Annotated in this window: 104 protein-coding genes, 6 tRNA genes, 4 pseudogenes and 1 other annotated feature (1 of these 115 running past the window's edge); of the genes and pseudogenes, 57 read left to right on the top strand and 57 right to left on the bottom strand. The window is 54.9% G+C overall.

Features of this window, described 5'->3' with window-relative positions; all coding sequences use genetic code 11:
- From wbaP to INF86_RS15410, 9 genes and pseudogenes are all read left to right on the top strand, one after another.
- The coding region (gene wbaP, locus INF86_RS15370; RefSeq protein WP_193543686.1) for an undecaprenyl-phosphate galactose phosphotransferase WbaP at positions 1-1,366 on the top strand (1,366 nt) is incomplete at its 5' end.
- 39 nt (positions 1,367-1,405) lie between these two features.
- Positions 1,406-2,437 (top strand): glycosyltransferase, encoded by a 1,032-nt coding sequence (locus tag INF86_RS15375; RefSeq protein WP_063147734.1) that lies wholly within the window; start codon positions 1,406-1,408, stop codon positions 2,435-2,437.
- A gap of 79 nt (positions 2,438-2,516) precedes the next feature.
- The gene (rfbB, locus tag INF86_RS15380) at positions 2,517-3,581 is read left to right on the top strand and encodes a dTDP-glucose 4,6-dehydratase (protein WP_038416360.1); all 1,065 of its coding nucleotides are present in this window, start codon (positions 2,517-2,519) and stop codon (positions 3,579-3,581) included.
- A gap of 15 nt (positions 3,582-3,596) precedes the next feature.
- Entirely contained in the window at positions 3,597-4,463 is an 867-nt protein-coding gene (gene rfbA / locus INF86_RS15385; RefSeq protein ID WP_032609646.1) for a glucose-1-phosphate thymidylyltransferase RfbA, read from the top strand.
- A gap of 12 nt (positions 4,464-4,475) precedes the next feature.
- Positions 4,476-5,366: a dTDP-4-dehydrorhamnose reductase gene (rfbD, locus tag INF86_RS15390; protein WP_038416359.1), complete on the top strand. Its 891-nt coding sequence runs from the start codon at positions 4,476-4,478 to the stop codon at positions 5,364-5,366.
- A gap of 10 nt (positions 5,367-5,376) precedes the next feature.
- Complete coding sequence (rfbC, locus tag INF86_RS15395) at positions 5,377-5,925, top strand: dTDP-4-dehydrorhamnose 3,5-epimerase (protein WP_063147738.1); 549 nt, start codon at positions 5,377-5,379, stop codon at positions 5,923-5,925.
- A 135-nt stretch (positions 5,926-6,060) separates the two neighbouring features.
- A complete protein-coding gene (gene gndA, locus INF86_RS15400; protein ID WP_023294999.1) occupies positions 6,061-7,467 on the top strand; it encodes an NADP-dependent phosphogluconate dehydrogenase in 1,407 nt (468 codons plus the stop codon).
- Positions 7,468-7,720: 253 nt separating this feature from the next.
- Entirely contained in the window at positions 7,721-8,887 is a 1,167-nt protein-coding gene (ugd, locus tag INF86_RS15405) for a UDP-glucose 6-dehydrogenase (RefSeq protein ID WP_032609644.1), read from the top strand.
- 122 nt (positions 8,888-9,009) lie between these two features.
- Positions 9,010-10,325 (top strand): annotated as a pseudogene (locus INF86_RS15410) (IS4 family transposase).
- Between the two features lie 37 nt (positions 10,326-10,362).
- Here the strand turns inward: INF86_RS15410 and INF86_RS15415 are convergent.
- Entirely contained in the window at positions 10,363-11,367 is a 1,005-nt protein-coding gene (locus tag INF86_RS15415) for an NAD-dependent epimerase (protein ID WP_023300532.1), read from the bottom strand.
- Positions 11,368-11,559: 192 nt separating this feature from the next.
- On the opposite strand from INF86_RS15415, the gene wzzB reads away from it, so the two are divergent.
- Positions 11,560-12,540: an LPS O-antigen chain length determinant protein WzzB gene (gene wzzB, locus INF86_RS15420; protein ID WP_063147739.1), complete on the top strand. Its 981-nt coding sequence runs from the start codon at positions 11,560-11,562 to the stop codon at positions 12,538-12,540.
- A gap of 39 nt (positions 12,541-12,579) precedes the next feature.
- Here the strand turns inward: wzzB and hisIE are convergent, their stop codons facing one another.
- The 9 genes from hisIE to hisL form a co-directional block, all read right to left on the bottom strand.
- The gene (hisIE, locus tag INF86_RS15425) at positions 12,580-13,191 is read right to left on the bottom strand and encodes a bifunctional phosphoribosyl-AMP cyclohydrolase/phosphoribosyl-ATP diphosphatase HisIE (RefSeq protein ID WP_063147740.1); all 612 of its coding nucleotides are present in this window, start codon (positions 13,189-13,191) and stop codon (positions 12,580-12,582) included.
- The gene (hisF, locus tag INF86_RS15430) at positions 13,185-13,961 is read right to left on the bottom strand and encodes an imidazole glycerol phosphate synthase subunit HisF (protein WP_063147741.1); all 777 of its coding nucleotides are present in this window, start codon (positions 13,959-13,961) and stop codon (positions 13,185-13,187) included. The genes hisIE and hisF overlap by 7 nt, the downstream gene beginning before the upstream one ends.
- Positions 13,943-14,680, bottom strand: coding sequence for a 1-(5-phosphoribosyl)-5-[(5-phosphoribosylamino)methylideneamino]imidazole-4-carboxamide isomerase (gene hisA, locus INF86_RS15435; protein WP_193543687.1), 738 nt, complete (start codon positions 14,678-14,680; stop codon positions 13,943-13,945). The genes hisF and hisA overlap by 19 nt, the downstream gene beginning before the upstream one ends.
- Positions 14,680-15,270 carry an imidazole glycerol phosphate synthase subunit HisH gene (gene hisH / locus INF86_RS15440; RefSeq protein WP_003859485.1) on the bottom strand — a complete coding sequence of 197 codons (591 nt, stop codon included), beginning with the start codon at positions 15,268-15,270 and terminating at the stop codon, positions 14,680-14,682. Before hisH ends, hisA begins: the two co-directional genes overlap by 1 nt.
- Positions 15,270-16,337: a bifunctional histidinol-phosphatase/imidazoleglycerol-phosphate dehydratase HisB gene (gene hisB, locus INF86_RS15445; RefSeq protein WP_022648606.1), complete on the bottom strand. Its 1,068-nt coding sequence runs from the start codon at positions 16,335-16,337 to the stop codon at positions 15,270-15,272. Before hisB ends, hisH begins: the two co-directional genes overlap by 1 nt.
- Entirely contained in the window at positions 16,334-17,395 is a 1,062-nt protein-coding gene (hisC, locus tag INF86_RS15450; protein WP_045308614.1) for a histidinol-phosphate transaminase, read from the bottom strand. The genes hisB and hisC overlap by 4 nt, the downstream gene beginning before the upstream one ends.
- Positions 17,392-18,696: a histidinol dehydrogenase gene (hisD, locus tag INF86_RS15455; RefSeq protein WP_023300525.1), complete on the bottom strand. Its 1,305-nt coding sequence runs from the start codon at positions 18,694-18,696 to the stop codon at positions 17,392-17,394. Before hisD ends, hisC begins: the two co-directional genes overlap by 4 nt.
- A 5-nt stretch (positions 18,697-18,701) precedes the next feature.
- Complete coding sequence (gene hisG / locus INF86_RS15460; protein WP_032623983.1) at positions 18,702-19,601, bottom strand: ATP phosphoribosyltransferase; 900 nt, start codon at positions 19,599-19,601, stop codon at positions 18,702-18,704.
- Positions 19,602-19,646: 45 nt separating this feature from the next.
- Positions 19,647-19,770, bottom strand: a sequence feature (His leader region).
- Positions 19,746-19,796 (bottom strand): his operon leader peptide, encoded by a 51-nt coding sequence (gene hisL / locus INF86_RS15465; RefSeq protein ID WP_099516347.1) that lies wholly within the window; start codon positions 19,794-19,796, stop codon positions 19,746-19,748. It overlaps the preceding feature by 25 nt.
- A 172-nt stretch (positions 19,797-19,968) precedes the next feature.
- Between hisL and INF86_RS15470 the strand changes: the two genes are divergently transcribed.
- The 4 genes from INF86_RS15470 (at position 19,969) to INF86_RS15485 (ending at position 23,394) form a co-directional block, all read left to right on the top strand.
- Positions 19,969-20,793, top strand: a complete 825-nt coding sequence (locus INF86_RS15470; RefSeq protein WP_193543688.1) for an SDR family oxidoreductase — start codon at positions 19,969-19,971, stop codon at positions 20,791-20,793.
- A 41-nt stretch (positions 20,794-20,834) separates the two neighbouring features.
- Entirely contained in the window at positions 20,835-21,764 is a 930-nt protein-coding gene (locus INF86_RS15475; RefSeq protein WP_022648603.1) for a LysR substrate-binding domain-containing protein, read from the top strand.
- Positions 21,765-21,983: 219 nt separating this feature from the next.
- Positions 21,984-22,046 carry a membrane protein YoeI gene (yoeI, locus tag INF86_RS15480; RefSeq protein WP_099458931.1) on the top strand — a complete coding sequence of 21 codons (63 nt, stop codon included), beginning with the start codon at positions 21,984-21,986 and terminating at the stop codon, positions 22,044-22,046.
- A complete protein-coding gene (locus INF86_RS15485) occupies positions 22,036-23,394 on the top strand; it encodes an APC family permease (RefSeq protein WP_022648602.1) in 1,359 nt (452 codons plus the stop codon). Before yoeI ends, INF86_RS15485 begins: the two co-directional genes overlap by 11 nt.
- Before the next feature lie 129 nt (positions 23,395-23,523).
- On the opposite strand, the gene sbcB is transcribed toward INF86_RS15485, so the two are convergent.
- Entirely contained in the window at positions 23,524-24,960 is a 1,437-nt protein-coding gene (gene sbcB, locus INF86_RS15490; protein WP_370552876.1) for an exodeoxyribonuclease I, read from the bottom strand.
- Between the two features lie 197 nt (positions 24,961-25,157).
- On the opposite strand from sbcB, the gene dacD reads away from it, so the two are divergent.
- From dacD to INF86_RS15510, 4 genes are all read left to right on the top strand, one after another.
- Positions 25,158-26,324, top strand: a complete 1,167-nt coding sequence (dacD, locus tag INF86_RS15495) for a serine-type D-Ala-D-Ala carboxypeptidase DacD (protein WP_193543689.1) — start codon at positions 25,158-25,160, stop codon at positions 26,322-26,324.
- Positions 26,325-26,442: 118 nt separating this feature from the next.
- Positions 26,443-26,916 (top strand): DNA gyrase inhibitor SbmC, encoded by a 474-nt coding sequence (sbmC, locus tag INF86_RS15500; RefSeq protein WP_022648599.1) that lies wholly within the window; start codon positions 26,443-26,445, stop codon positions 26,914-26,916.
- Positions 26,917-27,007: 91 nt separating this feature from the next.
- Positions 27,008-28,066 carry an FUSC family protein gene (locus INF86_RS15505; RefSeq protein ID WP_022648598.1) on the top strand — a complete coding sequence of 353 codons (1,059 nt, stop codon included), beginning with the start codon at positions 27,008-27,010 and terminating at the stop codon, positions 28,064-28,066.
- A gap of 147 nt (positions 28,067-28,213) precedes the next feature.
- Positions 28,214-28,549: a DUF496 family protein gene (locus tag INF86_RS15510; RefSeq protein ID WP_000450410.1), complete on the top strand. Its 336-nt coding sequence runs from the start codon at positions 28,214-28,216 to the stop codon at positions 28,547-28,549.
- 136 nt (positions 28,550-28,685) lie between these two features.
- Here the strand turns inward: INF86_RS15510 and INF86_RS15515 are convergent.
- Positions 28,686-28,761: transfer RNA gene (locus INF86_RS15515), tRNA-Asn, on the bottom strand.
- Between the two features lie 161 nt (positions 28,762-28,922).
- On the opposite strand from INF86_RS15515, the pseudogene emmdR reads away from it, so the two are divergent.
- Together emmdR and INF86_RS15525 are read left to right on the top strand one after the other, a co-directional pair.
- Positions 28,923-30,406, top strand: a pseudogene (emmdR, locus tag INF86_RS15520) (multidrug efflux MATE transporter EmmdR).
- Positions 30,407-30,509: 103 nt separating this feature from the next.
- A tRNA-Asn gene (locus tag INF86_RS15525) sits at positions 30,510-30,585 on the top strand.
- 143 nt (positions 30,586-30,728) lie between these two features.
- Here the strand turns inward: INF86_RS15525 and INF86_RS15530 are convergent.
- From INF86_RS15530 to shiA, 3 genes are all read right to left on the bottom strand, one after another.
- The gene (locus INF86_RS15530) at positions 30,729-32,501 is read right to left on the bottom strand and encodes an aminopeptidase P family protein (protein WP_193543690.1); all 1,773 of its coding nucleotides are present in this window, start codon (positions 32,499-32,501) and stop codon (positions 30,729-30,731) included.
- 15 nt (positions 32,502-32,516) lie between these two features.
- Positions 32,517-33,971 (bottom strand): AMP nucleosidase, encoded by a 1,455-nt coding sequence (locus INF86_RS15535; protein ID WP_022648595.1) that lies wholly within the window; start codon positions 33,969-33,971, stop codon positions 32,517-32,519.
- Positions 33,972-34,047: 76 nt separating this feature from the next.
- The gene (gene shiA, locus INF86_RS15540) at positions 34,048-35,364 is read right to left on the bottom strand and encodes a shikimate transporter (protein ID WP_023306549.1); all 1,317 of its coding nucleotides are present in this window, start codon (positions 35,362-35,364) and stop codon (positions 34,048-34,050) included.
- A 256-nt stretch (positions 35,365-35,620) separates the two neighbouring features.
- Between shiA and pagP the strand changes: the two genes are divergently transcribed.
- On the top strand, positions 35,621-36,196 hold the full coding sequence (gene pagP / locus INF86_RS15545) for a lipid IV(A) palmitoyltransferase PagP (protein WP_032623990.1): 576 nt from the start codon (positions 35,621-35,623) through the stop codon (positions 36,194-36,196).
- Here pagP and INF86_RS15550 read toward each other — a convergent pair.
- From INF86_RS15550 to INF86_RS15560, 3 genes are read right to left on the bottom strand one after another with little or no spacing between them, the layout of a single operon-like run.
- Entirely contained in the window at positions 36,193-37,116 is a 924-nt protein-coding gene (locus tag INF86_RS15550) for an acyltransferase (RefSeq protein WP_193543710.1), read from the bottom strand. The genes pagP and INF86_RS15550 overlap by 4 nt on opposite strands.
- Positions 37,117-37,154: 38 nt before the next feature.
- Positions 37,155-40,217 carry an efflux RND transporter permease subunit gene (locus tag INF86_RS15555; RefSeq protein ID WP_069596742.1) on the bottom strand — a complete coding sequence of 1,021 codons (3,063 nt, stop codon included), beginning with the start codon at positions 40,215-40,217 and terminating at the stop codon, positions 37,155-37,157.
- The gene (locus tag INF86_RS15560) at positions 40,217-41,302 is read right to left on the bottom strand and encodes an efflux RND transporter periplasmic adaptor subunit (RefSeq protein ID WP_022648590.1); all 1,086 of its coding nucleotides are present in this window, start codon (positions 41,300-41,302) and stop codon (positions 40,217-40,219) included. Before INF86_RS15560 ends, INF86_RS15555 begins: the two co-directional genes overlap by 1 nt.
- A 472-nt stretch (positions 41,303-41,774) precedes the next feature.
- On the opposite strand from INF86_RS15560, the gene INF86_RS15565 reads away from it, so the two are divergent.
- The 3 genes from INF86_RS15565 to ldtA all read left to right on the top strand — a co-directional run bounded on the left by INF86_RS15565 (position 41,775) and on the right by ldtA (position 45,942).
- The gene (locus tag INF86_RS15565; protein ID WP_023300514.1) at positions 41,775-42,206 is read left to right on the top strand and encodes a universal stress protein; all 432 of its coding nucleotides are present in this window, start codon (positions 41,775-41,777) and stop codon (positions 42,204-42,206) included.
- 47 nt (positions 42,207-42,253) lie between these two features.
- The gene (locus INF86_RS15570; protein ID WP_193543691.1) at positions 42,254-44,947 is read left to right on the top strand and encodes a cation-transporting P-type ATPase; all 2,694 of its coding nucleotides are present in this window, start codon (positions 42,254-42,256) and stop codon (positions 44,945-44,947) included.
- A gap of 62 nt (positions 44,948-45,009) precedes the next feature.
- On the top strand, positions 45,010-45,942 hold the full coding sequence (ldtA, locus tag INF86_RS15575; RefSeq protein WP_193543692.1) for a L,D-transpeptidase: 933 nt from the start codon (positions 45,010-45,012) through the stop codon (positions 45,940-45,942).
- Between the two features lie 83 nt (positions 45,943-46,025).
- Here the strand turns inward: ldtA and INF86_RS15580 are convergent.
- Positions 46,026-46,101, bottom strand: a tRNA-Asn gene (locus tag INF86_RS15580).
- Positions 46,102-46,421: 320 nt separating this feature from the next.
- Here INF86_RS15580 and nac point away from each other — a divergent pair.
- Both nac and cbl read left to right on the top strand, forming a co-directional pair.
- Positions 46,422-47,339 (top strand): nitrogen assimilation transcriptional regulator NAC, encoded by a 918-nt coding sequence (nac, locus tag INF86_RS15585; RefSeq protein ID WP_022648585.1) that lies wholly within the window; start codon positions 46,422-46,424, stop codon positions 47,337-47,339.
- A 96-nt stretch (positions 47,340-47,435) separates the two neighbouring features.
- Positions 47,436-48,386, top strand: coding sequence for an HTH-type transcriptional regulator Cbl (cbl, locus tag INF86_RS15590; RefSeq protein ID WP_003859532.1), 951 nt, complete (start codon positions 47,436-47,438; stop codon positions 48,384-48,386).
- A gap of 99 nt (positions 48,387-48,485) precedes the next feature.
- Here cbl and INF86_RS15595 read toward each other — a convergent pair.
- From INF86_RS15595 to INF86_RS15620, 6 genes are all read right to left on the bottom strand, one after another.
- Positions 48,486-48,561 (bottom strand) — tRNA-Asn (locus INF86_RS15595).
- Between the two features lie 167 nt (positions 48,562-48,728).
- Positions 48,729-50,918 carry a TonB-dependent siderophore receptor gene (locus tag INF86_RS15600; RefSeq protein WP_063162911.1) on the bottom strand — a complete coding sequence of 730 codons (2,190 nt, stop codon included), beginning with the start codon at positions 50,916-50,918 and terminating at the stop codon, positions 48,729-48,731.
- A gap of 26 nt (positions 50,919-50,944) precedes the next feature.
- Positions 50,945-52,270 (bottom strand): lysine N(6)-hydroxylase/L-ornithine N(5)-oxygenase family protein, encoded by a 1,326-nt coding sequence (locus INF86_RS15605; protein ID WP_023306541.1) that lies wholly within the window; start codon positions 52,268-52,270, stop codon positions 50,945-50,947.
- Entirely contained in the window at positions 52,267-54,009 is a 1,743-nt protein-coding gene (gene iucC, locus INF86_RS15610) for an aerobactin synthase IucC (RefSeq protein WP_333018553.1), read from the bottom strand. The genes INF86_RS15605 and iucC overlap by 4 nt, the downstream gene beginning before the upstream one ends.
- Complete coding sequence (locus INF86_RS15615) at positions 54,006-54,953, bottom strand: GNAT family N-acetyltransferase (RefSeq protein ID WP_193543693.1); 948 nt, start codon at positions 54,951-54,953, stop codon at positions 54,006-54,008. Before INF86_RS15615 ends, iucC begins: the two co-directional genes overlap by 4 nt.
- Entirely contained in the window at positions 54,953-56,695 is a 1,743-nt protein-coding gene (locus INF86_RS15620) for an IucA/IucC family siderophore biosynthesis protein (RefSeq protein WP_165715601.1), read from the bottom strand. Before INF86_RS15620 ends, INF86_RS15615 begins: the two co-directional genes overlap by 1 nt.
- Before the next feature lie 138 nt (positions 56,696-56,833).
- Between INF86_RS15620 and INF86_RS15625 the strand changes: the two genes are divergently transcribed.
- The gene (locus INF86_RS15625) at positions 56,834-58,042 is read left to right on the top strand and encodes an MFS transporter (protein ID WP_193543694.1); all 1,209 of its coding nucleotides are present in this window, start codon (positions 56,834-56,836) and stop codon (positions 58,040-58,042) included.
- On the opposite strand, the gene mtfA is transcribed toward INF86_RS15625, so the two are convergent.
- Entirely contained in the window at positions 58,039-58,836 is a 798-nt protein-coding gene (gene mtfA / locus INF86_RS15630; protein ID WP_022648578.1) for a DgsA anti-repressor MtfA, read from the bottom strand. The two genes, INF86_RS15625 and mtfA, sit on opposite strands and share 4 nt — an antisense overlap.
- Positions 58,837-59,102: 266 nt before the next feature.
- Between mtfA and INF86_RS15635 the strand changes: the two genes are divergently transcribed.
- Positions 59,103-60,005 carry a LysR family transcriptional regulator gene (locus INF86_RS15635; protein WP_023300505.1) on the top strand — a complete coding sequence of 301 codons (903 nt, stop codon included), beginning with the start codon at positions 59,103-59,105 and terminating at the stop codon, positions 60,003-60,005.
- Here INF86_RS15635 and INF86_RS15640 read toward each other — a convergent pair.
- From INF86_RS15640 to INF86_RS15650, 3 genes are all read right to left on the bottom strand, one after another.
- The gene (locus INF86_RS15640) at positions 59,977-60,765 is read right to left on the bottom strand and encodes a substrate-binding domain-containing protein (RefSeq protein WP_048966300.1); all 789 of its coding nucleotides are present in this window, start codon (positions 60,763-60,765) and stop codon (positions 59,977-59,979) included. The genes INF86_RS15635 and INF86_RS15640 overlap by 29 nt on opposite strands.
- A 6-nt stretch (positions 60,766-60,771) precedes the next feature.
- A complete protein-coding gene (locus tag INF86_RS15645; RefSeq protein WP_023300503.1) occupies positions 60,772-62,073 on the bottom strand; it encodes an MFS transporter in 1,302 nt (433 codons plus the stop codon).
- Between the two features lie 260 nt (positions 62,074-62,333).
- Complete coding sequence (locus INF86_RS15650; RefSeq protein ID WP_193543695.1) at positions 62,334-63,629, bottom strand: serine hydrolase; 1,296 nt, start codon at positions 63,627-63,629, stop codon at positions 62,334-62,336.
- Positions 63,630-63,724: 95 nt separating this feature from the next.
- Between INF86_RS15650 and INF86_RS15655 the strand changes: the two genes are divergently transcribed.
- The gene (locus INF86_RS15655) at positions 63,725-64,630 is read left to right on the top strand and encodes a LysR family transcriptional regulator (protein WP_193543696.1); all 906 of its coding nucleotides are present in this window, start codon (positions 63,725-63,727) and stop codon (positions 64,628-64,630) included.
- Here INF86_RS15655 and fumA read toward each other — a convergent pair.
- Positions 64,619-66,268, bottom strand: a complete 1,650-nt coding sequence (gene fumA, locus INF86_RS15660; protein ID WP_193543697.1) for a class I fumarate hydratase FumA — start codon at positions 66,266-66,268, stop codon at positions 64,619-64,621. The two genes, INF86_RS15655 and fumA, sit on opposite strands and share 12 nt — an antisense overlap.
- Positions 66,269-66,320: 52 nt before the next feature.
- Positions 66,321-67,829 carry an anion permease gene (locus INF86_RS15665; RefSeq protein WP_022648571.1) on the bottom strand — a complete coding sequence of 503 codons (1,509 nt, stop codon included), beginning with the start codon at positions 67,827-67,829 and terminating at the stop codon, positions 66,321-66,323.
- 607 nt (positions 67,830-68,436) lie between these two features.
- Here INF86_RS15665 and INF86_RS15670 point away from each other — a divergent pair.
- Positions 68,437-71,217, top strand: coding sequence for a flavocytochrome c (locus tag INF86_RS15670; protein ID WP_171936618.1), 2,781 nt, complete (start codon positions 68,437-68,439; stop codon positions 71,215-71,217).
- Positions 71,218-71,275: 58 nt separating this feature from the next.
- Positions 71,276-72,238, top strand: coding sequence for an FAD:protein FMN transferase (locus INF86_RS15675; protein ID WP_032624009.1), 963 nt, complete (start codon positions 71,276-71,278; stop codon positions 72,236-72,238).
- Here the strand turns inward: INF86_RS15675 and dcuR are convergent.
- Positions 72,219-72,938, bottom strand: a complete 720-nt coding sequence (gene dcuR, locus INF86_RS15680) for a two-component system response regulator DcuR (protein ID WP_023300497.1) — start codon at positions 72,936-72,938, stop codon at positions 72,219-72,221. The genes INF86_RS15675 and dcuR overlap by 20 nt on opposite strands.
- Entirely contained in the window at positions 72,935-74,551 is a 1,617-nt protein-coding gene (locus INF86_RS15685) for a sensor histidine kinase (protein WP_193543698.1), read from the bottom strand. Before INF86_RS15685 ends, dcuR begins: the two co-directional genes overlap by 4 nt.
- Before the next feature lie 153 nt (positions 74,552-74,704).
- Between INF86_RS15685 and INF86_RS15690 the strand changes: the two genes are divergently transcribed.
- On the top strand, positions 74,705-75,568 hold the full coding sequence (locus INF86_RS15690; RefSeq protein ID WP_023300495.1) for an N-acetylmuramic acid 6-phosphate etherase: 864 nt from the start codon (positions 74,705-74,707) through the stop codon (positions 75,566-75,568).
- 55 nt (positions 75,569-75,623) lie between these two features.
- Here INF86_RS15690 and ompC read toward each other — a convergent pair whose 3' ends face one another.
- Positions 75,624-76,790 (bottom strand): porin OmpC, encoded by a 1,167-nt coding sequence (gene ompC, locus INF86_RS15695; RefSeq protein WP_022648565.1) that lies wholly within the window; start codon positions 76,788-76,790, stop codon positions 75,624-75,626.
- 284 nt (positions 76,791-77,074) lie between these two features.
- Here ompC and INF86_RS15700 point away from each other — a divergent pair, with 284 nt between their 5' ends.
- The 3 genes from INF86_RS15700 to INF86_RS15710 are packed head-to-tail and all read left to right on the top strand — an operon-like array spanning position 77,075 to position 79,725.
- Positions 77,075-77,776 (top strand): phosphohydrolase, encoded by a 702-nt coding sequence (locus INF86_RS15700; RefSeq protein ID WP_023306528.1) that lies wholly within the window; start codon positions 77,075-77,077, stop codon positions 77,774-77,776.
- Between the two features lie 43 nt (positions 77,777-77,819).
- Entirely contained in the window at positions 77,820-79,253 is a 1,434-nt protein-coding gene (locus INF86_RS15705) for a DNA cytosine methyltransferase (RefSeq protein ID WP_193543699.1), read from the top strand.
- Entirely contained in the window at positions 79,234-79,725 is a 492-nt protein-coding gene (locus INF86_RS15710) for a very short patch repair endonuclease (RefSeq protein ID WP_022648562.1), read from the top strand. Before INF86_RS15705 ends, INF86_RS15710 begins: the two co-directional genes overlap by 20 nt.
- Here INF86_RS15710 and yedA read toward each other — a convergent pair.
- A complete protein-coding gene (gene yedA, locus INF86_RS15715; RefSeq protein WP_058646935.1) occupies positions 79,697-80,611 on the bottom strand; it encodes a drug/metabolite exporter YedA in 915 nt (304 codons plus the stop codon). The genes INF86_RS15710 and yedA overlap by 29 nt on opposite strands.
- A 175-nt stretch (positions 80,612-80,786) precedes the next feature.
- Here yedA and INF86_RS15720 point away from each other — a divergent pair, with 175 nt between their 5' ends.
- The 3 genes from INF86_RS15720 to dgcQ all read left to right on the top strand — a co-directional run bounded on the left by INF86_RS15720 (position 80,787) and on the right by dgcQ (position 83,746).
- Positions 80,787-81,701: a DUF808 family protein gene (locus tag INF86_RS15720; RefSeq protein ID WP_169441341.1), complete on the top strand. Its 915-nt coding sequence runs from the start codon at positions 80,787-80,789 to the stop codon at positions 81,699-81,701.
- Between the two features lie 77 nt (positions 81,702-81,778).
- Positions 81,779-81,961 (top strand): YodC family protein, encoded by a 183-nt coding sequence (locus tag INF86_RS15725; RefSeq protein ID WP_022648559.1) that lies wholly within the window; start codon positions 81,779-81,781, stop codon positions 81,959-81,961.
- A gap of 84 nt (positions 81,962-82,045) precedes the next feature.
- Positions 82,046-83,746 carry a cellulose biosynthesis regulator diguanylate cyclase DgcQ gene (dgcQ, locus tag INF86_RS15730; RefSeq protein WP_193543700.1) on the top strand — a complete coding sequence of 567 codons (1,701 nt, stop codon included), beginning with the start codon at positions 82,046-82,048 and terminating at the stop codon, positions 83,744-83,746.
- On the opposite strand, the gene INF86_RS15735 is transcribed toward dgcQ, so the two are convergent.
- Positions 83,731-84,531, bottom strand: coding sequence for a mannosyl-3-phosphoglycerate phosphatase-related protein (locus tag INF86_RS15735; RefSeq protein ID WP_193543701.1), 801 nt, complete (start codon positions 84,529-84,531; stop codon positions 83,731-83,733). The genes dgcQ and INF86_RS15735 overlap by 16 nt on opposite strands.
- Before the next feature lie 296 nt (positions 84,532-84,827).
- Complete coding sequence (yodD, locus tag INF86_RS15740) at positions 84,828-85,055, bottom strand: YodD family peroxide/acid resistance protein (RefSeq protein WP_017383339.1); 228 nt, start codon at positions 85,053-85,055, stop codon at positions 84,828-84,830.
- A gap of 128 nt (positions 85,056-85,183) precedes the next feature.
- Between yodD and dsrB the strand changes: the two genes are divergently transcribed.
- Positions 85,184-85,372 carry a protein DsrB gene (gene dsrB, locus INF86_RS15745; RefSeq protein ID WP_003859583.1) on the top strand — a complete coding sequence of 63 codons (189 nt, stop codon included), beginning with the start codon at positions 85,184-85,186 and terminating at the stop codon, positions 85,370-85,372.
- A gap of 98 nt (positions 85,373-85,470) precedes the next feature.
- Here the strand turns inward: dsrB and rcsA are convergent, their stop codons facing one another.
- The 14 genes and pseudogenes from rcsA to fliF all read right to left on the bottom strand — a co-directional run bounded on the left by rcsA (position 85,471) and on the right by fliF (position 96,993).
- Positions 85,471-86,094, bottom strand: a complete 624-nt coding sequence (rcsA, locus tag INF86_RS15750; protein WP_022648556.1) for a transcriptional regulator RcsA — start codon at positions 86,092-86,094, stop codon at positions 85,471-85,473.
- A gap of 290 nt (positions 86,095-86,384) precedes the next feature.
- A pseudogene (fliR, locus tag INF86_RS15755) lies at positions 86,385-87,177 on the bottom strand (flagellar biosynthetic protein FliR); the annotation flags it as partial.
- Between the two features lie 6 nt (positions 87,178-87,183).
- Complete coding sequence (gene fliQ, locus INF86_RS15760; protein WP_003859587.1) at positions 87,184-87,453, bottom strand: flagellar biosynthesis protein FliQ; 270 nt, start codon at positions 87,451-87,453, stop codon at positions 87,184-87,186.
- A gap of 10 nt (positions 87,454-87,463) precedes the next feature.
- Positions 87,464-88,201 carry a flagellar type III secretion system pore protein FliP gene (gene fliP, locus INF86_RS15765; RefSeq protein WP_003859589.1) on the bottom strand — a complete coding sequence of 246 codons (738 nt, stop codon included), beginning with the start codon at positions 88,199-88,201 and terminating at the stop codon, positions 87,464-87,466.
- Positions 88,201-88,575 carry a flagellar biosynthetic protein FliO gene (fliO, locus tag INF86_RS15770; protein WP_023306522.1) on the bottom strand — a complete coding sequence of 125 codons (375 nt, stop codon included), beginning with the start codon at positions 88,573-88,575 and terminating at the stop codon, positions 88,201-88,203. The genes fliP and fliO overlap by 1 nt, the downstream gene beginning before the upstream one ends.
- Before the next feature lie 2 nt (positions 88,576-88,577).
- Complete coding sequence (fliN, locus tag INF86_RS15775) at positions 88,578-88,991, bottom strand: flagellar motor switch protein FliN (protein ID WP_003859592.1); 414 nt, start codon at positions 88,989-88,991, stop codon at positions 88,578-88,580.
- On the bottom strand, positions 88,988-89,992 hold the full coding sequence (gene fliM / locus INF86_RS15780; protein ID WP_193543702.1) for a flagellar motor switch protein FliM: 1,005 nt from the start codon (positions 89,990-89,992) through the stop codon (positions 88,988-88,990). The genes fliN and fliM overlap by 4 nt, the downstream gene beginning before the upstream one ends.
- A gap of 4 nt (positions 89,993-89,996) precedes the next feature.
- Complete coding sequence (gene fliL, locus INF86_RS15785; protein WP_003859598.1) at positions 89,997-90,467, bottom strand: flagellar basal body-associated protein FliL; 471 nt, start codon at positions 90,465-90,467, stop codon at positions 89,997-89,999.
- A gap of 106 nt (positions 90,468-90,573) precedes the next feature.
- A complete protein-coding gene (gene fliK / locus INF86_RS15790; protein WP_193543703.1) occupies positions 90,574-91,788 on the bottom strand; it encodes a flagellar hook length control protein FliK in 1,215 nt (404 codons plus the stop codon).
- A complete protein-coding gene (fliJ, locus tag INF86_RS15795; RefSeq protein ID WP_006811155.1) occupies positions 91,785-92,228 on the bottom strand; it encodes a flagellar export protein FliJ in 444 nt (147 codons plus the stop codon). The genes fliK and fliJ overlap by 4 nt, the downstream gene beginning before the upstream one ends.
- A 21-nt stretch (positions 92,229-92,249) precedes the next feature.
- Positions 92,250-93,620: a flagellar protein export ATPase FliI gene (gene fliI, locus INF86_RS15800; RefSeq protein WP_032624018.1), complete on the bottom strand. Its 1,371-nt coding sequence runs from the start codon at positions 93,618-93,620 to the stop codon at positions 92,250-92,252.
- The gene (gene fliH, locus INF86_RS15805) at positions 93,620-94,327 is read right to left on the bottom strand and encodes a flagellar assembly protein FliH (protein WP_022648550.1); all 708 of its coding nucleotides are present in this window, start codon (positions 94,325-94,327) and stop codon (positions 93,620-93,622) included. Before fliH ends, fliI begins: the two co-directional genes overlap by 1 nt.
- A complete protein-coding gene (gene fliG, locus INF86_RS15810) occupies positions 94,320-95,318 on the bottom strand; it encodes a flagellar motor switch protein FliG (protein WP_003859608.1) in 999 nt (332 codons plus the stop codon). Before fliG ends, fliH begins: the two co-directional genes overlap by 8 nt.
- Complete coding sequence (gene fliF / locus INF86_RS15815; RefSeq protein WP_022648549.1) at positions 95,311-96,993, bottom strand: flagellar basal-body MS-ring/collar protein FliF; 1,683 nt, start codon at positions 96,991-96,993, stop codon at positions 95,311-95,313. Before fliF ends, fliG begins: the two co-directional genes overlap by 8 nt.
- 228 nt (positions 96,994-97,221) lie before the next feature.
- Between fliF and fliE the strand changes: the two genes are divergently transcribed.
- Together fliE and yedD are read left to right on the top strand one after the other, a co-directional pair.
- Positions 97,222-97,536 (top strand): flagellar hook-basal body complex protein FliE, encoded by a 315-nt coding sequence (gene fliE, locus INF86_RS15820; RefSeq protein WP_022648548.1) that lies wholly within the window; start codon positions 97,222-97,224, stop codon positions 97,534-97,536.
- Between the two features lie 75 nt (positions 97,537-97,611).
- Positions 97,612-98,025, top strand: coding sequence for a lipoprotein YedD (gene yedD, locus INF86_RS15825; RefSeq protein ID WP_022648547.1), 414 nt, complete (start codon positions 97,612-97,614; stop codon positions 98,023-98,025).
- Positions 98,026-98,531: 506 nt separating this feature from the next.
- Here the strand turns inward: yedD and amyA are convergent.
- From amyA to fliD, 4 genes are all read right to left on the bottom strand, one after another.
- Positions 98,532-100,019, bottom strand: coding sequence for an alpha-amylase (gene amyA / locus INF86_RS15830; RefSeq protein WP_193543704.1), 1,488 nt, complete (start codon positions 100,017-100,019; stop codon positions 98,532-98,534).
- A 98-nt stretch (positions 100,020-100,117) separates the two neighbouring features.
- Positions 100,118-100,489 (bottom strand): flagella biosynthesis regulatory protein FliT, encoded by a 372-nt coding sequence (fliT, locus tag INF86_RS15835; protein WP_006811148.1) that lies wholly within the window; start codon positions 100,487-100,489, stop codon positions 100,118-100,120.
- Complete coding sequence (fliS, locus tag INF86_RS15840; protein WP_003859616.1) at positions 100,489-100,899, bottom strand: flagellar export chaperone FliS; 411 nt, start codon at positions 100,897-100,899, stop codon at positions 100,489-100,491. Before fliS ends, fliT begins: the two co-directional genes overlap by 1 nt.
- 30 nt (positions 100,900-100,929) lie before the next feature.
- Positions 100,930-102,342 carry a flagellar filament capping protein FliD gene (fliD, locus tag INF86_RS15845; RefSeq protein ID WP_126314987.1) on the bottom strand — a complete coding sequence of 471 codons (1,413 nt, stop codon included), beginning with the start codon at positions 102,340-102,342 and terminating at the stop codon, positions 100,930-100,932.
- Positions 102,343-102,611: 269 nt separating this feature from the next.
- Here fliD and INF86_RS15850 point away from each other — a divergent pair, with 269 nt between their 5' ends.
- The 8 genes from INF86_RS15850 to sdiA all read left to right on the top strand — a co-directional run bounded on the left by INF86_RS15850 (position 102,612) and on the right by sdiA (position 109,680).
- A complete protein-coding gene (locus tag INF86_RS15850) occupies positions 102,612-103,829 on the top strand; it encodes a FliC/FljB family flagellin (RefSeq protein ID WP_047053571.1) in 1,218 nt (405 codons plus the stop codon).
- A gap of 163 nt (positions 103,830-103,992) precedes the next feature.
- On the top strand, positions 103,993-104,712 hold the full coding sequence (locus INF86_RS15855) for an RNA polymerase sigma factor FliA (protein ID WP_003859623.1): 720 nt from the start codon (positions 103,993-103,995) through the stop codon (positions 104,710-104,712).
- 54 nt (positions 104,713-104,766) lie between these two features.
- Positions 104,767-105,318, top strand: a complete 552-nt coding sequence (gene fliZ / locus INF86_RS15860) for a flagella biosynthesis regulatory protein FliZ (protein ID WP_023300482.1) — start codon at positions 104,767-104,769, stop codon at positions 105,316-105,318.
- A gap of 86 nt (positions 105,319-105,404) precedes the next feature.
- Positions 105,405-106,205: a cystine ABC transporter substrate-binding protein gene (tcyJ, locus tag INF86_RS15865; protein WP_023300481.1), complete on the top strand. Its 801-nt coding sequence runs from the start codon at positions 105,405-105,407 to the stop codon at positions 106,203-106,205.
- Positions 106,206-106,308: 103 nt separating this feature from the next.
- Positions 106,309-107,295, top strand: coding sequence for a D-cysteine desulfhydrase (gene dcyD, locus INF86_RS15870; RefSeq protein ID WP_193543705.1), 987 nt, complete (start codon positions 106,309-106,311; stop codon positions 107,293-107,295).
- 21 nt (positions 107,296-107,316) lie between these two features.
- Entirely contained in the window at positions 107,317-107,985 is a 669-nt protein-coding gene (tcyL, locus tag INF86_RS15875; protein WP_022648540.1) for a cystine ABC transporter permease, read from the top strand.
- Positions 107,982-108,734 (top strand): L-cystine ABC transporter ATP-binding protein TcyN, encoded by a 753-nt coding sequence (gene tcyN / locus INF86_RS15880; RefSeq protein WP_023306513.1) that lies wholly within the window; start codon positions 107,982-107,984, stop codon positions 108,732-108,734. Before tcyL ends, tcyN begins: the two co-directional genes overlap by 4 nt.
- Before the next feature lie 223 nt (positions 108,735-108,957).
- On the top strand, positions 108,958-109,680 hold the full coding sequence (gene sdiA, locus INF86_RS15885) for a transcriptional regulator SdiA (protein WP_032622448.1): 723 nt from the start codon (positions 108,958-108,960) through the stop codon (positions 109,678-109,680).
- Between the two features lie 64 nt (positions 109,681-109,744).
- On the opposite strand, the gene INF86_RS15890 is transcribed toward sdiA, so the two are convergent.
- Complete coding sequence (locus INF86_RS15890; protein WP_003859644.1) at positions 109,745-109,969, bottom strand: DUF2594 family protein; 225 nt, start codon at positions 109,967-109,969, stop codon at positions 109,745-109,747.
- Between the two features lie 465 nt (positions 109,970-110,434).
- Between INF86_RS15890 and uvrY the strand changes: the two genes are divergently transcribed.
- From uvrY to INF86_RS15915, 5 genes are all read left to right on the top strand, one after another.
- Positions 110,435-111,091 carry a UvrY/SirA/GacA family response regulator transcription factor gene (gene uvrY, locus INF86_RS15895; RefSeq protein ID WP_017384478.1) on the top strand — a complete coding sequence of 219 codons (657 nt, stop codon included), beginning with the start codon at positions 110,435-110,437 and terminating at the stop codon, positions 111,089-111,091.
- Positions 111,088-112,920: an excinuclease ABC subunit UvrC gene (gene uvrC / locus INF86_RS15900; RefSeq protein WP_023300478.1), complete on the top strand. Its 1,833-nt coding sequence runs from the start codon at positions 111,088-111,090 to the stop codon at positions 112,918-112,920. The genes uvrY and uvrC overlap by 4 nt, the downstream gene beginning before the upstream one ends.
- A 56-nt stretch (positions 112,921-112,976) precedes the next feature.
- Positions 112,977-113,525 carry a CDP-diacylglycerol--glycerol-3-phosphate 3-phosphatidyltransferase gene (pgsA, locus tag INF86_RS15905; protein ID WP_003859652.1) on the top strand — a complete coding sequence of 183 codons (549 nt, stop codon included), beginning with the start codon at positions 112,977-112,979 and terminating at the stop codon, positions 113,523-113,525.
- 255 nt (positions 113,526-113,780) lie between these two features.
- Positions 113,781-113,854 (top strand) — tRNA-Cys (locus INF86_RS15910).
- A gap of 11 nt (positions 113,855-113,865) precedes the next feature.
- A tRNA-Leu gene (locus tag INF86_RS15915) sits at positions 113,866-113,952 on the top strand.
- A 120-nt stretch (positions 113,953-114,072) separates the two neighbouring features.
- Here INF86_RS15915 and INF86_RS22585 read toward each other — a convergent pair.
- A pseudogene (locus INF86_RS22585) lies at positions 114,073-114,204 on the bottom strand (integrase); the annotation flags it as partial.
- Between INF86_RS22585 and INF86_RS15920 the strand changes: the two are divergent.
- The 3 genes in view from INF86_RS15920 to INF86_RS15930 are tightly spaced (at most 29 nt apart) and all read left to right on the top strand, a layout consistent with a single transcriptional unit that may run on beyond the window.
- Complete coding sequence (locus INF86_RS15920; protein ID WP_227414804.1) at positions 114,142-114,444, top strand: DUF4225 domain-containing protein; 303 nt, start codon at positions 114,142-114,144, stop codon at positions 114,442-114,444. The pseudogene INF86_RS22585 and the gene INF86_RS15920 sit on opposite strands and share 63 nt — an antisense overlap.
- A gap of 2 nt (positions 114,445-114,446) precedes the next feature.
- The gene (locus INF86_RS15925) at positions 114,447-114,770 is read left to right on the top strand and encodes a hypothetical protein (RefSeq protein ID WP_126490214.1); all 324 of its coding nucleotides are present in this window, start codon (positions 114,447-114,449) and stop codon (positions 114,768-114,770) included.
- 29 nt (positions 114,771-114,799) lie between these two features.
- Positions 114,800-114,980: the 5' end (the start) of a LysR substrate-binding domain-containing protein gene (locus INF86_RS15930; protein ID WP_032624025.1), read on the top strand. It continues 746 nt past the right edge of the window; 181 of the gene's 927 nt are visible here — the first part of the coding sequence; the start codon lies at positions 114,800-114,802; its stop codon lies off the right edge, out of view.

Consider the following 114,980-nt stretch of genomic DNA (forward strand, 5'->3'; position numbering starts at 1 on the left):
ATTTTGGCTTAATGTTTCTTTGGGGCTTTCCTTTTTAACCGTTATGTTTTTTATTGGCGACCTGAATACCTTTATGCCAATTCTACAAATTGATGTGAGGGTGTTGTCACACTTTATTCTGACAGTAATGTGTGTTTTTTGGTTTGGCGTCCGCTTACGTCATTATGCACAAAAGAAACCCTTCTGGTCTGAACTTAAAGAAACACTGCGTACTATTGTCATCTTTTCGATCTTCGATCTTGCATTAGTAGCATTTTCTAAATGGCACTTTTCTCGCTATATTTGGGCCTACTGTTGGCTATATGCCATCATTATGGTTCCGTTATCGCGTGAATTTACAAAAATCATTCTTAACAAATTTGGCTACTGGAAAAAGCGCACCGTTATTTTAGGTACCGGACGAAATGCGCGTGAAGCCTATTATGCTTTACAAAGCCATGAGGTGTCTGGTTTCAAAATTGATGCGTTTTGTGATTTTGATGCGACAGCCGATATTATGGAAGAGTGTCCGATCGTTAAAGATGAAGAGACATTGCTTACTCATTATAATTCGTTTTCAACTCAGTTCGTAGTCGCGTGCGATTTTGACGAAAAGGATAAATTTGAAAACTGGTTACGATTCCTTGCGAAACATAAGTGCCGTAACGTTATAATTATTCCTTCTCTGAGAGGATTTCCTTTATACGGCACTAGTATGTCATTTATATTTAGCCACGAAGTATTACTTCTTCAGGTTCACAATAATCTGTCTAAACTGACCTCGCGCTTTATTAAGCGTACCTTCGATATCGTCTGCACCTTAGGCATTCTTCTTGTTTCATCGCCACTGCTGGTTTACCTGTGGTATAAAGTTTCCCGTGATGGTGGGCCGGCTATCTATGCTCATACGAGAATTGGGCGCCGTGGTGAGAAATTTGACTGTTATAAGTTTCGCTCTATGAATATCAATTCAAAAGAGATCCTTGCAGAATTACTTGAGAAAGATCCTGAAGCTCGTGCTGAATGGGAAAAAGATTTTAAGTTGAAAAACGATCCGCGTATTACTGCCATTGGTCACTTCATTCGTAAAACGAGTCTTGATGAGTTACCTCAGTTATTTAACGTACTTAAAGGTGAGATGAGCCTGGTCGGCCCGCGTCCGGTCATCCACGAAGAGCTGGAACGCTATGCCGATGACGTTGAATATTATCTGATGGTAAAGCCAGGCATGACTGGCCTGTGGCAGGTGAGTGGACGTAACGATGTTGACTACACCACGCGTGTTTATTTTGACTCCTGGTATGTCAAAAACTGGTCTTTGTGGAATGATATCGTCATTCTCTTCAAAACCGTCAATGTGGTTCTGTTGAGAAAAGGCGCTTACTGAATTAAGCACATTGGATATGGCCTCTAATACGGAGTTTTAATGAAAGCCTTTGTTTTTGTTAATGATAACGGCGCTGCTTTTAGCCGTTATAAAAAAAATGAGATCCCTGCGCAGTTCGTGTACGGCGTATCCAAATTAGAAAAGATGGGCTTTGAGGTAATGGTCGGTCGGGGGAATTTACTTAATGATCTTATTTCATTTTGGAAGTTCAAACCAGATTTGTTCTTTATGCCTTTTATTAAAAGAAAAACGATGCTTTTTTATATTCTGGCACGTTTTTTTTTATTTAAAACAAAGTTTGCGGGTTGGATGCATCTCGATGTTTTCGCCCCTCCAGTGTCTCGATTAAAGAAAGTAATACATTCATTGCTTCTGCCATTTTTAAAGTGTTATGTAAGAAAAATTGATGCGATTTTCTTTCTTTCGGAAAAGTCACGCGATGAAATCAAGGCCTCAAGGGGACTTCATTCTCATCAATGTCACTTTATACCATGGGGAGGGGATGCAACTTTCTATGCACCTTTTATTAATGGATTACATAACGAGAATATAATTTCGACAGGGCGTGAAAATAGGGATCTGCCGTCTGTAATGTCATCGGTAAAAAATAGCGACGTTACAATTGATATCTATACCAGCGATTTAAATTTGCCTGAAAGCTATGCAAATGTAAATGGCGACATTAGGATAAATAAAGGTCGCTGGGCATATACAGACTTGCTTGAGAAAGTAAGTGCATCAAAGAGTATGATTATCCCTATTAAAACAGATAAGATCAATTATTGTGTCGGATTGTCTTCATTGATTGAGGCTATCGCTTTAGGCGTGCCAGTTATTGCTACATACAACCCTTACTGGTATGTCGATATTGAGAAAGAGAAGTGCGGTATTTATATTAAAGATAATTCTTTAATTGAATGGACGCGCGCTCTAGAAAAGTTAAATAGGGATCCCGAATTGGTTGCTCAAATGTCTAAAAATGCATTGAAAACATTCGTAGAAAAATGTGACTTTGTCCGTACGGAAGAGATGCTTGCAATGCATATAGATAATATACTCAAAAAAAAGTGATCCTTTAAAAGCTTATAAAGAATTGTATGAGTCAGTTGAGTATAGAGCTCCTCTGAATAACTAACAGAAAGTGAAAACTATGAAAATTCTTGTCACTGGTGGTGCTGGTTTTATTGGTTCAGCCGTGGTTCGGCATATTATAAATAATACTCAGGATTCAGTATGCGTGGTTGATTGTTTAACCTATGCAGGTAATGTTGAGTCTCTGGCACCAGTTGAAAAAAATTCGCGATACTCATTCTCTCTAACTGATATTACTAATGCGAAAGCTGTTGCGGATATTTTCAATTCCTTCCAGCCTGATATCGTGATGCATTTGGCTGCTGAAAGTCATGTTGACCGTTCTATCGACGGACCCGCGGCCTTCATCCAGACTAACGTAATAGGTACATTCATTCTTCTTGAAGCATCGCGTCAGTATTACGCATCACTTGATGATGATAGGAAGAAGGTTTACCGCTTCCATCACATCTCTACTGATGAAGTTTTTGGCGATCTTCACGATGCTGACGGATTATTCACTGAAGAAACACCTTATGCGCCAAGTAGCCCTTACTCGGCCTCTAAGGCGGGTAGCGATCATTTAGTTCGCGCCTGGAATCGTACCTATGGTTTACCAACGGTGATTACCAACTGTTCTAACAACTATGGCCCCTACCATTTTCCAGAGAAGTTAATTCCGCTCATTATTCTTAATGCTTTGTCGGGAAAACCGCTCCCGGTCTATGGGAACGGCGAGCAGATCCGCGATTGGCTGTATGTTGATGATCACGCCCGCGCACTGTACAAAGTGGCTACAGAGGGCAAGATCGGTGAAACATATTGTATTGGTGGTCATAATGAACGTAAAAATATTGATGTTGTAAAAACTATTTGCGCAATTCTTGATAAACTCATCGATAAAAAACCAAACGGTATTGTCAATTTTGCAGAGCTTATAACTTTTGTTGCCGATCGTCCTGGACATGATCTTCGTTATGCCATTGATGCAACTAAAATGAAAAATGATCTCGGCTGGGAGCCTCTAGAAACCTTTGAAAGCGGGATCGAAAAAACTATTCAATGGTATCTTAATAATGAAGGTTGGTGGCAGCGTGTTCTTGATGGCTCTTACGCTGGTGAACGTCTTGGCCTGAACAAATAATCGAGGTATAGCGTTATGAAAGGAATTGTTTTAGCTGGCGGTTCAGGTACACGCCTGTACCCGATTACACAAGGTGTGTCTAAGCAACTGCTCCCTATATATGACAAGCCTATGATTTTTTACCCAGTATCGGTACTCATGCTTGCCGGTATTCGGGATATCCTCATTATCACCACACCTGAAGATATGCCTGCTTTCCAGCGCTTAATGAAAGATGGCTCGCAGTTTGGTGTTAATTTCACCTACGCCGTGCAGCCCTCACCAGATGGCCTGGCACAGGCATTTACTATCGGTGAAAAGTTTATTGGCGACGAGCCTTGCGCATTAGTGTTGGGTGATAATATTTTCTTTGGTCAAAGTTTCGGTATGAAGTTGAATGCGGCGGCAAAGAAAACGTCAGGGGCAACTGTGTTTGGTTACCAGGTTCAGGATCCGGAGCGCTTTGGTGTTGTCGAGTTCGATGAACATTTCAAAGCATTATCTATTGAGGAAAAACCCCTCAAGCCTAAATCAAACTGGGCAGTCACTGGACTCTATTTCTATGACAATAATGTTGTCGACATGGTTAAGGAAATAAAGCCCTCTGCTCGCGGTGAGCTTGAAATCACAACTCTAAATCAGATGTATCTTGACCGGGGTGAGCTTGAGGTGGAGTTATTAGGTCGTGGATTTGCCTGGCTCGATACAGGTACTCATGATAGCTTGATTGAAGCTTCTCAGTTCATTCATACCATTGAAAAACGGCAGGGTATGAAAGTGGCATGCCTTGAAGAAATTGCATTCCGTAATAAATGGCTCAGTTCGGACGAAATAGCTGTTCAGGCCGATCTGCTTCAGAAAACATCTTATGGTCAATATTTGAAAATGTTGATTGGACAATAAACCGGCATGCCAATGAAAATTTTACTTGTAGGAAAAAACGGGCAGGTTGGATGGGAATTACAACGTTCTCTTTCCACTCTTGGAGAAGTCATCGCAGTAGATTATTTCGACAAGCATTTATGTGGTGACTTGACTGACCTTCCTGGCATCGCACAAACCGTACGATTGGTGAAACCTGACGTTATCGTTAACGCGGCAGCGCATACCGCTGTGGACAGAGCCGAACAAGAACGTAACCTGTCTGAGTTGCTCAATCAGAAAGGGGTTGCGGTTCTCGCTGAGGAGTCAGCGAAATTAGGTGCGCTCCTAATTCATTACTCTACAGATTATGTGTTTGATGGTGAGGGCGATCATTATCGGCTGGAAGATGAGGCGCCAGCACCGTTAAATGTCTATGGTGAGACTAAATTAGCAGGCGAGTTGGAAATTACGCGCCTTAATTCCCGACATCTCATATTCCGCACCAGCTGGGTTTATGCCACTCGTGGTAATAATTTTGCGAAAACCATGCTGCGTTTAGCTCGTGAGAAAGAGAGGTTGTCCGTTATCAACGACCAGCATGGCGCTCCGACAAGTGCTGAATTATTGGCTGATTGTACTGCACTGGCAATTCGAGAAGAGCAGAATAATAAATCTGTTGTTGGTAAATACCATTTAGTCGCAAGCGGGGAAACGACCTGGTTTGATTATGCAAATTTTGTTTTCGAAACGGCTAAAGCTCAGGGTGAGCCTCTTCTTATCCAGGAAGTTAACGGCATTTCTACCAGTGAGTATCCTACACCTGCTACTCGTCCGTTGAATTCGCGCCTCTCAAATCAGAAATTCCAGCGTGTGTTTAATGTGACACTTCCAGACTGGAAACAAGGTGTTGAACGTGTGGTAATAGAAGTTTTGGGGAAATAAAGAGTTAATAATGAATGTCATTGATACTGAAATTCCTGATGTAAAAATTATCGAGCCGGTCACTTTTGGTGATGAACGGGGTTTCTTTATGGAAACCTGGCAACAAAAGAAATTTTGTGAATTGGTATGCGAACGTAACTTCGTGCAGGATAACCACTCAAAATCTGCAAGGAATATTTTGAGAGGTTTACATTACCAGACTCAAAATCCACAAGGAAAATTGGTACGTGTTGTCAGCGGAGAAGTCTTTGATGTTGCTGTTGATATGCGAAAATCATCAGCCACGTTTGGGCGCTGGACAGGTATTATGCTTTCCGCTGAAAACAAACGTCAACTTTGGATCCCTGAGGGATTTGCTCACGGTTTTTACGTCTTGTCTGAAAGCGCTGAGTTTGTCTATAAGTGCACTGATTATTATAACCCTTTGTCTGAACATTCCCTATTGTGGAATGATGATTCTGTTGGGATTAAGTGGCCACTTATTGATGGTGAGTTACCCCTGCTGTCATCCAAGGATAGTTTAGGCAAGACGTTCGCCGATTCCGTCTATTTTGACTAAACGATACACTGTTTGCCTATCTCGCGGCCGTTAGCGCACCAAAGGCTATCCATAAGTAACAGGCTTGAGTTAACATCGTATATACATTCAAACTGCATCGCACCGCAGTGATTATCCCCAAGACAGGAGTATGTAATGTCAAAGCAACAGATCGGCGTTGTCGGTATGGCAGTGATGGGGCGCAACCTGGCGCTCAACATCGAAAGCCGTGGTTATACCGTCTCCGTTTTCAACCGCTCCCGTGATAAGACTGAAGAAGTCATCGCTGAGAATCCAGGCAAGAAGCTGGTTCCTTTCTATACGGTTAAAGAGTTCGTTGAGTCTCTGGAAACGCCTCGTCGTATCCTGTTAATGGTGAAAGCGGGCGCGGGTACCGATGCTGCTATCGATTCCCTGAAACCGTATCTGGATAAAGGCGACATCATCATTGATGGCGGCAACACCTTCTTCCACGACACCATTCGTCGTAACCGTGAACTGTCTGCGGAAGGCTTTAACTTCATCGGTACCGGCGTTTCCGGTGGTGAAGAAGGTGCACTGAAAGGTCCTTCTATCATGCCTGGCGGCCAGAAAGAAGCGTACGAACTGGTCGCGCCTATCCTGACCAAAATTGCAGCCGTTGCAGAAGACGGCGAGCCGTGCGTGACCTATATCGGTCCTGACGGTGCTGGCCACTATGTGAAAATGGTTCACAACGGCATCGAATACGGCGATATGCAGTTGATTGCCGAAGCATACTCCCTGCTGAAAGGTGGCCTGAACCTCTCTAACGAAGAACTCGCCGAGACCTTCACCGAGTGGAATAAAGGCGAGCTGAACAGCTACCTGATCGACATCACCAAAGATATCTTCACTAAAAAAGATGAAGAGGGTAAATACCTAGTTGATGTGATTCTGGATGAAGCAGCGAACAAGGGGACCGGTAAATGGACCAGCCAGAGCTCTCTGGATCTGGGCGAGCCTCTGTCCCTGATCACCGAATCTGTGTTTGCACGTTACATTTCCTCTCTGAAAGAGCAGCGTGTTGCCGCTTCAAAAGTACTGTCTGGTCCTCAGGCCAAGCCAGCGGGTGATAAAGCTGAATTCGTTGAGAAAGTTCGTCGTGCACTGTATCTGGGTAAAATCGTCTCTTATGCACAAGGTTTCTCTCAGCTGCGTGCCGCTTCAGACGAAAACAACTGGGATCTGAATTACGGCGAAATCGCGAAGATCTTCCGTGCTGGTTGCATTATCCGCGCTCAGTTCCTGCAGAAAATTACTGATGCGTACGCTGAAAATGCCGGTATCGCGAATCTGCTGCTGGCACCGTACTTCAAGAAAATCGCGGACGAATACCAGCAGGCGCTGCGTGACGTGGTTGCTTACGCTGTGCAGAACGGTATCCCTGTTCCGACCTTCTCCGCTGCGGTGGCGTACTATGACAGCTACCGTGCTGCCGTACTGCCAGCGAACCTGATCCAGGCGCAGCGTGATTACTTTGGTGCGCATACGTATAAACGTACCGATAAAGAAGGTGTGTTCCACACCGAATGGCTGGATTAATCTGATTTAACTCAGCCTGATAACAAAGCCCGGTGATGTTCACCGGGCTTTTTTTATAACGGATAAGCCCATCTGGACTTGCTTTGTCCAGCGAGTGTCTTTAAACACCCTATAAACCACTGCGTTTTCTCATTTCTGCAGCCAGGCATTCGCCTTGACAGCCGCTCAACATAAGAGGTAAAAACCTCAACAGTTGTTTATTGCGGTGGTGTGCTTACGCCTCCTGAAACCTAAACTTGAAGAAGTTGAACGAATGAAAATAACTATCTCCGGAACAGGCTATGTAGGCCTATCAAACGGCATTCTGATCGCACAAAACCATGAAGTGGTGGCGTTGGATATCGTTCAGTCCAAAGTGGATATGCTTAATCAAAAGCAATCCCCGATTGTTGATAAAGAAATCCAGGAATACCTTGCTAATAAACCGCTGAATTTCCGTGCTACGACGGACAAAGAAGACGCCTACCGCGACGCAGATTTCGTCATCATCGCCACACCAACGGATTACGACCCAAAAACCAACTACTTCAACACCTCAACCGTAGAAGCGGTGATCAAAGATGTTATCGCAATCAACCCAAAAGCGGTGATGATCATCAAATCGACCATTCCGGTAGGCTTCACCAAATCGATTAAAGAAGAGTTGCGTATTGATAATGTCTTCTTCTCGCCAGAGTTTCTGCGCGAGGGCAGGGCGTTATACGATAACCTGCACCCATCCCGTATCGTGATCGGTGAGCGCTCTGAGCGTGCGGAACGTTTTGCCGCACTGCTGCAGGAAGGCGCAATCAAGAAAGATATTCCGGTACTGTTCACTGACTCTACCGAAGCCGAGGCGATCAAGCTCTTCGCCAATACCTATCTGGCAATGCGCGTGGCCTACTTCAACGAGCTGGACAGCTATGCAGAGAGTCTGGGCCTGAACACCCGCCAGATCATCGAAGGCGTGTGCCTCGACCCGCGTATAGGCAATCATTACAACAACCCGTCGTTTGGCTACGGCGGTTACTGCCTGCCGAAAGATACCAAGCAGCTGCTGGCAAACTATCAGGCGGTGCCAAACAACCTGATTTCCGCGATTGTGGATGCCAACCGCACGCGTAAAGACTTCATCTCTGATTCTATCCTTGCGCGTCAGCCGAAAGTGGTGGGCGTCTATCGTCTGATCATGAAGAGCGGCTCTGATAACTTCCGCGCCTCATCTATTCAGGGGATCATGAAGCGTATTAAGGCGAAAGGCGTGCAGGTCATTATCTATGAACCAGCGATGCAGGAAGATGAATTTTTCCACTCCCGCGTGGTTCGCGATCTCGACGCTTTTAAGAAAGAAGCGGATGTGATTATCTCGAACCGTATGGCGGAAGAGCTGGCAGACGTCGCTGATAAGGTCTATACCCGCGATCTGTTTGGCAGTGACTGATGTTAGCGTTCTGAGCATAAAAAAACCGGTCATCGCGCCTAATGCCGTTCAGTTAAGGATCGGTTGACCGATCCCTTGTTTGTGTAAAAATCCGGACATACTCACACGTTTCCGGATTTTTTATGCTTCTAAGTCAGGCTCTCAACACCGTTCATAATTTTACGCCGGTGGCGTTTTCTGCGCTTTCTGAACTACTCTCACCTGAACTTATTGATGAATGTCTCACTGATACCGGTATCGTCACTATCCGCAAACGTCGGCTTCCGCTGGAGATGATGGTCTGGGCTGTAACCGGGATGGCATTGTTTCGTTCCCTGTCCATGAACCAGATAGTCTCACGCCTCGATATTCTTCTTCCCGGTAAACGTCCCTTTGTGGTGCCCAGCGCCGTTGTTCAGGCTCGTCAGTGGCTGGGGGCTGATGTTATTCGCCGGGTCTTTGAAAAAACGCGCCAGCTCTGGTTTGAAAAAACACCCTTGTCACACTTGAATGGACTCACGCTGCTGGCAGTGGATGGAACGTTATGGCGAACCCCAGATACACCAGAAAATGATGCCGCCTTCGGACGCACGGCGAATGCCAGTTCCCGCTCTGAGTGGCCCCAGGTTCGCATGGTCTGCCAGATGGAAGTCACCAGCCACCTTCTGACGGGAACGGCTTTCGGCAGCGTATCGGCGACCAGCGTAATTGACCTTGCGGCACGGCTCGCGGAGCGAACGCCGGAACATACGCTGACGCTCATGGACAAAGGCTTTTACGCTCTGGGACTGATGCACCACTGGCAGTCATTGGGTGTGGAGAAACACTGGTTAATCCCGCTCAAAAAAGACGGCAGTATCAGGTAATACAGAAACAGGGCAAAGGGGATGACATCGTGGAGCTGAATGTATCTCCAAAGGCGAAACGCAAATGGGACGGCGTACCGCCAGTACTGACGGCGAGGCTGGTCAGTAAAGAGGTAAACGGGAAGATGGTGCGTATCCTGACGTCAATGAATGACCCGCTGAGATACCCTAAAGCAGACATTACCGAGCTGTACGGGCATCGTTGGGAAATAGAGCACGGGTTCAGGGAGATGAAGCAACATCTTCTGAATAATGAACAGGTGCTGAGAAGCCGGAAACCGGAACTGGTGGAGCAGGAACTGTGGGGCGTGGTGCTGGCCTATAACCTGCTGCGATTTATGATGGCGCAAATGATGTATAATCTGAAAGGGATAGAGCCATATCAGATAGATTTTAAGCAGGCGAGTCTGTATCTGTCGGCCCAGCTAAGTCTGTTACCAGCGGTCTCACCGGGTAAAATCCCGAAGATAATAAATGAGATACTGGCCATGGCGGAAAGTTTTGTGCTACCGGGACGCAGGAAGAGGCATTACCCACGAGCAGTAAAAAAGAAGCCGCAACGCTACGCGTTACGGCAATCTTCAAAAGCTTAACTGACAAGCATTAGGCAATCTGCCGGGTTTTTTGTTTTTAAACGTTATAGAAGTTGCGGTACCAGTCGACGAAGTTTTTCACGCCTTCTTTGACTGAGGTTTGTGGTTTAAACCCAATAACGTCATACAGCGCTTTGGTGTCCGCACTGGTCTCCAGCACGTCCCCCGGCTGGATCGGCATCATATTTTTCACCGCTTCTTTGCCCAGCGCCTCTTCAAGCGCAGTGATGTAATCCATCAGTTCGACAGGTGAACTGTTACCGATGTTATACACGCGATACGGGGCAGAGCTGGTTGCTGGCGAACCGGTTTCGACTGTCCAGTCTGCATCGGCCTGAGGAATGACGTCCTGTAGGCGAATAATCGCCTCCGCAATATCATCAATATAGGTGAAGTCGCGCTTCATCTTGCCGTAGTTGTAGACGTCGATGCTGTTGCCTTCAATCATGGCTTTGGTGAATTTGAACAGCGCCATGTCCGGGCGTCCCCATGGGCCATAGACGGTAAAGAAGCGCAGGCCAGTGGTCGGCAGATTGTACAGATGCGAATAGGTATGCGACATCAGCTCATTGGCTTTTTTGGTTGCCGCATACAGGGAAACCGGATGGTCTACGGAGTCGTCAGTAGAAAACGGCATCTTACGGTTGAGGCCGTAAACAGAGCTGGATGATGCATACAGAAGATGCTGAACCTTGTTGTGGCGACAGCCTTCCAGCACGTTCAGGTGACCTACCAGGTTCGCATCTGCATAGGCATGCGGGTTTTCCAGAGAGTAACGCACACCCGCCTGGGCGGCAAGATGGATCACGCGGTCAAATTTCTCCTCAGCGAAGAGCGCGGCCATGCCCTCACGGTCCGCTAAGTCCAGCTTGTGGAAGGTGAAACTCTCGGATTTGAGCAGATCGAGGCGAGCGAGCTTGAGGTTTGGGTCATAGTAATCATTCAGATTATCAATCCCAACAACTTCATGCCCTGCATCAAGCAGGCGCTTGCTGACATGAGAACCGATAAAGCCCGCCGCGCCCGTAACCAGAAATTTCATAGCTTCCCTCATTCACAGTGTTCTTGTTGATGTCCCAGGACATCAGAATCCGTCTATGATAGCGCGTCGCACTTCACTTACATAACCCATCTTTCCGATATAACTCATCGGATTCTTATAGAAAAATCGCCAGCAACAGATACACTAAGGAAACAAGATTATTTTTGCCCTTTTTCATCTGTTAGGGATAGTATGACGCAAAACAACAACAACCTGGTCACACGCAACAATGACCCGGAGCAAATTGATTTACTGGATTTAGTGCTACAGCTGTGGCGTGGAAAGTGGGTGATTGGGGCATTCGTTGCTGCTTTCATTGTTCTCGCCGTTGTTTACATCACTGTAGCTAAAGAAAAATGGACATCCTCTGCCATCATAGCCCAGCCTGATGCGGCACAAATCGCCACCTATTCCAATGCGTTGAATATCCTCTATGGTGGCGCAGCGCCTTCCATGCTGGATATTCAGAATCGTGCTATTGGTCGTTTTAATTCCTCTTTCTCGGCATTAGCACAGGCGCTGGAGAATCAGGAAGATCCGGAAAAACTGACTATTGAGCCTACCGTAAAAGGGCAAAGTTTACCTTTAACCGTAAGCTATCAGGGCGAATCCGCTGATGCAGCTCAAAAGCAATTAGCTCAGTATATTCAGCAGGTTGATGAGCAGACGGCTAAAGAACTGACGCTTGACCTCAGAGATAACCTCAAGCAGCAGATCACAACCCTGAACGACTCCCTTCAGAACCAGGAGAAAGTAGCACAGGAGCAGAAAGATCTGCGTATCAAACAGATCTCTGAAGCTTACAAGAATGCGGAAGCAGCTAAGATTAGTACTCCACAGCTCCAGCAAACGCAGGATGTCACTCAGGAAACCATGTTCCTGCTGGGTACCGTAGCGCTCAAGTCAATGATTGATAACGAAGCGTCACGTCCGCTGGTCTTTTCAGGCGCTTACTACCAGACCAAACAAAACTTACTGGATATTCAGAACCTCAACGTTAACCCAGACACTATTCACGTCTACCGTTACGTCATGAAGCCGAACCTACCTATCCGACGTGACAGCCCTAAAAAGGCCATCACCCTCATCCTTGCCGTTCTCCTCGGCGGGATCATAGGTTCTGCTGTCGTTCTTGGCCGTAACGCGCTGAGAAACTACAAACCAAGAGCCTGATTTACACACAAAAAAAGACCGGGTTTCCCCGGTCTTTTTTTATTTATGCCGTTTCCGGAGATTCTCAATCACCGTCGTTAAATCCAGCTCCTGATCCTGAAGCAGCACCAGCAGGTGATACATTAAATCCGACGCTTCGTTCGTCAGCTCCTCACGGTCATGCACGGTGGCCGCCAGCGCCGTTTCAACGCCTTCCTCACCCACCTTCTGCGCAATACGCTTGGTGCCGCTGGCGTACAGCTTCGCCGTGTACGAGCTCTCGGGATCCGCTGATTTACGCTCTGCCAGCAGCTGTTCCAGCTGATAGAGGAACAGCCACTGATGGCTCGCCTCGCCGAAGCAGCTGCTGGTGCCTCTGTGGCAGGTCGGCCCAATCGGGTTAACCAGCACCAGCAGGGTGTCGTTGTCGCAGTCAGGCGTAATGCTGACCACGTTCAGGAAGTGACCCGAGGTTTCCCCTTTTGTCCACAGGCGCTGTTTGGTGCGCGAGAAAAACGTCACCTTGCCGCTGTCGATCGTTTTCGCCAGCGCCTCCTGGTTCATGTATCCCAGCATCAGCACTTCGCCTGAAACGGCATGCTGTACAACTACCGGCAGTAATCCGTCAGTTTTTTCCCAGTCCAGCTGTGCCTGTTGTTGTTCTGTTAACATACCCTGATCTCCACGCCCTGGTCGGCCAGGTACGTTTTTAACTCACCAATATTGATAATCTGTTTGTGGAACACGGAAGCGGCCAGCGCGCCGTCCACGTTCGCATCGCAGAAGGCTTCAAGAAAGTGTTCCATGGTGCCCGCGCCGCCGGAGGCAATCAGCGGAACCTGGCAGACCGCGCGCACTTTTTTCAGCTGCTCGAGGTCGTAACCGTTACGAACGCCGTCCTGGTTCATCATGTTCAGAACGATTTCACCCGCACCGCGTTTTTGCACTTCCTGCACCCAGTCCAGCGTCTCCCATTGGGTGACGCGCGTGCGGCTTTCATCGCCGGTGTACTGGTTAACGTGATATTTTCCCGTTGCGGCATCAAACCAGGTGTCGATCCCCACGACAATGCACTGCACGCCAAAGCGATCCGCCAGACGCGTAATCAGCTCCGGGTCGGCCAGGGCAGGGGAGTTAATGGAAATTTTGTCCGCACCGAAAGAGAGAATCTTCGCCGCATCGTCAGCAGATTTAATCCCGCCCGCCACGCAGAAGGGAATATCAATCACCTCTGCCACGCGCGCCACCCAGCTTTTGTCCACCACGCGGCCATCGCTGGAGGCGGTGATATCGTAAAATACCAGTTCGTCTGCGCCTTCATCGGCATAGCGTTTAGCCAGGGGAACGATGTCGCCAATGATCTCGTGGTTGCGGAACTGCACGCCTTTTACAACCTGACCATCACGCACGTCCAGGCAGGGAATTATCCGTTTTGCCAGCATTGAATCGCCTCCTTCACCGTAAATTTGCCTTCCAGCAGCGCGCGACCCACGATCACGCCGCGTACACCGCTTCCGCGCAGAGCGGCGATATCCGCCAGGTCGCCGATGCCGCCAGAGGACTGAAACGCCACCTGCGGATAACGCGCGCAAACCTCTTCATACAGCGAGACGTTAGAGCCTGCGAGCGTACCATCGCGTGAAATATCCGTGCACAGCACATGCTTTAGCCCTACGGGGAGATACATCTCAATCAGCTCTTCCAGCGTTACGCCGGAGTTTTCCTGCCAGCCGCTGACCGCGACCTGCTTGTTACCCTGCGCGTCAATGCGCACATCCAGCGCCAGCACCAGCGCATCCGCGCCGAAGCGGCGGAACCAGCCCTTGACCGTCTCAGGATCTTTCACAGCGGTCGAACCGACTACCACGCGCGCCACGCCCGCGTCCAGTAAGGCGGCAACATCGGCTTCCGTACGCACGCCGCCGCCCACCTGCACCGGGACGTCCACGCCAGCCACCAGTGTTTTAAGCAGTGGGATCTGGCGTTTGGCCGGATCTTTCGCGCCGGTCAGATCGACCAGGTGCAACACCTCAGCGCCCTCCGCGGCGTAAGCCTGTAACCGCGGCAGCGGGTCGTTGCCATAGTCGCGCTGCTGCCCGTAATCACCCTGATGGAGACGAACAACCGTGCCGTCAATCAAATCTAAAGCGGGAATTATCATCACATCTCCAGGAAGTTTTTCAGCAGCTGCGCGCCGGCGGCGCCGGAGCGTTCCGGGTGAAACTGCACGCCGTAAAAGTTATCTTTCTGCACGGCGGCGGTGAACGCCTCGCCGTAATTGCACTGGGCGATGGTGTAGGTATTCACGGGCATGGCGTAGCTGTGGACGAAGTAGAAGTACGCGCCGTCTTCGATTCCCTGGAACAGCCTGTTGCCCGCCTTCGGATAAACGCGGTTCCAGCCCATGTGCGGCAGCGGCAGGCCGTGGTCGGTCATTTTCGGCACGTCTTCTTCTATAATGCCCAGCAGATCGACGCCGTTGCTCTCTTCGCTGCGGCGGCCAAGCAGCTGCATGCCGAGGCAAATGCCCAGCACCGGTTGAGTACAGGCTTTGATGAGATCAACCAGCTCGCGCTCGTGGATCTGATCCATCGCCGCCTGGGCGGTGCCTACGCCCGGCAGAAAGAGTTTATCCGCGCGCAGCACCACGTCCGGATCGCGGCTCACCACCGGCTCGTAGCCGTGGCGCATAATCGCCGACTGTACGGAGTTCAGGTTGGCGCATCCGGTGTCCAGAATCACCACGTTCATTACAGCACTCCTTTCGACGAGGGAAGGGCGTCACCTTCCACGCGGATCGCCTGGCGCAGGGTACGGCCAAAGGCTTTGAACAGGCTCTCGACGCGGTGGTGATCGTTTTTGCCTTTAGTTTTCAGGTGCAGCGTCAGGCCCATAGTGTAAGAAAGCGAGCGGAAGAAGTGCTCCACCATCTCGGTGCTGAGATCGCCAACGCGCTGGTAGGTGAAGTCGGCTTTATATTCCAGGTGCGGACGCCCGGAGATATCCATCGCGCAGCGCGCCAGGCACTCGTCCATCGGCAGAACAAAGCCGAAGCGGTTGATGCCGCGCTTGTCGCCGAGCGCCAGCTTCAGGGCTTCGCCCAGCGCCAGGCCGGTATCTTCCACGGTGTGGTGATCGTCGATATACAGGTCGCCCTTAACGGCGATCTCCATGCGGAAGCCGCCGTGAGTGGCGATTTGATCCAGCATATGGTCGAAGAAACCGACGCCGGTGTGGATCTTGCTGCCGCCTTCGCGATCGAGCCAGACCTTCACGTCGATCTGCGTCTCTTTGGTGTTGCGTTCAACGTGAGAATAGCGGTCGCGTCTGGTGAGCTGCTCGCTAATCATCGCCCAGTTTAGCGTGTCGCGGTTATAGCGCAGGCCTGCAATGCCCATATTTTCGGCCAGCGTGATGTCCGTGACGCGATCGCCAATCACATAGCTGTTCGCTTTATCCAGCGCCTCTTCCGCCAGATAACGCTCAACAAGCTTCACTTTTGGCTTGCGGCAGTCGCACTCGTCGGCAGGCATGTGCGGGCAGATCAGCACCTCGTCGAAGGCGATGCCCTGCGAGGTCAGCACCTGCATCATCAGGTTGTGCGGGCCGTCAAAGTCCGCCTGCGGGAAGCTGTCTGTGCCCAGACCGTCCTGGTTGGTGATCATCACCAGCTTATAGCCTGCTTTCTGAAGCTTCAGCAGCACCGGGATCACGTCGGGTTCAAAGGCCAGCTTGTCGAAACGATCGACCTGAAAATCGCTGGGTGGCTCCGAGATGATGGTGCCGTCACGATCGATAAAGAGATACTTCTGACTCATACTTTCTCCGCTTTCAGGGCGTCAATCACGCGCTGGCTCTCCGCGCGGGTGCCGACGGTAATACGCAGGCAGCCGCTCAGGGTAGGTTGTTTATTCTGGTCTCGTAAGATAATGCCCTGATCCCACAACGATTTAAATATCGCGCTTGAGGCGGTGAAGCGCACCAGGATGTAGTTGGTCTCCGAGTCGAACACCTGCTCCACGCACGGAATCGTTTTCAGGGCATCGACTAGATACTGACGCTCCTCCAGGATCTGCGCCACACGCTCGCGCATCGCGCTGATGCCCTGCGGGGCCAGCGCCTGTGCCGCAATATCGGCAACCGGCGTTGAGAGCGGATACGGGGCGATCACTTTTAGCAGCAGGTCGATAACCGCTTTATTTGCCAGCGTAAAACCGCAGCGAAGACCGGCGAGAGCGAACGCTTTGGACAGAGTGCGCAGCACAACGAGATGCGGATACTCTTCAATCCAGCCTGCCAGCGTCGCCTGCGGGCAGAACTCAATGTAGGCTTCGTCGGCCACAACCAGCGCTTTGCCGCGCGTCATTTCCAGCAGGGAACGGATATCCTGCGGATTGATAATCTGCCCGGTGGGGTTGTTCGGGCTACAGACAAACACCACCTTCACGCCGTCAAGGTTATCGGCGATGCCCTGCAAATCCAGCTGCCAGTTGTCGAGCGCCTGTACGTTGCGGCAAGCCACGCCAAAGGTTTCGGCGCTGACGCTGTACATCCCGTAGGTGGGCTGGCAGTACATCACCGCGTCTTTACCCGGCTCGCAGAAGGCGCGGATCAGCAGCTCAATCCCTTCATCCGCCCCACGGCTGACCAGCACCTGCTCAGGCTTCACGCCTGCATACTGCGCATAGTTCTCGATCACCGCTTTCGGCTGACACTCCGGGTAGCGGTTTAGCGTCTGCTGCGAAAGCTCAAAGGCCACCGCCGTGGGGTATTCGTTGGCATTCAGCCAGACATCGCCGTTGCCGCCAAGACGACGCGCAGACTGATAGGGCGTCAGGCGACGGACATTTTCGCGGGCTAATTCTTCGATGTTCATGCTTGCTCCTTCAGGGCGGCAACGCGCAGCGTCACGGCATTTTTGTGGGCAGTCAGGCGCTCGGCGGCGGCCAGGGTTTCAATGGTCGACGCCAGCGAGGCAAATCCCTCGCGGGAGAGTTCCTGCACGGTCATGCGCTTCTGGAAATCTGCCAGCCCCAGGCTGGAGCAGGTTGAGGTATAGCCATACGTGGGCAGCACGTGGTTGGTGCCGGAGGCGTAATCCCCGGCGGATTCCGGTGACCAGTCCCCGAGGAACACCGAGCCTGCGCTGGTTATGCTGTCGACCAGATCGCGCGCGTTGCGGGTCTGAATGATCAGGTGCTCAGGACCGTACTGGTTGGAGATGGCGATGCACTGGTCGATATCGCGAGCCACAATCAGTCGGCTGGCCGATAGCGCCTGACGCGCCGTTTCCGCACGCGGCAGGTCGGCCAGCTGACGCTCAACGGCCTCGCCCACGCGTTTTGCCATATCGGCATCTGGCGTCAGTAAAATCACCTGCGAGTCAGGGCCGTGCTCGGCCTGCGAGAGCAGGTCAGAGGCCACGAAATCAGGTGTAGCGCCGCTGTCGGCAATCACCAGCACTTCAGACGGACCGGCAGGCATATCAATCGCCGCGCCGTCCAGACGCTGACTGACCTGGCGCTTCGCTTCGGTAACGTATGCGTTGCCCGGGCCAAAGATTTTGTCGACTTTGGGAACAGACTCCGTCCCGAACGCCAGGGCGGAAATCGCCTGCGCGCCGCCCACTTTATAGATCGCCTGCACGCCGCACAGCTTCGCCGCATACAGGATCTCATCGGCGATCGGTGGCGGAGAGCAGAGCACCACCTTCTGACAACCGGCAATACGTGCCGGAGTGGCCAGCATCAGGACGGTCGAAAACAGCGGGGCAGAGCCGCCAGGAATATAGAGGCCAACGGACGCCACCGGGCGCGTCACCTGCTGGCAGCGCACGCCGGGCAGGGTTTCCACATCCACCGCCTGCAATTTCTGCGCGGTGTGGAAGGTATCAATATTTTTCACCGCGACGGCCATCGCCTGTTTGATCTCATCCCCAAGGCGGCTTTCCGCCCCGGCGATCTCCTGTGCGGTGACCTGTAACGCGTCGACCTCAGTTTTATCAAACTTCGCGCTGTACTCACGCAGCGCGTCGTCTCCGCGGGCTTTGACGTTATCGAGGATCTCCGCCACGGTGCGGGTGATGCTCTCCGAGGCGGAAATTGCCGGGCGCATCAGCAGCTCACGCTGTTGCGCGTCGCTACAGGTATTCCAGTCGATGATTGTGTTAAAGCTCATGGTCGTTACTCCATCATCTTCTCAATTGGCAGCACCAGAATGGAGCTCGCGCCCAGCGCCTTCAGTTTTTCCATCGTTTCCCAGAACAGGGTTTCGCTGCTCACCATGTGCATCGCCACGCGCTGCTGGTCGCCCGCCAGCGGCAGAATGGTTGGGCGCTCAGCACCTGGCAGCAGGGCAATCACTTCGTCCAGGCGCTCGGTTGGCGCATGCATCATGATGTATTTGGATTCACGCGCCTGAATCACGCCCTGAATGCGGGTCAGCAGCTTGTCGATGAGCTGCTGTTTAGCCTCCGCCATCTCGCCGTCGCGCTGGATAAGGCACGCTTTGGAGCGGTAGATCACCTCCACTTCGCGCAGGCCGTTGGCTTCCAGCGTGGCGCCGGTGGAGACGAGGTCACAGATGGCATCGGCCAGGCCCGCACGCGGCGCCACTTCAACAGAGCCGTTCAGCAGACAAGATTTAAACTGCACGCCTTTTTGATCGAGGTAACGCTTCAGCAGGTGAGGGTAAGAGGTGGCGATACGTTTGCCGTTCAGCGCGGCCGGGCCATCCCAGGCTTCATCAACCGGCGTGGCCAGCGACAGGCGGCAGCCGCCAAAGTCCAGACGACGCAGGGTAAAGTAGCGCGGATCTTCGCCCTGCGCGCGGCGGGTTAATAACTCTTCCTCCAGTACGTTTTCGCCGATGATGCCGAGGTCAACGACGCCATCCATGACCAGGCCCGGAATATCGTCATCACGTACGCGCAGAATGTCGATCGGCATATTTTCAGCCAGGGCGATCAGGCGCTGGGTGTGCAGGTTGATTTTAATCCCGCAGCGGGCCAGCAGTTCGCGTGAATCATCGCTTAAACGGCCTGATTTTTGAATAGCTATGCGTAAACGTGAGTTATCTAACATTCTGTGTTCCTCGTTAACCTGTTTTAACCTGTCTGAATGCGGTCCAAAAAAAAGCCCCCGGAAGAAGATCTTCCGGGGGCTTTTTCATGCGTTCATGCACCACTGGAAGATCCAAACGTCTTCCAGCACACATCGCCTGAAAGACTAGTCAGGATGATGGTGATGATGGTGGTTTTTAAAAGGAACGCGTGTCATATAAATTCTCGTTGAATGCTTATGCATTTGATGTCTTTTAACCTAAACCAGTTGTACGCCATAAAGCAAGGGCTTTTTTTGATCATTAATTCATTTCATATTGATGGTATGAATTGTGCGTTCCATAAGGCTGGCGTAGCCTTATAACAGGCGTCGTTAAGCGGAGAATGTCATGAAAAAGGTCGCGATTGTCGGATTAGGGTGGTTAGGAATGCCACTGGCGATGTCATTAGCCGCAAAAGGCTGGCAGGTGACAGGGAGTAAGACCACGCGGGACGGGGTTGAGGCGGCGCGCATGTGCAGCATTGATGGTGTCGAGCTGCGTCTCGAACCCGAGCTTATCTGCGATACCGACGAGCTGGATGAACTGATGAATGTGGACGCGCTGGTCATTACCTTACCAGCGCGGCGCAGCGGGCCGGGCGAGACGTTTTACCTGCAGGCGGTGCAGGAGATTGTCGACAGCGCCCTGGCGCACCATATTCCGCGTATCATTTTCACCAGCTCGACCTCCGTCTATGGCGATATCGACGGTACGGCGAAAGAAAACACCGAGCGCCGTCCGGTGACCGCCAGCGGACGGGTACTGAAAGAGCTGGAAGACTGGCTGCACAATCTGCCTGGCACGCAGGTGGATATTTTACGCCTCGCCGGGCTGGTGGGGCCGGGGCGTCATCCGGGACGCTTCTTTGCCGGTAAATCCGCGCCGGATGGTCAGCACGGCGTTAACCTTGTACACCTTGAAGATGTTATCGGTGCAATAGAGCTGCTTTTACAGGCTCCGAAAGGGGGGCACATCTATAATATATGTGCGCCTTCGCATCCGCCACGCAGCACCTTTTATCCGCTGATGGCGCGCCAGCTGGGTCTGGCGCCGCCGGTGTTCAGTGAGGCGCAGGGGGAGCGCAAAGGCAAAATTATTGATGGCAATCGTATTTGCCATGAACTGGGATTTGAATATCAGTATCCCGATCCGCTGGTTATGCCCATGGAATAATTGCGCCGGCGGAGGCCATCGCACACCGCAAGGGGGCGAAGATGAAACCGCTGCTGGATGTTCTTGTTATTCTGGATGCGCTGGAAAAAGAGGGGAGCTTTGCCGCCGCCTCGGCGAAGCTCTATAAAACCCCTTCGGCTCTGAGCTACACCGTGCAAAAGCTCGAGAGCGATCTTAATATTCAAATTCTTGACCGCACTGGCCATCGCGCGCGTTTCACCCGTACTGGGCAGATGCTGCTGGAAAAAGGGCGTGACGTGCTGCATACGGTTCGCGAGCTGGAAAAACAGGCCGTCAAACTTCATCAGGGCTGGGAAAATGAGCTGGTGATTGGGGTTGATGATACTTTCCCTTTTTCGCTGCTTACCCCGCTTATTGAGGCGTTCTATCAGCGCCATAGCGTCACGCGGCTGGTTTTTATCAACGGCGTGCTGGGCGGCTCGTGGGATGCCTTAACGCAGGGCAGGGCGGATATCATCGTTGGAGCGCTGCATGAGCCTCCTCAACTGAGTGAATTTGGTTTCGCCCGGCTGGGCGTTCTGGAGCAGATCTTTGCCGTTGCGCCTCACCACCCGCTGGCGAATGAACCGGAGCCTGTTTCAAGACGCGTCATTAAAAACCATCGCGCCATTGTGGTGGGAGACAGCTCCCGCCCCGAGTGCGGCATTTCATCGCAGCTTCTGGATGAGCAGGAGGCCATCACCGTTTTTGATTTTAAAACCAAGCTGGAACTGCAAATAAGCGGCCTGGGGTGCGGCTACCTTCCCCGTTATTTAGCACAGCGCTTTATTGAAAGCGGCGCGCTGGTGGAAAAACAGGTTTTAGCGCAAAGCAGTAACGAATCGGTATGGGTGGGCTGGAATGAACAGACCGCCGGGCTTGCCAGCGCCTGGTGGCGAGACGAAATTTTAGCAAATAGTGCTATCGCGACAGTTTACACTCAGGCAGATGATGGGAAATCAACCAGTTAGTAAAATTAATTTATGGGCAGGTTTCTCAATGTATTGCCTTTTGTATCTGGAATAGGGCAAAATGCCGCCGCTGCAAACAAATGAATAATCGACGATATAAAAGGCGTCGGTTATTTTTTTTTGCATGTACGAAACGAAACTAAAAACCAAGAGGCCGGGCTTCGTACCGGATAGATATTTACTAAAATCCGACAGTTGTTGTCGCTGAGGAAGAAAGAAATGGGGCAATTTTTCGCTTACGTGGCGGTTATCACCGTAAAGGAGAATAACTATGTCGCATAACGCAACTCCAAACACCTCTCGCGTGGAATTACGTAAAACGCTTACGTTGATTCCGGTTGTTATGATGGGCCTTGCCTATATGCAACCGATGACGCTGTTCGATACATTCGGTATCGTATCAGGCCTTACTGACGGTCACGTTGCAACGGCGTACGCCTTTGCGCTGGTCGCCATCCTCTTTACAGCGCTGAGCTACGGTAAACTGGTTCGCCGTTTCCCGTCCGCAGGCTCTGCGTACACCTATGCTCAGAAATCCATTAGCCCGGCGGTTGGCTTTATGGTGGGCTGGTCATCACTGCTGGACTACCTGTTCATGCCGATGATCAACATTCTGCTGGCAAAAATTTACTTCGAAGCGCTGGTGCCTTCCGTGCCGTCGTGGATCTTCGTTGTGGCGCTGGTGGCCTTTATGACCATCTCTAACCTGCGCAGCATCAAGACCGTGGCTAACTTCAACACCCTGATCGTGATCCTTCAGATGGGGATTGTTGCGGTTATCGTTGGGCTGATCATCTACGGCGTTTCCCACGGTGAAGGCGCAGGTACGCTGACCAGCACCCGTCCGTTCTGGTCTGAAGGTGCGCACGTTGTGCCGATGATCACCGGGGCGACTATCCTGTGCTTCTCGTTCCTGGGCTTCGACGGTATCTCTTCTCTGTCTGAAGAGACCAAAGATGCCGAGCGCGTGATCCCGAAAGCGATTTTCCTGACCGCGCTGATTGGCGGCCTGATCTTCATCGGTGCGTCTTATTTCTTACAGCTGTACTTCCCGGATATCTCTCGCTTTAAAGATCCGGATGCATCGCAGCCTGAAATCATGCTGTACGTGGCGGGTAAAACCTTCCAGTGGGGCGTGCTCATCTTCTCCAGCGTCACCGTACTGGCATCCGGTATGGCAGCGCACGCGGGCGTTTCTCGTCTGATGTACGTGATGGGCCGTGACGGTGTGTTCCCAACTCGCTTCTTTGGTTACGTGCATCCGAAATGGCGTACCCCGGCGTGGAACGTGCTGCTGGTGGGCGCGATTGCCCTGCTGGCGATCAAGTTCGACCTGGTAACGGCCACTGCGCTGATTAACTTTGGTGCGCTGGTGGCGTTCACCTTCGTTAACCTCTCCGTGATTTCGCAGTTCTGGATCCGTGAGAAGCGCAACAAGACGCTGAAGGACCACATCAACTATCTGGTGCTGCCAGTGTGTGGTGCCCTGACGGTGGGCGCCCTGTGGATCAACCTGGAAGAGAGCTCAATGGTTCTGGGTCTGATCTGGGGTGCAATCGGTCTGATTTACCTGGCTTGCGTAACGAAGAGCTTCCGCAACCCGGTTCCTCAGTACGAAGACGTCGCGTAAGACTGTGTCGGGTGGCGGCTTCGCCTTACCCGACCTACGGACTTCTACACCGTAGGCCCGCGTAAGCGAAGCGCCACCGGGCAAAAAAAAAGCCGGAGACATCGCCTCCGGCTTTTTTGTACCCGCTACTCAGACAATCTCTTGCGCGTACTGGAACAGCGCTTTCAGCAGCGCCTGTTTCTCAGCATCCCCTTCATACTGGCCGTAAAGCATCTCCAGCTCCTGGGCATAGCTATTAAGAAACTCCGGTGTAAACACGTTGCGCCGATGCTGTAACCAGCGCTCCTGCTCTGCTTCATCCAGCGAGCCGGGATAGTTGCGCGCACGGTAGTTAAACATCAGCTTCTCAATACGCTTATCTGCGAAGGTGATATCCAGCGCAGGCAGGTTACGCGGGTCGGTTTGCAGCACGATGTTCATCGCCGCGCGATCGGCATCGCTGAAGAAGCCGTTATAAAGCTGCGCATCCACATTATCAGACGGCACGAACGGCTCTGCTTCGGCAAAAATGGCGACGACTTTCTCGCGCACCTGCGGGTTGTCGCGCAGCACTTTCAGGTTATCGAGGCAGTGCTGACGGTTAATCCCCAGCCGGTCGGCGTCTTCCGGACGCAGCGTGTTGGCCTGCGCAAGCACCGGGCATTTATTGATGTGCACCAGTTTTACCGGTACGGCTGGCAGGTCACCCAGCGCCTCTTTCGGCGTATAAAGCCGTTCACGTAAGGTGTCGCTGTCGAGCTCAAGCAGCGGCGAGATATCCCCGGCAAGATCCACCATGATGACGGCGTTACGGTTGTCTGGATGCCAGGCAAGCGGCGCCACCCAGCTTGTGTTCCCGCGCCACGCGCCGAACATCCCTGAAATATGCACCAGCGGTTTCATCTGCGGCACGTCAATCAGCGTCATCAGCTTTTGCTTGCTGCGATGGCTCAGCAGATACTCAAACAGGCGCGGCTGCGCGGTTTTTACGAGCTTCGCCATAGCGATGGTCGCGTAGACGTCTGCCATCGCGTCGTGGGCGTTGCTGTGCTCAATGCCGTTGGCCCGCGTCAGGTGCTCGAGCCTGAAGCTCGGCAAGCCGTCGTCGTTCTCCGGCCAGTTAATTCCCTCCGGGCGCAGCGCATAGCAGGCGCGCATAATATCCAGCAAATCCCAGCGCGAATTGCGGTTCTGCCAGCTCCAGGCATACGGATCGTAGAAGTTGCGGTAGAAGATATTGCGCGTCACTTCATCGTCAAAACGGATGTTGTTGTAACCCACCACGCAGGTATTGGGCACCGTGAACAGGTCGTGGATGCGACGGGCAAATTCTGCTTCGCTAACGCCTTTATCCCGCGCTTCCTGAGGCGTGATGCCCGTCACCATCACCGCGCCTGGCTGCGGCAGGTAGTCATCGGCGGGTTTACAGTAAAACACCTCGGGTTCGCCGATGAAGTTAAATTCGTCATCGGTTCGGATAGCCGCAAACTGCGCCGGTCGGTCCAGCGCCGGATGGGTGCCAAAGGTTTCGTAATCGTGGAACAAAAAAGTCGGGCGCGCGGCAGAGTCAGACACCAGTAATCTCATCCTGTTAAAAGTTGACGTCTCTATGGTAAACGATTGGGGTGGGCAGTCCGAATAAAAAGCACCTTCAGGCAAGAAATTTGCGAGATTTGTTCCGAAAAAATCTGCGTGCTGTCACATTTTTTTGCAATTAAGGCAGGTAACGACATCAGAACTCCCGTAAAAAGGTCATCGATTTTTACTGACCTGAGGATATACCGTTGAAACGCCGTCTGTTTATTGCTGTTTCTTTACTCGCTTCGAGTATTTCATCCGCGCTGGCTGCCGAGCCGCTGGATTTTTCACTTCAGCCGCCTGCCATCCAGGCAGGATCCTGGGTATTGATGGATTACACCACGGGTCAAATCTTAACGGCGGGCAACGAACATCAGCAGCGTAATCCGGCGAGCCTGACCAAACTGATGACGGGGTACGTTGTCGATCGTGCCATTGATAGCCACCGCATCAGCCCCGATGACATTGTGACGGTCGGACGTGACGCCTGGGCAAAAGGCAATCCGGTCTTTGACGGTTCGTCTCTGATGTTTCTGAAGCAGGGCGATCGGGTTTCTGTGCGCGATCTCAGCCGCGGCCTGATTGTTGATTCCGGCAATGACGCCTGCGTGGCGCTGGCGGATCACGTGGCGGGCGGTCAGCCGCAGTTCGTCAGGATGATGAATGACTACGTTGAAAAGCTGAACCTGCGCGATACCCACTTCGAAACCGTACACGGGCTGGATGCACCGGGTCAGCACAGCTCCGCTTACGATCTCGCCGTACTTTCCCGGGCCATCATCCACGGCGAGCCTGAGTTCTACCACATGTACAGCGAGAAGAGTCTGACCTGGAACGGCATCACTCAGCAGAACCGCAACGGCCTGCTGTGGGATAAGACCATGAACGTGGATGGTCTGAAAACGGGACACACCTCGGGCGCGGGCTTTAACCTGATCGCCTCTGCGGTGGATGGTCAGCGTCGACTGATTGCGGTGGTGATGGGGGCAGACAGCCCGAAAGGACGTGAAGATCAGGCGCGCAAGCTGCTCCACTGGGGACAGCAAAATTTCGATACGGTGCAGATCCTGCATAACGGCAAAAAAGTGGGAACCGAACGCATCTGGTATGGCGATAAAGAGCAGATCGCGCTGGGCACGGATCAGGATTTCTGGCTGGCATTACCCAAAACGGAAGTGCCGAACATCAAGGCGAAATATGTAATGGATAAAAAAGAGCTGGAAGCGCCGATCGCCGCGCATCAGCGGGTAGGGGAGATCCAGCTGTACGATCGTGACAAGGTGGTAGCGCACTGGCCATTGGTTACGCTGGAGCGCGTTGAAAAGGGCGGCCTTTTCTCCCGCCTCGGCGATTATCTGCATCATAAACTCTAACCTTTTCGGGCAGACTGGCAGTGTTGCGAGTCTGCTCACATAATAAACACTCCTGGTTTGCCGATAATCTCGATTCTGCTTTATAGTGTATATATATACAGTAATAAACGGAGGCAGCATGGACTACAGCATCAGGCAGCAACAGAAACGTACGATCGCTGGCTTTCATCTCGTGGGGCCGTGGGAAAAGACGGTCAAGCAGGGATTTGAACAGCTGGTTATGTGGGTAGATGGACGTCATATTCAGCCGCAGGAGTGGGTGGCCGTTTATTATGACAATCCGGATGACGTACCGGCAGAAAAGCTTCGCTGCGTTACCGCCGTAACGGTAGCGGACGATTTCACTATCCCTGATAACAGCGAAGGGGTAATGCTGACCGAAATTGCTGCCGGAGAGTATGCTATTGCCGCCGCGCGCGTCGAAAATCATGATTTCGCCACCCCGTGGTATCAGTTCTTCAACTCCCTGCTGGAAGACAGCAAATTCCAGATTGCGCCAAAACCCTGCTTCGAACGCTATCTGAACGATGGCAATGCTGACGGCTACTGGGATATTGAGATGTTTGTACCGGTAGAGCACAAAGTGGGATAATCCTGCGAAACGCAGGGTTTTTCAGCCGGGCGCGATCCACCCGGCTGAAAACACAGTACAATTGTGGTTTGCCGTAGAGCTGGAGACGGGTGTGCGCCCCGACAAGTCATTAACCCCTTTTGAAATTCGGTTATACAAACATTATCGCGTGGTGCACGGTTGCCGCATTGCGCTGGCGTTTGTGCTGACCTTCGTACTGGTTCGTTTGCTGGATATCCCGGAAGGAACGTGGCCGCTGATCACGCTGGTGGTGGTGATGGGGCCGATCTCATTCTGGGGGAACGTGGTCCCTCGCGCTTTCGAACGCATAGGCGGTACCGTTTTAGGCTCGGCGCTTGGGCTTATCGCCCTGAAGCTGGAGCTAATTTCATTTCCGTTCATGTTGCTGTGGTGTGCGGTGGCGATGTTTCTTTGCGGATGGCTGGCCCTCGGCAAGAAACCGTATCAGGCGCTGCTGATTGGCATTACGCTCGCGGTAGTGGTCGGCGCACCGGCGGGCGATATGACCACCGCATTGTGGCGAAGCGGGGACGTGATCCTCGGCTCGTTGCTCGCCATGCTGTTTACCGGCATCTGGCCGCAGCGCGCCTTCCTGCACTGGCGCATTCAGATGGCAAACTACGTCACGGCATTTAACCGGGTTTACCAGGCCGGGTTTTCGCCGAATCTGATTGAGCGTCCGCGGCTGGAAAAGCACCTGCAAAAAATCCTTAATGATGTGGTCAAAATGCGCGGGTTAATTACCCCGGCAAGCAAAGAGACGCATATCCAGAAAGCCATTTTTGAAGCCATTCAAACGGTCAGCCGTAATCTGGTCTGTATGCTTGAACTGCAAATCAATGCCCACTGGGCCTCACGCCCCAGCCATCTTCTGATGCTCAACGCGCATACGCTGAAAGAGACGCAGCAGATGACGCAACAAACCCTGCTGACCATCGCTCATGCACTTTACGAAGGTAACCCACAGCCGATACGGGCGAACAGCGAGCGGCTGAATGACATCGTCATCGAGCTCAAACAGCTGATGAATGAGCGTCAGGGCGACAATGTGTCGGAAACGCCCATCCACGGCTATGTCTGGCTGAGTATGGAGCTGGCGCGACAGCTGGAGTTGTTATCGCAGCTGATTTGCCGGGCACTGCGCAAATAAAAAGCGTATGTGATGCCTGCTGCTTCGATTCAGCAACAATTAGGGTTATGATGGTTTTAAACGATATACTCATTGTCATTCGCAGCCGCTGTCTGTTAAAACGGTTGCTTTAACGAATCCGAATCTCACATTATCAGGGGTGTAAAAATGGAAACTACCAAGCCTTCGTTCCAGGATGTTCTGGAGTTCGTCCGCCTGTTCCGCCGCAAAAACAAGCTACAGCGCGAAATCCAGGACGTAGAGAAGAAGATCCGTGACAACCAGAAACGTGTCCTGCTGCTGGACAACCTGAGCGACTACATCAAGCCAGGTATGAGCGTTGAAGCCATTCAGGGCATCATCGCCAGCATGAAGAGCGATTATGAAGATCGCGTTGATGACTACATCATCAAAAACGCTGAGCTGTCCAAAGAGCGTCGCGACATCTCCAAAAAGCTGAAAGTGATGGGCGAAATCAAAAACGTCGACGCTAAAGGCGAGTAATCGCTCACTCTGTTGCCCGGTGGCGCTGCGCTTACCGGGCCTACAGGACCGTAGGTCGGGTAAGCGTAGCGCCATCCGACAATTTACGTGGCGCAGAAAAGCAAAAAGCCTGCTCTAAAAGCAGGCTTTTTTAATTTGGCTCCTCTGACTGGACTCGAACCAGTGACATACGGATTAACAGTCCGCCGTTCTACCGACTGAACTACAGAGGAATCGTTGTGGAGGCTTATCTTAGCGGCGAAAAAACTTTTGTCAAACCTGATCTCAGGCAAAAGTGATTGTTTGATGATTCTGTCGTCATTTTGTTGTAAATCCAAACATAATTTTATGGAAAATACTTTGCAGGATACGCATTTCTGCCCCATCATTTGAAATGGAGTTTCAACTTTCTCGTTAAGGCCCATTTTGAACGTCACCGCACCCCTGCGCCAGGCGATTATGCGCACGCCCTGGTATGCAAAACGTAAGAGTTATCGAGTTCTGTTCTGGCGTGAAATCACCCCCCTTGCTGTGCCTATTTTCCTGGAGAATACCTGCGTCCTGTTGATGGGGGTGTTAAGCACCTTCCTGGTGAGCTGGCTCGGTAAAGAAGCCATGGCCGGGGTAGGGCTGGCGGACAGTTTCAACATGGTTGTGATGTCCTTCTTTGCCGCTATCGATCTCGGTACAACGGTAGTGGTGGCGTTTAGTCTTGGGAAACTTGATCCAAAACGCGCCCGGGAGGCGGCCAGACAGTCGCTGATGATCATGACCCTCTTTTCGATCATCCTGGCGGCGGTTATCCATTATTACGGCAAAGAAATTATCGACATCGTCGCGGGTGAAGCGACAGGTGAAGTGAAGGATCTGGCGCTTACCTATCTGGAAATGACGGTGCTGAGCTATCCGGCGGCTGCCATCGCGCTGATTGGTAGCGGTGCGCTTCGTGGCGCAGGGAATACCAAAATTCCGCTGCTAATAAATGGCGGCATGAACATCCTGAACATCATTATCAGCAGTGTTTTGATTTACGGTGTCTTTTCCTGGGAGGGGCTGGGCTTTGTCGGCGCGGGATTAGGGCTGACCATTTCCCGTTATATTGGTGCGGCGGCGATAATCGGCGTGCTGATGGCGGGAATTACGCCATCGCTGCGCCTGACGCTTAAAAGCTATTTCCGTCCGCTTAACTTCGCCATTATCTGGGAAGTGATGGGGATCGGTATTCCGGCCAGCATCGAATCCGTGTTGTTTAACGGTGGGAAACTGCTGACGCAGATGTTTGTTGCCGGGATGGGAACAGACGTCATCGCCGGCAACTTTATTGCTTTCTCCATCGCCTCGCTCATTAACCTGCCCGGAAACGCACTGGGATCGGCGTCGACGATCATCACCGGCAGACGCCTCGGAAAGGGGCAGATAGGGCAGGCGGAACGGCAGCTTCGGCATGTCTTCTGGCTTTCAACCATTGGACTGACGGCGATTGCGTGGGGAACTGCGCCTTTAGCCGGGCTGATGGCCTCGTTCTATACGCACGAAAATGACGTGAAAGAGGTCGTGAAGGTGCTGATTTGGCTCAACGCGGCGTTTATGCCAATTTGGGCCGCGTCCTGGGTACTTCCTGCCGGGCTGAAAGGGGCGCGCGATGCCCGGTTTGCGATGTGGGTCTCCATGCTCGGCATGTGGGGCTGCCGCGTCGTGGCGGGCTACACGCTGGGGGTAATGTTAGGTATGGGCGTTGTCGGCGTCTGGCTGGGGATGTTCCTTGACTGGGCCGTGCGCGGCGTGCTGTTCTACTGGCGCATGGTGAGCGGACGCTGGCTGTGGAAATATCCGCGAAAAAAACCGGAGCAGGAGGTTTCGGAAACGGCAAGTGCCTGACAAATGTGCGAAGTGGAGAATAAATCGGCAAACGATTGAAAATCTGCATTCACCCTTTGACATCCTCAGGGCGCATCGATAATATGCGCCCCGTTCACACGATTCCTCTGTAGTTCAGTCGGTAGAACGGCGGACTGTTAATCCGTATGTCACTGGTTCGAGTCCAGTCAGAGGAGCCAAATTAAAAAAGCCTGCTTTTAAAGCAGGCTTTTTGCTTTTCTGCGTTCAGTAAAATTGTCGGGTGGCGCTCCGCTTACCCGACCTACAAAAACATCGAATCGTAGGCCGGGTAAGGCGAAGCCACCACCCGGCAAAAGCCGCACTACCGGTTCACACGTATTGGCGCCGTTGCCTCCACCAGCCACGGCCGCGCATCGCTGTCCACCCGGGGTGAAAGCGCCTCTCGTACCTGCTGGTGGTACTCATCCAGCCACTGTTTTTCTGACTCGCTCAACAGATGCAGCTCCACCTGGCTTAAATCGATTGGGATCAGCGTCAGCGAGGCAAACTTACAAAATCCCGGACGGCTTTCGACAATCTCCACCTGGTTTTCAATGCGAATACCGTGGCTATCGCCCAGGTAGTAACCCGGCTCAATGGTCATAATATTGCCCGCCACCAGCGGCCACGGGTTGACCTTTTGCGCAAAACGGTGCGGGTTCTCGTGGATCAGAAGCTGATGCCCTACGCCATGCCCGGTGCCGTGGTCGTAATCCAGTCCCAACTCCCACAGCGGACGGCGCGCAAAGGCATCCAGCTGGTGCCCCTGAGTGCCGGACGGGAACTGAAGGGTAATCAGCGACAGGAAGCCTTTAAGCACTGCGGTGTAGTGCAAACGCTGCTGTGGATCGACCTTTCCCCAGGCCAGGGTACGCGTCGCGTCCGTGGTGCCGTTGCGGTACTGCCCCCCGGAATCATTCAGGTAAAAGTGGTCGTGGCCGATGGGCTTGTTGCTGGCCTCGCTTGAGTGGTAATGGCACATCGCCGCGTTACTCGCGGAAGCGGAAATGGTGGCGAAACTCGGCTCGACAAAGCCAGGCTGTTGCAGGCGGAACGCAAGCTGTTTCGCCTGCACGTCAAGCTCGGTCAGCGGCATTCCCGACGCGGCCCGCTGAGGAACTTCCCGGCTCAGCCAGGCCAGGAAATTCACCCATGCCGCACCGTCCTGGTGATGACATTCACGATAGCCCGCCAGCTCCACCGGGTTTTTCGTAGCTTTCATCAGGGTGATCGGGTCGGTCTGCCAGATAATTTCCCCCTGAGGTTCAACCGCAAAGCGTAACGCCACCGGTGCGGAATCGGGATCGATCATGACCCGCTTACCCTGCGCAAGCTGCCTACAGCGCGGGATAAAGGCTTCCTGAGGCGCAATCGTGAAGGCGTTCCGCACGGCATCCGGCAGCGCATTCAGCTTGCTGTCATCCACAAACCATTCCACCGCACCCTCGCGGCTCAGCAGGGCAAACGACAGAGGCACCGGGCAAAAGGGGATATCTGAGCCCCGCACGTTCAGCAGCCAGGCGATATTGTCCGGCAGGGTAACGGCCAGATAATCCGCGCGGTGCTCTGCCAGCACGGCGGCGGCGCGCTGGCGTTTGGCGGCGCTGCTTTCGCCGCTGATGTCTACAGGCATCTCGCGGATAAGCCCTGCGGGGGCGGCAGGGCGGTCAACCCAGAGGGTATCGAACGGAGAGCGCGCGAGCGGTACCAGTTCGCACGGCGTGGCCGAGAGCCGCGTAAACTCTGCATTGGTCATCAGCAGCGCATCAAAGCCGATGCGCGTGCCGGCCGCAACGTTTTTCGCCAGCCACTCGGCCAGCGGCTCGTTGTGCAGATGGTGGATCTCCACCTCGTCGAGATTGACCTGTACGCGGGCCTGAACCTGATAGCGTCCGTCAACAAACAGCAGCGCTCTGTCTTTCAGTACCAGCGCAAGCCCCGCCGAGCCGTCAAAGCCCGTCAGCCAGGCCAGCTTTGCATCATACGGTGCGCAAGATTCGCTCTGCCAGGCATCGGCGCGCGGCACAATCATCCCGTCGAGCTGATTGTCCTGTAGCCACTGGCGCAGGGCCGTAAGCGGTGATGTGGTGTGCATATTGTGTCCTTAGTATCACCTAAACGGTGGCTCATTGAAGGTGCGCAGCTTACGGGAATGCAGTTTGTCGCCCTCTGCACGCAGTAAATCGATGGCGCGAATACCAATCTGAAGGTGCTCTGAGATCGCCCCTTCGTAGAAACGGTTCGCCTGACCCGGCAGTTTGATCTCGCCGTGCAGCGGTTTATCGGACACGCACAGCAGCGTGCCGTACGGGACGCGGAAGCGGTAGCCCTGCGCGGCAATGGTGGCACTTTCCATATCGATCGCGACCGCACGGCTGAGATTGAAACGCAGGGCGGAGGCGGAATAGCGAAGCTCCCAGTTACGATCGTCGGTGGTGACGACCGTACCGGTACGCAGGCGCTGCTTCACCTCTTCACCCGGCATGCCGCTCACCTCTTTGGTGGCGTCGTACAGGGCGCGCTGTACTTCAGCGATACTCGGGATAGGAATGTCCGGCGGCAGAACCGCGTCAAGGACATGGTCGTCACGCAGATAAGCGTGGGCGAGGACATAATCACCAATCAGCTGGCTTTCACGCAGGCCGCCGCAGTGGCCGATCATCAGCCAGACGTCCGGGCGCAGAACCGCCAGATGGTCGCAGATGGTTTTCGCATTCGACGGGCCAACGCCGATGTTAATCAACGTAATGCCCTGACCGTCGGCGGTGACCAGGTGCCAGGCGGGCATCTGGTGCTTTTTCCACGCCAGGTCGGAGATGGCCTCTTCCGGTGCTTCGGTTTCGGCAGTGATCCAGATCCCGCCCGCGCAGGAGAGAGCGATGTAAGGGCTGTCCGGGTCAAGGATCTGGCTACAGCCCCAGCGGACAAATTCGTCTACATAGCGGGTGTAGTTGGTAAACAGTACGAACGGCTGGAAATGTTCGGCTGGGGTGCCGGTGTAGTGGCGCAGGCGTGCCAGCGAAAAATCGACACGGCGGGCATCAAAGTGCGACAGCGGTGAAAACTCTGCCGGGTGATAGATCCCGTCCGCCGTCTCATCGCCAATCTGCGACAGCTCAGTGGTCGGGAAATGACGGGTCAGTCCCGCGCTCATGGAGCGATCCAGCGTCAGCGCTGAGCCGTCTATCACGTACGGGTAGGGGATCTCGTGCAGGGACGGTTCAACGCTGATATGCGCGCCGTAATCCTGATACAGCAGGGTAAGCTGCTCTTCCAGGTAGGGGCGGAACAGCGCAGGTCGCGTGATGGTCGTGCTGTAACAGCCGGAGTGGGTGAAACGCGCATAGGCGCGGGTTTTCGGATTGCTGCTGGCGCTGCCGTCCCAGGTGACAGAGAGCGATGGATAAACAAAAAGGCCCTGGGTTCTGGCCTTTTCATCGGGAAGTTTCCCTGTTTCGATATAGTCACTGATGGCGCTGCGCAGTGCATTGACGGACTGTTCATACAGCGCGTCGAGTTTTTCCAGCGCCTGAGCCGGGGTCAGGCTGGAGCCCTTATTATTCATGTCTGTCTCCTTGTTCCACAGGTGTGCGGCTATAACCGATAGTATGTCACACGCCTGTGAAACAAAAGTGAGGAGATCAGCTGTGCGCGGTTTCCTTCATCAACAGGGCGGTGGCGGCAGAAAGCAGGCAACCTGCCAGCAGATAAATCGCCACGCTGTGCCAGTTCCCGCCGGAGAACGTCACCAGCGCGGCGGCGATAAACGGCGTAAACCCGCCGCCGACCACGCTCGCCACCTGATATCCCACGCCCGCGCCGCTGTAGCGGTAGCTTGCGCCAAACAGCTCGGTAAACATCGGCTGCTGCACGCAGACCACCATATCGTGAGCGATGTTCGCAAGCATGATCGCAAAGAAGACAATCCAGAAGACCGACTGGGCCTCCAGCGCCATAAAGAACGGCCAGGCGCTGAGTGTGCCGATAAGCGCCCCGGTGATATACACCCGTCGACGACCAAAGCGATCCGCCAGCCAGGCGAAGCAGGGGATGGTCAGGCAGCTGATCCCGCCCACCACCAGGCCAATATTCAGGAACAATTCCCGCGGCAGGCCGAGGTTTTGCGTGGAGTAGTTGAGGGCGAAGGCGGTGACGATATACATCGTCAGCAGTTCGCACAGGCGCAGGGCGATAATTTTCAGAAAAGCGCCAGGGTGCTGCACCAGCGCTTCCATCACCGGCAGCCGTTTTTTTGCGACCGGTTTTTCGCGCTTCTGTTGCTCAAACTCAGCCGACTCTTCCATGCCGTTACGGATCCACAGGGCCACCACGACCAGCACAATGCTGAAGATAAACGGAATACGCCAGCCCCAGCTCAGAAACTGCTCGTCTGTCGTGAGCTGGCTTATGAGCGACACCAGGCCCGTGGAGAGCAGCAGACCCACGCCATAACCTACCTGCACGCCGCTGCTGTAGAACGCTTTCTTATTCTTCGGCGCGCTTTCCACGGACAGCAGTGCCGCGCCGCCCCATTCGCCGCCGACGGCAAAGCCCTGAATGGCGCGAAGCGTCACCAGCAACACCGGGGCCCACCAGCCAATCGATGCAAAGGAGGGCAAAACACCGATCAGCGCGGTGGCAATGCCCATCATCCAGACGGTGAGCATCAGCATGCGCTTACGGCCAAGGCGGTCACCGAAGTGGCCGAAAATTATCCCGCCCAGCGGACGAAACAGAAAACCGACGCCGAAGGTGGCAAACGCAGCAAGCGTGCCCATGGCGGGGCTGATCTGAGGAAAGAATTCACGGTTAAAGACCAGCGCAGCGGTAATACCGTAGAGCAGAAAGTCATACCAGTCGACGACGGCGCCTGCGAAGCTACCTAAAGCGGCGCGGCGGGCGCGGTTAAGCGAAGGTGTCTCCTCGTTGCGGCGAGCGGAGATGAGGGTGGAGTCCATAGTTGTCCTGTCTGTACTGATTTTTAATTATTGGTATAAGAAAAGGTCACTCACGTTGCAGCCGTCATATTGACGGAACGTATGAGACTACCGCGACAGACGGCCTGAGAAAACGTTTTTATCTTTCCTGAAAGCGCAGAATCAATAAATTTCATCTTATCGGGTCCCAATATAAATCAGCCTGTTTGGCTCCGGTTAGGGCTGAATGGTTTACAGTAATAATGATCGCTGTGTGACGTAAGCTGAGGGAATAACGATGCAACGCCTCTTTCCTGCACTCTGGGTAGTCCTGTTTTTGGTGGCTTCGCCGCTGCATGCGGAGCCAAAAGTCTACGGCGAACAGCGCATCCACCGCTGGTGGGATGCGGTAACAGACGATATTTCCCAGACCTGGGAGCAGCCAGATCGTTACGATCTCTACCTGCCGTTTCTGAGCTGGCATGCCCGCTTTATGTATGACAAAGAGAAAACGGATAACTACAACGAAATGCCGTGGGGCGGCGGACTGGGCGTTTCTCGCTACAACGACGAGGGCAACTGGAGCGCACTCTTTGCCATGATGTTTAAAGATTCACATAGCGAGTGGCAGCCCGCGATGGGCTACGGCTGGGAAAAGGGCTGGTATCTGGATAACGCAAAAGATTTCCGTCTGGGGCTGGGGGCCGCCGCGGGGATCACCGCGCGCGACGACTTTGCTAACTATGTCCCGCTGCCGTTTATCTTCCCGCTTTTCTCTGCCGGATATAAGCGCGTCACCGTCCAGTTCACCTATATTCCCGGAACCTACAACAACGGCAACGTGCTGTTTGCCTGGCTGCGCCTGGGCTTTTAAAGTGTGATCACTTTTTTGGTCACTGCGTTGGACAGGATCAGCAGCGAAAACAGGACGGACGTAACAAAGGTGAGCACAATCAGAGCAAGTTTGGTGCTCAGGGACGTTACCGGAATGAGCGCCGTCAACAGGTGAAACACCGAGTAGTGCATGATATAGACCCCGGTCATCGTTTTGCTAATGGCGGCCAGCACGGACTCTTTAAACTCCGCATTGCGGCGAAAACGTACGCCGTTGGCCGCAATCACCAGGGCAATAATCAGGATGTAGATTTGCGATCCGGTGAGGATAAAGGCGTTTCTGTCCGCTTTAAATAGCGCAAAAAAGAAATGCCGTTCGTAAAACCACGTGAAGAGATAGATAAACGGTATGGCAATCACCGCTGCCCTGACCACATTTTTGCGGCCGATCCACGCCGCAATCTGCGGATCGCAAAAGAGCTGCCCCGTCAGATAAAACAGCAGCCACGTCCACAGGCGATACTGCGGCGACAATGAAAGCACGTGGACATCAGGATAGAGGGCTGACAGCAAATCGTACCCGTATGAGAAAAGCAGCAGGGTGGCAATCACCCCGCAAAACAGCGTTCGCCGCTGGCTGAGCCACTCCACCGCCGGATGAAAAGTGTAAATCACGACAAATGCGAACACGAACCAGGGCTGGATAAGATATCCGCGCTGATAGGGCTCCCACAGGTAGTAAATGGTTACCCAGAACAGAAAGACGATCACCAGGCTTTTGATCTTATCCAGCTGCCAGCGCGTGCCGTGTCGGGATTGCCCATCCAGATACCCTGCAACCACAAAAAACAACGGCGTGGCGATGGTCGAAATGAAGGTTAAAAAACCGAGGATCCAGTGATAGTCATAATCGTAATGGTCCCAGGTGTTGTAGATGGTGAAGAAGGTGACCGCCGTCATACAGCCCAGCGTCTTGATGATGTTCAGCCCTGTCGCATTCATTGTTGTTCAGCTTCGTCCTTACGATGAAAACACGCGTAAATTACGGGGAGTACCAGCAGCGTCAGGATTGTAGCAAACCCAAGCCCAAACATAATCACAACGGCCATGCTCTGGAAGAACACATCCAGCAGCAGGGGGGCGAGGCCAAGCACGGTCGTAAAGGCGGTGAGCAGGATGGGACGCAGGCGCGACGTGGCGGCGTAAACGATCGCACTGTGCTGATCCTGCTGCGCTTTCTGCTGCTCTATCTCTTCCACCAGCACAATGCCGTTGCGGATCAGCATCCCGCTCAGGCTCAGCAGGCCAATCAGTGCCATAAAGCCAAAGGGGATCCCGGTAAGTAAAAAACCGGGCGTAACGCCGATCAGCGCCAGCGGCACGGTCAGCCAGATAGCGACGGCGTTTTTCACCGAACTGAACATCAGCACCGTGATCACAAACATCACCAGATACCCGAGCGGCAGCGTGGTAAATAGCCCCTGCTGCGCTTCGCTGGAGTTCTCCGCGTCCCCGCCCCATTCGATGCTGTAGCCGTGGGGCAGAGGCAGGGCATCTATTTGCGGCTTCACGCGGGCGAGAATATCGCCGGACGTTTGCTGGCTTAGCGGGTCAGGATCGGTCTGCACGGTCAGCACGCGCGAGCGGTCGCGACGCAGGATCAGCGGATCTTCCCACTCCAGCGCGAAGCCGCTGACGACGTTGCTCAGCGGAATATACTGCTGCCGGGTCTGGCTCCAGACCAGGACGTTATTCAGGTGATTGGCGTCCAGCCGCTCACTTTCCGGCGGGCGCACCACCACGGGTAACAGGTCGCTTCCTTCTCTGTACAGTCCCGCCCGGCTGCCGGAGAAATTCATCTCCAGGGCGTTATCGACGTCTTGCTTATCCACGCCAAGCTCACGTCCCAGCGCGGTGACGTACTGCGGGCGGATCACTTTGCTGCGGTTTTGCCAGTCGTTCCTGACGCTGTCCGTCGCCGGATCGCGCGTAAGAATGTTGTCTACCTGGCTGGCGATCAGACGCAGCCTGTCCGGATCGGGGCCCTTAATACGTATTTCAATGGCGCTGTCACCGGAGGGGCCAAACATCACCCGTTTCGTGCTGGCGTTAACCTGCGGGTAGTTCCGTGCAATGTACTCATCAACGTGGCGGGTCAGGGCGGGGATGTTACGCTGGTCGTCCATTCTCACCATGATTTGTGCATAGTTGCTGTACTGCCGCTGTCCGCTGTAGGTCAAAATAAATCGCATACTTCCCTGACCAATCGTCGAGACCGTAGTTTCCACACCAGGCTGGCCGTTAATGGTTTTCTCGATATCACCGGTCATCTTCTCGGTCCAGTTAATGTCGGTCCCGTAAGGGAGCCAGAGATCGACAAAGAAAATTGGCGTACTGGATGAGGGGAAGAAGTTCTGCCGCACCGAGCCAAAGCCCCAGATGGCGGCAGCCAGCAGTGCGGCCATCACCATCAGCGTTGGCGCTTTACGCCGTAACAGTGCATTGAGCAAACCCCGGTAGATCCGATAGATGCGTTTGTCATAGGGATCCGTTTCGTCGGCGTCTGGCGGTGCAGCGTCATGTTTAAACAGCCACCATTTAATCAGCACCGGCGTAATGGTGAGGGCTGAGAACCAGCTCAGCATCAGCGAAATCAACAGCACCTGAAACAGCGACTTACAGTATTCGCCGGTGGAATCCTGTGACAGCCCGACGGGCGCAAAAGCCAGGATGGCGATGACCGTCGCACCCAGCAGCGGCAGCGCAGAGCGGCGAATAATCGCGTTAATGGCGTTAAGCAGGGGCGAGCCCTGCTGCCGGGCTATCAGTACCCCTTCGACAACTACGATGGCGTTATCGACCAGCATACTGAGGGCGATGATCAGCGCCCCCAGTGAAATACGCTGTAGTTCTATGCCCCAGAGATACATGATCAGCAGCGTGCCCAGCACGTTGAGCGCGAGGGAAAAGGCGATAATGAGCCCGCTGCGTAAGCCCATAAAGATCAGCAACACACCGACGACAATCGCCAGCGCCATCAGGAAATTAATGATAAATCCGTTGACGGAATGCCCGACCTCCGCCGCCTGATCGTAAAACAGGTCGATATGGATACCTGCCGGTTTCTCGGCTGACATCTGCTCAAGCTTCGCCTCCAGGGCATGTCCCACGTCGATCACGTTAACGCCGGGTATAAAGGAGACGCCCATGGTGACGGCTTTTCTGCCGTTGGCATGGTAGATGCTGGCAGGGGACGCATCCAGCCCGCGTGACAGGGTGGCAATATCCCGTAAACGGGTAGCCGCCCCAACGCCGGGCGGGGTCACTATGAGATCGGCCAGCTCGTCAATACTTTCGAATTCACCGGTAGGATGCAGACGAATTGACTCAGTACCGGAGGGGATCTCTCCCGCGCTGGAAACCACGTTCAGCCTGCTGAGCTGGGCAGAAAGCTGGTTAAGCGTAATCCCGCGCGCGGCCATTTTGCTCAGAGAAATGTCCACGTTAATCTGCTGGGTGAGGGCTCCGCCGATGGCCACTTTGCCCACGCCCGGCACGAGGACCAACTCCCGGCGCAGCTGCTCGGCATACCGGACCAGTTCCGGATTGCTGAATTCATCGCCGGAAATGGCAAAGAAAAAGCCGAACACATCGCCAAAATCGTCATTCACAAACGGGGTCACTACCCCCGGTGGAAACTGTCGGGCGGCATCTCCCACCCGGCGACGCAGTTCATCCCAGATTTGCGGCAGCGCATTTGAGTGGTAGCGCGAGGCTATATTGACCGTGATCTGCGACAGGCCGCTGGAGGAGATGGAGCTGACGTTATCCAGGTAAGGTAACTGCTGAAGCGCGTTTTCCAGTGGCAGGGTTACCTCTTCCTCAACCTGCTGCGCCGACGCGCCCGGATAATGGGTGATCACCACCGCCGTTTTGATGGTAAACGCCGGATCTTCCAGTCTGCCGATGTTCAACAGGGCAATAATGCCACCTACGCCCAGCAGCAGAATAGTCAGCCAGACGCGAACCGGGTTGCTGATAAACTGACGAGAGATATCCATTACAGTCCCCGTTCACGCGTCCAGATACGTACCGGCTGGTTGGGATGTAACTCCCCAACGCCTGCGGCCACCACGCGTTCACCCGCCTTAAGCCCACCGACGATGACGACCCCCTCAGCGCTGACTTGCCCGACGCTGACCTTACGATCTTCCAGGTGCAACGTATCGCCTTCGCCCGTCACCACCCAGACGTGTGGCTCATTGCGCGGGCGGTTATCCGGGTTAAAGACCGCTTCAACCGGCACCACCAGCGCCTCACTGCCCACGCCCGCCGGTAGGTTGGTTAAATTGATGGTGACCGTTCCGCTGACGCCGCCCACGACGGGAAAATCATCCGGGCGGGGCATGGTTAAAATCACCTGCCAGGTCAATGTATTGCTGTCGCTACTGCCTGAGTGCTCTTTGTACACAGCGGTAAACTCGCGACCGGGCAGGGCGTTGATCCTCACTACCGGTTTGTACTGCGCATTGCGGATATCGAAGGTGTTAAACAGGTTCTCTGGAAGGCTGAACACCACGTCCAGCAGGTCGGTACGGGTCAGGGTGACGACGGGCTGGCCGGCTGAGACGACCTGATGATTTCGCACATGTACGCTGGCCGCTGTCCCGCTAAAGGGGGCGACGAGCGTCATCTGGCTTAATTCCTCGCGAGCAATCTGTAGCGCGGCGTTTGCAGAATCGCGGTTTGCGCGCTGGACATCCATCTCGGCCTTCGACACGGCCTGGCGTCCTGCCAGGGTCTGGAAGCGGTCGAATTGCCGCTGAGCCAGGGTCGCCGCCGTTTGCCTGTCGTTCAGACGCTGCCGGGCTTCGCGATCGTTAAGACTGGCGAGCCGTTGCCCCTGTTTGACAACGGCACCCTGGCGAATGTCCAGGGTCTCAATCTGCCCGGCACGTTTGAACGCGAGATCGGTGGCGTCGCCGGATTCGATACGCGCGGGAAATACGCGCTGCTGCGCGTTGCCGGCCTTCACCACCTCTGCGACTTTTACCATTTTTGGCAGGGGCGCGGCGCGGTCGGGTTTGGGGTCGCACGCCGTCAGCAGCAATAAAACAGCAGGCAGAAGAGAGAGGTAGCGCTTCACAGTATTCCCCTGATAATAATTGTTTTATTTATTTCGTCATCAATGCTGGGGTGGCACTATTCCGCCAGGGCCGAGACGACCACATAGGTAAATAAACCGATTGCTGTGCTGGCGATAATGGCAAGCGCAATAAACAAACCAAGGCGAATCAGGCTTAAACCGTACATGCATTCCTCCATGAGGTTGAAGGTGGCGCGGGATAATGAGAATGAACGTGTTGCATGTCTGACTATGAGCATAGTCGGTGAATAAATAAATGTTAAATAACCATTATTAGTGGCGTGACATACTCAGGCGAAACAAGCGATACGATAGCGTATCCCCTTTGAATAACATCCTGATATTCCTGTGCTACGTTTAATAGCATCCATTCCTTTTTTCCGTAAAAGGCATTCACGCCTGTACCCATGGGTTTGATGCGATCTCTCCTGATTCACTCACTGTTGTGTTGGTTATAAAAAGGACGCTTGATATGTATAAAACGATTCTGGTGCCGGTGGATGTATACGAAACAGCGTTGTCTGATAAAGCGCTACAGCATGCCCAATTCCTGGCGCAAAGCGCATCGGGTAATGTCCATCTGCTGTACGTTATGCCAAAGTTCTCGGCGGAACTGACCCGCGGTTTTATTGCAGACGCGAGAAAGATGGATGAATATATGATTAATAATGCTAAAGAAAAACTGGCCGCGCTGGTAAAAAAAATCAGCCTGCCGGAAGCAAATGTCCATCTACATGTTCGCAGCGGGAATATACGTGATGAGGTAATCAAACTGGCGGATGAACTTAACGTCGGCGCGATTATTGTGGGGTCGCGCAATCCCAATATTCAAACCCATTTATTAGGGTCAGAGGCGGCGAGTATCGTTCGTTATGCACATGTTCCTGTTTTCGTTATTCGTTAATGACATGAAAGCAAGGTGATTTCTGAAAAGAACCCGAGGAAGGAACGATGATAACAGAAAAGCCTCACCATCCGTATTATCAACAGACCGTTGATGAAACCCTGACAAATATCCAATCCAGCCTGGACGGACTTACCAGTGCAGAAGCCACCGCCAGACTGGAAAAATACGGTGAAAATGCCTTACCGCAAAAACCGGGTAAACCTGGCTGGCTGCGCTTTCTGGCCCATTTCAACGATGTCCTTATTTACGTCCTACTGGCGGCGGCGCTGCTGAAGCTGATAATGGGACACTGGGTGGATATGTTTGTCATTCTTGGGGTGGCCATCATCAACGCCCTGATTGGACATATTCAGGAGAGCAATGCGGAGAAATCGCTGCAAAGCATTCGTAATATGCTCTCCAGCGAGGCTGTGGTCATCCGGCAGGGCAACCATGAAACTATCCCGACGACAGCGCTGGTGCCGGGAGATATCGTGGTGATACGCGCCGGGGATCGCATTCCTGCCGACCTTCGCGTAATAGAGGCGCACAACCTGCGGGTGGAAGAAGCTATTCTTACCGGCGAATCCACGGTAGTGGAGAAAAGCAGCGATGCGCTCCACGGGGAGTTGCCGTTAGGCGACCGTTACAACCTGCTTTATTCTGGCACCACCGTCAGCTCCGGCGGGGGAAAAGGGCTGGTGGTGGCGACCGGGGGGGAGACCGAACTCGGCCATATCAACCAGATGATGTCAGACATTGAAAAACACCGTACCCCGTTGATGGTGCAAATGGACAAGCTCGGCAAGACCATTTTTATCACCATTCTGGTGATGATGCTGGCGCTGTTCGTTTTCAGTCTTATCTTCCGTGATATGCCCGTTTCAGAGTTGGTGCTGTCGCTGATTAGCCTTGCGGTGGCGGCGGTGCCGGAAGGTTTACCGGCCATTATCTCTATCATCCTCTCGCTGGGCGTGCAGGCGATGGCGCGTCGCAAGGCGATTATTCGCAAGCTGCCTACCGTGGAAACGCTGGGGGCGATGACGGTGATCTGCTCGGATAAAACCGGCACCCTGACCATGAATGAGATGACGGTAAAAGCGGTGATTACCGCGGACACCACCTACTGCGTGGAGGGAGACAGCTACGAGCCGGTGGGCAATATTCACCCTGTTGACGATCCAACACCGGTAACCGTGACCCAGGGGTCTGTGCTGGAGCGCTATCTGCGCACCGTCGATCTCTGTAATGACAGCCAGCTGATCAAAGATGAGCAGGGGCTGTGGAAAATCACCGGCGGGCCTACCGAAGGCGCGCTGAAGGTGCTGGCGGCAAAAATCCCGCTTCCGGCAATTGACGCCGAATTGCGCAGTAAAATCCCATTCGATTCGCAATATAAATACATGTCCACCCTTTATCGCCTGGGCGACGAAGAGGTGATGTTAATCACCGGTGCGCCGGACGTCCTTTTCCGTCTTTGCCAGCACCAGCAGACTCAAAACGGGCTGGAGCCGTTCAACCTGCACTATTGGGAAGAGAAGATTGAAGAGTATGCGCGCGAAGGATTGCGCATGGTGGCTGCGGCCTGGAAACCGGCCGCCAGCGGGCAGCGCGAGCTGACGCATGCGGATCTGCAAGAGGGGGTCATACTGCTCGGCATTGCGGGCATGATGGATCCCCCGCGCCCGGAAGCCATTTCGGCCATTGCCGACTGCTTGCAGGCGGGCATTCGCGTGAAAATGATTACCGGGGATCATCCACAAACGGCGATGAGCATTGGTCAGATGCTGGGTATTGGCAACGCGGCGAGCGCCATTACCGGGCGCGAACTGGAGGCGATGGACGACCACCAGCTGAGCGAGGCGGCGCAAAAATACGATATCTTTGCCCGAACCAGCCCGGAAGATAAATTCCGTCTGGTGCAGGCGCTGCAAAGTAAGCAGGAAGTGGTCGGGATGACCGGGGACGGCGTGAACGATGCGCCTGCGCTGAAGCGGGCGGATGTCGGCATCGCGATGGGGATCAAAGGTACTGAAGTCACCAAAGAAGCCGCCGATATGGTGTTAACGGATGATAACTTTGCCACCATTGCCCGGGCGGTCCATGAAGGGCGTCGGGTCTACGACAACCTGAAAAAGACCATTCTGTTCGTTATCCCGAGCAATATCGCCCAGGCCCTGCTGATCATTATTGCCCTGCTGGCGGGGAACCTGATCCCGTTAACACCGGTACTGATCCTGTGGATGAACATGGCAACCTCGGCAACGCTGTCGTTTGGTCTGGCGTTTGAAGCGGGTGAGAAGGACATCATGAACCGGCCGCCGCGTAAGTCTAACCTGCACGTGATGGACGGTTACGCCATCTGGCGCGTGGTGTTTGTCGGCCTGATGATTGCCATCAGCGCCTTTGTGCTGGAGGCCTGGCTGCAACCGCGTGGTTACTCGGCGGAGTTCATCCGCACCGTGTTGCTGCAAACGCTGGTCACTGCCCAGTGGTTTTACATGCTCAACTGCCGCGTCACCGACGGCTTCTCCCTGAGTAAAGGTCTGCTGGCTAACAAGGGCATATGGATCGTGAGCGGCGTACTTCTGGCCCTTCAGCTTCTGATCGTCTATGCGCCATTTATGCAGATGTTGTTCGGTACCGAAGCGCTGCCGTTCCGCTACTGGATCATTACCTTCCTGATCGGGTTCGCAATGTTCATGATTGTTGAAGCGGAAAAAGTCCTTACCCGGAGATGGCGCACGACGAAAGGTTAACTGAATGAGTTGGCTAAGCCTGCCCACCGGCAGGCTTTCTCTTTGACCGAGTACAGAACACTATGATTCGATTTGCCGCGTTCGTTTTTACGCTTGGTATTCTGGTTCCCGCTGCATCTGCTGTAACCTACCCACTCCCACCCGAGGGGAGCCGCCTGGTGGGAGCGCCGATAACTGTCACCGTACCTGAAGGCAATACCCTGCCGCTCGAAGCGTTTGCAGCGCAGCACGGGCAGGGGTTGAGCAATATGCTGGAAGCCAACCCGGGGGTGGATCCATTTTTACCGCGAGCCGGAACACAGCTGGTGGTGCCGCAGCAGCTTATTCTGCCACCAACGGTGCGCGAGGGGATTGTAGTGAACGTCGCGGAAATGCGACTTTACTATTATCCACCCGGCAGCAACACGGTTGAGGTGCTGCCTATTGGCATCGGTCAGGCCGGGCGCGAAACGCCGCGTAACTGGGTAACCGCCGTTGAGCGCAAACAGGAAGGCCCGACCTGGTCACCCACGCCAAATACGCGACGCGCTTACGCGAAAGAGGGGAAAACGTTGCCCGCGTTCGTTCCCGCCGGGCCGGATAACCCGATGGGGCTGTATGCCCTCTATATCGGCAGGCTGTACGCGATCCACGGTACCAACTCAAATTTCGGCATTGGTCTGCGCGTCAGCCAGGGCTGCATTCGCCTGCGTAATAACGATATCAAATACCTGTTCGATAACGTTTCGGTGGGGACGCGGGTACAGCTTATCGATCAGCCCGTAAAAGTGACCACCGAGCCGGACGGTAGCCGTTGGGTAGAGGTTCACGAGCCGCTTTCACGCAATCGCGCGGAATTTGAATCAACCCGAAAAGTGCCGCTGCCCATTTCGGCCGCGCAAAGGACGCAGCTGATAAGTGAAGGGGCGGGCACTGAGCTGGAACGGCGGTCGGGGATGCCGGTGAGGCTTGCAATGCCCGGTGGCGTTGCGCTTTCCGGGCCTACAGGACCGTAGGTCGAATAAGCAGAGCGCCACCCGACAAACTTACCAAACGCAGAAAAGCAAAAAGCCTGCTTTAAAAGCAGGCTTTTCAAATTTGGCTCCTCTGACTGGACTCGAACCAGTGACATACGGATTAACAGTCCGCCGTTCTACCGACTGAACTACAGAGGAATCGTGTGAACGGGGCGCATATTATCGACCTGCGTACGCCTTGTCAAAGGATGGATCGCCGACTTTAGACTGTTTGCTGACAAAAACAGCAAACTGACGTTTTTGCCAACGGAATGCACCATTATTGTGCAGATATACCCCGAATGGGGCAGATCGGAATCCGTTGTCACTGTCTGAAAACAGGCACCAGCGATTGGCTTTCCTTATTTTCAGCCGCTTAGCAAAGATATTTATTCGCTGCCAAAACCTGGCATCCATATTGCAAAACCTGTTTAACAACACAGCCGTTACCGGCACGCTATTTTCGAACAGGGGGCAACATGAACTTAAGACGACTGAAATACTTCGTAAAAATCGTCGATATCGGCAGCCTGACCCAGGCGGCTGAAGTGCTGCATATCGCGCAGCCTGCGCTGAGCCAGCAGGTCGCGACTCTGGAAGGCGAAATGGACCAGCAACTGTTGATCCGCACCAAGCGCGGCGTAACGCCTACCGAAGCGGGAAAAATTTTATATACCCATGCCCGTACGATCCTGCGTCAGTGCGAACAGGCGCAGCTGGCCGTGCACAACGTAGGTCAGACCCTGAGCGGGAATGTCTCCATCGGCCTGGCACCGGGAACGGCCGCATCGTCGGTAACCATGCCGCTGCTTCAGGCGGTGCGCGCGGAGCTACCGGAAGTGCTGGTTTATCTGCATGAGAACAGTGGTTCCGTGCTCAATGACAAACTGCTCAACGGTCAGCTGGATATGGCGGTGCTGTACGATCGCTCACCGGTTGCCGGGATCACCAGCCAGCCGCTGCTTAAGGAAGATCTTTATCTGGTCGGGACCCGTGATTGCCCCGGCCAGAGCATTGATTTAACCGCCGTGGCAGAGATGAACCTGTTCCTGCCGCGCGACTACAGCGCCGTGCGTGTTCGCGTTGACGAAGCGTTCTCGCTGCGCCGTCTGACGGCGAAGATTATCGGGGAGATTGATTCCATCTCCACGCTGACTGCCGCCATTGCCAGCGGCATGGGGGTAACGGTACTGCCCGAGTCTGCCGCACGTTCACTGTGCAGCGCGGCGAATGGCTGGATGGCCCGCATCACCACGCCATCCATGAGCTTACCGCTGTCGTTGAATATGTCCGCGCGCGGCTCCCTGTCACCGCAGGCGCAGGCGGTGAAAGAGATCCTGATGTCTCTGGTCAGTAAGCCGTCGCTGGAAAATCGCGAGCTGCAACTGGTCAGCTGATATTCCAAATAAGCATAAGATGCTGGTTTTTATTATTTGTTCTCCAGCCCGGCTGACTCTAACAATAGCCTTATGTCAGATGCGCCGGAGTGAATCGTGAATTTCCAGCAACTTAAAATTATTCGTGAGGCGGCCAGGCGGGATTACAACCTGACCGAGGTCGCCAACATGCTTTACACCTCCCAGTCAGGCGTCAGCCGACATATCCGCGAGCTTGAGGAGGAGTTAGGCATTGAGATTTTTATCCGTCGCGGCAAGCGCCTGCTGGGCATGACGGAGCCAGGCAAGGCATTGCTGACCATCGCTGAGCGCATTCTCAACGAGGCCAGCAACGTTCGTCGGCTGGCAGATCTCTTTACCAACGACGCGTCAGGTGTGCTGACAATCGCCACCACCCATACGCAGGCGCGCTACAGTCTTCCGACCGTTATCAAAGCATTTCGTGAGATCTTCCCGGACGTACGTCTGGAACTGATCCAGGGCACGCCGCAGGAAATCGAAGTGCTGCTGCATAACGGTGGGGCAGATATTGGTATCGCCAGTGAACGGCTGAGCAACGACCCGCTGCTGGTGGCGTTCCCGTGGTTCCGCTGGCATCACAGCCTGCTGTTACCCGCCGATCACCCGCTGAATCAGGTTTCGCCGTTGACGCTGGAAGAGATCGTCAAATGGCCGCTGATTACCTACCGGCAGGGCATTACCGGACGCTCGCGCATTGATGAAGCGTTCAAGCGTAAAGGGCTCACACCGGACGTGGTGCTGAGCGCGCAGGATTCCGACGTGATCAAAACCTACGTCGAGTTAGGGCTGGGGATTGGCCTGGTGGCCGAGCAGTCTGGCGGAGAATATGAAGCCGGAAATCTGGTGCGCCTGGATACGCGTCATCTTTTCGACGCGAATACCGTCTGGCTGGGGCTAAAGCGCGGGCAGCTTCAGCGCAACTACGTGTGGCGATTTATCGAGTTGTGCAATGCAGGGCTGTCCGTGGATGAGATCAAACGCCAGGTGATGGAGCCGGAAGAGGTGGCGATTGATTATCAGATTTAGTCGCTAATCAGTAGGCCGGGTAAGGCGCAGCCGCCACCCGGCAAATTTACCGAACCCACAAAAGCAAAAAGCCTGCTTTAAAAGCAGGCTTTTCAAATTTGGCTCCTCTGACTGGACTCGAACCAGTGACATACGGATTAACAGTCCGCCGTTCTACCGACTGAACTACAGAGGAATCGTGTGAACGAGGCGCATATTATCGACCTCAGTGCGCCTTGTCAAAGGGGAAAACACCGTTTTTGTTCGTTTGCCGACAATTTCAGCAAACCGATGATTTAATAGCAAATTTGCTTTCAAATTGCACAGCAAATCGCGCCGCCCGCAGACAGGCGGCGCGCAGGATCAGAACAGAACGGAGTAGTTCAGACCAAACGTACGGCCACGGCCTTTATAAGTATAAAGACCCGGTGCACCGTAGGTTGGACTATACAGCCCCGGTGCGCGCTGGCCCCAGGCGGTGGTGTAGTCTTTGTCCAGCAGGTTCTCCACGCTGAAGCTGACTTTGCCCACCGGCAGGGCGTAGCTACCCAGGAAATCAACGGTGTTATAGCCATCAATCTTCTTACCGTCGGCGTCAGACACGTCGAAGGTTTGTGTGCTCTGCACGCGCAGGGCCCAGTCGCCCGGCGCCCAGTTCACCCATGCGCTGGCTTTCGACGGGCTGGCGCTGTCGACCGTCAGCTTCTGCCATTTCCCGTTTTCACGCGTTTCGGACTTGATGGCGTTAAAGTTCGCCCCGGTGCTCCAGTCGCTGTCGGTGAAGAAATAATCCACCTGGCCTTCAATCCCGTAGATACGACGTTTGTCGTCTTCCAGGTTGATGGTCATGTCACTCTTGTTGATGGTGATGGTTTTATCCGAGAGCGAGTAGTAGGCCGCCACCTGGGTACGCAGGTTATCGCCGGTGAAGCGCCAGCCCAGCTCGTAAGCATTGACCTTAATACCGTCCAACGTTGAGTCGTTCACGTTCACGCTGTTTTGCAGGCGATAGTGACCATCGACCAGCTGATAGGTGCCGGAGCCGTAGTACTTCGCCAGGTCCGGAATTTCGAAGCCCTGGGAGAAGTTAAACCACAGCTGTTGCTGTTCGGTCAGACGTCCAAGGATCCCGGCGTTAAACAGGAAGTTGTTGTAGTCGGTTTTCCCGCCCGGCACCGCGTCAGCGGAGGTGGCTTTGCCCGTGGCGATTGCCTGCTGCTGGGCGTAACCGACAAAATCGTCAACCTTGTTTTCGGTGTACTGGTAGCGCACGCCGCCGCTCAGGGTGATAGCGTCAATGTCATAGCTGGCTTGCAGGAACGGCGCGAGGTTGGTAATGCTGTATCCCGGGTAACGGCCCACGTTGTAGGCGTTGTCCAGCTCCATGCCGCCGCTCGCCGCCGCTTTGCTTAAGTCGAAGAACTGCTGGTTGGCGTCGAACGTTTCGTGATCGGCATCCACACCCCAGGTGAGGGTCAGGTCATCCATCGGCTTGCTGTTCAGCGTCAGCTTGCCGCCGTAAAAATCGGTTTTCTGCTGGGACGCGCCAATGCTGGTCACCGCGCCTTTGCTCAGCGTCGGGAACGGGTAGTAGGTCAGGCTCTCATCACGGTAGTAAATCTGCGCAACCAGATCCTGCCCCCAGAAGTCGGTGTTCGAGTACTGCAGGTTGATCAGGTGACGCTCTGTGCCCGGGATACGGTCAGAGTTCAGGTTGTCTTTGTTATAGGCTTTGGCATCGCCCGTGACCGCAGCGAAATTCTCTCCGAGGAACAGGCCGTGTTTGCCGTCGGATTCGCTCTTGTAGTACTGGGTGGTTAACTGGAGCTGCTGATGATCGTCGATGTTGATGGTGCCCGTTCCCATCACGTCGATACGGTCGGAATACTGCAAGCCGGTCTGGGTGTTATCGATAATCACCTCGTCGCCGTTGCCGTCATACCAGCCGCCGTAGCGCTGATAGGAGACCGACAGACGTCCAGAGGCATTGTCGTTGCCGCCGCTCACGGCTGCTGAGACGTTCTCATCATGGTCGTTATGGCTGTTAAACCCGCTTTTTGCCCCGGTCTGGAACTCCACTTCGGTCTCCGGCTGGCCTTTTTTGGTGACGATGTTCACCAGACCGCCGGTACTGCCGCCGCCGTACAGCGAGGTGGCGCCGGAAATGACTTCGATACGGTCAATGTTGAACGGATCGATAGAGTCGAGCTGGCGGCTGTCGCTGCGAGACGAGTTCAGACGTACGCCGTCCACCATCACCATCATGGAGCGACCGCGCAGGTTCATGCCGTAGTTGGTACGTCCCTGGCTGCTGACGTCCATGCCGGGGATCAGCTGGGCCAGCACCTCTTTAATCTCTTTCCCGCCCTGAACCTGCTGCTCAATTTCCGCCCGCTCTATAACCCAGGTGGTTTGCGCCATCTCTGCCACGCTGCGATGTGCCCGGCTGGCAGAGACCACAATATCTTCTTCCTTTTGTTCTTCCGCCCACGCAGAGGTAGAAAGCATGGCAAGTAAGCACGGATTTAAAACCCAAAGATGAGAACGTTTCATTGTTATGTTGATCCTGAATGTGTGTGTCAGTACTCGGTGGTCTTCATTAATGATTTAAAAACCTGGCTGCTCTCCGGGCTGGTGGTGCTCCGCCAGTGGATCACGCCGGGGGTGGTTGCCAGTTCAAACGGCTCGTCATCGTGAGCGCGATTCAGAATTCGCGCCGCGCGCCAGGCCATCAGGCTGAGCTGGGGTTCGGCAATACCGAGACGGTGCATCCCGGCATTGACGGCAAACAGGCGGTTGCTCTGCGGGCCGTCCCATTCAAGGGTGAAATCGTTGTTGATGCAGAAGGCTTCATCCTCATCCAGACGCAGTCGGGAAGAGAGCGGAGCGAGGAAAGCAGGCTGCACGGCGCGGTAGCCGGTGGCGAAAATCACCACATCGCTTTCAAGCTGTTCGCGACCGCCGTCCAGGTGATGCTGGATGCTCAGGCGCTGCCCGTTCTCCTGGCGCGTCAGCGCCGTCACCGAGCGGGACGGCATCAGGTGCGCCCAGGGTTTTTCGCGCAGCACTTCGAAGCGGTGATACATAGCACGATAGATGGCCAGCAGCGACTCCGTGGTGATCCCGTCGGAGGTCATCTTCTGCTCCTGCAACATCTGGCGACGGGCGTCGTCACCGAGGGTGGAGAAGCTGTCCACATACTCCGGCGTGAAATACTCGTTAGCAAACGCGGCTTCATCCAGCGCGTTGTAGTTGTTGCGACGCGAGATCCAGTTGAGGCTCAGCGGCTGGCCCCATTCCCCACGGAAGATATTCAAAAACAGATCCGCACCGCTCTGGCCGCCGCCGACGACGGTGACGCGCTTGCCTGCTAAATCCGGCGTGCGCAGCATCATTTCGCTGGCATGGAAGCAGGTGTCGTCCTGCGCGGTGACGCAGTCTGGCAGATTGATCTGCTTCCCAATCCCCACGCAGACGTGGCGCGCCAGGAAGCGATCCCGCTGGGTCACGACCTCAAACAGACCGTTTTGCTCATCAAAGCTGACCTGCTGCACCTGCTGGCTGAAGGCCAGATTAGTCAGGTTATCCGCCGCCCAGCACAGGTAGTCGGCAAACTCCTCGCGCGAGACGGTGCGCTGCTCGGTAGTGAGGAAACGGTAGAACTTTTTGCGCTGTACCAGGTAGTTCAGGAAGCTGTGGCGGTTGGTTGGCTCCACGGCGCTGACCAGATCCTTCAGGAAGCTGGTCTGCATGTGGCAGTCCGGTACCATCATTCCCGGGTGCCAGGAGAAGTGCGGCTTGCGTTCAAGAAACAGCGAGCTAAAACCGTCCAGCCCCTCTGCCAGCGCGGCAATACTGAGGTTGAACGGACCGATACCAATGCCGATGAAATCATAGGTTTTCATTGCGCTGACTCCTGGGAGACCAGAAAAAGAGGGTTATCAAGATCGCAGACGTAGTTCGGCAGCATGCGGCTGCCGCCATCGTGTTCAGAGAAGGTCAGTTTGACCGGGTTGAGGATCACGCGAATAATCTGCGGCTTAAACAGGTCGAACTTCGCGAAGCGCGCCGCAAGATCCGGATGGGCGGCCATATAGCGACGTATCACCTGCGCCAGGATCTGATAGAAGCGGGTTTCGCTCACGCCGCATTGCAGGGTGAGACGGGAAATAAAGCGCAGCACCGTGACAAAGTTGCCGGTTTGCAGGTCGTGGATGATGTAATCCGCACTGAGGCGTGCGGTGACGGCTTTTACCTGCTCCGGCAGGCTCTGCGCCTGCGGGAAATCCTCGTCCACCAGGCGCATGTCGCCCTGGAAATCCTTCAGCAGAATGCGCTGTGGGACGTAATCTTTCATCACCAGCGTGACGTTCTGGCCGTGGGCGATGAGCGCCACCCCGTAGCGGCAGAGCAGGTGATAGAAGGGGATCACCGTCGCCTCAAACAGCTTTTCCAGCCATGCGTCTGCGGTTAACCCCGAGCGTTTGATCCATGCGTCAATCAGCGGGCGCCCGTCGTTATCGGTTTCCATCAGCGCGGCCATCAGCACCGCCTGTTCGCCATCCTGTAAATAGCAGGATGGGTTCTCGCGCCAGATCACCCCCAGCATCTCCTGATAGCGGTACGGCGCCTCAGGCAATGCGGCATAACCCGGATGCGACAGATATCCGGCTGCGGGTTCGCCAAGCACCTGCGCCCCGGAGTGAATCAGCGTGGCATCGCTGGCGAACTGCTGCTGTAGCCAGCGCGAGGCCAGCGGACCGGCGGCAATATACTTGCCCGGAATACCGCGGTAGCAGGAAGTGTTGTAGATGGTCAGCGGCAGCTTGATGTCATACGGCGCGCGACGGCTGACGTTGGTCAGCGTGCGCAGGGACTGCTGCGCCAGATACTCATCGCCGAACTCTCCCAGCTCCACCATCTCACCGCGCGCGAGCTGTGCCAGGAAATGAATGGCAATTTTTTGCTGCCACTGCCACGGATGCAGCGGCACCGGCAGCCAGCTGTCGTCCAGATCCAGTTCCTGCCAACGGGCGTCGAATCGGTTGCGCTCGGCATCGTCCATGGCGCTGGCGAGCAGGGTGTTGATATCGCAATCGGCGTCACTGCTCCAGACCAGACGATCGCGTTGCACGGCGACCCAGTGCAGACGAAAACGCCCGCGATATTCCGGCGCGTACAGGCGCAGGGCATCCAGCCCCCAGCCGCGGCGTCCCTTGTTGAAAATAAACTTCGGGTGACCGCGCATAAAGCACTGTAGTTCGTCCGGGTCGAGGTGGATCAGCGCATCGGCATCCAGCGTGTCACGCGCCTGCAACAGCTGCATGTCGCCCCGCAGCGTGGCGTAGAGATCTTCCATGTGCTCCGCCGTTTGCGCGTCGCTCATCTCCAGCACGGTGGCCAGTTGCAGCAGCGCGTTTTCCGCTTCGACCGCCGCGCCGCTGGCGGTGGTGAGGGTATCAGGGTCAATATGCAGCCAGCCCCAGATCCCACGCGTGGCGCTAAACTGCCAGGTCGCGTTGCCCATACTGATGCGCCAGTAGTCCGCCGAAACCGGCTCGGCGCGCAGGGTGCGTTCATATTCCAGTTCAGCGAGGATCTTCGCCACCATCTCGCGGTTCACTTTCTGCCAGAGCGCGTTCACAGTTCCACCTCATGGAAGAAGCGGTGACGCTCGCTCATGATGAGACGGGAACGTTTGTGCGGAAAGTCGAACTCTTTCACGGTGTCAAAACCGGCAGACGCCAGATGGCGGAACAGACGCTGGTTGTCGAAGCGCGGTTCCGCCACAATGCGCGCCGTATGCGGTTCATCGAGATACAGATAGTGGCTGAGGCCGCGCAGCCAGCTGCGGATATACTGCGCCCCGCGCCAGTTCTCTTCGCCCACCAGCATGTGCAGCCCGCGGTCAAACGGCTGCCAGCGATAGTGGCGGCCAATGCGGTCTTCTGCCGCCCAGTAGAGTTCAAAATAGCCGAATGGCTGATCGTCAAAGCAGCCGATCACCGGGTAACAATAGGTCGAGTCGAGCTGACGGCGCAGGTAGTTTTCCTGCTCGGCCTGCGGGCCCGCCATCTCCCAGAAAGCGTTCACGCGTGGGGTGTTCATCCAGCGGGTAAAACGCTCGCCGTCCAGCGCCACGTCCGCCACGCGGAAGCTCAGGGTGCGCTTAATCTGCGGATCGTAACGGCGATACACCTCGCCCTGCGGGCGGTGAGGGCGCAGCGGGAAGTACAGCTGACGGCTTTCATCAAACTGCATTCCGCCGCTCGCCTGCGGGCGTTCGCCTTTCAGCCACAGCGGCAGCTGCCAGAAAATTTCACGCGCCAGATAATCTCCGTTTGCGAGGCTAAACAGCGCCTGCGCCTGAGGTTCATCCTGCCAGGCTGCCCACGGCAGGGTAATGCCGGTCAGGGCGGGCGCGGCAACAAACAGCTGGTCGAGGGCGTCCACCAGCCAGCCGTCCGGGAGCCCGGCCAGACGCGCAAGGACCGCGCTGCCGTCAAGACCCAGCGTCAGCGGCAGGTTTTGTTCCGTGGCCGTACAGCGAAAGCCGTAGCCGGAATGGACGATATTCGCGTTTGCCATCACGCCTTCTCCTTATAAAACGGGTTGCTAAAGTCGAAATAGATCACCGCCGGATCGACGATGGTGTTTTCGTTGCGATCGTGCAGGTAGCAGAAGAAGTTGCCTTTGCAGTTCCAGGTCGGGCTGTCGAGCACATAATCAAGGCAGCGGGTCTGCTTCGCCGTCGTGCGCAGTTTGGCCAGCGCGTCACGCACGCGGGGCATCAGGTTCTCTTCGCTGTCGAAGCCGGCAGCGGCGAGCGCGGCGGTGACGGCAAGGGTAGAGTTCAGCAGCAGGTAATAAGGGAAGTAGCGCAGCAGCTGGCTATCACCGAAGCGGTTTTCCACCTCGGTTTCGCCTGCCTCTTTCAGCCACGCGTCGGCCCCTTCGGTCCAGGCGCTGCCCTGACAATCGCGGTAGATCAGCCCAACGGGGAAATCCTGCTGCATCTCAACGAGGATATTTTGCTGGTGCGCCAGCAGGACCAGACCGTAGTCCGCCTCGGCGCTGAACAGCGGAAGCAATACGCGGTCGCAGTAGGCGTCCAGCCAGCAGCGGGCGGCCTGAGCGAGCGGGAGATCCAGACGCTGGCTCAGACGGCGCACCGCCGCCGCCAGCAGGCTGTCGCCGCCGTCCGGTGCCGCCTGGGTCAGGCTCACCAGCACGTTGGTTTGGGTATCTGGCGTATCAAACAGCAGGTTGACGCGCAGGGCCATCAGGCTCTCTTCCTGAATGACGCCGCTTTCATCGCGCAGCCCGGCCCAGCCGTCTTCCTGCATCACGCGCATGGTCGGGTAGCGCGCCTGGAGCTCCTGCCAGCGTGCCGTTTTCGCCAGCCGCGCCAGGCGCATGCCGCGCTTAACTTCTTTGACCGACAGCGTGCGCACGGAGTTGGTCAGCCGCACGCTGAGGGAAAACTTAATCATGTCGCTATTGGTTTCGCTGTACAGCGAGCGGGAAGAACTGGTAGGCAGCCACTGTGCGCCCGCCTCGCCAAGATCCCGCAGGGCGCCTTTTTCAACCAGACGCTGGCACCACGGCTGCTCCAGCAAATAGGCAGCCTGCCACGGATGCATCGGCAGCAGCCAGCGGGTGTCGGTGAAGTGGCCGAGAAGATCCGGCGCACTCTGGGCCGCGAAGCGCAGCAGACGTTCACGCAGGGAGACGTTCAGACTTTCCCCGGCAATCAGTTCATGCTCAACCGCAAACCAGCGCAGCGGGAAGCGCGAGGCGAAATCCGGCAGATAGCGGCGCGCCTCGGCCTCGTTAAACGGCTCGTGCGATTTTGGGGCAGGATGAAAAGCATGGCCGACCAGCAGCGCCTGTTCCGCTTCGGCAAAGGTCAGCGGCTTATCGCGCAGGTTTGCCCAGTTGTGGCGTAAATCAATGGCCTGCCAGGTGTGCGTATGGCTCTCCAGGACGCGCTGCTTAAAGCGGGCCAGCGTATCGGCGTCCAGAGCGCCTTTTACTGTCTCTTTTTCAAGAATGAAATCAATCAGTTGATGGAATGTGACCGTGTCACCGCCGTCGCTGTCGGCCTGAATCAGCGTGGCCGGGAAACAATACTGGTGATGCTGCGTGGGGGAGAAATAGCGTACCGGAACCCGGATGGCCTGGGTTGGGTAGAGCGGGATATGTATCTGCGATAACTCATCCGCACGGGTTGCGGGAAGATAGTGCCAGTCCTTCGTTTCGCGCAGCAGCGCGTTCAAAAAACACTGGGCCGCAACATCTGTACCGGCGGAGCGGGGCAGAGCACGCATAGATGTACCTCATTCCATGACTGATAATAATTCTCGTTATGATATTCATTCTGTTTACAGCCGCAACTATTTTTGCAATATTTGTTTTCATAAACTTCATAATTTCCACACATTTATTGACATTATCTTCACAATTCTATGCGCACCTGTACTGAGAACATCACTGACAATATGACCCCGAAGGCAAACTGGCCCCTTGCACTGGGCGCCGGTTTATTGGGTATCGGACAAAACGGTTTGCTGGTCATGCTGCCGCAGCTGGTCTCCCTGACCGGACTGTCGCTCTCCGTCTGGGCCGGGCTGCTGATGTTCGGCTCGATGCTCTTTTTACCCGCATCGCCCTGGTGGGGACGGCAGAGCGAGCGGCACGGCTGTAAGGTCGTGATGCTGGCCTCGTTAGGCGGCTATCTGTCGAGCTTCGTCCTGATGGCGCTGGTGGTCTGGGCGATGGCCAACGGCGCGCTGAATGCCCTCTGGGGAATGGCGGGCCTGGTTCTGTCGCGCATGCTGTACGGCCTGACGGTATCGGGGCTGGTGCCTGCGGCCCAGACGTGGGCCATTCAACGCGCGGGGCTGGATAAAAGGATGGCGGCGCTGGCAACGATAAGCTCTGGCCTTAGCTGCGGGCGTCTGCTGGGACCGCCTCTGGCCGCGCTGATGCTCAGCGTCAGCCCGGTCGCACCGCTCTGGCTGATGGCGCTGGCGCCGTTTATCGCGCTGCTTCTGGTGCTGCGCGAAGCCGCCGATCCCCCGCTGCCGCCGGTGGCGCACCAGTCGACGCGGTTACAGGCCTCTATGATGCCTTTCCTGCTGCTGGCGCTGCTGCTGGCGGCGTTGGTCAGCCTGATGCAGCTTGGTTTATCGCCGCATCTTCATCCGTTATTTAATGGCGATGCCGTGCAAATCAGCCATCATGTCGCCCTGCTGCTGAGCCTGGCCGCGCTGGCGACCCTGGCGGCGCAGTTTCTGGTGGTGCGCCCGCAGCATTTTAGCCCAAGGGTTTTACTCTTGATCGCCGCGGTCTTGATGGTGGCGGGGCTTGGGCTGATGTGTCTCGCCAGTTTAGCCCTGTTCTACGTGGGTATTGTCATCACCTCGCTGGGTGCCTCCATGGCCACGCCGGGATACCAGCTTTTGCTCAACGATCGGCTGACGACGGGCAAAGGCGCAGGGGTGATCGCCACCAGCCATACGCTGGGGTACGGGGCCAGTGCGCTGCTGGTACCCGTGGTGACGCGCTTTTACGGTGAGCAGTTTTTGATTACTGCCGCATGGGGAATGGCGCTGCTGTTTCTCGCGGTGAGCGTGTGGGTACGATCGACCGATCGTACCCCTGCTGAACATTAGTGGAACGGATGAGAGGAGGTGCTGGCTGCGTCCTCACTTTGCCGCAGACGCTGGAGCGGATCCTGCTGGTAAAACTGGCAGAAACGCTGCCACAGCGCCGGGAAGCGTGGGGCAAAAAGCTCAGGTGCGCTAAAGAAATACTCGGACAGCACCGCGAAGCACTCGGCGGGATCGGTCGCGGCATAGGCATCAATGCTGGCCGCGCTTTCACCCACCAGGTCTATCTCATCCTGAATGTTTTCCATCGCCGCGTGCAGGTCGTGCTCCCATCCCGCGACTTCACGCAGCGGGATCAGCGGCACGCCGCTGGCGCGATCGCCGTTGCGGGTATCCAGCTTATGCGCTACTTCGTGAATGATCAGGTTGAAGCCCGAGGCATCGAACGAGTCCTGAATATCCAGCCAGTTGAGGATGATCGGCCCTTGCTGCCAGCTCTGCCCGGACTGCACCATACGCTGGTTGTGCACCAGCCCGATGTCATCCTCCCACTCATCATCGACGATAAACGGCGCCGGGTAGATCAGCACTTCGTGGAAGCCATCCAGCCATTCGATACCCAGCTCCAGTACCGGTAAGCAGAAGAGCAGGGCGATGCGCGAATTTTTAAGCGGATCCAGTTCGAAGCCCTGTAGCGGCACCAGCCGTTTTTGCTGTAAAAAACGCTCGGCCAGCTGAATCAGCTTTGATTGCTCTTCAGGCAAGAGATTCGCCAGCACGGGGATCGCCAGAGCCTCATCCCAGGGCAGCGCCATATTTCGACCAGCTTCGTTCGTTTTCCAGGGCCACTTAATCATCGCTTTGCTCGTTACTCGCACGTGAACAAAATGGAAAGGTCAGGGGCTGTTAGCATGCCAACATACTCTGTTAAGCAGTATGACACTCCTCTTCGGCGGCATGCAGACTGGCAGCCTGTTTAAGAGGAATCCAGCCCGCATAAACTATCACTATGTGCCGTAAGGTTGATAGCGCTTTAGGGGTATCCCCTTCATTTTGTGAAGTATGTCGTACGCGGCTATGATAAATCTCTTCTTACCCTACCGTGCTTAAGGATCCCGTCAGTATGCCCGTCAATTTTGACCTCAACGATCTCTACGCCTTTCGTGCTTTACTGGAATACGGCAATTTCCGTCTTGCGGCAGAATCTATTTGCCTTTCCCAGTCGGCGTTGAGTCGCAGAATTGAAAAGCTGGAGGCGGCACTGGGGACAAAACTGTTCGACAGAACTACCCGGCGCGTCACGCTGACCCTGTATGGACAGACCTTTGCCGACCGGTGCGGGCAACTGCTTGTCGACGTGGAGTCCATGCTTTCGGATATCGATAAGGCCAGCGAGGAGCGCACGGGATTAATCACCGTGGCGACGGTGCCGTCAGCCGCCTGTTACTTTATGCCGGATGTGATCCGCCGCTTTCAGTCTCGTTACCCCCGCGTGCGCATTAAACTTATCGACAGCAGCGCCGGAAATGTTATCGAGGCCGTCACCCGCGGACAGGCGGATTTTGGTATCTGCTTTGCACGGAGTTTACAGCCCGACATCGAGTTTGTCCCGCTGGTGGAAGACGTCTACGTGGCCGCCTGCCGACGAGACAGCCCGCTTGCAAAAAGAAAAAGCCTGACGTGGCAGGCTTTTTATCAGCAGGATTATATCGGTCTGGATAAGACCTCCGGCAACCGCAATCTTCTCGACCAGCGGGTCGGACATATTCGGCCTGAGCGCCCCAGCATCTGCGAAACGCGGCACGTGACGACTATGCTCGGGATGGTTGAAGCCGGGATCGGCATTGCGGCCGTTCCCGCCATGTCAATGCCCCGCGCAGAGCATTCGCTGCTGACGTCGGTGCCTTTAACAGAGCCAGAGGTCAGGCGAACCGTGGGGTTGATTCGCCGCCGCGGGCGGATCCAGTCCTACATTGCTGCCGAACTCGAAACGCTGATCACCGAGCAGTATCGCGAGGTGCACTGACGGGCGTTAAGCCCGTTGCCGTAATGACGCTGGCCGCCTGTGGCGAGGAGAGAAAGGCCAGCAGCGCTTTTCCCTGCTCAGGATGGTCGGCCTTCTGCGTTACGGCTCCGGCGAAACGGGTAATGTACTGTATGTCGTCAGGCAACTTACCCACAAACGTCACGCCCGGGACCGGCAGAAGCTCGCTCACCTGCTGAAAGCCGAGATCGTATTTCCCTTTTGCCACTTCAGACGCCACCGGGATGCGCTCAACCCGGTGCGCTTTATTTTGGACCTGGCCGTCGATGCCCAGCTTACGGAACAACTGGCTCTCAACATACCGGCCGCTGGCGCTGTCGGAATAAGCCATGGAATGCGCCTTCAGCAGCGTTTGCCGCAGGGCGGGTACCGTACTGATATCCGGCACCGGCGCGCCCGCTTTGACGACCATCCCGACGGGCGAATCCGCCAGCTCCACGCGGGAGCCCGCCGCCGTCCTGCGATCCTGTTCCAGTTTCGCCAGCGCATCTCCCACCATAATCACCACGTCCGCTTTTTCGCCCCGGGCGAGCCGGGCCGGAATGGCCTGCGGTGTTTTGCCCATCGACGGGCCGGAGACCACAATGAGCCTGTCGCCGCTTTGCGCTTCGTACTGCGGCGTCAGCTTCTCCAGCGCCGCTTTGAAGCCGCCAGAAATCATCACCGTCACCTCCTGCGCAAGCGCGCCCGCGCTGAGGGTGGTGAAGGTCAGGGCGGCAATCACCGTTCTGAATGTAAGCATGAGGGATCACTCCTTAACGGCGGTTTGCAGAATTAACGTGCGACGACGATAGAGATAAAGCGTTGCCAGCAGGGCGCAAACGGCGGCAAAGCTCATCCAGTAGCCCGGGGAGGCTTTGTCGCCGGTGTACTCAATTAAGGCGGTAGAAATCACCGGCGTGAAACCGCCAAAGACCGCCGTTGCCAGGCTATAAGCCAGCGAGAAGCCTGCCACGCGCACCTCTGCTGGCATGATCTCCGTCAGGGCCGGGATCATCGCGCCGTTATACAGGCCGTAGAGGAAAGAGAGCCACAGCAGCACGGTCAGCATCATGGAGAAACTCGGGGCTGCCGCCAGCATCGTCAGTGCCGGATAGCTGGTCGCCAGCGCCAGCAGCGTCATGGCGATCAGCACCGGTTTGCGTCCGAAGCGGTCCGACAGCGCGCCGCCAATCGGTAGCCAGATGAAGTTAGAAATGGCTACCAGTAGCGTGACCAAAAGACTGTCCGAGGCGCTGAGCATCAGGACTTTTTTACCGAAGGTCGGTGCGTAAACGGTGATCAGGTAAAACGCGGTGGTGGTCATCGCCACCATCAGCATGCCCGCGATGACTACTGGCCAGTTGGCGAGCAGCGTTGTGAAGACCTGACGCATCGCCAGATGGTGGCGACGGGCGCTGAATTCCTCGGTCTCCTCCAGCTTGCGGCGCAGGAAAAAGATGAACGGCACAATCAGACAGCCAAACAGGAACGGAATACGCCACCCCCATTCGCGAATGGCACTCTCTTCCAGCACCATATTCAGCGCAAAGCCCATCGCCGCCGCGATCATAATGGCGACCTGCTGGCTACCCGACTGCCAGCTGGTGTAGAAACCCTTGCGGCCCGGCGTGGCGATCTCCGCCAGATAAACCGAAACCCCGCCCAGCTCGGCGCCTGCCGAAAAGCCCTGCAACAGGCGGCCAGTCAGCACCAGTAGCGGCGCCCAAAGGCCAATGCTCTGATAAGAAGGGATCAGCACAATCAGAAAGGTTCCGGCGGCCATAATCGACAGGGTGACGATCAGCCCTTTACGGCGGCCCACTTTATCAATGTAAGCCCCCAGCACAATGGCCCCGATCGGACGCATCAGAAAGCCCGCGCCAAAGACGGCGAAGGTCATCATCAGTGACGCAAATTCACTGCTTGCCGGGAAGAACGTGTGGGCGATGTAGGTGGCATAAAAGCCGAACAGAAAGAAGTCGAATTGCTCAAGAAAGTTGCCCGACGTGACGCGGAAAATCGCGCCCGCTTTCGAGCGAACCGTTGCAGGTGAGGTTGAGGAAACCATGATTATCTCCAGTTTTATAGTGACGATATGCTCGTCTGTTTCTGAAAACTGGATCAGGAAGTGGAAATTGATAAGCGCAAATCGCGCATGGACTGATGCGTGTGGTGCATTAATGACAAAGCGTTGACCAGTATTTACATATTCAACAATAACTTAACATTTCGGTGATCTTTTATTTACCACATTTCGCTAAGTTGCTGATATATCAGTTTTGTGACACCGCGCAGGTGAGAAGCCAGGCGGGGCCTGGCTTGGGATTATCAGCGCAGCGCGTTCGCAATCGCGCTAGACATCAGCGACGCTTCCAGCGGCTGGGCGCTGAATGACGGCTCTGCCTGCGGCCAGGTGGACCACTGGACGATAACCAGTTTTTCTTTCTGATTAACCACGATCATCTGACCAAAAATACCCAGCGCCCACAGGGAATCCTTCAGCGAATTTTCGACTTTCGGCTCCACGTTTGTGGCGGTGGCCGGCACTTCGTTGTTCCACCACTGGTAGCCGTACAACCCCTTCGGATGCGCCTCGGACACCGATCCTTTGGCCTGTGTCCAGGCTGAGGACTGTTTCACCCAGCCCTCGGGGAGGATCTGCTTTCCGTCCGGCAGCGTACCGTTATGCAGGATAAACTCCCCGAAACGCCCCCAGTCTTCCAGCGTGGCGTTGAACCCATGCGCACCCACGTCGTGCTGGCCTTTGCTGTAGGCATGCCACACGCCGTCGCTCGCCATGCCGTACGGCTGCCAGATGCTTTTCTCCAGATACGCCGCGAGCGTCATGCCGGTGGCGCGCTCAAGCACATCGCCTAACAGCCAGGCGCCACCCGAGGAATAGGACCAGTTTTCACCCGCCGGGTGTTCACGGTGTAATCCTTTCACCAGGGTGCGCACGCAGTCGTAGGTGCCCGGTTTCGCTTCGCATTCGGTAAGCCGGGCGAAGTCTGACTGCGGGTTAGTGTAATCTTCGTTCCACGCCACGCCCGAGGTGTGGGTGATGAGCTGTTTTAGCGTTACGCCCTCCCAGGCGGTGCCTTTTAAATCCGGTTCGTACTGGGTGATGAGGTCGTCCAGTGAGTGGATTTTACCCTCTTTTATCGCAACGCCCACCAGCGCGGAAACCACCGATTTGCCCACGGAACGCGACGTCCAGAGCGTTGTGTTGGTATTGCCTTCTCCCAGGTATTTATAGGCCACTTTGCCATTTTTAAGCACCAGCATGCCGCTGACGTTCTGGCGTTTCAGGTAATCCTGAAGATTGTAAATCTTACCCTTCACCTGATAGCGGGCATCGGTGAGCGGTTTTTCTGCGGGCAGCAGCGGCGTTGCGTTGCCGTGGCGGAACACATCGCCCGCGTAGTTGCGGTAGTCATTGCGAAAGCCCACCACGCGATCGGCCTGGCTCCAGGTGAGCATGGTATGTGCGTCCGGGAGTCTGGCATCGAAAGGCGCCGGACAGGTCGTGAGGTCGGTACCGTTGCAGGCCGCCATGACGGCGGGTGAGAGCAGGCTGCTGACAACCAGCGCCGCGAGCAGCGTGCGGTTTGTTTTGATTTTCATATTTATCTCGTTTGGCTCAGGAAGGACTTCAGTTTAAGAACCTGCGGCCTATAATAAAAAACGCGTTATGGGGGAAAATCCCCCGGAAAAATCGCGTGGAGAATGACGTGGCATCCCTGATCTATTCCTTTGCCCAACTTGAGGCGTTCACCGCCGTCGCTGAGCACGGCAGCCTGATGAAGGCGGCCAGTAAACTCGGCAAAGATCGTACAACCTTGCGGGATCTGATCGATTTTCTTGAGGATGGGCTGGGCTACGCGCTGTTCCTGAGGGAGGGGCGCAGCCTGCGCCTGACGCCGGAGGGGGAGCAGCTTCAGCGGCAGGCGCACCTGCTGATGCGGCAGGTCAAAGCATTTGAGGCGTTTGCCCGATCGGTGCCCGACAGCGCCACGCAGGACATTGCCCTCGTTTACGATCCGTTCACCCCCAGAGCTTTTTTACAGGCGCTGATTGCCACACTGGCGGCGAAAAAGATCCGCCTGAGCCTGACCAGCGCATCGCGCGATGAGGCGGAAGCCATGCTGGCGAACGGTCAGGCCGATCTGGGGATCTGCCAGGCGCGCAACCGCAGCGTGGGCAATGAGATGGAGTGGCGGGCGCTGGGGGCGATCGAAATGGATTTTTACGCCGCAACGGCGCTTTTTGCGGAGGTTGCGTCGCCGGTGTCGCTGCTCGATCTCTCTCTGGTTCCGCAGGTGATTATGCATGCCGCGTCAGATGAGCCGGTTGCCCGTCGCCTGCAAATTTCAGGGCACACGCTTTTCACTAACGAACTGGAGATGCTGCGCGGCCTGCTGGAGAAAGAGTGCGGCTGGGGATTTTTGCCGACGCATCTTCAGGCGGCGCGATGGCAAAACGTAAAAAGGCTGCACACCGAAGTGGGCAGCCAGGGGATCGGTCAAACGATGGTGACGATCTGGAAACCGGGCAGCGACAAGCGCGGGTTAATTAATGAAACGCTGTCGCTGCTGCCATCATTGTGGAAAGACTCAGCGCTGTGAACAGCCTTTGCACTGCTTGTTCTGGATCTGCTGGAAGAAATCGTTGCCTTTGTCATCCACCAGGATAAAGGCCGGGAAGTTCTCCACTTCAATTTTCCAGATCGCTTCCATACCCAGCTCCGGATAAGCGACGCACTCCAGGCTCTTGATGCTGTTTTGCGCCAGCACCGCTGCCGGGCCGCCGATGCTGCCGAGGTAGAAGCCGCCGTGCTTATGGCAGGCGTCCGTCACCTGCTGGCTGCGGTTACCTTTTGCCAGCATGATCATGCTCGCGCCGTGGGATTGCAGTAAGTCCACATAGGAGTCCATACGTCCCGCAGTGGTCGGGCCGAGTGAGCCAGACGCGTAACCTTCTGGCGTTTTGGCCGGGCCTGCATAGTAAATCGGGTGATCTTTGACGTACTGCGGCAGTTCTTCCCCGTTGTCGAGCAGCTCTTTCAGCTTCGCATGGGCGATGTCGCGCGCCACAATAATGGTGCCATTCAGCGACAGGCGGGTGGAGACCGGGTGCGCGGAAAGCTGCGCCAGAATATCGGGCATCGGCTTGTTCAGATCAATGCTTACTACGTCGCCTTCTCCCTGCTGGCGCAGGGATTCAGGAATATACTGGCCCGGATTGTGCTCCAGCTTCTCAATCCAGATCCCGTTGCGGTTGATTTTCGCTTTGATATTACGGTCAGCGGAGCAGGAGACGCCCATGCCGATTGGACAGGAGGCACCGTGGCGCGGCAGACGGATCACGCGAATATCGTGCGCGAAGTATTTCCCGCCAAACTGTGCGCCAAGGCCGAGGTTTTGCGCTTCCTGAAGCAGTTCCTGCTCGAGCTGGACGTCGCGGAACGCCTGGCCGTGCGCGTTGCCTTCGGTTGGCAGGCTATCGTAGTAGCGCGCAGAGGCGAGCTTGACGGTTTTCAGCGTGGCTTCCGCTGAGGTGCCGCCGATAACGAAGGCGATATGGTAAGGCGGGCAGGCCGCGGTGCCGAGGGTCCGCATCTTCTCAACCAGATAATTTTTCAGCTTCGCCGGGGTGATCAGCGCTTTGGTTTCCTGATACAGATAGGTTTTGTTGGCGGAACCGCCGCCTTTCGCCATGCAGAGGAATTTGTACTCGTCACCATCCACGCTGTAGAGGTCGATCTGCGCGGGCAGGTTGGTGCCAGTATTCACCTCTTTATACATATCCAGCGCCGCATTCTGCGAGTAGCGCAGGTTGTCTTCAATATAGGTGTTATACACGCCCTGGCTCAGCGCTGCTTCGTCACCGCCGCCGGTCCAGACGCGCTGGCCTTTCTTACCCATAATAATCGCCGTGCCGGTATCCTGACAGGTGGGCAGCACGCCTTTCGCCGCAATCTCGGAGTTGCGCAGGAATTGCAGGGCAACGTACTTATCGTTCTCGCTGGCTTCCGGGTCGCTCAGAATAGCCGCAACCTGCTTCTGGTGAGAGGTGCGCAGCATAAACGCTGCGTCGTGGAAGGCCTGCTGGGCCAGCAGGGTCAACGCCTCTGGCTCGACTTTCAGCACTTCCTGACCGTCGAACTCGGCAACGGAAACGTGCTCTTTGGTCAGCAGATAATATTCGGTGTCGTCATGCGCGAGTGGGAAGGGGTTCTGGTAGATAAAGGGTTTGTTTGACATAGCTTGCTCCACAAAAATTTAACCGCCGGAGGAAATGTCCGGCGGTCAGAAATCAGAACATCATGGACATCCACGGGTAACCAATCAGCAGCAGAGCTGCCAGGAAAATGGCACCGAAGATGGTGCCGAGGCGCCAGTAGTCTTTGGTTGGCAGGTAGCCGCTACCGTAGTAAATCGGGCTTGGGCCAGTACCGTACGGGGTGATGATCCCCATCACGCCCAGCGAGGTCACCATCAGCAGGACGAACACTTCCATATTCATGCCCGGAATGGTGGAGGCGATGGTCAGCATCGCAGGCAGCAGCGCCGTGGTGTGCGCGGTGGTGCTGGCGAACAGGTAGTGCAGCAGGTAGAACGCCAGCAGCAGGACGATGGTGGCGACACCCGGCGAGATACCGCTCATTAGCAGGCCGCCTTCTTTACCCAGCCAGCTGATAAAGCCGGTGGAGGAGAGACCATCCGCAAGCGCCACCAGGGTGGCGAACCAGACGAAGGTATTCCACGCGGCTTTGTTGCCGGTGATGTCGTTCCACTCCAGCACGCCGGTCCACAGCATCAGGCCAACGATCAGCAGGGCAGCCATGGCCGGTTCAATCCACGCCGCGGCGAAGATCCACATCAGCAGCGCGCAGCACACGAATACCAGCAGCAGGATCTCATTGCGCGACAGTTTGCCCAGTTTTTCCAGTTCGCGGGTCGCCCACAGTGGTACTTCATTGTTTACCTTCACTTCTGGCGGGTAGAACCAGTAGGCCAGCAGCGGCATGGTCAGGATCAGCAGGATACCCAGCGGCAGGAAGGCGAGGAACCAGGTCCCCCAGGAGATATCAATTCCAACGGTGCTTTTCACCAGCGCCAGTGCCAGCAGGTTAGGTGCCAGAGCGGAAAGGAACATCGAGCTGGTGATACAAGCCGCGGTGATTGCCACCCACATCAGATAGGAACCGATTTTGCGCGCGCTTGGGTCGTTGGGTTTTGAACCGTACAACGGCGGCAGGTTAGCGATAATCGGGTAGATGGTCCCACCGCTGCGCGCGGTATTGGACGGGGTGAACGGGGCCAGCAGCAGGTCCGCGAAGGTAATGGCGTAACCGAGCGTCAGGCTGCGACGGCCCAGGTACTTCACCAGAATCAGCGCCAGACGGCGGCCGAAGCGGGTTTTGTCGTAGCCTGCGGCAAACATAAAGGCACCGAAAATCAGCCAGACGGTGGAGTTACCAAACCCGCTCACCGCCCATTTAAAGGAGGCGCCCGCCAGCTTGAATTTCGGGTCAGCCAGCTGTTCGGGGCTAAAGAGCACCCACTGGCTGCACAGCGCAATCGCCACCACGCCGGTGAGGCCGATTACGGCGCCCGGCAGAGGTTCGAAAATCAACCCGACGATGACGCCAACAAAGATGGCGAAGTAGTGCCACGCATAAGGCGGCAGACCTTCCGGAACGGGGACAAACAACAGCAGGACGGCGACAATGACGGGCAGGGCCATCATCAGCAGGCGTTTTGCTGTTCCATTTGATGCCAGATTCGCCGCAGGAGGCGTTACAGCAGTTTTTGTTTTCATAGTTTCACGTCTTAAGTTGTCAAAAATTCGTCGTACAGCGAAAACACAAATTCGATTGCTTTATTCGTTTTGCTTTTTTTAGTTATTTAAGGTGCGTTTTTGTGTTTTCAGTAATAGCGATTTAACGCATTTTTGTTTGCGCTAAATAAAAAATGATGATGTTTTTATATTGCGCCTTTGGATGCCATTACTATTGATCGCGATCAAAAAAACAGAATTGAGGACGTAATTTTATACTTTTTATAATAACCACTCTGAGTAGTGTGGTTATTCGCTATTTTTAAGCATTTTATTTATCAATTTTATAACATTATTAATTTGGGACGTGTTTTATGTTTTGATTTTAAAGGATTTTTGATGTGTATGGTGTATTGGTTTTACCATTGTTGATTTAACTTTTTTTAAATTAATGTGAACGTATAAAACATTCACGCTAACACCAATGTGTTATTAATGTTATCGCAGGGATTAAATAGTTTATTAACTAACGTAATGGCTTTAGAAACTAAAAAAAGCTTTATATTAATGTCATGACATCGGCGAAAACACAAATAAAAAATCCATACCGATAACGAATTCTTAATTTTTAAAGTTTGGAGTTTCTATTATGAGCACTAACGAACGTATTTTAAGCCCCTTCACATTACCGAATGGTACTGAACTGAAAAACCGTTTGTTAATGGCCCCGATGACAACCTGTACGGGGTATTTCGATGGCACCGTGACCAGCGAGCTGGTGGAGTACTACCGCGCCCGCGCTGGCAGCATCGGCACCATTATCGTTGAATGCTGTTTTGTTGACGATCTCGGCCTTGCGTTCCCGGGCGCAATTGGTATTGATAACGACGAAAAAATCGCCGGACTGGCAAAAATCGCTGACGCCATTAAGTCCAAAGGTTCCAAAGCCCTTCTGCAAATTTACCACGGCGGCCGTATGGTCGACCCAAAACTGATCGGCGGCCGCACGCCGGTTGGCCCAAGCGCGGTTGCCGCGCCGCGTGACGGTGCCGCGACGCCGGTTGCTCTGACTTCAGAAGAAGTGGAAGGCATGATCGGCAAGTTCGGCGAAGCCGTACGCCGCGCAATTCAGGCCGGCTTCGATGGCGTCGAAATCCACGGGGCGAATACCTATCTGATCCAGCAGTTCTACTCCCCGAACTCTAATCAGCGCGACGACGAGTGGGGTGGCAGCCGCGATAACCGCGCGAAATTCCCGCTGGCGGTGCTGGACATTACCCACAAGATGGTGCGCCAGTATGCGGACGACGCGTTCATCGTTGGCTACCGCTTCTCACCGGAAGAGCTGGAAGTCCCCGGCATTCGCTTCGAAGACACCCTGTATCTGCTGGAAAAACTGGCCGCTCGTGGGGTGGATTATCTGCACTTCTCCCTTGGCGCCGCCCTGCGTCCTTCTATCGTCGATACTCAGGACCCGACGCCACTTATCGAAAAATACTGCGCCATGCGCTCTGACACGCTGGCGCAGGTACCGGTGATGGGCGTTGGCGGCGTGGTGAATGCCACGGATGTGAATGAAGCGCTGGATCACGGTTACGACCTGATTGCCGTTGGCCGCGCCACCATCGCCTATCCGGACTGGACCGATCGCATCGCGGCGGGCGAAAGCCTGGAGCTGTTTATGGACAGTACCCGACGCGAAGAACTGAGCATCCCGGAACCGCTGTGGCGCTTCTCGCTGGTGGAAGCGATGATCCGCGACATGAGCATGGGCGAATCTAAATTCAAACCGGGCACCTTTATTGAAAAAGTGCAGGACGATGCTAACGAACTGGTGATTAACGTCAGCCTCGAAACCGACCGCATCGCCGATATCGAACTGGCCTCCGGCCCGAGTGAAGACGTCGAGTTTGTCACCAGCTTCGAAGAGATCCGTACCCGAATTCTGGATGCCAATACCCCGCACGTGGATGCTATCACCGGCGCAACCAGCCAGAGCGAGGCGGTGAAAAAAGCGGTCTCGAAGGCGATGCTGAAATCCAGCAAAGCGCTGGCGGCAGAAGAGGGCGCTGACCCGAATGAGACTAAAAGCGTGGACGTGGTGGTGGTCGGCAGCGGCGGTGCCGGTCTGGCGGCGGCGATTCAGGCGCATGACGAAGGCGCGAGCGTGCTGATCGTTGAGAAAATGCCGACTATTGGCGGGAACACCATTAAAGCCTCTGCCGGTATGAACGCGGCTGAGACCCGCTTCCAGCGCGTGAAGGGCATTCAGGACAGCAAAGAGCTGTTCTACCAGGAAAGCCTGAAAGGCGGTGGCAATAAGAACAACCCTGAACTGCTGCGTCGCTTTGTCGAGAACGCGCCGGAGGCCATCGAATGGCTGGCAACGCGCGGCATTATGCTCAACGACATCACCACCACCGGCGGGATGAGCATCGACCGTACGCACCGTCCGAAAGATGGTTCCGCGGTGGGCGGATATCTGATTAGCGGCCTGGTGCGCAATGTCAACAAACGCAACATCGAGGTGATGCTGGATACCTCCGTGAGCGACATCATCTTCGAAAACGGCGAAGTGACCGGCGTGCGTCTGACCACCGAAGAGAACGAAACCCTCACCGTGGCAACTAAAAGCGTAATTGTCGCGACGGGCGGCTTCAGCGCCAACAGCCAGATGGTGGTGAAATACCGTCCGGACCTGGAAGGGTTCGTGACGACTAACCACAAAGGCGCAACCGGCGGCGGTATCGCACTGCTGGAGCGTATTGGCGCAGGCACCGTCGATATGGGCGAAATCCAGATCCACCCAACCGTTGAGCAGAAAACGTCGTACCTGATTTCCGAATCCATCCGCGGCGGCGGGGCGATTCTGGTAAACCAGCAGGGCAACCGCTTCTATAACGAAATGTCGACCCGCGACAAAGTCTCGGCGCAAATCATCGCGCTGCCGGAGAAATACGCTTACATCGTCTTTGACGAGCATGTTCGCGCTAAAAACAAAGCCGCGGATGAGTACATCGCGAAAGGGTTTGTCACCAGTGCCAGCTCGCCAAAAGCCCTGGCGGAAGCGCTGGGGATGGATCACCACCAGTTCCTGGCAACGCTGGAACGCTACAACGGCTTTGTGGAAAAACAGCATGACGATGATTTTGGCCGCACCACCGCGCTGCGTGCGCCTATCAACGAAGGGCCGTTCTATGCCATTCAGATTGCGCCGGGCGTGCACCACACCATGGGCGGTGTGACCATCAATACAGAAACCTGCGTGCTGGACAGCAACCACAACGTATTACCGGGAGCGTTTGCTGCGGGTGAGGTTGTCGGGGGTATCCACGGCGGTAACCGCATCGGTGGTAATGCGGTGGCAGATATCATTATTTTTGGTACGCTTGCCGGACATCAGGCGGCTATGCGTTCGAAAACACGGTAAGGCTCCTGTTTCCCCGGCGGCGCGGTGCTTGCCGGGGCTACATCTGAGGACTTATGCAATGCCTGATAGCCATCGCGTTTACAGTTACAACGCCGTTCTGATGGGCTCGCCCATCCTCCTGAAACTCTTCTCCCATGACGAAGCCCTCGCGTCCCGCGTGTTTCGCCTGATCAAACAGTACGAAGATCTCCTCACCGTCAACCGTGCGGATTCGCAGGTGATGGATGTCAACCATGCTGCCGGTCAGCATCCGGTTGTCGTCAGTCGCCCGGTGTTTGACCTGATCCGCTGCGCGAAAGCGGCCAGCCTGCCTACAGACAGTGCGTTCAACCTGGCGATAGGTCCGCTGGTCAAACGCTGGAAAATTGGCTTTAAGGGGGACGCTGTACCGCCCGCGGACGAGATCGCCGCCTTGCTGAGTATCACGGATCCTGCGAACGTGGTACTGGATGACGCCAACAGCAGCGTGTTTCTTACACGCCAGGGAATGGAGATCGATCTGGGGGCTATCGCCAAAGGTTATATCGCCGACAGGGTGCGGGATTACTTGCATAAAGAGGGCGCCGAACTCGGGTTGATCAACCTTGGCGGCAACGTCCAGACGTTAGGCTCGCCGGAGGACGGCTGGCACGTCGGGCTGAAAAAACCGTTCGCTGGTGACGCGCTGATTGGCGCCATAACGGTAGAAAACCGGTCGGTTGTGACGTCAGGCACCTATGAGCGCTACTTCGAGCAGAACGGCAAACGTTATCATCACATACTTGACCCGCGTACCGGCTACCCGCTGGATAACGAACTGGACAGCGTGACGATTATTTCGCAAGACTCCCTCGACGGCGATATCTGGACCACGCTGATCTACGGCATGGGCGTGGAGCAGGGCTGCGCCGCGCTGCGTTCGCGCCCCGATATTGAAGCCATTTTTGTCACCAAAACAAAAGAAGTGGTGATCTCCTCGATGCACCACTTCCGTTTTACCCTTCTGGACGACAGCTACCGAATTACTGGCAGTACTGTTTGAGCAGGCCGACCTGTTCCGGCTGCAAACGATAGCGATATACCGGTCGACCGGTGGCACCGTAGTGAATGCTGGTGAACAGGATATTGATTTGCGCCAGCCAGATCAGGTATTTGCGGCAGGAGACGCGGGAAATGTTGACCGCATTCGCCAGATCGTCGGTGGAAAATTCTATCTCCGGATGGCTGTCGATCCACTGGCAAATGGTGCGCAGCGTCTGCGGCGTTAAGCCTTTCGGTAATTTTTTGCTGTCGGCCAGCTCCGGCGCGCCGCCGTGGATCAGCCTGTCGACGTCGGCCTGTTCATAATACTGATGCGAGCCCATCAGACTGCGCTTTGCCTTCCAGCCGTTCAGCGCCTCTTCAAAACGCGGGAACTGGAACGGTTTAATCAGGTAATCCACCACGCCATAGTGCATCGACGTCTGGATCGTTGCGGCGTCGGAGGCTGACGAAATCATGATAACGTCAATCGGGCGGCCCGATGCCCGGATGATGGGCAATAGATCCAGCCCGTTATCCTGCTGCATATAGACATCCAGCAGCACCAGATCGATCGGCTGGCCTGGGTTTGCGATCAATGCTTCGGCCTGGTTGAGCGTGGAAGCGACGCCGCAGCAGTTAAAACCCTCAACGCGGTTAACATACAGACGGTTGAGGTCGGCTACCATGGCGTCATCATCGACAATTAATACATTTATCACGCGATATTCCTCTCGCTATCCCAGGGGATCTGAACAAAAAATTGGGTAAATACGCCAGGCTCCGACTCGACGGTAATATCTCCGCCCAGGTTCTGGATCTGCTGACGTGCAAGGAACAGCCCAACGCCACGGTTTTCACCTTTTGTTGAGTAGCCCTTTGTAAAAATAGCCTCCAGCCGCTCGGGATCAATGCCGGGACCGTCATCGCTGACCTCACCGCTCAGCCAGCCGTTCTGATAATGCAGCAGCAGGCCGATCTCGCCTTCCGGCTGACCTTCCATCGCATCCAGGGCATTTTCGATTAAATTGCCCAGCACGGTGATCAGAACCGCAACCTGCTCTTCATTGCTGGTGTCAGGAAGCTGACTCTCCTCGGCCAGCGTCAGGGTCACTCCCGCCTCTTTGGCGCGGTTGATTTTACCCAGCAGGAAACCCGCAATGACCGGCGATTTAACCTTGCGCTGTATCGCGCCGATATCCGTCTGATAATTCTGTGCGGTCTGGATGATGTACTCTTCCAGCTTATCGTAGCGCTTCATGTGCAGCAGGCCGAGGATCACGTGCAGCTTGTTCATAAACTCATGCGTATGTGAGCGCAGGGCATCAACATAGTTGACCATACCATCGATACGCTGCATTAACTGGCTGATTTCGGTCTTATCGCGGAAGGTGCTGATTGCCCCGATGACCTGATTCTGGCTTTTCACGGGGACCATGTTGCACAGCAGTAGCCGTCCGTTACAGCCGATCTCCTGATCCTGGCGAGCAATGCCGGTTTTCGCCACTTCCCTAAGGCTGGCCAGCAGTGGTTCGCCGCTGCTCTCGGAGTGCTCACCCGAGCTCAGGAGCAAAATTTCTCTGGCGGTGTGGTTAATCATCGTCACGCGCCCGTGCATATCAACAGCCATCACGCCTTCGCGCAGGGACTGCAACATGGCCTGGCGCTGCTCAAAGAGGGCGGAGATCTCGTAAGGCTCAAGCCCGAAGAGAATACGTTTCAGAACCCGGACCAGACCCCATATCGCCACTGAGCTCATCAGAACGCTGAATAAGATGGTCCACACGGCATTGAGCCGACCGCGGGCAATCTGATCTTCAACTTTATTCAGCGAAATACCCACCACGACCACGCCGATCTGGTTGTGCCGATCGTCATAAACGGGCGTAAAGACGCGCAGTGCTTCCGCGAGCGCGCCGCGGTTCACGGAGACATTCTCTTTCCCTTCGAGGGCGGGCGTCAGATCGTCGCCAATAAAATGCAAACCTAACAGCGCTTCGTTTGGATGGGAATAGCGGATCCCACGCAAGTCGGTAACCACGGTAAACAGCAGGTCGTTGCGCTTCGTCACCGCCTGGGCAATCGGCTGGATGATGCCAGCCTGCGGCGATTCCATCAGGCCACGCTTGATCTCCGGGCTGTCGGCCAGCGTTCGGGCGATACCCAGCGCGGTATCTTTCACGTCATCGCGCGTGGCACGGGTGATCTGCACAGAGTACAGCGCGAAGACCACCAGCAGCACAGAGCCGATAATGGCGCACACCATCAGCGTAACCAGCGTATTCAGCTTCATAGGGCGCTTGCGCGTCGGGGGGAAGGGCTGCAAATCGCTCATTAACACTCCGCGATGAAAAAGAAAGGGCTAATTATCGCTGATGACGGGCATTTCATAAAGCCATGTAAAGAGAGGCGTTTCGTGAGCCTTCTCTCATGTGACCTGTATAAAACACTTTATAGTGTGGGGGTACTCATAATAAGGAGGCAGTTTATGAGCATTATGCTTACCGGTACGGCCAGGGAAAGACGGCACGCCAGCACGATGAACATCGACAGATTATCTACGCTGGATATGCTTAATGTCATACATCAGGATGACGCACAAATCTCTTCTGCACTTACCCCTCACTTAAGTATGCTGGCTCGCGTGGTGGATAACGCGGCGGCGACGCTTAGTCACGGCGGACGTCTGGTGCTGATCGGCGCAGGCGCGTCCGGAGGCGTGGCGAAGCAGGCGGCAGAAGCGTTCGCGCCGGGAAAACATCCGGTCATTGCGATGACAGCAGGCGATAACGCCGGAAGCTACGCGCGCGGCGTTGCAGACCTTCAGACGATAAAATTCGGCGAGCACGACATGATGCTGGCGCTGTCCGTCAGCGGCAAAACGCCATGGGTTTGGGGCGCGATGCGTCATGCGTGGTCTCTGGGCTCAACGGTCGCGCTCATTACGGAGGATGCGCAAAGTGAAGCGGCGCAGCTGGCGAGCATGGTTATTGCCCCCGATCTGGGCGCGGATGTGGTTGCCGGGTATACCAACGCCAAAGCGGGCATTGCGCAAAGCATGATAATGCATATGGTCACCACCGGTCTGGCGATACGGACAGGACGGGTGTACAGCAACCTGCGTGTTGATCTGGAGGCAAGCAATACCAGATGGGCCGAGCGACAAATTGCCATTGTAATGGAAGCGGGGGGATGCTCCCGGGCGCAGGCGAAGGCGGCGCTGGAAAGCTGTAACCATCAGTGTAAAACGGCGGTGCTAATGGTGCTGACGGGTATGGATGCCTGGAAAGCACATGAATTACTGGCGCAGAATAACGGGTTTGTTCGCCTGGCCTTGCAGGAAGCGCCGTAATATTTCAGCGTCAAATAAAAAAAGCCCGCGTTGCGGGCTTTGCTATTTATGGGGATCAGAACTGGTAGATCATACCGATGCCAACGATGTCATCGGTTGCAATACCGTTGTCATTGTAGAAGGCATCATCTTCGTCCAGCAGGTTGATTTTATAATCAACGTAGGTGGAGAAGTTCTTGTTGAAGCTGTAGGTCATGCCCACGTCGATGTAGTTAACCAGATCCTGGTCTACATAGTCATAACCATTGCCTGGATGATAATCGTTACCACCCAAATCGATGCCTTTTGAATAGACCCACGCCAGGGATGGACGCAGACCGAAGTCAAACTGGTACTGCGCTACGGCTTCAAAGTTCTGAGTTTTGTTGGCGATGCCATCGTTGCCGTACGGAGTCATGTTGCGGGTTTCCGCATACATCATTGCCAGGTAGACATCATTCGCATCGTATTTTGCACCGATTGTCCACGCTTCCGCACGTTCACCGCCAGCATATTTGCTGAAGCGATTATAGGTACCTGCGCCGTAAGCAACCTGGTCGTTGGTACGGTCAGACGATGAATAAGCGGCACCCAGCGACAGACCGAAATCGAAGTCATAGGTAGTTGACATACCGAAGCCGTCGCCGTTCTGGAAACGAACATCATCATGGCCGTTTTTGGTGCCTTCCTGATTTTCGTTTGCGTTAGCGCCTTCATTAGCACCCTGATATTGCAGTGCAAAGTTCAGGCCGTTAACCAGACCGAAGAAGTCATTATTACGGTAGGTCGCCACACCGTTAGTACGGCCAACCATATAGTTGTCGGTCCAGGTATAGGAGTCGCCACCAAATACTGGCAGCATATCGGTCCAGGCTTCAACGTCATACACGACGCCGTAATTACGGCCGTAATCGAATGAGCCATATTCGCCGTATTTCAGGCCAGCAAAGGCCAGACGGTTAAAAGAGGTGTCGCCTGCGCCTTCGGTATCGTTAGCGTAGGTTTTATATTCCCACTGGCCGTAACCAATAAGATCGTTATTAATTTGTGTTTCGCCTTTGAAACCAATCTGGACATAGGTTTCATCGCCGTCGTCGCCTGGGTTGTCGGAGAAGGTATGACGTGCATCAACTTTACCGTACAGGTCAACTTTGTTGCCGTCTTTGTTATACATTTCCGCCGCATTTGCTGCGCCAGCCATTAATAACGCGGGTACGAGAATTGCCAGAACTTTTCTTTTCATTATATATTCCCTTTAAATATAAATTGTCTGAATATATGTAATTACCCTCCGTAACTACATGGCTGATACTATTCTATGGATTATTATTTAGGTTCAAAAATAAAGGTAATTAAACTGGTAAAAATATTACAAAATATTTCTTTTTATCTCTTTATTTTTCGCGTGAATTAATTCATTGAAAATATAGCGGGTAATTATTATTAAGTATTTCGAAATTCTATTTATTAAGGGTTTTGATTCGGGTGTATTATAATTCACTCTCTTTTGAGCAACAGGATGGGATGATGGAACTTGCGCAGTGGCAGCACCGTTTTGAGCGCTGGCTCGACGAAAATCATTTTACTGATGATGCGGCGCACGATATCGCCCATTTTCGCCGCGTCTGGATGACGGCGCAGACCATTATGGCTGACGGGGATTGCGATCCGCTGGTTGTGCTGACCGCATGCTACTTCCATGACATTGTCAGCCTGCCGAAAAATCACCCGCAGCGTAGTCACTCCTCGCGGCTGGCAGCGCGAGAAACGCGCCAGATCCTGAGCCGCGATTTTCCTGATTTTCCGCCCGATCGGTATGCGGCCGTTGAGCATGCCATTGAAGCGCACAGCTTCAGTGCCGGTATCGCGCCGCAAAGCCCGGAGGCCAAAACGGTCCAGGATGCCGACCGGCTGGAGGCGTTAGGCGCCATCGGCCTTGCGCGCGTCTTTGCCGTGTCCGGTGCGCTGGGCACCGCGTTGTTTGATGCCGACGACCCGTTTGCCGGGGCGCGTGCGCTGGATGATAAAGCTTTCGCGCTCGATCACTTTCAGACTAAACTCCTGCGCCTGCCGGACACCATGCAAACCGCACGGGGACGCGAACTTGCGCGTCACAATGCCGATTTTCTGATCCAGTTTATGGCGAAGCTGAGTGCCGAATTACAGGGCGATTACCTCGGAACCGACAGCCAGATATTGACCCATTTCCGTCGCAGTGTGCGATCCTGAACTGTGGTACTCTGTTTTCTGTCTTTATTGTCCGGTTAAGAGAATGCAGGAAAATCGATCAGTGACTGTGCCCGCGCCTGAGCGGGTTGAGAAATCAACGGCAGCCGTGCAGGCACTCCTGCGTCAGCTGCTGGAAATGTATGATGCTAAAACGCTGGCAAACCAGCTGGTGGCACATGGCGAGAGCCACTGGAGCCCGGCAATACTCAAGCGGCTGCTGATAAGCGACAGGGCAGGGCACCGCCTGAGCGACGGCGAGTTCTGTTATCTGCGTAACCTGCTGCCGCACCCGCCTGCTGCGCATCCGAATTATGCCTTTCGCTTTATCGATCTCTTTGCCGGTATTGGCGGCATTCGCCATGGCTTTGAAGCTATTGGCGGGCAGTGCGTGTTCACCAGTGAATGGAACAAACATGCCGTCCGCACCTATAAGGCGAACTGGTACTGCGACCCCGACGAGCACCAGTTCAATGCCGACATCCGCGACGTCACCCTGAGCCACAAAACCGGCGTCAGCGACGAAGAAGCCGCTGAGCATATTCGCAACACCCTTCCGGCGCACGATGTGCTGCTGGCAGGCTTTCCGTGTCAGCCGTTCTCACTGGCTGGCGTGTCGAAAAAGAACGCGCTGGGACGTGCGCACGGCTTTGCCTGTGATACGCAGGGCACACTGTTCTTTGATGTTGCCCGGATTATTGAAGCCCGCCGCCCGGCAATTTTTGTGCTGGAGAACGTCAAGAATTTAAAGAGTCATGACGGCGGCAAAACCTTCCGCATTGTCATGCAAACGCTGGATGAACTGGGTTACGACGTGGCGGATGCAGAGGATATGGGGCCGGACGATCCGAAAATTATCGACGGCAAACACTTCCTGCCACAGCACCGCGAACGCATCGTGCTGGTGGGATTCCGCCGCGATCTCAATCTGAAAGGCGATTTTACGCTGCGCGATTTGCCCTCGCTGTATCCGGCGCGCCGTCCGACAGTGGCCGATCTGCTGGAGCCCGCCGTCGATGCGAAATTCATTCTGACGCCAGTGCTGTGGAAATACCTCTATCGCTATGCCAAAAAGCATCAGGCCAAAGGCAATGGCTTTGGGTTTGGCATGGTCAATCCGCTTAATCCTGACAGCGTGACGCGTACGCTGTCGGCGCGCTATTACAAAGATGGCGCGGAAATTCTTATCGATCGGGGCTGGGATAAGGCGCTGGGCGAAAAAGATTTCGACGACCCTCAGAATCAACAGCACCGACCGCGGCGCTTAACGCCGCGCGAGTGCGCCCGCTTAATGGGCTTTGAGGCGCCGCAGGGCTACAGTTTTCGCATTCCGGTGTCGGATACACAAGCCTATCGTCAGTTTGGCAACTCGGTGGTGGTGCCAGCCTTTGCCGCCGTCGCAAAACTGCTGGCCTCACGAATCAGCAAGGCCGTTCAGCTTCGTCAGAGTGAGGCCGTCAATGGCGGACGTTCACAATAAGGCCACGCGGAGTAAAAACATGCGTGCCATCGGCACGCGTGATACCGCGATCGAAAAACGGATCGCTGGCCTCCTGACCTCCATCGGGTTTGAATTCAGGGTTCAGGATGCCACGCTTGCCGGGCGTCCTGATTTCGTGATCGATGCGTATCAATGCATCATCTTTACCCACGGCTGTTTCTGGCATCATCACGACTGCTATCTGTTTAAAGTCCCGGCGACACGCACCGACTTCTGGCTGGAGAAGATTGGCAGGAACGTCGAGCGTGATAAACGCGATGTTTCGCAGCTTTACGCCCAGGGCTGGCGGGTACTGATTGTCTGGGAGTGCGCACTGCGCGGAAGAATGAAGCTGAATGACGTGGAACTGACGGAGCGGCTGGAAGAGTGGATCTGCGGCGGCGGTCAGGCCGCGCAGATCGATACCCAGGGCATTCACCCGATCACGGTTTCTCCACCTCACACGCCGTGACAATCGGTTTCGCGGGCAGTAAATATTTACCCAGCGTGACCAGCACCACGGCAAAGACAATCACGCCCAGCGCCAGCCATTCAATCGTCGACAGCACTTCGCCCGCAAAACCGGTACCCAGCAGCACGGCAACCACCGGGTTAACGTAGGCGTAGCTGGTGGCAACCGCCGGTGAGACGTTGCGGATCAGGTACATATAGGCGTTGATGGCAATAATCGAGCCAAACAGGGCCAGATACCCGACGGCCAGGAAACCTGAGAGATCTGGCATTGCCGTCAGTTTTTCACCCGTCAACGCCGAGGCAATCAGCAGCACGATGCCTGCCGCGAGCATTTCAATGGCACCCGCCATCATCCCGGAGGGCAGCTCAATGCGGGAGCCGTAGACCGAGCCGAAGGCCCAGCTCATCGAGCCGATCATGATCATAACGGCAGCCCAGGGGTTTCCGCTCAGGTTACCGCCGCTGTTCAGCATGATAATACCTACAAGCCCAATCGCGATGCCCAGCCATTCGAGCTTACGGGTGCGGATCCCGAACAGACGACTAAAGCAGAGCGTAAACAGCGGCACGGTCGCGACGACCACGGCGGCGATGCCCGACGGCACGTTCTGGTGTTCGGCGACGGTTACTGCGCCATTGCCCACCGCCAGCAGCAGCAGGCCAATCAGGGCGGCGTTAAGCAAGGGACGCAGCGGCGGTAGCCTGTGACCGCGCAGCAATAAAAACGCCATCAGCAGCACGCCAGCCATAAGGAAACGAATACCGGCCATCATCAGCGGGGGCCAGCTTTCCACGCCAATACGAATGACAAAGTAGGTGGATCCCCAGATGATATACAGGGAAAAAAGTGCTCCAATGAGCGGTAATAAATGCCGAAAACGCATAGTCCCTCACGACGAAATAAAAAGTTCGCTCATAGTTAACGCCAAAACTATCGGGCTGGCGAGTGCTTTAATTGTGTTGTTAATGTGAAATTTTTGTTGACGTGAGGTGCCTGTTTCCGGGCGGTGAGTTTTGTTCCATACTATTCACTTAATTAGCAAAAAAAGAAGGATAGAGATTTTGGCAGGAAGTAGCTTATTAACATTACTGGACGATATCGCCACCTTGCTGGATGACATTTCAGTCATGGGGAAACTGGCAGCGAAAAAAACCGCCGGGGTACTGGGGGATGACTTGTCGCTTAACGCGCAGCAGGTCAGCGGCGTGCGGGCGAACCGTGAGCTGCCGGTGGTGTGGGGCGTAGCGAAAGGGTCCTTTATTAACAAGGTGATCCTTGTTCCGCTGGCGCTTCTCATTAGCGCCTTTATACCCTGGGCCATTACGCCATTGCTGATGATTGGCGGGGCGTTCCTGTGCTTCGAGGGTGCCGAAAAAGTGTTGCATATGTTTGCCGCACGCAAAGAGAAAGACACCCCGGAAATGCGCCAGCAGCGTCTGGAAGCGCTGGCCGCGCAGGATCCAAAAACGTTCGAGCGCGATAAGGTCAAAGGTGCGATCCGTACTGACTTCATCCTTTCGGCCGAGATTGTGGCGATTACGCTTGGGATCGTATCCGAAGCACCGCTGATGAATCAGGTCATGGTGCTTTCGTTGATTGCCATTCTTGTAACGGTTGGGGTGTATGGGCTGGTCGGTCTGATCGTCAAGCTGGATGATATCGGCTTCTGGCTGGAAAAAAAATCCAGCGCCATTGCCCGCGTTATCGGCAAAAGCCTGCTGGTGCTGGCGCCGTGGCTGATGAAAAGTTTGTCGATAGTGGGAACTCTGGCGATGTTCCTGGTCGGCGGCGGTATTATCGTGCACGGCGTTGCTTCGCTGCATCATGCAATTGAACATCTGGCGTCGGGACATGGTTCGGTGATCGCCGCCATTCTGCCGACGCTGCTTAACCTTGTGTTGGGCTTTATCGTAGGTGTCATTGTGGTGGCAGTGGTCAAGCTGGTAGAAAAAGTACGCGGAAAATCGCATTAATTTTTGCTGACTCCGGATGCAAAAAGACCATTCCTCGTCTAAATTGAAAACGTTTCACCCTGATACAGGAGGCAGGTATGGTCTTTTTGGTCAGTGATGAAGTTAAGCCAAAGAATGGTGGTCCATGCATGATTGTCACCGGTTATTCCAGTGGAATGGTGGAGTGTCGGTGGCATGACGGATACGGCATTAAGCGGGAGGCTTTTCGTGAAGATGAGCTTCAGCCTGGTGATAAAAGGCAAAAACGCGATAAGGCTTAATCACACAACGCCCGGCCTTGCCGGGCGTTTTTACTGGCAGAAGACTTATCATATCGGATGGTGAGCGACACTCAGGGAGTGCGTGTGCAGCACAATACCTTTGTTGTAAAACAATCTTTTTTGCAGTGGCTGCATAAGCGTAGCAATCCCCGTTTGGTTGTTAACCTCTGTTTTATCGTTGTCCTGATCTTTTCCACCCTCCTGACCTGGCGCGAAGTTGTGGTACTGGAAGATGCCTATATCTCCAGTCAGCGTAACCATCTGGAAACGGTTGCCAGTGCGCTGGACAGACAACTCCAGTTCAGCGTCGATAAAATGCTGTTTTTTCGCCACAGCATGCGTGATGCGCTGGAAACGCCGCTGGCGTTTGGCGTGCTACATGATGCGGTAAAGCGTTTTGCCCGTTTGCGCACATCCCCCACCTGGCAAATTGAGGTTGATAAACAGCGCACATTGCCGATCAACGGTGTGTCGGATGCCTTCGTTGAAAAGACCACCCTTCTGAATCGCGATGATGAGTTTCTTGATAATGAACTGTCCGCCGCGCTTGAAGTGGGGTATTTATTGCGTCTGGCATCCAGTTCTTCCGGCAACGAAGAGCGCGTGATTTATGTCTCTCGCGCCGGATTCTTTCTGGAAACGGATACGCCGGAAAATGCCAGCGATATCGTGCAGCGTTACTACCATCTGGTCACTCAGCCCTGGTTTACCCAACAGTCCGAGCGTGAGAACCGTGCGCGTGCCGTGCGCTGGTTTATCTCGCCTCCTTCCTCCTTTGTGGGCAAAAAGCCGCTGATCACCGCCAGTGTGCCTGTTTATTACAATCACGTCTGGTATGGCGTGGTGGCGATGGATTTCACCTTTGCCACCCTGCGTTGTCTGCTGGTGGAGGCCATAGGCGATAACCCGGAAGGGGAATACCAGCTGTATGACAGTCGTCTCACCCTGCTTGCGACGTCTGGATCATCTGCTGCGGACGTTAATCATTTTGACGCGCCCGAACTAGCGCAGATAGCGCACGCAATAGAATCGGATTCCGAAGGCGGCATTCGCCTGGGGAGTCGTTTTGTCAGCTGGGAGCGTCTCGACCACTTTGATGGCATCGTCCTGCGCGTGCACACCCTGGAAGAAGGGGTGCGCGGCGATTTCGGCAGCATCAGTATTGTGCTGGCATTGCTTTGGGCGCTGTTCACCGCGATGCTGCTCATCTCATGGCTGGTGATCCGGCGCATGGTCAGTAATATGTATTCGTTGCAGAATTCGCTGCAATGGCAGGCCTGGCACGACCCTCTGACCCGGTTGAATAATCGTGGGTCGCTGTTTGAGCGGGCGAAAATACTGGCGAAGCAGTGTGAACAGCAGGCGCTGCCTTTCTCTGTCATCCAGATCGATCTTGACTGCTTTAAGAGCATTAATGACCGGTTCGGGCACCAGGCGGGTGATAAGGTGTTGTCCCATGCTGCGGGGCTGATTGCCAGTACCCTGCGCACTAAAGATATTGCCGGGCGCGTCGGCGGCGAAGAGTTCTGTGTGGTGCTGCCCGGCATGACGCTTGAAGAGGCGGCGGAAGTTGCAGAGCAGATCCGTGAGCGTATCGACAGCAAAGAGATCCTGATTAAGAAAAGTACTACCCTGCGCGTGAGCGCGTCGTTTGGCGTCTCTGGCGCGCAGGAGAAGGGCAATTATCACTTCGAAAATCTGCAATCCACCGCCGATGCGCGTCTGTATGAGGCGAAACAGCGCGGGCGTAACCGGGTCATCTGGCAGGATCACGTTAAAAAGTAATCAAGCCCCTCGCGCCAGCCGGCCGGTCCGGTGTGCTGAGTGCGATAAACCCGTGTGGGATCGTTGTTCTTAAGGCTGACCCCCTCCCGGTTGAAGCCTTTCACCACCACGGCGAAGGCTACGCTGTCCAGCAGAGGGGCATCATTGGGGCCGTCGCCCAGGCCCAGCGTTGTCGGGTCAATTCCGTCGTGCAGGCGATACTGTTCCACAAGCCAGTGCACCGCCACGTCTTTGCCACAGCTGGTGTCCAGAATATGCCAGAAGCGAGCACCCGGGACGATCTTCAGCCCCTGCCGGGCCAGTTCGGCTGCGAAGCGTTTCATTTGTTCATCACTGTCACGCCAGATCAGCGTCACGGAAGCCTCGTGTTTACGTGCAAGCGCCGCTCGGGGACGGCTTAGCCCGGTCCATTCGGCGACCACGCGCTCATCCACATCGTCGAAGGTGGTGAATTTCAGATGCATCTCCTGGCGTACCCGGGCAATAAACTGCCGGATATCGTCATGCTTCTTTTCTGAGATGAACCGTGCGGCGTTTTCCCACCGTACGTCAGGCTGAATCACCGCGCCGTTTTCCGCAATGTAGGGCATCCCGCCAAGGCCAAGTTCCTGCTGGATGTCACGCATTTCGGACGCGGTTTTGCTGCTGCACAGAATGACTGGTACCTGTTCATCCTGTAATCTCTTCAGCCAGGAAGCGGCAGGCTGCCAGTCGAGAGTGTGAAAATCCAGCAGCGTACCGTCGAGATCGGTAAAGACGAGCAGAGTCTCCTTTAGCGAAGGCATAACGTCTCCTGAATAATGATGTTCATCTAAGAAAAGTCTTAAAAAAACTCAGCATTGATGTCCCGTTGAAGTGGAAACGATCCCGATAAACCCACACGCGGCGCATGTTTATACTCATAACCAAAATTCACATGTATAAAATATAATATTCGCTAAGAGAATATATGCTTGTAAGACAAATCTGTTGGGGATAATGTCTTACCTGCATCAGATTTCCTGGTGTAACGAATTTATAAGTGCTTCTTGCATAAGCAAGTTTGATCCCGGTCATCCCCATGACCGGGATTTTTTTCGCCTTAGCGGTTCGTTTCCGAGACGCTAAAGTCATGGATATCCAGCTCGAATGCTTCAGCCAGTTCACGGTAGGTATGGTAATCACGACCATTGACCACGACACGGTCTGAATTATCCTCCGCGCGATGAACTTCGGACTCACTGATTTCATTAATGGCGGCAAGCAGGGCATCGACATCCACTTCCACCTCACGCTTAATGGTGTCGCTGTACTCTTTGTCAGTCTTCATGGCGGGCTCCTCATTTAACCGTCTCAACAGCTAAGTATAGACCGCACACAAAAACGCCATTCGCGTCAGGCGGCGATGCCAGCCAGGGTAATTTGTTCTACACTGGCTCAAAACCACAGGAGGAATGTATGAAGGTCAACGATCGGGTAACCGTCAAAACGGACGGTGGGCCGCGCCGCCCGGGCGTGGTGCTGGCAATAGAAGAGTTTAATGAAGGCACAATGTATCTGGTGTCGCTGGAAGATTACCCGCTCGGCATCTGGTTCTTCAACGAACTGGGGCACCCGGATGGGATCTTTGTGGAAACGGCGGAATAGGGCGGCGTCGGGGGCGTCTTCTCCCCGGCCCGGCTGCTGAAAAGCAAAATCTCTGGCCAGGCCAGAGATCAAGGTAGGGTACAACATGGCCGTGCAAATTAGCGCATATTAACGAAAATCCCATTCGTCACATTATCTGTCAGGCGTACGACATGGTATATCACTTGCTTATTATGCGTTTTAATTTTCCTTTTAATATTTCCTTTGTGTGACGATACTGTTTTTGCCTTGATATTCATCTGGTCTGAGATCTGAATTGTCCCTTGTCCAGCCATCCACATTCTTAGCATACTTGATTCAGTTCTGCTTAATGATAGAGTGGGTAAGTTAACCGCCCCTACATTCTTAACTTCTTTATTCAAATAATCGCCCAGAATGTCATCAAGCGACTCTGGTTTAATCGATTTCGAACTGATTAATAAGTTTTTACGCACCAACAAATACTCATCGAAATGAATATTGGCGATCGCCATAAAAACAATAAACAGGGTTCTGGGATGCTGATTAATGATCTGCTTAATGTGCTGACTGTTAGCGGGGTCGTGAATGAAACAGTCCTCATTAATAAACACCACGCCGGGCTTGTGAGTCTCACAAGCGGCTGCGAGTTCTTCAACGGTGTGTGCATCGTTGATGTCTCTCTTTCTTACCCCTCTGCTTGCTAAGTACCCGGTTAACCCTAGCCGGGTGTAGCTGCATAAATCCATAATGATCGTTGACATGGCATACCCTCACTCAATGCGTAACGATAATTCACCACCTGCCTGAGAGCTCATAAACAGCCATACGGGATGGAAAAAATCTAATAAAACCTGTGAGCATGACAAAGACTTTCAGGCGAACTCACTATCCCGTAAAGTTACGTATAATTTGCCAGGAATCATCTTAAAGTAAAGTAAATATTAAGTATTGTGAGGTGGTTAGAAACATTTAAACCGCGTCAGATATATCCTGGTAGATGTTTTTCAAGATTATTTTTAGGAATATCCTCAGAAAGACATTGCAAACACTGCGGGTTATTATTTGCGTGGAAGTTCGCTGACAATATCCGCTAAGAGATTGAATATCTCGCTGAATAAATGCTCGCAGAAGGGGGCGATAAGTGGCATCAATAATGACATTAATAAAAGGCCAACCGTCAACGTCACCGGAAAGCCGATGACGAATACCGACAGCTGCGGGGCCATTCGGTTGAGTAAACCCAATGCGAGGTTAACGGTGAGCAACAGGGTTATGACAGGCAGCGCCAGCATCAGCCCGTTGAGGAAGATCAGCCCGGCAGCCCGCACCAGCGCCAGAAAAGCGTTACTGTTCACCGGGTTGTCGCCAATCGGCAGCGTGTGGAAGGTGTCCACCAGCATAGAGATGAGCCACAGGTGGCCGTTGAACGAGAGAAACAACAGCATCGCCAGCAGGTCGATAATACGCGCCAGCACGGGCATATTCAGATGGCTGCCCGGGTCAACGAACGTCGCGAAAGACAGACCCATCTGCAAACCGATCAGTTCGCCCGCCGTTCGTACCGCGGCGAAGGCGAGCTGCATCGTAAACCCGACCGCCACGCCAATCATCACCTGTTGCAGGGCAATCCAGATCGCATTCGGGGAAAAAATCGGAATATCCACCGCCGGCAGGGAAGGGGCAACGATAATGGTGATAACCATGCCCAACCCAATTTTGATGCGTTTAGGCACCGACTTTTCACTGAGTATGGGGGCGGTGGAGATCAGCGCCATGATGCGCAGCATCGGCCAGAAATAGATCCCGAGCCACTGAACAAACTGATCGCTGGTGAATTGCAGCATCGTCCGTCAGCCGATGATGTAAGGCAGATTGGTGAACAGGTTGCGCATGTAGTCCAGCAGCAAATTGAGCATCCAGGGCCCGGCAACGATAATCGCCACGAAGACGGCGATGATCTTCGGGATGAACGACAGGGTCATTTCGTTAATCTGCGTGGCGGCCTGAAGAATACTGATAATCAGACCGGTTACCAGCGCAACCAGAAGCAGGGGCGCGGCGACGGCAATCGCGACTTTCATCGCTTCCGTGCCCATCATCATGACCGACTCAGGCGTCATTGCGTGCTCCTCAACTGTAGAAACTCTGCGCCAGCGAGCTGACCAGCAGCTGCCAGCCGTCGACCAGCACGAACAGCATGATCTTAAAGGGCAGGGCAATGGTTGCGGGCGGGACCATCATCATCCCGAGCGCCATCAGGACGCTGGCGATCACCAGGTCAATAATCAGGAACGGAATGAAAATGGTGAAGCCAATCTGGAACGCCGTTTTCAGCTCACTGGTCACATACGCTGGCAGCAGAATGCGCATCGGCACCGCTTCCGGTCCCTGTAACTCGCCCGTGTTAGCGAGACGGGCAAACAGGGCCAAATCCGCTTCGCGCGTCTGGCGAAGCATAAATTCACGTAATGGCTGAGCCCCCTTTTCCAGGGCAACCTGCATGGAAATTTTATCTTCGCTGAACGGCTGGTACGCCTCGGTGTAAATCTTGTCGATCACCGGCGACATAATGAAAAAGGTCAGGAACAGGGCTAAACCCAGCAGCACCTGATTGGGCGGCGCGGACGGCGTGCCGAGCGCATTTCGCAGCAGACCAAACACAATGATGATGCGGGTGAAACTGGTCATCATCAGCAGGATCGCCGGGATAAAGGTCAGTGAGGTGATGAACACCAGCGTCTGCACGGAGAGGGACCAGCTTTGTCCCCCGTTCGCCAGCGGCGTGGAAACCAGCCCCGGCAGCTGCGCATACACAGAAGGCGCGAACAGGCCCAGACCTGCCAGAGTAAGGAATAACAAACGGCGCATCAGGATCTCCCGGAACGCTTGAGCAAACTCTTCATAACGGACTGAAAATCCGCAGGGGCCTGGGCGTTAGCCTCCACCGTGACAGGCGAAGGGGGCAGCGTGTGAAGAACGTTAATGCTGGAGGCAGTCACGCCCAGCACCAGTCGCGCATCTTCCACTTCCACAATGACCACGCGCTCGCGTGGCCCGAGTGTGGTGCTGGCGCTGACCTTCAGTCCGCGCGTGCCGGCCGTTTTCCCGGCCAGCCCGAAACGCTTTGCCAGCCAGGCGGCGATAAGGATAAAGGCAATAATACCGAACAGCGCGCCGCTCACCTGAAGCAGCGGGGAGCCGGGTACGGCGGAGGGCGCGGACAGTGTTGCCTGGGTTTTCATACTTAACGGCTCAGGCGACGCATACGTTCGGAAGGGGTAATGATGTCGGTGATACGTACGCCGTATTTATCGGCCACCACCACTACTTCGCCCTGTGCAATCAGGTAGCCGTTGATCAGAATATCCAGTGGCTCACCCGCTAAACCGTCCAGGGCTACCACGGAACCCTGCGTCAGGCGCAGCAGCTCTTTAATAGTCATGCGGGTGCGGCCCAGCTCAACGGTCAGCTTGACCGGAATGTCCATAATCAGGTCGATGTCCTGTAACGTCCCGCTGACGTCGCCGCCGCCTAACTGCTGGAAGACCGCGTCTGCCGCGCTTTTCGTCGGCGTCGTTTTTTGCTCGTTTAACGCGTCAGCCCACAGATCGTCCAGTGCTCCGCTGTTTTCATCGGACGGATTGTTCATGTCACTCATTTGGGCTGTTCCTCATTCAGCGAATTCAAAATCGGGTTGATCAAGTGCTCAACGCGTAACGCATACTGGCCGTTAATTGTGCCGTACTGGCTTGTCAGCACGGGTACGCCATCTACATGGGCAATAATGCGGTCGGGTTTATCTATCGGCAAAACGTCGCCGGATTGTAATTTCAGGATCTGCGATAACCGCATGGAGATGTCGGCAAAGTTAGCCACCAGCTCCAGCTGCGAGTGCTGAACCTGGCGCACCAGGTTCTCACGCCAGTTCTGATCTTCATGGCGTGAGTTCTCCAGCGGCGGGTTCACCAGCAGTTCGCGCAGCGGTTCAATCATGCTGAACGGCAGGCAGATGTTGAACTCGCCCGTCAGGTTGCCGATCTCGACGTGGAACGGGGTGTTCACCACGATGTCATTCGGTGAGGTGGTGATGTTGGTAAACTTCACCTGCATCTCGGAACGCACGTACTCCACTTCCAGCGGGTTAATCGCTTTCCACGCGTCGCTGTAGGATTCCAGCGCCAGCTTCAGCATGCGGTTAATCACGCGCTGTTCGGTATGGGTAAACTCGCGGCCTTCCACTTTGGTCGGGAAACGGCCATCGCCACCGAACAGGTTGTCCACTGCGATGAACACCAGGCTTGGCGAGAACACTACCAGGCCGGTACCGCGCAGCGGTTTCAGATGGATCAGGTTAAGGTTGGTTGGCACCGGCAGGTTGCGGGCAAACTCATGATACGGCTGAATGCGGATCGCACCGACGGTGATATCCGGGCTACGACGCAGCAGGTTAAACAGCCCCATTCGGAACTGACGTGCGAAACGTTCATTGATGATCTCCAGCGCCTGTAAACGCTCGCGCACCACGCGACGCTGGGTATTGGGATCGTAGGGACGAATATTATCGTCGCCGGTCAGACCCGGCTTCGGATCGTCACTCTTATCGCTGTCGCCATTGAGCAGCGCATCGATTTCTGCCTGAGAAAGAATACTGTCGCCCATGTCGTTACCGCAGAATGAAGGCTGTATACAGAACGTCAGTGACTTCCTGCTTAGGTTGGCCGTTGACCAGCGGGGTCGCCAGCGTCTGTTTGATCGCATCGACCAGCTTTTGCTTGCCCACATCGGTGGCGAGCGCGGAGGCATCCTGACGAGAAAACAGCAGCAGCAGACGGCTACGCACTTCTGGCAGGTAGTCGTTCAGACGTGCACGGGTCGCTTCATCTTTCAGACGCAGCGTAATGCCCACGTAAAGCACGCGATCCGCATCGCCGAGGTTCACGGTGAACGTATCCAGCGGGTAGAAGACCGGCGCCGGTGGAGGCGGCGCTTCAGCTTTGGCGGCTGCGCTGGAGGGTTCCTGCTGCATACGCCAGTAACTGTAGCCTGCGGTGGCGCAGGCCGCGAGGGTAATCAACACCAGCAGCGGGATCCAGATGGAACGCTTGCTTTTTTTGGTGATAGCGGAGTCTGTCATCTGATACGAGCTTCCTGTTTCGGTACAGCTTAATACGGTGATTATCCCGTGTCCGGCTTAGGTCAAAGCGTGGAAAAGACGGGGATAATCACGTTACCTCTGGCGTTTAGGCAAAGATGTCTACGGCACGGCTGCCGCGCGCGGCGGATTGCAGGGCGGCAGGGGCAGGCAATAACTCTTCGCTCTCCTCGTTAAACCCGCCATGCTGGCCTGAACGCGAAGCGTGCTGTTGTTGCCCGGATGAAGATTGCTGCTGCCCGGCAAAGCCTTCGCTGCTGACGCTGCTTTGGGAAAGCTGTATGCCGTTTTCCGCAAGCTGCGTGCGCAGGATCGGCAGGGCCGCTTCCAGCGCCGCACGAACGTGGCTGTGGGGCGAAACCATCTGCAACTGCGCCTGGTTGTCATCCAGCTTAAGCGAAATTTGCACCTGACCCAGATCTTCCGGGTGCAGGCGTAGCTCTGCGGTCTGTTGGCCCTGTCTGGTGAACAGGGTGATGTGCTGGCTTAGATTCTGCTGCCATTCGTGCGTGCCCAGCGGCTGGCTTAACACCGGCGCGGTCGCAACGGTAGCGGCAGACTGGGGGGTTGCCAGGTGACTGATGATCGGTGCCAGCGTCGCGGTTGGGCTGGCGACAGACGACGCCGTGCTCACTACGTCCTGCTTCTCCGCGACGGCGGCAACAGCTGGCGTAACGGCTGCAGTGGCGGGCAGCGACGTGTCGCTGTCCTGAACCGACGTTTTTTCCTGACCCGTTAACGCATGGCTAAGTGGCTGATGCTGGCCGTTGTCCGTCTGGGCTAGCGCAGAGGGGAGGGCGGCACGGGGGGCGACCTCCCCGGTGCTTGCTGGCTGCGTCGCCATTGGGGTGGTAGTCTGCTGGTGCGGTAACATCGCCATCAGCGCGCTTAACCCGGCCAGCTCCTCTTCTTCAGTCGTGGTCTCGCTGTTTGCTTTCGCATCCGTCCGGGTCAGCGCCTTCAGCGCATCCGTATTCGCTGCGGGTTTCAGGCCGGAGACGAGGCTTTGCAGGGAGACGGCGGTATCTTCATCAGTCAGGGTCTCCTGGCGCGAGAGCAGCTCGGCGATTTTGGCCTGGAGCGTGGTATCACCGTTTTTTTCCTGTGCCGCTGTCGACAGCTTGCTTCCCGCCGCTTTCAGATCGGCCAGCGTCAGCGGAGCATCTTTGCCTTTGCCGGTGGTCTCGGTCAGCGCGCCCGCCAGCAGAGAGAGAAAATCTTGCGCGCCCTCAGCGCCTTTTCCGGTCAGCGTGCCGCCGGACGGGTCGCTGTCGGTCATCAGCAGTTGTTGCAGTGTGATCATTCTGGTTTCCTCATTGATGCGCGCTGGGCAAACTCATCCATTTTTTTCTGATCCAGACGGTTTTCCGCCAGGGTCGAGGCTGCAATCTGCCGGTCCTGTAAGGTTTGCCAGGCCTGCAACCGCTGTTTTTTCTCGCGCCAGAAATTCAGCGCGGTATCGACTTTTTGCGTCCACTGGTTAAGCTGCTGGCGATGCTGCTCAATCGCCTTTTCCAGCGTCTGGATAAACTGCTGATAGTTAATCCAGCGCTGGCTACCAATGCCCTGCGTCATGTCGGTGTTAAGGTTGGTGCGATATTCATGCTGATAGTCGATTAACATCTTCAACTGTTCTTCAGCCTGCTGGCACCCGCGTCGCATTGCGCCAAGTTGCAATGCGGCATCATCAACTTCTTTTTCAGCCAGATCTTTCAGCGTTGATAACGCGCTGTTCTGCGCCATGACCTTCGCCCTCCACCTGTGTTACACCTGCGGGAAAATCAGCTCCAGTGCCTGGAGGGAATCTTCCCAGTCGGCGCGTTCAAAAATACCCTGTTGCAGAAATGCCTCCAGCTGCGGCCACAGGGCAATCGCTTTATCGAGCATCGGATCGCTGCCTTTGGCGTACGCCCCGACGCTTACCAGATCGCGGTTGCGCTGGAAGCTGGAGAGCAGTTGTTTGAAGTTACGCACGCGGGCGTAGTGTTGTTCGGTGATCAAGGCCGTCATCGCACGGCTGATCGACGCTTCAATATCAATCGCCGGGTAGTGCCCGGCTTCGGCCAGACGGCGCGACAGCACGATATGGCCGTCGAGGATCGCGCGCGCGGAGTCGGCAATCGGGTCCTGCTGGTCATCGCCTTCGGTCAGTACCGTATAGAACGCGGTGATGGAGCCTCCGCCGCTGATGCCGTTCCCCGCGCGCTCAACCAACGCCGGGAGCTTGGCGAAGACCGACGGCGGGTAACCTTTGGTCGCGGGCGGCTCGCCGATGGCCAGCGCAATCTCACGCTGCGCCATCGCGTAGCGGGTCAGGGAGTCCATAATCAGCAGCACGTGCTGGCCCCGGTCGCGGAAATCTTCCGCGATACGCGTGGCGTAGGCGGCACCCTGCATACGCAGCAGCGGCGATACGTCCGCCGGGGCGGCGATCACCACCGAGCGGGCGCGACCCTCCGCACCAAGAATGTTTTCGATGAAATCTTTGACTTCGCGACCACGCTCACCAATCAGGCCGACGACGATAACGTCCGCCTGGGTATAACGCGCCATCATGCCGAGCAGGACCGATTTACCCACGCCGGAGCCGGCAAACAGCCCCATACGCTGGCCGCGTCCCACGGTGAGCAGGGCGTTAATCGGCCGCACGCCGGTATCCAGTACGTGCTCGATTGGCGTGCGTTGCAGCGGGTTAAAGGGTTGGGTGATCAGCGCGCCGGTTTCGGTGGTATCAGGGGAGGGCAGGCCATCGAGCGGTTTGCCGCTCCCGTCCAGCACGCGGCCCAGCAGCGCCGGACCGAGCGGAAGCTGTTTGCCGCTTTGCAGGCCGTCACCGCTGATGTTTTTTGCGTAGACGCGGGCGCCGGGCAAAATCCCTTCCACTTCCTCAAGGGGCATCAGAAACAGTCGCTGGCCGTTAAACCCGACCACTTCACTTTCCACTTCACGCGTCTCACTCCCGTCCTGACGCTCAATCACGCAGGTGGCGCCGAGCGGAAGTTGCAGACCCGTGGCTTCCAGGACCAGACCGGTGGCACGCGTCAGGCGTCCATAACGACGAACGGATGGCAGCTGCGCCATCTTCGTTTCAAAATTATCGAGCGTGTTAAGCCAGCGCGTAAGGCGAGCGGTCATCAGACGACTCCCGGTGCCGCCAGGCGGCACAGTTCCTGCCAGCGGGTCGCGACGCTGGCATCCAGATCGCCCTCATCCGCCGAGACCTTACAGCCTCCGTGATGGAGCGACGGATCGCCGCGCAACCGCCAGCCGTGCAGGCTCAGCGTCGCGCCGAGGCTCTCTTCCACGCGCTGCAAATCATCAGGATGCACGCGCAGCTGCGGTTTGCCGCTGAACAGCGGCTCCTGCTGGAGCAGCCCCTGGATTTGCTTAATCAGCGCGGCGTTATCCACGACCGGCGTCTGGCCGATCACCTGACGGGCCGCCTCCAGCGCCATCTGCATCAGGCGCGAGGCAATCACGCTGTCGAGCGCATCCAGCGTGTGCTGAAACTCGCTCACCAGCTGCTGCATGCGGGCATGTAGCGGCGCCTGCTGCTGGCGCGCCTGCTCAATGCCCTGCTCTAAACCTTTCGCCAGCCCTTCCTGATAACCCTGTGCGTGCCCGGTCTGACGGCCTTCGTTCATCCCGGCGTTGAAGCCCTGCTCGTGCGCCTGCATTTGCATCTGGGCCAGCATCTGGGCGCGCTGTTCCTCTTCACTCAGCTCGGGCACGCCCGCCCCGGCGTCGCCCTCATCGGACGACACTATGGCAGGGGTGAACTCTGCGGTGGGAGGGGAGAGGTCGTCAGGCGTCCAGCGCTTCCACGACAGTTCATCAGACATAGGTGTCGTCTCCGCTGCCAATCACCATCTCGCCGGTTTCTGCCAGACGACGAACAATAAGCAGGATCGCTTTCTGTTCGTTCTCCACCTGAGACAAACGCACCGGGCCACGGTTGGCCAGGTCGTCGCGCAGGATATCGGCCGCACGCTGGGACATGTTGCGCAGGAACTTCTCGCGCAGCGGCTGCTCGGCGCCTTTGAGGGCGATAAGCAGGGACTCCGAATCCACTTCCTGAAGCAGGCGCTGGATGCTGCGATCGTCCACTTCGACCAGGTTTTCGAACAGGAACATCTCGTCGATAATTTTCTGCGCCAGTTCGCCGTCGAACTCGCGCACCGCCGTAATAACCGCCTCTTCCTGCTGCGTTTTCATCAGGTTGATGATTTCCGCTGCCGTTCTCACGCCGCCCATTTTGCTGCGCTTGAGGTTCTGGCCGTCGAGCAGGTTGTTCAGCACTTCGGTCAGCTCCGCCAACGCGGCTGGCTGGACGCCGCCGAAGGTGGCGATACGCAGCATCACGTCGTGGCGCAAGCGCTCGTCGAACAGCGCCAGAATATCGGCCGCCTGGCCCCGTTTGAGGTGGACCAGAATGGTGGCGATAATCTGCGGGTGCTCGTCGCGAATAAGATCGGCGGCGCTTTGCGGTTCCATAAAGTTGAGCGTTTCGATCCCGCTGGCGGTGTCGCGCGTTTCGAGAATATCTTCCAGCAGGCTGGCGGCGCGCTCTTCGCCCAGCGCCTTAACCAGCACGGAGCGCAGGTATTCGTTGGCGTTGACGTTGAGCGCAGCAAACTGCTCGGCTTCCTGCTCAAACTCCGCCAGCACTTCGGTCAGTTGCTTGTTGGAGATCTGGCGCACGTTGGCCATCGCCGCGCTGAGGATCTGCACTTCTCGCTGAGAGAGGTGTTTAAACACCTCCGCCGCGCGATCTTCGCCAATGGTCATCAGCAGGATGACGCTCTTATCGGTGCCTGTAAGCGTATTACTCATGTTCGTTACCCATCCAACCGCGGATGACCAGCGCGACGACGCGCGGATCGTTATCTGACATTTCGCGAATGCGCTGGCTCATCACCTCTGCGCCCATACGCTGGTTAGCACGGCGCTGCTGCATCTGTTCATCTTTGCTGAGACGAACTTCAACCGCTTCTTCCTCGTCCGGACGCGCGTTCTTCTGTTCCAGCGCGGCTTTTTCGGCTTCAGCGCGACGCTGAAGCTGAGGACGGACACCCTTACGCCACAGCAGCCACGCGACAATCAGCACCAGCAGCCAGCGGCCTGCGGACATCAGCTGATCGAAGAACGCCTGCTGTTGCCAGAACGGCAGTTCGCCACCGGTCTCATCCACCGGGTTGAACGGTGAGTTCACAACGTTGAGGGTATCGCCACGTTTTTCAGAGAAGCCCATCGCTTCGCGGGTCAAATCTTCGATCTGCTTCATCTGCTCCGCCGTGAGCGGCAGCGGTTTACCGTCCGGCAGCGTTTTGTAGTTCACCACCACGGCAACAGAGAGACGCTGAATATCGCCCGTGTTCAGTTTGGTATGGCGGATAGTCCGGTCGACTTCGTAGTTGGTCGTTTCGTTACGGCTGCTGTTACGCGGGCCGGCACTGTTCGCGGTCGAGGTCGTCTGCTGATTCGTTTGCTGACCGTTCTGCGGGTTGGCCGGCGGCGTGGAGATTGGCGCGGCGTTGGCAGGCGCAGGCTGGTTAGAGAGCGCACCCGGCACACCGCCAGGATACTGGCCACCGACCTGTTCCGTCTCATTGATCTGACGCGAGCGTAACACGGCGCGAGAAGCATCCCCGTTCGGGGCGTACTGCTCTTCGGTCTGTTCTTTATTCGAGAAATCAATCTGCGCGGTGACCTGCGCATGCACGTTGCTGTTGCCCACCACCGGGCCCAGAATCGCTTCGATGCGACGCTGGAGACGGCCTTCCACGTCGGCAGCGTATTTCAGCTGGGCGTCGTTGAGATCGCGCCCGGCGGTGTTGGACTGCGTCAGCAGGTGACCGCTCTGATCCACCAGCGTAACGTTACCCGGCGGCAGACCGGCTACCGCACTGGAGACCAGGTGCGTGACGGCGCTGATCTGCCCTTCATCCAGCGCACGGCCAGGTTCGAGGTTAACCGTCACAGAGGCAGAAGGGGACTTTTGTTCGCGGACAAACAGGGACGGCTTAGGCATCGCCAGGTGCACGCGGGCACTTTTCACCGGGCCTAAGGTTTCAATCGTACGGGCCAGCTCACCTTCCAGCGCGCGCTGGTAGTTAACCTGCTCGCTGAACTGGCTGATGCCGAATTTTTCCTGATCCAGCAGTTCAAACCCAACCGCGCCGCCTTTCGGCAGCCCCTGCTGGGCGAGACGCAGGCGAAGCTCGTGCACTTTATCTGCCGGCACTTCAAGCGCACCGCCGTTATCGGCAAAGCGATACGGGATGTTCATCTGGGTCAGCTGGGTGACGATGGCACCGCCATCCTGGTCGGAAAGGTTGCTGTAGAGCGTGCGGTAATCCGGGCTTTTTGCCCATAAGACCATCGCGACAACGATCGCAATGGCGGCAGCGCCTGCCACAATCAACGGGATCTTAGGGTTGGCGCGAAGGCGGTTCATCCACTCGAGTGATTTATTCTGCGGCGCTGTCGATGCTGCTGTCGCACTCATTGCGCACCTCTTAAATCCTGGTGGTTTACGTTATTCGTGTAGAGAAACAAAACTGACTCCCGGGTCGGCAAACACGACAAAAGTTCCATACTGATGGCCCTGCCATTATTTGATGAATCGGGATTTTCTATGCGTCAAATAACCTGGTTTTTTAACGCTATTTACCGCCATTATCTTATTGACAAGCTGTTAGTCTTGACCTCGTAAAAAACCATCCAGGGGAGAGTCATGGCTATACAGGGCATTGAAGGGGTACTCAGTCAGTTACAGGCAACGGCGATGACCGCCCGTAATCAGAGCGTAACTGACCAGCCGCAGGGCATTAGCTTCGCCGGTCAACTGCATGCGGCGCTGGACCGGATCAGCGATAAGCAAAACGCGGCCCGTACCCAGGCTGAGAGATTTACCCTCGGTGAACCCGGCGTGGCGCTCAACGATGTGATGGCCGATCTGCAAAAAGCGTCGGTGTCATTGCAGATGGGGTTGCAGGTGCGTAACAAGCTGGTGTCGGCGTATCAGGACGTGATGTCGATGCAGGTGTGAAACCTTCCAATCTTACGCTGGCAGCCTGATGGCTTTAATGCCACAATATTTTTTTCTTCGCATGCAGGAAAGATGATGAAAAAAGTAGCAATTGTGGCTGCAATGCTGACGTTAGCGGGATGCGTTCAGGTCGAAAACTATCAGGAAGTGGTTAAGCATCCGGCACCTTCGCATCTGGCAGGTTACTGGCAGTCGAAAGGGCCGCAGAGCGCGATGGTGAGCCCGGAGGCGATTGCCACGCTGGTGGTGACGCCAGAGGGTGATACCCTGGACTGCCGTCAGTGGCAGCGCGTTATCGCGGTGCCGGGTAAGATCATGCTGCGTTCAGATGATTATTATAACGTGACCGAAAAACGAGACGTCTATCCGCTCGATCGTGATGGGGCGGCGCTGGAGTATGACGGCATGGAACTGTACAAGGTTGACCGCCCAACGGTGGAATGCGCAGATTACCTGAGCAAGAATCCGCTGGAGAGTAAGCTTCCGTAACCGTTTTGGAGTTTGCGCCCTCTACCCGTGGTCTGAGGGATCTCCACAAAATAATGCCTTCACCGTCGGCCCCCTCTCCCTGGAGGGAGAGGGCTGGGGTGAGGGGGAACATACGGCTCTGGTGGTCATTCCGTTAACTTTGTGTTCCTTGCTACTCTGTCGCGACATGAGCGGTGAACGTGCCAGAGTGGCTCAGTCGCCACCACCCTGGCGACCCGGGCTCCCGGCGGAAAATCGCCGCTTCGCGGTACCCTCAGCTTTTTCCTTCAGGCTATCGGGTCGGGCATGAGCCTGCATCCATGCAGGCCACGCCCTCTCGGCGCTTCCCTGCGCCTCGCCCCGGCCTTACGGAAACGCTTCGGCGATTTACAGCCGGACCAGGGCATCGCTGAAAGTCCTCAGTTATTATGAAGGCAACGTTATTGCTTCTGCTTTCAAATTACTGGGGATATCTCTCCCTGTGGGAAAGGGTCGGGGTGAGGGCATCAGGCCGCACCTTTCCCGTACTACAGCGCGTCTTCAATCACCCAGACGCTGACGCTTCCCCCGTTACAGAAGAACGTCCCTTCGCCATCCGCCGCCGTGGTCACGGTTTCCTCGCGGTTGCCTAAAAAATCCCGCCAGGTCTTATTGCCGTAATTCTCGCCGAGGCAGATCGTCTTCTCACCGTTATCACCATTCGACAGCACCACCACACAGCCCGGGTGCTCCTCTGTCCCGCTGCGGCTAAACGCAATGCAGTTTGGATGATCGAAAAAGAGGGTTTGCACGCCGTGGGCAAAACGCTGCCGGGCGAGGATCAGCTCGTGGAGCTGTTCAATCACCGGCATATCGATGTGATACGTCTCGCCATCCCCGCCGGTGTCGTCATAGCTGGCGCCAAAAAGATCCGGGTAGAACACGCTCGGCACGCCGTTTTCACGCAGCAGGATGAGCGCGTACGCCAGCGGTTTGAACCAGGCTTCAACCGGGGCTTCCAGCGCCTGCAAGGGTTGGGTGTCGTGGTTGGCCACCAGCGTCACGGCATGGAACGGATCGGCTTCCACCAGCGTACCGGTGAAAATCTGGCTCATATCGTAGTCGCGGCCCTGGCGTGACGCCTCGTGAAATTTCATTTGCAGCGGTGCATCAAACAGCATGGTCTTGCCGTCTACCTGATCGATGTAATGCTGCAATTTATCCACTTCGTGAGACCAGTATTCCGCCACGATAAACAGCGGCTGCGGGGCCACCTCCTGGACGTGCTCAATCCACTCTTTATAGAACCAGGCCGGGATGTGCTTTACCGCGTCCAGGCGGAAGCCGTCGCAGTGGGTTTGCTCCATCACCCAGCGCGCCCAGTATTTGATCTCTTCCGTCACCGCGTGGTTGCGAAAATCAATATTTTCGCCCATCAGGTAATCGAAATTGCCCATCTCGTCGTCGACCTGATCGTTCCAGCCTTCGCCGGTGTAGTCGTTCACGATTTTGAAGATACCGTCCTCACTGGGATTTTCAATGTGGTCGATACCGCTAAAGCATTTGTAATCCCAGATGAACTGCGAATACTGCCCGGCCCGAACGGGGAAGGTGTAGCGCGTCCAGGCTTCACATTCGATGATCTCATCGCTGATTTGGGTGCGATCCTGAGCATCCACGCGTTGCACGCGGACGGGTTCCTTTTCATCGGCCCCCATTTTATGGTTGACCACCACGTCCAGAAGCACCGCAATCTGGTTGCTTTTTAAGGCGTTGATGGCCTCCAGCAGTTGGGCTTTATCGCCGTATTTGGTGGCGACGCTGCCTTTCTGGTCAAACTCACCGAGGTCGAAAAGGTCATAAGAGTCATACCCGACGGAATAGCCGCCGGATGCGCCTTTGTAGGCCGGGGGTAACCAGACCATATTGATGCCGATTTCGTTCAGGTTGGGGGCTAATGCCGTGACTTCTCGCCACAATTCACCGCCGGTGGGGTAGTACCAGTGAAAACATTGTAAAAGTGTTGGGTTGCGCATGCACCATCTCCATGAGGTCGCGAAACTCAAGTATGGAGCAGGTTTGGCAGAAATGCCTGGCGAACGAAACGGTTAACGCTTGCCCGCCAGTTAAATGGCTAATTAATATCGCTATTACTTTGCGGAACAAGGACATGACCGCCCTGATTACCGTAGGTGGAGAGAACGGTTTTCTGGATGGAGGATTGCCCAACCAGCTTCGCCAGCTCATCCATTCTGGCTTGCAGCAATGTTTTTACCTGGCCTTCGTTGTCCAGGATCACCCGCAGCGTCGGGCGAAGCTGCTCCTGAATCTGCATCGAAGGTTCACTTTCCTGAGTGAGACGAGCCAGTGAGTGCACCGCATTAACATAGTCGGTTTCACAGATGATCAGATCATCCCATAGTCCCTGCCGCGCCAGTCGCAACATCAACTGGCTCTGCTCAAGGAGTTGCTGATAAAGGGCATAAAGTTGCGGTGCGTTACTCATTAGACGGCGTCCTGCATCAGTTGTGGCGTACCGGCAACCTCCTTCCACCCGTCAGCGATATTGCGCAGCAGGTTTTCCACCTCTTCGATGGCGCTGGCGTCGTTATTCACGTTGGCGTGCAGGAGGCGACGTACCATATAGGCATAAAGGGCAATCAGGTTTTGCGTAAGCTCATCACCGTTATTTTCCACCAGGCCAACCTTCAGCCCGTTTTCGATAATGTTGATGGCTTTTGAGAGCGCCAGCCCTTTAGCAGGAATATTACCGTCTGCCAGGAACAGACGCGCGCGTACCAGCGCGCTGAGGGCTCCATCAAATAGCATGATTACCAGCTGCTGCTGGCTGGCGCTCATCACCGCGCTTTCAACTTCTATCTTTGCGTAGGCCTGCGTGCCTTTTGCGCCGTACATGTTATCCCCCTCGGGTCTGATTAGCGTTTACTACTTGTTGCTGGACGTATTTTCGAACTGCTGCGTCAGGTAGCTGCTGGTGTTGTTCAGCGAGGTCATCAGTACGTCCAGCTGGGTAAACTGGGCTTTGTACTGCGCCACTCTTGCATCAATACGTTCGCTCACGGCGTTATATTGATCCGTTAACTTGTTCAGCGTTTTGCTGACGCCATCTTTGGCCGCCTGGATAATGCCTTTACTGGAAAGCCAGTCAGTCAGATGGGTGGCCATGGTGGTGGTGATCCCGGTGGTTTTTCCGTCACCTACAACCAGATCTTTCACCGCAGACGGGTTATCCGTCAGCGCTTTTTTCAGCTTTTCGCTGCTAAGCTCCAGCTTGCCCGTGCTTGGATCTGAGGTAATGCCGACCTGAGACAGCGTTTTATAGGCGGTTCCGCCGACGGTGTTGCTCAGCATGGTTTTCAGCTGCGTCTGGATAGTACGCAGCGTAGTGTCTCCGAGCAGGGCGCCGTTGCTGGTATCTTGCTCATCCTTACCCGGATCTACCGCCGTGTATTTTGTAAGTGAGGCGAAGCTATCTTGCAGGGTGTTGTAGGCATCCACCCAGGCCTTCATCGCCGTTTCCGCTTTAGACGTATCTTTAGCGATCGTCAGCGTCTGGTTACCGGTGGTGACGTCGTTCAGGTTCAGGGTGATATCTTCCAGCGCATCGCTAATGGTGTTGCTGCTGTTTTCGATATCAACGTTATTCACCTTCAGCTTCGCGTTTTGCGCGGTAACGCTTTCCATCATACCGTTGCTGGCATCGGTGCTGGTGCCGTTGTAACCCATAAAGGATTGCAGGGCGCTATCGCCGCTTACGCTGATGCTGACCGCGTTGTCCGCTCCGGTTTCGGTGGAGGTGATGGACAGACGATATTGACCATTACCGACGTTAATAATACTGGCGGTCACGCCGGCGTCAGCTTTGTTAATCGCATCGCGAATGCCGGTCAGCGAGGAATTTGCCGCGCTGATATCGATGGTCACCGGATCTTTACCGTTACCGGCGGTAAAGGTGATCTTGCTGTCAGCCGTGGCAATGGCCGTTTTGCTGTCCGGCTGCGCGTTTTTGGTCGTCAGGGTTTGAGCCTGTGCCAGCTGCGACACGCTGATGGTGTATTTACCGGCAATCGCGCTGCCGGTAGTGGTGGCGCTGAATGCCGTGGAGCTGCTCGACGTGCTGGTCGCCGTAAACAGGTCGGCTTTATTCAGCGCGGTGTTTGCAGTCTGAAACGCTTCCAGCGAACTCTTCAACGTGCCGTAAGCGCTCAGCTTGGCGGTGTACGATGTCTGTTGTTTGGAAATCGGCGTCAGCTGCGCTTTTTCGGCCGTGGTCAGACTATCCAGAATGTCTGCTAACTTAAGACCCGATCCAATCCCCAATGATGAAATACTTGCCATATTTATTCCTTAATCTATCGACACGTAGAACGAATAGTGGGGTTATCGGCCTTTATGGGGGAAAGTTTACGGTTAATTTCTTTTTTTTAATGGCGGGAATAACGCTAATAGAGAAGACCTTTTCCGTGGCTAAAAAAATTAACGCGATCCTGAAAAAAAATCTAAAGGTTGGTTTGGACCAGACGATAACACCTTTGACGGCGATGAAGCCGAAGGGTGGAAACCCAAATCTAACCAAACAGATTTGATGAACAACAGGAATCGAAATCATGGCACAGTACATTAATACCAACAGCCTCTCGCTGATCACTCAGAACAACATCAACAAGAACCAGTCCGCTCTGTCTTCTTCTATCGAGCGTCTGTCTTCTGGTCTGCGTATCAACAGCGCGAAAGATGACGCTGCGGGCCAGGCGATTGCTAACCGCTTCACCTCTAACATCAAAGGCCTGACTCAGGCTGCACGTAACGCTAACGACGGTATCTCTGTTGCTCAGACCACTGAAGGCGCACTGTCTGAAATCAACAACAACTTACAGCGTGTTCGTGAGCTGACCGTTCAGGCTTCTACCGGTACTAACTCCGCCTCTGACCTGTCTTCAATCCAGGACGAAATTAAATCCCGTCTGTCTGAAATCGACCGTGTTTCCGGCCAGACTCAGTTCAACGGCGTGAACGTACTGGCTAAAGACGGAAAAATGTCTATCCAGGTTGGTGCGAACGATGGCGAAACCATTGATATCGACCTGAAAAAAATCGACTCTACTACTCTGGGTCTGAATACCTTTAACGTTACTGGTCCAGTTAGCGCTGCTGGTGAGTTTGGCAAAACAGGTACTGCTACTGCTGTAACCGATTTTACTAAATATTACGGTGCAACAACACAAGTTGCAGATGCAACTGTTGCTGAGAAAGGTGCTGCAAACGACCTGTCAACTCGATTAGGCTTAGGAGCTGGCGGCGCAGCATTTGCTGATGACGTTTTTGCAGATGACAACGGAAATCTGTTTGCCAAGGTAACGATTAAAGCAACTACCGCAGCTGAAAGTAATAACTTAAAAGCTAATGGTTTTGACATCGCCAGTGGTGCACAACAAGATTTTTATGTTGCAATTGATCCTGAATCAGCAGATCTGACAGATCCTACAAAAGCTGCCTTTAAGATTGATACTAAGAATCTGAGTCTGAGCAGCATGACTTCTGGTTCTACTACTGATCCACTGGCTAAACTGGACGAAGCTATCGCGTCCGTCGACAAATTCCGTTCTTCACTGGGTGCGGTTCAGAACCGTCTGAGCTCTGCGGTGACCAACCTGAACAACACCACCACCAACCTGTCTGAAGCGCAGTCCCGTATTCAGGACGCCGACTATGCGACCGAAGTGTCCAACATGTCTAAAGCGCAGATCGTTCAGCAGGCCGGTAACTCCGTGCTGTCCAAAGCTAACCAGGTTCCTCAGCAGGTTCTGTCTCTGCTGCAAGGCTAATCGCCTGATTACGCTTAAACCCCGCTTCGGCGGGGTTTTTTCTATCCACGCACAAGCGTAACCCCCCAAATAACCCCTCATTTCACCCACTATTCACCCGATTAAAACCCCTCCAGAATCGGATAATCATGCCGATAACTCAACTAACGCAGGGCTGTTTATCGTGAATTCACTCTATACCGCTGAAGGTGTAATGGATAAACACTCGCTGTGGCAGCGTTATGTTCCGCTGGTGCGTCACGAAGCATTGCGCCTCCAGGTGCGTTTGCCGGCGAGCGTGGAACTGGACGATCTGCTACAGGCGGGCGGTATCGGGTTATTGAATGCAGTTGACCGGTACGACGCTCTGCAAGGAACGGCATTTACGACTTACGCAGTGCAGCGTATTCGTGGTGCGATGCTGGACGAGCTGCGCAGCCGCGACTGGGTGCCGCGCAGCGTTCGCCGCAACGCGCGCGAAGTGGCGCATGCGATGGGGCAGCTGGAACAGGAACTGGGGCGCAACGCGACGGAAACCGAAGTGGCGGAGCGTCTGGGCATTCCTGTTGAAGAGTATCGCCAGATGTTGCTCGATACCAATAACAGCCAACTCTTCTCTTATGATGAGTGGCGCGAAGAGCATGGCGATAGCATCGAGCTGGTGACGGATGAGCATCAGCAAGAAAACCCGTTACACCACTTACTTGAAGGGAATTTACGCCAGCGCGTGATGGAAGCGATTGAAGCTTTACCGGAACGTGAGCAACTGGTGTTAACCCTCTATTACCAGGAAGAGCTCAATCTCAAAGAGATTGGCGCCGTGCTGGAGGTGGGCGAGTCACGGGTGAGCCAGCTGCACAGCCAGGCCATTAAACGCCTGCGCACAAAACTGGGTAAGTTATAGGTGAGTCATTCGCCTTGGAAATGCCGCACAACGTATTGACAACCAGGAGTTATCATGACGGTGCAGCAATCTAAAAGACGGCCTTTAAGCCGCTACCTGAAAGACTTTAAACACAGCCAGACGCATTGCGCCCACTGTAAAAAATTACTCGACCGCATCACGCTGGTTCGTCGCGGTGAAATCGTGAATAAGATTGCGATTTCCCGCCTCGACACGCTGATGGATGAAGCCGCCTGGCTTGAAGAGCAAAAAGAGTGGGTAGCGCTTTGCCGTTTCTGTGGCGATCTCCACTGCAAAGAGCAAAGCGACTTCTTCGATATTATCGGCTTCAAGCAGTTCCTGTTTGAACAAACGGAGATGAGTCACGGCACCGTGCGTGAATACGTGGTTCGCCTGCGCCGCCTGGGTCAGCATTTGACCATGCAAAATATCTCCCGCGATCTGCTGACGACCGGATACCTGGATGAAAATCTGGAGCCCTGGCTGCCCGCCACCAGTACCAACAATTACCGCATCGCGCTGCGAAAGTACGCGCAATATAAAGTCCAGATGCCGGGCGTCATAAAGCAGAAAGTCCACGCCGGAACAACTTCTGATATATATTAAAAAAGAATAAGATGTAGCGCAGCCGCCTTTGACGTTGCAGGCGATTTCTCTACACTACTCAAAAATTCCACTGTATCGGAGTACTTATGAAATTAGCAGTTCTGGGTCGTCAGGCGCTGATGGGGATGATGGCCGTTGCGCTGGTCGCGGGGATGAGCGTGAAAACGTTCGCGGCAGATAATCTGCTCAACAAAGTCAAAGAGCGCGGCACGCTGCTGGTTGGGCTGGAAGGAACCTATCCTCCGTTCAGCTTCCAGGGCGACGACGGTAAGCTGACCGGTTTTGAAGTGGAGTTTGCGCAGGAGCTGGCCAAGCATCTCGGCGTCAAAGCCTCCCTGAAACCGACCAAATGGGATGGTATGCTGGCGTCACTGGATTCCAAACGTATCGACGTGGTGATTAACCAGGTGACCATTTCTGACGAGCGTAAGAAGAAGTATGACTTCTCTACGCCGTACACCGTGTCCGGTATCCAGGCGCTGGTGAAGAAAGGTAACGAAGGCAGCATCAAATCCGCCGCGGATCTGAAAGGTAAGAAAGTCGGCGTCGGTCTGGGCACCAACTACGAAGAGTGGCTGCGCCAGAACGTGCAGGGCGTGGACATCCGCACCTATGATGATGACCCGACGAAATACCAGGATCTGCGCGTAGGCCGTATCGACGCCATTCTGGTTGACCGCCTGGCAGCGCTGGATCTGGTGAAGAAAACCAACAATACCCTGGCCGTCGCGGGCGATGCGTTCTCCCGTCAGGAGTCCGGCGTGGCGGTGCGTAAAGGTAACGAGGATCTGCTGAAAGCCATTGATGCTGCCATTGCTGAAATGCAGAAAGACGGCAGCCTGAAGGCGCTTTCTGAGAAGTGGTTCGGCGCAGACGTGACGAAATAAGTCTCTGACCGACAAAAAAAGGCGCTTTTAAAAGCGCCTTTTTTATTTCTCGCGCGTCTGCGTGCATAATGAAATAACAATTGTTTGCGTGACCGGAGGAACCATGTCACTACAGAATTTAACGCGCTTTCCCCGTCTGGAATTTATCGGCGCACCCACGCCGCTGGAGTATCTGCCGCGATTTTCTGACTATCTGGGGCGCGATATTTTCATTAAGCGTGACGATGTGACGCCCATGGCGATGGGCGGGAATAAGCTGCGCAAGCTGGAATTTCTCGCCGCCGATGCCCTGCGCGAGGGCGCGGATACGCTGATCACCGCCGGGGCAATTCAGTCTAACCACGTTCGCCAGACGGCGGCAGTGGCGGCGAAGCTGGGCCTTCACTGCGTAGCCCTGCTGGAGAACCCGATTGGCACGCAGGCAGAGAATTACCTGACTAACGGTAACCGCCTGCTGCTGGATCTGTTCAACGTGCAGGTTGAAATGGTTGACGCGTTGACCGACCCGGCTGCACAGCTTGATGAACTGGCGACGCGCCTGGAAGCGCAGGGCTTTCGTCCGTACGTCATCCCGGTTGGCGGCTCGAATGCGCTGGGTGCTCTCGGCTATGTTGAGAGCGCGCTGGAAATCGCCCAGCAGTGCGAAGGCGCGGTGAGTTTGTCCTCGGTGGTAGTGGCGTCCGGCAGCGCGGGTACCCATGCCGGTTTAGCGGTCGGGCTTGAGCAACTGATGCCGGACGTAGAGTTGATTGGCGTGACGGTTTCCAGAAGCGTTGCGGATCAAAAGCCGAAAGTCGTCACCCTGCAACAGGCGGTGGCTGAACAGCTTGTACTTCAGGCGAAGGCGGAAATATTGCTGTGGGATGACTACTTCGCGCCGGGCTATGGTACCCCCAATGATGAAGGGATGGAGGCCGTTAAGCTGCTGGCCCGCCTCGAAGGTATTCTGCTTGACCCTGTCTATACCGGTAAGGCGATGGCGGGCCTTATCGACGGTATCGCCCGCAAGCGCTTTAAGGATGAAGGACCCATTTTGTTTGTTCATACTGGCGGGGCGCCTGCGCTGTTTGCCTATCATCCCCATGTCTAAAAATCAGGTAGAAAAATAATAATGCAAGAAAGTATTCAACTGGTTATTGATTCGCTGCCGTTCTTGCTTAAGGGCGCGGTGTTTACTTTACAGCTCAGTATCGGCGGGATGTTCTTCGGGCTGGTGCTCGGGTTTGTGCTGGCACTGATGCGCATGTCGAACGTCTGGCCGGTGCGGTGGCTGGCGCGGTTTTACATCTCCGTGTTTCGCGGAACGCCGCTTATCGCCCAGCTGTTTATGATTTACTACGGGCTGCCCCAGTTCGGTATCGAGCTGGATCCGATCCCGGCGGCGATGATTGGCCTGTCGCTGAATACGGCGGCGTACACCTCTGAAACGCTGCGTGCGGCGATCTCGTCCATCGATAAAGGACAGTGGGAAGCGGCGGCCAGTATCGGGATGACCCCGTGGCAGACGCTGCGCCGGGCGATCCTGCCCCAGGCGGCGCGCGTGGCGCTACCTCCGCTGAGCAACAGCTTTATCAGCCTGGTGAAAGACACCTCGCTTGCGGCGACCATTCAGGTGCCGGAGCTTTTCCGTCAGGCGCAACTGATCACCTCGCGCACGCTGGAAGTGTTTACCATGTATCTGGCGGCCTCGCTGATTTACTGGGTGATGGCGACGGTGCTGTCCGCCCTGCAAAACTATTTTGAAAACCAGCTTAACCGCCAGGAGCGAGATCCAAAATGAGTGCAATTGACGTCAAAAACCTGGTGAAAAAATTCCACGGGCAAACGGTGCTGCACGGCATCGACCTTGAGGTTGAGCAGGGCGAAGTGGTGGCAATTATCGGCCCGAGTGGGTCAGGGAAAACCACGCTGTTGCGCAGCATTAATTTGCTTGAGCAGCCCGAAGGTGGGACGATCCGCGTGGGCGATATCACCATTGATACCGGGAAACCCATCAGCCAGCAAAAAGGGCTGATTCGCCGCCTGCGTCAGCATGTTGGCTTCGTATTCCAGAGCTTTAATCTCTTTCCGCACCGTACGGTGCTGGAAAATATTATTGAAGGCCCGGTCATCGTAAAGGGTGAACCAAAGGAAGACGCGACGGCCCGCGCCCGCGAGCTGCTGGCGAAGGTTGGCCTGGCCGGGAAGGAGACGAGTTATCCGCGTAGGTTATCTGGCGGACAGCAGCAGCGTGTCGCCATTGCGCGCGCGCTGGCGATGCGCCCGGATGTGATCCTGTTCGACGAACCCACATCCGCACTCGATCCTGAGCTGGTCGGGGAAGTGCTTAACACTATCCGACAGCTGGCGCAGGAAAAACGCACGATGGTGATTGTGACGCATGAAATGAGCTTCGCTCGCGACGTTGCCGATCGGGCAATTTTCATGGATCAGGGGCGAATAGTAGAGCAGGGGCCAGCTAAGGCGCTGTTTGCCAATCCTCAGCAGCCTCGAACCCGCCAGTTCCTTGAAAAATTCTTAATGCAGTAGCATTTTCACGCTCAATTTGCTCCAGATGTCGCTTCTGGAGCAAATTATCCTCCCATAACTTCAGTTTTGTTGATTTTTTATTCCACCCGATGGGGATAAGCCATCGCCAAATTAAAGATAATCCGTCTGTGGTCGATATTTTATATAAATGATCCTGCTTTATGTGTTAGGTTATATTCACCATAATAATGATTATCTTTATCAGAGGCTTCATTCGGCAAGTATGAGGGATATAGACTTTTTCACCTGGCGACGGGAATGCGTCCTCCGGTTTCAGGAAATGACCTGTGCTGACGAGGTATATCAGGAACTTCAGCGACAAACGCAGGCGCTTGAATTCGATTATTATGCGCTTTGTGTTCGACACCCTGTGCCATTTACCCGCCCGCGAACATCCGTCCATTCCAGTTATCCGCAACAATGGATGGCGCAATATCAATCCGAGAATTATTTCGCCATTGACCCGGTACTGAAGCCGGAGAATTTCATTCAGGGTCATTTGCCCTGGACGGATGAATTATTCACGGATGCCCAGCAATTATGGGACGGCGCGCGGGACCACGGTTTACGTAAGGGAATAACCCAGTGTCTGATGCTGCCAAATCATGCGCTCGGCTTCCTCTCCGTGTCATGTACTAGCTTACAGGCACACTCGATATCCAGTGAAGAAATTGAGCTGCGTTTACAAATGCTGGTTCAGATGGCGCTCACTACACTGTTGCGCTTTGAACATGAGACGGTGATGCCGCCGGAAATGAAATTCAGCAAGCGTGAACGGGAAATTCTGAAGTGGACCGCAGAAGGGAAGACGTCGGCAGAAATCGCCATCATTCTTTCCATCTCGGAAAATACCGTCAACTTCCATCAGAAGAATATGCAGAAGAAATTCAACGCGCCGAATAAGATCCAGATAGCGTGTTATGCCGCGGCGACTGGGCTTATTTGACTGATATCACGTTCTGCGTGTCAGACGAGGAAAAGGCTGAATGCACTGCATCCAGCCTTTTTTGTTACTGGCGGTAGGCTTGTTTAATTTGCTTAACTGTATTGGCAAAAACAGCGGATTCCGCCTGATCTTCCATCTGCGCGATCTGTTTTTCCATTTTAATGATCACACGTCCAGCATCAGCCTGGCCCATCGCCTGTAGCATAAGCGTCAGCAGCGACTTCAGGCAGTTTACTTCCTGTGCCAGTTCCTGGTTATTCTCGGCAGTGGCAAATTCAGGTGTGCTCATTTATTTTCCTCATTATAAAACAGCGCATGAGCGCGACGATGAAAGTTAAGGCGGCGGAGTATACCACAAGCTGCGGCAAAAAATGCAGTGGTTGTTTTTTATACTTTTACGCGTATTGATTATTGGCCGGTGCGGATTATGAAGGTAATCTGCCCAATATGTTAGCGACAATTAAATGTTTATCGCCGGTACGCCATCCGTTAATTGTTGTTACAAAAAAATGAGAGCATTTTTTAGTTTACGTTAACAAATGTTTTGGTGGCTTTTTGAATGCTGGTGCTAAAAAAATAGCGGTAAAGCCCAGTACACATGGGTTTTCTTTCCACTTACTGTACAGCCTAATTTCCAAAAACGAGACCCGAATCGTATAGCCGATTTTTTAGCGTTTTAATCTTGCATGGAAAACCGTTAATATAAACCCAATTAGCAGTCAGTAGCGTTATCCCTATTCTGGAGACATTTCCTTTGATCAACGTCCTTCTTGTTGATGACCACGAACTGGTGCGCGCAGGGATACGACGCATTCTTGAAGATATAAAGGGTATTAAAGTTGCCGGCGAGGCGTGCTGTGGCGAAGATGCCGTCAAATGGTGTCGCGCGAACTCCGCAGACGTGGTGCTGATGGATATGAACATGCCCGGTATTGGCGGGCTTGAAGCCACGCGCAAAATCGCGCGCATGTTCGTTGATACCAAAGTCATCATGCTGACCGTCCATACCGAAAATCCGCTGCCCGCCAGGGTCATGCAGGCGGGGGCTGCGGGGTATCTCAGTAAAGGCGCTGCGCCGCAGGAAGTCGTCAATGCGATCCGCACCGTTCACGCAGGGCAGCGCTATATCGCTTCTGATATTGCTCAACAGATGGCGTTGAGTCAGATTGAACCGGAAAAAACGGAATCTCCGTTTGCCAGTTTGTCTGAGCGCGAATTGCAGATTATGCTGATGATCACTAAAGGTCAGAAGGTGAATGAGATTTCTGAGCAGTTGAATCTCAGCCCGAAAACGGTCAACAGCTATCGCTATCGGATGTTCAGTAAACTGAACATTCACGGTGATGTCGAACTGACTCACCTGGCCATTCGCCATGGTTTGTGCAATGCGGAGTCGTTAATAAGTCAGTGAGTGAAGCGTTCGATTCAAAAGCATTTCTGAAAACCGTCACCAGCCAGCCAGGCGTCTACCGGATGTATGATGCTGGCGGTACGGTTATCTATGTCGGTAAGGCGAAAGATCTGAAGAAACGCCTTTCAAGTTATTTCCGCAGCAACCTTGCCTCCCGTAAAACCGAAGCGCTGGTCGCACTTATACACAACATTGATGTCACCGTAACGCACACGGAAACGGAAGCGCTGCTCCTTGAGCACAACTACATTAAGTTGTATCAGCCGCGCTACAACGTTCTGCTGCGTGATGACAAGTCCTATCCGTTTATCTTCCTGAGCGGCGACACGCACCCGCGGCTGGCGATGCATCGTGGCGCTAAGCATGCGAAAGGAGAATATTTCGGCCCCTTCCCGAATGGTTATGCCGTGCGGGAAACGCTGGCGCTTTTGCAAAAAATCTTCCCTGTTCGCCAGTGCGAAAACAGCGTCTATCGCAACCGCTCCCGGCCATGCCTGCAATATCAGATTGGCCGCTGCCTGGGACCATGCGTTGAAGGGCTGGTGAGCGAAGAAGAGTACGCGCAGCAGGTGGAATATGTCCGCCTGTTTTTAGCCGGGAAAGACGATCAGGTGCTGACGCAACTGATTACCCGCATGGAAAAAGCCAGCGCGGCGCTGGAATTTGAGGAGGCCGCACGCATCCGCGACCAGATCCAGGCGGTGCGCAGGGTGACCGAGAAGCAGTTTGTTTCCAATACGGGCGACGACCTCGATGTCATCGGCGTTGCCTTTGACGCCGGCCTGGCCTGCGTTCACGTGCTGTTTATTCGTCAGGGCAAAGTGCTCGGCAGCCGCAGTTACTTCCCGAAAGTGCCGGGCGGGACTGAGATGGGTGAAGTGGTGGAGACCTTTGTCGGCCAGTTTTATTTGCAGGGCAGCCAGATGCGTACGCTGCCCTCGGAGATCCTGCTCGACTTCACGCTGGACGATAAAACCCTGCTGGCGGACTCACTTTCAGAGCTGGCAGGCCGCCGGGTGAATGTCCAGACGAAACCGCGCGGCGATCGTGCGCGTTATCTGAAGCTGGCGCGAACCAATGCCGCCACGGCGCTGACCACCAAACTTTCCCAGCAATCGACCGTCAGCCAACGTTTAACCGCCCTTGCTACGCTGCTCAAGCTGCCGGAAGTGAAACGCATGGAATGCTTCGACATCAGCCATACGATGGGTGAGCAGACCGTGGCGTCGTGTGTGGTCTTTGATGCCAATGGCCCACTGCGGGCAGAGTATCGTCGCTATAACATCACCGGTATAACGCCCGGTGACGATTATGCCGCCATGAACCAGGTGCTGCGCCGTCGCTATGGTAAAGCGATTGAAGAGAGCAAAATCCCGGACGTTATCCTTATCGACGGCGGGAAAGGGCAGTTGGGGCAGGCGAAGGCGGTATTCGAATCGCTCGACGTGGAGTGGGATAAGAACCATCCGCTGCTGCTAGGGGTAGCGAAAGGGGCAGATCGTAAGGCTGGCCTGGAAACGCTGTTCTTTGAGCCGGAAGGCGAGGGCTTTAGCCTGCCGCCAGATTCCCCTGCACTGCACGTGATCCAGCACATCCGAGATGAGTCGCACGATCATGCCATTAGCGGACACCGCAAAAAACGGGCGAAAGTGAAAAATACCAGTACCCTTGAGACGATTGAAGGCGTCGGGCCAAAACGTCGCCAGATGCTGTTGAAGTATATGGGCGGATTGCAAGGATTACTCAACGCCAGTATGGAAGAAATTGCAAAAGTGCCGGGTATTTCGCAAGGGCTGGCAGAAAAGATCTACTACTCGTTGAAACATTGAGGGCTCTGTAGCAACATAGAGCTAAATTTTACTGACAACAGACAGTTACCGTCATCATGCGATTTAATATCCCTACGTTGCTTACTCTCTTTCGCGTTGTGCTCATTCCGTTCTTCGTCCTGGCATTTTACCTGCCGGTCGTCTGGGCGCCTTTTGCCTGTGCGCTTATTTTCCTGATTGCCGCCGTGACGGACTGGTTTGACGGTTATCTGGCGCGTCGCTGGAACCAGAGTACCCGCTTTGGCGCGTTCCTCGATCCGGTTGCGGATAAGGTGATGGTGGCAATCGCGATGGTGCTGGTGGCGGAACATTATCATACCTGGTGGGTGACGCTGCCTGCCGCGACCATGATTGGCCGTGAGATTATTATCTCTGCCCTGCGCGAGTGGATGGCGGAGCTGGGTAAACGCAGCAGCGTGGCGGTGTCCTGGATCGGTAAAGTTAAAACCACTGCGCAGATGGCGGCGCTGGTGTGGATGCTGTGGCGTCCGAATGCCTGGGTAGAGTGGGCCGGCATTGGTCTGCTGTGGGTTGCGGCGGTGCTGACATTGTGGTCAATGTTGCAATACTTGAACGCTGCGCGCGGTGATTTGCTTGAACAGTGATCGTTTCGGCTTAATTTTCAGCAAACGATCCTGAGATGCGAAAAATAACGTTGACTCATAACGTCATATCAGTAGAATGCAACGCATCGAACGGCGGCACAGTAAGCCGGACGATAATGAAATCAAGTGCTTAGCAAGTCGTTAAATAGTTACTTGATAACATGCGGGAATAGCTCAGTTGGNNGAGTCTCGTTTCCCGCTCCAGATTAATGCATCGGCAGTTTGCGGGTGCAGGTCGAAAGACAAAAGATTTAAGGCGCGTTAGCAAAGCGGTTATGTAGCGGATTGCAAATCCGTCTAGTCCGGTTCGACTCCGGAACGCGCCTCCACTTTCTTCCCTGGCCGGATGGTGGAATCGGTAGACACAAGGGATTTAAAATCCCTCGGCGTTCGCGCTGTGTGGGTTCAAGTCCCACTCCGGCTACCATGGGAAAAAGCAGAATAATCAAAGCAATAAGCAGTGTCGTGTAAACCACCGAAAGGTGGTTTTTTATTGCCTAATTTTCGCCATTCTTTCGCCATTCTGCTTCACCACAAAAAGAGGGCATTACTGCCCTCCGACTACCGGAACTATAGGAATTTTTCTATCATAACGTGCTGTCTGTGACGCGTTTTTATGACCAGCGATTCCCTGTTTTTCGTTAAGCGTTCCTTCCAGATCCGATATCCCTTTAGATTTGCTGCTACGAAGTTAGATTATGGTAATAACCAGGCTGAGTTAGTCTATGGCGTCGTTGATCTCTCTTTATCGGCATATGGTGCGGGCAGAAAAGTTTTGCGTCCCAGAGAGAGGTCCTGGAGTTTATTCCACGATTATATCAGAGGTTGGCAAGAGGCTTTTAAAACCGCAATGGCGCTGGATTTGACCAGTGGAAGCATTACGGGGTGGCAGATGTACCAGATAGCAAAAGAGAATTGATTATGTCTCAAGAGTTAGAATTTTCGCTTCATCCACCTGTTTGGCCTGCCGTGGCCTATTTTATTGTATCTATTGCAATTTTTCTCTTGCTTTATCTCGGCAAACTAAAAGTTAACAGGCTGCATAAATACCCGCTATTTATCGCGTATAGGGTGTTTGTAATCGCTATTGCAGCCGTTCAGATAAACATCTTTGCCAATGGCTACGAGTTTGTCAGCAGCTTTTTGCATATAGATTTTGACCCCTATCGCTATGACTCGGTATATTGGGGCTCATTGTTTTTCTGCATAATTTACTTGCTGGCATTGCCCCGTAACAAGTTTTAGCATAATGAATTTTTCATTTAAGGGACGCTATGTCTTTACCGCCATTGTATGCACTGCGTGCGTTTGAAGTTGCTGCGCGGTTGAACTCCTTCAGTAAAGCCGCTGAAACGCTCAATATTACGCCGGGCGCGGTCAGCAGACATGTCCGTACCCTTGAACTGTGGTTCGACTGCGAGCTTTTCAAAAGGCAAGGTCCTCGCGTGGAGGTCA

Source organism: Enterobacter cloacae complex sp. I1M (assembly GCF_014982425.1).
Classification (GTDB): domain Bacteria; phylum Pseudomonadota; class Gammaproteobacteria; order Enterobacterales; family Enterobacteriaceae; genus Enterobacter; species Enterobacter intestinihominis.

Bases quoted from the DNA above. Each gene is read 5' to 3' on its own strand.
- INF86_RS15375 (WP_063147734.1), top strand. From the start codon at position 1,406: ATGAAAGCCTTTGTTTTTGTTAATGATAACGGCGCTGCTTTTAGCCGT.
- rfbB (WP_038416360.1), top strand. From the start codon at position 2,517: ATGAAAATTCTTGTCACTGGTGGTGCTGGTTTTATTGGTTCAGCCGTG.
- rfbA (WP_032609646.1), top strand. From the start codon at position 3,597: ATGAAAGGAATTGTTTTAGCTGGCGGTTCAGGTACACGCCTGTACCCG.
- rfbD (WP_038416359.1), top strand. From the start codon at position 4,476: ATGAAAATTTTACTTGTAGGAAAAAACGGGCAGGTTGGATGGGAATTA.
- rfbC (WP_063147738.1), top strand. From the start codon at position 5,377: ATGAATGTCATTGATACTGAAATTCCTGATGTAAAAATTATCGAGCCG.
- gndA (WP_023294999.1), top strand. From the start codon at position 6,061: ATGTCAAAGCAACAGATCGGCGTTGTCGGTATGGCAGTGATGGGGCGC.
- ugd (WP_032609644.1), top strand. From the start codon at position 7,721: ATGAAAATAACTATCTCCGGAACAGGCTATGTAGGCCTATCAAACGGC.
- INF86_RS15415 (WP_023300532.1), bottom strand. From the start codon at position 11,367: ATGAAATTTCTGGTTACGGGCGCGGCGGGCTTTATCGGTTCTCATGTC.
- wzzB (WP_063147739.1), top strand. From the start codon at position 11,560: ATGACGCAAAACAACAACAACCTGGTCACACGCAACAATGACCCGGAG.
- hisIE (WP_063147740.1), bottom strand. From the start codon at position 13,191: ATGTTAACAGAACAACAACAGGCACAGCTGGACTGGGAAAAAACTGAC.
- hisF (WP_063147741.1), bottom strand. From the start codon at position 13,961: ATGCTGGCAAAACGGATAATTCCCTGCCTGGACGTGCGTGATGGTCAG.
- hisA (WP_193543687.1), bottom strand. From the start codon at position 14,680: ATGATAATTCCCGCTTTAGATTTGATTGACGGCACGGTTGTTCGTCTC.
- hisH (WP_003859485.1), bottom strand. From the start codon at position 15,270: ATGAACGTGGTGATTCTGGACACCGGATGCGCCAACCTGAACTCCGTA.
- hisB (WP_022648606.1), bottom strand. From the start codon at position 16,337: ATGAGTCAGAAGTATCTCTTTATCGATCGTGACGGCACCATCATCTCG.
- hisC (WP_045308614.1), bottom strand. From the start codon at position 17,395: ATGAACATCGAAGAATTAGCCCGCGAAAATGTCCGTCGCCTGACGCCC.
- hisD (WP_023300525.1), bottom strand. From the start codon at position 18,696: ATGAGCTTTAACACAATCATCGACTGGAATACCTGTAGCGACGCGCAA.
- hisG (WP_032623983.1), bottom strand. From the start codon at position 19,601: ATGTTAGATAACTCACGTTTACGCATAGCTATTCAAAAATCAGGCCGT.
- INF86_RS15470 (WP_193543688.1), top strand. From the start codon at position 19,969: ATGAAAAAGGTCGCGATTGTCGGATTAGGGTGGTTAGGAATGCCACTG.
- INF86_RS15475 (WP_022648603.1), top strand. From the start codon at position 20,835: ATGAAACCGCTGCTGGATGTTCTTGTTATTCTGGATGCGCTGGAAAAA.
- INF86_RS15485 (WP_022648602.1), top strand. From the start codon at position 22,036: ATGTCGCATAACGCAACTCCAAACACCTCTCGCGTGGAATTACGTAAA.
- sbcB (WP_370552876.1), bottom strand. From the start codon at position 24,960: ATGAGATTACTGGTGTCTGACTCTGCCGCGCGCCCGACTTTTTTGTTC.
- sbmC (WP_022648599.1), top strand. From the start codon at position 26,443: ATGGACTACAGCATCAGGCAGCAACAGAAACGTACGATCGCTGGCTTT.
- INF86_RS15510 (WP_000450410.1), top strand. From the start codon at position 28,214: ATGGAAACTACCAAGCCTTCGTTCCAGGATGTTCTGGAGTTCGTCCGC.
- INF86_RS15530 (WP_193543690.1), bottom strand. From the start codon at position 32,501: ATGCACACCACATCACCGCTTACGGCCCTGCGCCAGTGGCTACAGGAC.
- INF86_RS15535 (WP_022648595.1), bottom strand. From the start codon at position 33,971: ATGAATAATAAGGGCTCCAGCCTGACCCCGGCTCAGGCGCTGGAAAAA.
- shiA (WP_023306549.1), bottom strand. From the start codon at position 35,364: ATGGACTCCACCCTCATCTCCGCTCGCCGCAACGAGGAGACACCTTCG.
- pagP (WP_032623990.1), top strand. From the start codon at position 35,621: ATGCAACGCCTCTTTCCTGCACTCTGGGTAGTCCTGTTTTTGGTGGCT.
- INF86_RS15550 (WP_193543710.1), bottom strand. From the start codon at position 37,116: ATGACGGCGGTCACCTTCTTCACCATCTACAACACCTGGGACCATTAC.
- INF86_RS15555 (WP_069596742.1), bottom strand. From the start codon at position 40,217: ATGGATATCTCTCGTCAGTTTATCAGCAACCCGGTTCGCGTCTGGCTG.
- INF86_RS15565 (WP_023300514.1), top strand. From the start codon at position 41,775: ATGTATAAAACGATTCTGGTGCCGGTGGATGTATACGAAACAGCGTTG.
- INF86_RS15570 (WP_193543691.1), top strand. From the start codon at position 42,254: ATGATAACAGAAAAGCCTCACCATCCGTATTATCAACAGACCGTTGAT.
- ldtA (WP_193543692.1), top strand. From the start codon at position 45,010: ATGATTCGATTTGCCGCGTTCGTTTTTACGCTTGGTATTCTGGTTCCC.
- nac (WP_022648585.1), top strand. From the start codon at position 46,422: ATGAACTTAAGACGACTGAAATACTTCGTAAAAATCGTCGATATCGGC.
- INF86_RS15600 (WP_063162911.1), bottom strand. From the start codon at position 50,918: ATGAAACGTTCTCATCTTTGGGTTTTAAATCCGTGCTTACTTGCCATG.
- INF86_RS15605 (WP_023306541.1), bottom strand. From the start codon at position 52,270: ATGAAAACCTATGATTTCATCGGCATTGGTATCGGTCCGTTCAACCTC.
- INF86_RS15615 (WP_193543693.1), bottom strand. From the start codon at position 54,953: ATGGCAAACGCGAATATCGTCCATTCCGGCTACGGCTTTCGCTGTACG.
- INF86_RS15620 (WP_165715601.1), bottom strand. From the start codon at position 56,695: ATGCGTGCTCTGCCCCGCTCCGCCGGTACAGATGTTGCGGCCCAGTGT.
- INF86_RS15625 (WP_193543694.1), top strand. From the start codon at position 56,834: ATGCGCACCTGTACTGAGAACATCACTGACAATATGACCCCGAAGGCA.
- mtfA (WP_022648578.1), bottom strand. From the start codon at position 58,836: ATGATTAAGTGGCCCTGGAAAACGAACGAAGCTGGTCGAAATATGGCG.
- INF86_RS15635 (WP_023300505.1), top strand. From the start codon at position 59,103: ATGCCCGTCAATTTTGACCTCAACGATCTCTACGCCTTTCGTGCTTTA.
- INF86_RS15640 (WP_048966300.1), bottom strand. From the start codon at position 60,765: ATGCTTACATTCAGAACGGTGATTGCCGCCCTGACCTTCACCACCCTC.
- INF86_RS15645 (WP_023300503.1), bottom strand. From the start codon at position 62,073: ATGGTTTCCTCAACCTCACCTGCAACGGTTCGCTCGAAAGCGGGCGCG.
- INF86_RS15650 (WP_193543695.1), bottom strand. From the start codon at position 63,629: ATGAAAATCAAAACAAACCGCACGCTGCTCGCGGCGCTGGTTGTCAGC.
- fumA (WP_193543697.1), bottom strand. From the start codon at position 66,268: ATGTCAAACAAACCCTTTATCTACCAGAACCCCTTCCCACTCGCGCAT.
- INF86_RS15665 (WP_022648571.1), bottom strand. From the start codon at position 67,829: ATGAAAACAAAAACTGCTGTAACGCCTCCTGCGGCGAATCTGGCATCA.
- INF86_RS15670 (WP_171936618.1), top strand. From the start codon at position 68,437: ATGAGCACTAACGAACGTATTTTAAGCCCCTTCACATTACCGAATGGT.
- INF86_RS15675 (WP_032624009.1), top strand. From the start codon at position 71,276: ATGCCTGATAGCCATCGCGTTTACAGTTACAACGCCGTTCTGATGGGC.
- INF86_RS15685 (WP_193543698.1), bottom strand. From the start codon at position 74,551: ATGAGCGATTTGCAGCCCTTCCCCCCGACGCGCAAGCGCCCTATGAAG.
- INF86_RS15690 (WP_023300495.1), top strand. From the start codon at position 74,705: ATGAGCATTATGCTTACCGGTACGGCCAGGGAAAGACGGCACGCCAGC.
- ompC (WP_022648565.1), bottom strand. From the start codon at position 76,790: ATGAAAAGAAAAGTTCTGGCAATTCTCGTACCCGCGTTATTAATGGCT.
- INF86_RS15700 (WP_023306528.1), top strand. From the start codon at position 77,075: ATGGAACTTGCGCAGTGGCAGCACCGTTTTGAGCGCTGGCTCGACGAA.
- INF86_RS15705 (WP_193543699.1), top strand. From the start codon at position 77,820: ATGCAGGAAAATCGATCAGTGACTGTGCCCGCGCCTGAGCGGGTTGAG.
- INF86_RS15710 (WP_022648562.1), top strand. From the start codon at position 79,234: ATGGCGGACGTTCACAATAAGGCCACGCGGAGTAAAAACATGCGTGCC.
- yedA (WP_058646935.1), bottom strand. From the start codon at position 80,611: ATGCGTTTTCGGCATTTATTACCGCTCATTGGAGCACTTTTTTCCCTG.
- INF86_RS15725 (WP_022648559.1), top strand. From the start codon at position 81,779: ATGGTCTTTTTGGTCAGTGATGAAGTTAAGCCAAAGAATGGTGGTCCA.
- INF86_RS15735 (WP_193543701.1), bottom strand. From the start codon at position 84,531: ATGCCTTCGCTAAAGGAGACTCTGCTCGTCTTTACCGATCTCGACGGT.
- yodD (WP_017383339.1), bottom strand. From the start codon at position 85,055: ATGAAGACTGACAAAGAGTACAGCGACACCATTAAGCGTGAGGTGGAA.
- dsrB (WP_003859583.1), top strand. From the start codon at position 85,184: ATGAAGGTCAACGATCGGGTAACCGTCAAAACGGACGGTGGGCCGCGC.
- rcsA (WP_022648556.1), bottom strand. From the start codon at position 86,094: ATGTCAACGATCATTATGGATTTATGCAGCTACACCCGGCTAGGGTTA.
- fliQ (WP_003859587.1), bottom strand. From the start codon at position 87,453: ATGACGCCTGAGTCGGTCATGATGATGGGCACGGAAGCGATGAAAGTC.
- fliP (WP_003859589.1), bottom strand. From the start codon at position 88,201: ATGCGCCGTTTGTTATTCCTTACTCTGGCAGGTCTGGGCCTGTTCGCG.
- fliO (WP_023306522.1), bottom strand. From the start codon at position 88,575: ATGAAAACCCAGGCAACACTGTCCGCGCCCTCCGCCGTACCCGGCTCC.
- fliN (WP_003859592.1), bottom strand. From the start codon at position 88,991: ATGAGTGACATGAACAATCCGTCCGATGAAAACAGCGGAGCACTGGAC.
- fliM (WP_193543702.1), bottom strand. From the start codon at position 89,992: ATGGGCGACAGTATTCTTTCTCAGGCAGAAATCGATGCGCTGCTCAAT.
- fliL (WP_003859598.1), bottom strand. From the start codon at position 90,467: ATGACAGACTCCGCTATCACCAAAAAAAGCAAGCGTTCCATCTGGATC.
- fliK (WP_193543703.1), bottom strand. From the start codon at position 91,788: ATGATCACACTGCAACAACTGCTGATGACCGACAGCGACCCGTCCGGC.
- fliJ (WP_006811155.1), bottom strand. From the start codon at position 92,228: ATGGCGCAGAACAGCGCGTTATCAACGCTGAAAGATCTGGCTGAAAAA.
- fliI (WP_032624018.1), bottom strand. From the start codon at position 93,620: ATGACCGCTCGCCTTACGCGCTGGCTTAACACGCTCGATAATTTTGAA.
- fliH (WP_022648550.1), bottom strand. From the start codon at position 94,327: ATGTCTGATGAACTGTCGTGGAAGCGCTGGACGCCTGACGACCTCTCC.
- fliG (WP_003859608.1), bottom strand. From the start codon at position 95,318: ATGAGTAATACGCTTACAGGCACCGATAAGAGCGTCATCCTGCTGATG.
- fliF (WP_022648549.1), bottom strand. From the start codon at position 96,993: ATGAGTGCGACAGCAGCATCGACAGCGCCGCAGAATAAATCACTCGAG.
- fliE (WP_022648548.1), top strand. From the start codon at position 97,222: ATGGCTATACAGGGCATTGAAGGGGTACTCAGTCAGTTACAGGCAACG.
- yedD (WP_022648547.1), top strand. From the start codon at position 97,612: ATGAAAAAAGTAGCAATTGTGGCTGCAATGCTGACGTTAGCGGGATGC.
- amyA (WP_193543704.1), bottom strand. From the start codon at position 100,019: ATGCGCAACCCAACACTTTTACAATGTTTTCACTGGTACTACCCCACC.
- fliT (WP_006811148.1), bottom strand. From the start codon at position 100,489: ATGAGTAACGCACCGCAACTTTATGCCCTTTATCAGCAACTCCTTGAG.
- fliS (WP_003859616.1), bottom strand. From the start codon at position 100,899: ATGTACGGCGCAAAAGGCACGCAGGCCTACGCAAAGATAGAAGTTGAA.
- fliD (WP_126314987.1), bottom strand. From the start codon at position 102,342: ATGGCAAGTATTTCATCATTGGGGATTGGATCGGGTCTTAAGTTAGCA.
- INF86_RS15850 (WP_047053571.1), top strand. From the start codon at position 102,612: ATGGCACAGTACATTAATACCAACAGCCTCTCGCTGATCACTCAGAAC.
- fliZ (WP_023300482.1), top strand. From the start codon at position 104,767: ATGACGGTGCAGCAATCTAAAAGACGGCCTTTAAGCCGCTACCTGAAA.
- tcyJ (WP_023300481.1), top strand. From the start codon at position 105,405: ATGAAATTAGCAGTTCTGGGTCGTCAGGCGCTGATGGGGATGATGGCC.
- dcyD (WP_193543705.1), top strand. From the start codon at position 106,309: ATGTCACTACAGAATTTAACGCGCTTTCCCCGTCTGGAATTTATCGGC.
- tcyL (WP_022648540.1), top strand. From the start codon at position 107,317: ATGCAAGAAAGTATTCAACTGGTTATTGATTCGCTGCCGTTCTTGCTT.
- tcyN (WP_023306513.1), top strand. From the start codon at position 107,982: ATGAGTGCAATTGACGTCAAAAACCTGGTGAAAAAATTCCACGGGCAA.
- sdiA (WP_032622448.1), top strand. From the start codon at position 108,958: ATGAGGGATATAGACTTTTTCACCTGGCGACGGGAATGCGTCCTCCGG.
- INF86_RS15890 (WP_003859644.1), bottom strand. From the start codon at position 109,969: ATGAGCACACCTGAATTTGCCACTGCCGAGAATAACCAGGAACTGGCA.
- pgsA (WP_003859652.1), top strand. From the start codon at position 112,977: ATGCGATTTAATATCCCTACGTTGCTTACTCTCTTTCGCGTTGTGCTC.
- INF86_RS15920 (WP_227414804.1), top strand. From the start codon at position 114,142: ATGACCAGCGATTCCCTGTTTTTCGTTAAGCGTTCCTTCCAGATCCGA.
- INF86_RS15925 (WP_126490214.1), top strand. From the start codon at position 114,447: ATGTCTCAAGAGTTAGAATTTTCGCTTCATCCACCTGTTTGGCCTGCC.